Raw genomic sequence first — 89876 nt, 5'->3', positions numbered from 1 at the left:
CCCGGCGGATCGTCGGTTGGCGCGCCAGCCGCACGGCCCACACCAGCTTCGTGCTCGACGCCCTGGAGCAGGCCCTTCACGACCGCCGGCCGGCGCATCGGGCGGGCCTGGTTCATCACAGCGACCGCGGAAGCCAGTATGTCTCGATCAAATACACCGAGCGTCTGGCCGAGGCCGGCATCGAGCCCTCCGTCGGCAGCGTCGGCGACAGCTATGACAACGCCTTGGCCGAGACGATCAACGGCCTCTACAAAGCCGAGGTCATCCATCGGCGTGGACCGTGGAAGTCCTTCGAGGCCGTCGAGTTCGCCACGCTAGAATGGGTCGACTGGTTCAATAACAGGCGGCTCTTGGAGCCCATCGGCAACATCCCGCCGGCGGAAGCCGAAGCCACCTACTATGCCACGCTCGCCCAACCCGCTATGGCGGCATAACTTAAACCAAATGGCCTCCGGCAAACCCGGCGCGGTTCAATCGGCCTCGAGTAGCGCGATCGCGTCAGTTGCTCCCGTATCTGAGGCGCGCCGGTGGGTCTTGCGGTCAGCCGCTTTCGTGGCCTTGGTCTTCGCCGTGGTGGCCATGATCGACTTCCAAGTTAGGGGTGCGCGCGATTAACTCTGTCGGGGCACTACAGTTCCGCTCCCACAGTGCGCTGGCCGCCGCCGCGGTGGCGCAGTTCGGGCGCGTCGATGTCTGGATCAACAACGTCGGTGTCGGCGCCCTAGGGTACTTCTGGGACATTCCGATTGAGGACCATGCCCGCGTGGTCGATGTGAACCTGAAGGGCCTGATCTTCGGGGCCCACGCAGCGCTGAAGCAGTTCCGCAGCCAGGGTTATGGCACCTTGATCAATACCGGCTCGGTCGACAGCGAGACGCCGTTGGCGCTGCAGAACACCTATGCCTCGACCAAGGCCGGCGTTCTCAGCCTCAGCCGCAGCTTGAACGAGGAGCTGAAGCTGGCCGGCGAGACGGGGATCAAGGTCGGCACCATCATGCCCTGGGCGGTCGATACCCCCTGGTGGATCCACGCCGCCAACTACACCGGCCACGCGCCGCGCATGGCGATGATGGACGACCCGCAGATCGTCGTCGACGCCATCATCGACGCCTGCCTGGACCCGAAGGAAGAGCAGCCGGTCGGCTGGAAGGCCAAGGCTGGAGACCTTTCCCACCACCTCATGCCAAAGATGACCGAACGCATGTCGGCCAAGCTCTCCAAGGCTGAATCAGAAAAGGCCTCTTTCGCGCCCGACAACACGGGCGCGATCTATGAGCCGATGGATGACGGCCTGCGGATGGACGGCGGTCTGCGCGAGCGGATGAAGCGCGAGGATGAGGCCCACACCTGAGGCCGCCTACGTCTTCAGGGCGGTAGGTTTCCCCGAGCGTGATCGGCCCGACAGGCGGTGGGACCGTTTTGCTTGGACCTCGGAACGAATGACCGCCTGAGCGGCTCCTAGGGAAGACATTTAAGGAGGTCCCATGTCCATTCTCGACAAGGCCATTGCGGCCGTCACCCCGCCCGTCAGCGACGAGAAGCGCGCTGAAGCCCATGCCAAGGCCCGCGCCGCCGCCGAGCCGGACGATTGGCTGTCGCAGGTGCTCGATCACCATGAGGAAATCGATACGGCGTTCGCGGCGGTTAAGGCGGCAACCAAGGCTGTCGCGTGGCGCAAGGCGGAGAAGACGCTGGGCGCTTTGTTGACCGGCCACTCCATGGCCGAGGAGGCGGTGATCTACCCGGCCCTGGCCCAGGCGGGGAAGCAGGGACACGCCAATACGGCCTATGCCGAACAGACGGCGGCCAAGATGCAGATGGCGGCGCTCGAGGTCATGGACCCGATGAGCGAGGACTACCTCGACAAGCTCGGCCACTTGGAAGGCGCGGTGAAGACCCATGTATACCAAGAGGAAAGCGACTGGTTTCTCGACATGAAGGAGAAGGCGCCGGCCGAGGCTCAGGCGCATGCGACGGCGCGGTACCGCGAGGAGGCGGGGCGATATTTCGAGGGTGGTCTGCTTATCAGCGGCGTTGCCGGGGAAGACCGGTCGTTCGCGCCGGATGAGCCTGTCGAGACCTATCAAAAACCGCTGGGCTGAGATTTCTGGGGAGAGGAAGGCTTTCCCCTGCGGCGGAGCCTCTGGGTCTCGGCCGACCCCTTCTGCGGGAACACCCCGCAACGCCCCGGGATGGGGAGCAGTGGCGGGACCGAGCACGCCCGCCGGTCGTGATGCGGCTCCTACTGGTCCGCCCCTTGGCGGCCCGCCTGGCCGGTGGCCAGGCTTCTTGCAGCCCTCAAATCGCCATGTGAGGCCAGGCTGCCCCACTCCTGTGCACAGGTTTGCAACGCCGTCTCCCGAGAGGGTTGAATTCAACACCCCACTTATTATCTAGTGAACGAGACACTGGCGCACGAGGAATATGGACATTGAGACATCGCAGCGTAGCGACGCAGCTGTCCTTCGCGCTCAACAGCGCGGCGAACCGGATGGTGCGACTGCACAAGCCAATTCTGGAGCCGCTTGGCCTGACGTTCCCACAGTATCTGGTGATCCTCGACCTTCTGGACGGAGCGCCCGTCACAGTCGGTAAGCTTGGCGCTCGCCTCGACATGGATACTGGGACGATCACCCCCCTGTTGAAGCGGCTGGATGCTGCGGGGCTGGTCACGCGGAAACGCGACCCGAATGACGAACGCCGTGTTCAGGTCGATCTTACCTCGCGCGCAAGGGCGCTTGAGCCCGAAATCCGCGGTGTCACCGACCGGATTAAGTCGGCCTGTCAGCTGACGGACAAGGGTGTGGACGAGCTTCGTCGAGCGCTCGAAGCGCTGGCGCACCCTGCAGACAATTGAAACTTTCAACGAACGGAACAACGACCATGAAGATCGGCATCCTTGGCACAGGCCACATCGGCAAGACCTTGGTGAAGAGGCTGAGTGCGGCGGGGCACGAGGTAAAGGTGGCCAACTCGCGGGGGCCGGAGACGATCGACGCCGACGTGCTGTCATCAGGGGCCAAGGCGGTAACGACCCAGGAGGCTGTCGCTGACGTCGAGGTGATTATCCTCTCCATCCCGCTCAACCGCATACCCGAGATCGCGCCGCTGATCGCCAATACGCCGGAGGGGACGGTCGTGATCGACACCTCCAACTATTACCCGTTCCGTGACGACAAGATCGAAGCGATCGAAGCCGGCCAGACCGAAAGCCTCTGGGTCGTCGAACAACTCGGCCGGCCGATCGCCAAAGCATGGAACGCGATTGGGTCCGCCTCCCTGGCCAACAAGGCCGCGCCCAAGGGAACGCAGGGTCGGATCGCTCTTCCGGTGGCCGCCAATCGCGATCGAGATCGTGAAGTCGCCATGGCGCTGGTCGAGGACACAGGGTTGGACGCTTTCGCCGCCGGCACGCTCGCCGAGTCCTGGCGTCAGCAGCCGGGTGCGCCGGCCTACTGCACGGATCTGACGCGTGAGGAGATGGGGGCAGCCCTGGCCGCAGCCGAGCGACAACGACTGCCCGCGCGGCGGGACCTGGGGGTTGCGGTGATGCAGGAGCGTCTTGGCGACGGAACAACCAATCCCGATGCAGACTGGGGCGTAAGACTGGTCCGCGCGATCAACATGTAACGGCTCCCGTAGTACAGCGACGTCACTCTGGGGGTGGCCGAGCGGAGCGATACCCATCCCGTGGGATCTTCGTTTTGCTCGGCAGGCTGCGCGGGTGATGAGGCAGAACGAGCGGCGGCTATCCGTCGCCCCAGTTCTTCAGGACGCCGTTCGGCACGAGCTCACCCACCAGGTTGACCCACGCCGATTGCCTCGCGTCCCAACTGACCGCGATGAGCTGGGCGCCGCCGTCGAACCTGAACCAGCCGCGGATCACACGGCCGTCCTTGGGCGCGGTTTCCGCAGGGTGGGGCGCGATCATCGGTTCATCGGCCCGCTACCGCCCTAGACCTCTTCGCCTTCGGCTTCGACCGCCACAGAGGCGGCCCCGCCGAGCGCTTCATAACGGCGCGCCGAGAGCCATTGCAGGCGCTTGGCTTGGGTGAGGAGAACCCGGCGCAGACCGCCCTGGACCTTGCGCTCCGAAATTACCTGGGCGAGCCGCGAGAGGATCAAGGCGCGCCTGGCGATCCTGAAGTCGGGGTGCGAGCGCAGCTCGTGGACCCGCTCGGAGACGATACGGCCGCGTAACGACGGGGGAGGCTCGACCGCGAGGTCGCCAGGCGGCGGATCCTTCTCGTTGAGGATGGCCTTGAACTGCGACCCCTGGACGGCTCGGTCTGTGATCAGCCGTTCGAGCGCATCGAGGTGCTGGCGGGCGGCCATGTCGGCGCGGTTTGAGTCCTGGAACTGGGGCAGGGGCCAGACCTCGATCTCGAAGACCTCGAAGGGATCGAGGACCGACATGGCCACGGCGTCGGTGCGCTGGTTGGTCAGGTGGCGGCGGATGCGGGTGCGCAGCCGCTCGTTGGTCTGGCCGACATAGATCGGCTCGCCGTCATAGTCGAAGAAGGCATAGACGCCCCACTTGTAGTTGCCCACGAAGGGGCGGGCGCCGGAGGGATCGTCGAAGGGGGAGTCCAGGAACGTCGTCAGGTTCTGACGGAGATCCTCGGTCTCGAACGGCGGAAAGTTGACGGCGTCGGGATTGCGTCTGGGGACGTCGGTCACGCCACCTCTCGCGCCTCGATCGCTTCGGCCAGTAGCGGTTCAAGGACGTGCTGGGCCAGGTGGCGCACGACATCGACGACCACGCCGTCGCCGGTCAAGTGGTAGGCCTCGTTGTAGTTCTTCGGCAGCTTGTAGTCGTCCGGCAGGCCCATCAGTCGGGCGGTCTCGCGCGCCGAGATCAGGCGTGAGCGGATCTTCTTGCCATCAATGACCAAGATCACCTGGCGGCTCGACCCGCCGGCCGGGGTCCGAAGGCAGCCGGACACGTCGTCAAACCTCACCTCTGCGCGCTGAACCTTCACGTCGCGCTCATCCAGCCGGGTGCGGTTATAGACCCCGCCGACCATGCGCCGGCCAGCGCGCATGGCGGCGGCAACCTTGGCGCGGTTGACCGGCGACATCTTGGCCAACAGGCGGTCGGTCTCCGCCGGGGTGTGCCAAGTGACGCTGGTCGGGTGCTCTTCGATCTCGTCGGCGAGGGTCCGAACGCGGTGACCCGGCGTCGGCACGTTCCACCAGAGCATGTTGCCCCGAACGGTCGCCGGCAGCGCCTCGACCGCCCGCCGCAGGGCCCGGGTGTGGAAGGGCTCAAGCGGCTCGGGTGACAACAGCGCCGGGTCGATCGGTACGTCATCCCGCACGCCGATGACGAACAGCCGCGGCCGGGACTGTGGGACGAACAGGTCGGCGTTGATCACCAGGGCGCCGCAGCGGTAGCCGACCTGGGCGAAGGTCCGGCAGATCGCCTCGAAGTCCTTGCCGCTGTGCGACGTCAGGGTGCCACAGACGTTTTCCAGGGCAATTAGCCTTGGGGCCCTACCTTCGGTCTTGAGCGCTCGGACCACGTCCCAGAACGGATAGAAGGTGCCTGAGCGCTCGCCCTTGAGACCCGCGCCGACCCCAGCCAGAGAGAGGTCCTGACAAGGGAACGAGCCCCACATCAAGTCGGCTGTGCCCGGCAGGTCGGCCGGCGTGATGGCGCGGATGTCGGCGACCTTCAGTTCCGCCGCGCCGAAGTTGGCCTGGTAGGTCAGGCCCTTCTTGAAGTCGAAGTCGTTGGCGAACAGGCAGGTCCAATCGAGGCCCAGCCCTTTGCGGGCCATGCCGCCGCCGGCGAAGAACTCGTAGAAGCTACCCATGGGCGCGGCGCTCGCTTGTCTGCGATGCTGCGGCCATTGGCTCCCGCGCCAGCTTTTCTTGCACGGCCTCGGCGATCCAGGTGTTGCGCGAGACATTGCCCGGGCGTGCGGCGCACGCGGCGTCGATGTCGGCGAAGGTCTCGGCCGCGAGGCGCAGGTTGATGCGGTCGAGACTGCGGACGGTAGCAATTGTCGAATCGGAATCCATGGAGCCACGTTGGCGCCTGCGTGGCGCCACGTCGAGCGATGTTTCTTGTTTTGTTCTGCGACGTGTTAGGTTGCCGCTCATGACTGGCGAGCGCGTCCGCAAGATCATTCATGTCGACATGGACGCCTTCTACGCGTCGGTTGAACAGCGCGATGACCCGAGCCTGAAGGGCAGGCCGGTCGCCGTCGGCTACCCTGAGAAGCGCGGGGTGGTGGCGGCCGCGAGTTATGAAGCCCGGCAGTTCGGGGTGCGCTCGGCGCTGCCGTCGACGACGGCGCTGCGCAAATGCCCCGAGCTGATCTTCCGGCCGCCACGGTTCGAGGTCTACAAGGCGGTGTCGCGGCACATCCACGCGATCTTCGCCGACTACACGCCGCTGATCGAGCCGCTGTCGCTCGACGAGGCGTATTTGGACGTCACCGACAATCTTCGCGGGATCCCGACGGCGTCGGCGACGGCCAAGGAGATCCGGGCGCGCATTTTGGAGGAGACCGGTCTGACGGCCTCGGCCGGCATCTCCTACTGTAAGTTCATCGCCAAACTGGCGTCGGACTTCCGCAAGCCGAACGGCCAGTATGTGGTGCCGCCAGATGCGGGCGAAGCCTTTGTCGAGGCGCTGCCGGTGACCAAGTTCTATGGGGTCGGGCCGGTGACGGCGGCCAAGATGCACAAGCTGGGCATCCAGACCGGCGCCGACCTGAAGCAGCAGTCGTTGGCGTTCCTGCAGGCGCACTTCGGCAAGTCTGGGCCTTGGTACTTCGACATCGCGCGCGGGCGGGACGAACGGCCGGTGCGGCCGGACCGGGAGCGCAAGTCGTCGGGGTCGGAGACCACTTTCGCGGCGGACCTGACCGACCCTGCGGCGATCGAGACCGGCGTGCTGGCGATTGCGGACGATGTCTGGGCCTGGTGTGAGAAGACCGGCGGCCGCGGGCGGACGGTGACCGTGAAGATCAAGTGGGCAGACTTCCAGCAGTCGACCCGCAGTCGGTCGCTGGGAGCGGCGATCGACAGCCGGGCTGTGCTGCATGAGGCGGCCTTGGCGCTGATCCGGTCGGTCTATCCGATGCCTAAGGGTATCCGTTTGGTGGGGGTGACCCTCTCCAACTTCGCCGGCGGGGAGTCTAAGCTCGCTGATGAGCTGTCGCTGCTGGACGAGTCGCGGCTGAGCGCATGAATAATAGCAAGGTGGGGCCGGGCGACCAGGTGGACGATCTCGAAGCGATGGCGCGGACGCTGGAGGCCAGCGGGACCTATCGGGTGCTGCGGCGCCTGGCGCCGCACGTGGCCGTCGCGCCGCCGCCCGGCGAGAAGGTCCGCCAGGGATTGGTGGTCGACGTCGAGACCACGGGGTTGGACGCCGCGCGGCACGAGATCATCGAGCTGGCCATGGTGCCGTTCACCTATGGGCTCGACGGGCAGATTTATGCGGTGGGCGCGCCGTTCCATGGGCTGCGGCAACCAGCCCAGCCGATCTCGTCAGAGATCACCGCGATCACGGGCATCACCGACGAGATGGTGGCCGGGCATTCTATCGATCCTGCGGCGGTCGGCTCGTTTGCGGCCGGAGCGGCGCTGGTGATCGCCCACAATGCAGGGTTCGACCGGCGGTTTCTGGAGCGGTTCTGCGAGACCTTTACCACCAAGGCCTGGGCCTGCTCGATGAGCCAGGTGGACTGGGCGGACGAAGGCCACGAGGGGACGAAGCTGGCCTATCTCGCGGCGGGGGCAGGGTTCTTCTACGAGCGGCATCGGGCGAGGAATGACTGCCTGGCGGCGGTCGCGCTGTTGGGGACGCCGTTGCCGCGGAGCGGACGGTTTGCGCTGGCGCAGCTGTTGGAGCGGGCGCGGCAGCCCACCTGGCGGGTGTGGGCGGAGAACTCGCCGTTTGACCTGAAGGACGTGCTGAAAGCCCGTGGCTATCGTTGGAACGGGGAGGGGAGCGGCTCGCCCAAGGCCTGGTTTATTGACGTCGCCGATGGCGCGAAGGAGACGGAGTTGGCCTTTCTGAAAGCGGAAATCTACCGAGGCGAAATCGAACTGCTGGTCCGAAGGATCGACGCGTACGACCGGTTTTCGGAGCGCTGCTGATATTAGTCAGACATTCGGCCCACGCCGATCAAGCGAACGATTAGTTGGCTTCTCCGCCAGTTCCATGTCTTCGGGCTTCCACCCGAGCCTTCGTCGCAACTTTCGCTTGCTCGATCGCCGTCCGAACCTCCGTTAGATTCTGCAGCTCGATCTGAGCTCGCTGAGGCGGCAGGTCCAGCAGGTCGAGGTTCATACGCTTGATGAAGTAGTAGGCCATCGAAAGCCGCACCTCGATGTCCCTACATCCGTCGTTCATATTGTAGTCGCGCTGGATCGCCTGCCTTTGATCTTCGGTGAGGCCGGGGTGTGGACAAAGCTTGAGCGTCGTTTTCGTTGTCCATTCAAGATCGTCACTCGGATTGTAGTCGGCTGACTTGAGGTCTCCGATTTCGTCGATCCGCGTCAGCACGAAATCTCGGAAATCCTCCTGCTCGCAACACCAGGCGCGGACATGCCAGCGATAGCCGTCGAAGGCCAAGGCGTGCGGCGCGATATCTCGGTGTCGCGAACTGGTCAGCGATTGATAACGAACACGCACAGCTCTGCGGGATCTAATCGCTGCGAGGATGACCTTCAGGCATTCAGGCTCGACGTGACGGGCAATGTCGGGTGCCATGTCCACGGACGGCATATCGCGAAACCATAGGTCCTCGCGCGGAAGCGCCCCGGTCAGCACGGCTCTAAGCTGAAGTAATAGCCGGTCAGCGGACACCCGAAGGAAGCGCGGCCGCATTCCCTTACCGGGAAGGAAAGCCTTCTCGGTGGCGTTGTACTCGATGTTCTCGGGTGCCGCCTCCCGGTATTGGCGGAGGTCAACCGACGCCTGTGGCTGTGAGATCTCGAAGGTCTCCTCGAGATCATTACGGTTTAGCCGGCCCTCCCAGAAAAGCTTCCATTCCACGAACTCCAGGCGCCGGCTGAGCGTCCAGCTCCGGCGATCATCGCGCTCGCTCATAAAAACCCCTATCGTCACTTGACGGGTGTTATAACTATACCCACATAGTTGCCAGATGGGTCGTGTTTTACGATCCACCGCTTTGGGCTCAGGGGCAAGGCTTGGGTCGGGGTTAACCTCAGAAGGGGGCGCAATGAGCCGAGAACACGTTTCCCACGCCGACATCGTGCGGTTCGCCGCCGACCGCGTGAATCTGCCGAAAGATAAGGCTGACGAATATCGCGCCCAGGCTCGCCGGCTGCGCGAGAAGCTGGAAGGCTATCTCGACGAGCATCCCGATTTCACCCTGAAGAAGATGATGCTATCCGGCAGCCTGGCGAAAGGCACCGCCCTCCGAACGCTGAACGACATCGACGTCGCATGCTACATTAGCGGCGCCGATGCGCCGCATAGCACTGCGGCGCTTCTGACCTACCTTGCTGAGCGCCTGCGCAAAGCCTTCCCGAATTTTTCGCCGGATCAGGTGCGGCCGCAGACCTATTCGGTGACGGTGTCTTTCCGGGGGAGCGGGCTTGACGTCGATGTCGTGCCGATCCTCTACGATGGAGACCCCAACTGGTACGGCAACCTGGTGAGCCAGGACGACGGCTCGTTCCTGAAGACCAGCATTCCGCTGCACCTCCAATTCACTAGCAAGCGCAAAAAGCTGCAGGAGAAGCACTTCTCTCAGGTCGTCCGGCTGGTGAAGTTCTGGGCGCGCCGCATGAAGCAGGAGCGCGACGGCTTCCGTTTCAAGTCCTTCATGATCGAGATGATCCTGGCCAAGCTCTGCGACGATGGTCTGGATTTCTCGGACTATCCCGAAGCGCTGCAGCACTTCTTCACCTACCTCGCTCGCAGCGACATGCGCCAGCGGATCGCCTTCGCCGACTACTATCCACTCTCGACGATCAAGGCCTCCAGCGACACGGTTCAGATCATTGATCCGGTAAATGCCGAGAACAACGTCGCCCGCCTCTACACCCAGGCCAACGCCGACGCGATCGTCGAGGCGGCCATGGAAGCCGGGGATGCGATCGACGCTGCCCTGGCCGCACCCAACAAGACCCTGACCGTCGCCTACTGGCAGAAGGTCTTCGGCTCGACGTTCCAAGTCTGAGGCGCCCATGTCCAGCAGCTACAGCATCACCGAGAGCTCCACCTTCACCGTTACCCACGCGCGCCACATGGCGGCGAAGGTGGCGACCGACCTGAAGCGGATGCAGCGCTTCTACGGCAAGCCCACCGATGAACGAATCGCGCAGTTTGAGGCCGAAGTGGTCGAGCTGCTGAAGGCCGGCTACCTCGGTACGGTCAGTTATGGCTTCAAGCGGAACGATCAATGGATCGAGCCGACGCTGCGCTACACCGCCAAGGATCTCATGGGGGCTTCGTCGGGTGACGACGACCCCGGAAAAATGCGGGCGTCGGCTAACGTCGATGGAGCGACCTTCCACAGCTACCTGACCTACAGCTCCGCCTACCATGCGCTGGCTTCGGCGGATCAGGCGTCGTTCGAAGCCAGATTGCCCTTCTCGCGTAGCAACGCCGCTGAGCCGAGCGTCAACGGCTATTTGATTGACGACCGCACCTATTCGTCGGGCGGTCGCGCCCTCAATCGTTCCAGCGTCCGGAGCTTCTCGTGAACGCCAAGCCTAACCTCGACGACCTTTTTGAACGTCGCCAGTCCTTCCCGGATTTTGAACCCCAAGGTCGTTTGGCCCGACTCGTCGGTCTAGATGATCAAAAAAGCCGTCTGGCCAAAATCCTTGGGCTCCTCGTCAACCCTGCCGGGCTGGACGCATGGGCTCGGCGCTACCACCCGGACGCCGGCCAGCTGCTCGACACCGTCCTTCGACGACCGCCTTTGGTCATTCTGGCCGGCGATGTCGGATCTGGCAAAACCGAGCTTGCTGAAACCATCGGAGACGCCGTCGCCCGTCAGGAATCTATCGACGTAACCCTGTTCCCGCTGAGCCTCGCAACGCGAGGACAAGGCCGAGTCGGCGAAATGACCCAGCTGCTGTCAGCGGCTTTCGACGTGACATTCGACGAGGCCATGAAGCTTAAGTCCCCCAGCGGCCGCTCGCGGGGAGCTGTGATCCTGCTCGTCGACGAAGCCGACGCCCTCGCGCAATCGCGCGAAGCGGCCCAGATGCACCATGAGGACCGCGCGGGGGTGAATGCCTTCATCCGCGGCATTGATCGCTTGGCGAATGCCAAGTTGCCGGCCGCGGTGATCATGTGCACAAACCGGCTCAACGCGCTCGACCCGGCTGTTCGACGCCGAGCGGCGGACATCTTAAGTTTCGCCCGCCCGAGCGACGAGCAGCGCCGCTTCATCCTATCGAGCCGCCTGTCCGCCTTAGGTATGACCTCCAGTCATATTGAAGCTTTGGTTGCGGCGACGGGGCCGCAGCGTGGCGTGTGCGACATCGGCTTCACGTTCTCAGACATCACCCAAAGGCTTCTGCCGGCAATCGTACTGGACGCGTACCCGTCACGCGCCGTCGAAGCGGCGCGGGCGGTGGAAATCGCGAGAAAGATGGCGCCGACCCCGCCTTTTAAAGACGTTGGTAGCGCGTAGGAGAAGGCGATGAGCGATTGGTCCCTACAGAAGCTCCTTTCGGGGCTGCACGACGACATTCAGCAGAAGCTCTCGACCGTGCGGGCCACGTTGGGCCACCCCGGAACCAAGGGTGACGCTAGCGAACAGGTGTGGCTGGAGCTGCTCAAGACCTATTTGCCGAAGCGCTACAGCGCCGCAACTGCGCACGTCGTCGATACCAAGGGCGCCTTCAGCGACCAGATCGACGTGGTTGTCTTTGATCGCCAATACTCGCCCTTCATTTTCAGCTATCAGGGCGCGACCATCATCCCGGCCGAAAGCGTCTATGCGGTTTTCGAAGCCAAGCAGGCCATCAACGCGGGGCAGGTCGCTTACGCTCAGGACAAAGTCGCCAGCGTCCGCAAGTTGCATCGCACTAGTTTGCCGATCCCGCATGCTGGCGGTGTTTATCCGCCCAAGCCGCTTCAGCACATCCTGGGCGGACTGTTGACCTTCGATAGCGACTGGTCGCCGGGCCTGGGCGATCCCTTGATCAATGCGCTCGCTGCGGGCGTCGACGAACGTCGACTCGACCTAGGATGTACGGCGGCGCACGGGCTCTTCGGTTGCGGGCCGGATGGGTGCGGATTGATCACGCCGATAGCTAAGCCAGCGACTGCGTTTCTTTTCGAGTTGATCGCTCGCCTTCAGGAGAACGCGACTGTTCCGATGATCGATGTCAGGGCCTACGCCCGCTGGCTAGAGGTTTCAGCCGAGTCTTTAGCAACCTAAAAATCCGCATCGCGAGCCTCATCCACGAAGCGCAGAAGCCCTAGATTCGCAAAGGCATAAGATAGTCAACGTGACACGCATAGATTGTGGCCACTCAAGGTCCTAAGATCAGGACTCCCTCGGGAGGGGACAGATGCAGCTTTTCTTTGGTAGGTCGGAGCACGCTTGGTCCGTGCCGCTTTCAAAGGTCCCCTGGCGGGCCGCTGTCAACCTAGTCCCATTGCGCCAGCTGGACGCACAGTGATGGACGTTGTGTTTGGCATGTGGGCGGATCGTGCTGCTTATCCGCCGCATGGTGGCGAGGGCGCGGGCTCGAGTGGAAAGCCTGTTGTTGGTCCTCTGGGCCTTCTGGACCTTCTCGAAACCCACCTTGGACTCTCGGGCCCGACGCATCCGCAGGTCGTCCGCATTGCTGCGTTTCAACGCAAGTTGGAGTCCGCCGATAGCAATGGTCGGTTCTACAGCGGCTCGCTGGCCGCCGACCCCTGGGCGACGGCGCGGCAGCTCCTCGGCTGGCGAGACGGCCTCGTCGAAGCAGGATGGCGCGCCGGCATTCTGGGTTCAGGGCGCCTCGCGGATCTATCGGACGTCGAAGGGGCGGGGCCAGCATTAGCGCCCGGATCGGCTGATCGTCTCGCCGAAGTGGCCAGGCAATTGGACAGCCGCGTGTCGCGCACGCTCCGGCGTCTGCGTCTGATCGACGAGCGGGCCAGCCTGTCACCCGGCTGGCGCCGGCTCCTCGACCGGCTGGAGGCGTGCGATGTGGTTGTTGAGCAACTGGCCGTGGGCTCGGCGGCTGATCCCGGCGTCGCCCTGGGCCGCGCCCAAGCCTGGATCGAGGCCGGGACTTACGACAAGACCGGTCCTGACGGCAGTGTCGTTGAGCTGCTGGCCGATACCCCGATCATGGCCGCCGAGGCTTTGGCTACCTACTTTGGGGCTGATCAGACGCCTCAAGGGTCGGTCGTGTTGATCGCCCAGGACGGTAACAGCCAACTGCTAGATGGCGTCCTGTCCCGGCAGGCGCAACCGCGGGCGGGCTATTCACCCCGATCGCCATTCCGCGGGGTCCTGCAAGTCTTACCACTGGCCTTCCAGTTGGCTTGGCGCCCTTTCGATCCGCAGGCGCTTCTAGATCTCCTGCTGTTGCCGCGCCCGCCGCTTCCGAAGGCGGTTGCGCGAAAGATCGCCATGGCGATGTCAGAGAGCCCGGGCCTGGATGGTCCACACTGGCGCGCGGTATGGGCCGAGATTGAAGCGACCGCGCTTCAAGACGCTCACACTGAGGCGGACCATCGATCCGTAGCCGCTAAACTTGAACGGTGGGATGCCTGGGTTCGCCCCTCTCCCGTCGATACCGCTGGCGGGCTCTCGCTGGAAGTCGTTCTGGCGATTTGCGCCCGGGTCGCAGACTGGGCGGTGGTTCAGTACGCCGCGACAGGTGAGGCCTACTTCCTGGGCGCTCAGCGCTTAGCGCAAGCGGTGGTCGAGGCGGTCCGCGGGCTAGATCGAGAAAGCTATTCTCGAACCTTGCTGGATCGGATCGTCGATCAGGCCTTGGCGGATGGCGAAGGGGACCCAATGGCGCAGGCGCAAGCCGCGCCATGGCGCACGGTAGCTCATCCTGGGTCTGTCTGGGGGCGGGCTGACACCGTGGTGTGGTGGAACTTCACTGACACGGGCGAGCGACCGCATCGAACACCGTGGACGCTTGCTGAACGTGCGGCCCTGCGGTCTGAGGGCTGCGAACCCGACACCGACGCCGCCGCCGCACGCCGATTGAGCTCAGCCTGGGAACGGCCAGTTTTAAACGCCGGAGCGCGCCTGATCCTCGTCAGGGCCTCGCTGGGTGCCGGTGCGGAAACCGCAGCTCACCCTTTGGCGCACAGGATGGCGCCCATCATGCGCACCGAGGCCGTGACCGCGCGCGTGGAGGACATTTTCCGCGCACCACATCTCGCTGTCGGCGGTGTCGATCTCCACCGCCGGGAGGTCGACCCTGCACCGGTGCCACACGGCGTGGCCCGCTGGGCAGCCCCGAGCCGATTTGCTGAACTGGCGGCGGCCCGCGTCGAATCGGCGACGGCGTTCGAAGACCTCCTGGCGTGTCAATTCGCCTGGGCGCTCAAGCATGTCGCGCGGTTACGGCCAGGTCGGGCACGTTCAATCCCTGATGCAAACCAGCTGCTAGGCCTCTTGGCTCATGCCCTGGCTGCCGAGTTGTTGCCGCCGGGCGCGCCCTCAGTGCCCGCCACCGTCGCAGCCGCGGCTGAAGCGCGCCTCGACGCTTTGGTGGACGAGATGGCCGCGCCGCTTCGGGCGTCCGCGGCAGCGTCAGATTTCGCGTTCGCCCGCCGCCGCCTCCCAGCCTCCATCGCGGCCCTCTCAATGGCTCTGCGCCGCAATGAGCTCACTGTGGAAGCCATGGAAATTAGCGCGGAAGGGCGATTTGAAGGGTTGGCCGTAAAGGGAACGATCGACCTCCTCGCCCGTACCGCATCGGGCGCTCCCGTCGTGATCGACCTTAAATGGACCCGCAGCGATAACGCGCGGCGTAAGGAAGTCGAAGACGGCCTAGCGGTGCAACTTGCGACCTATGTCGCTTTGGTGGACTCCACATTGCGAGCTGAGGCGGGCTACTTCCTGCTGAACCAGCGTGAGTTTGTCGTCCCGGCCGGCGGGCGATTGCAAGGCCGTACGGTCACCGCGCAGCGAAGCTTGGAGGATACCTGGGGCTCCGTCATGGGCACTTGGTCGGCGTGGGGAGCCCATGTCCCAGACCATGGATTGGTGGCGCTTGGTGTGGAGGGGGCCGACGGTCTCGGACCGGCCAACCTAAGTCTCGTGCGCGAAGTGCGCTGCGATCGATGTGATTACGCGACCCTCTGCCGGGTCAAGGATACGGGGGCCAGCGCATGACCGTGATCGCCAATCAAGGCATTGTGCACACAGTCCTCGCCTCCGCAGGAACGGGCAAGACCTACACGCTGGTGGATCGGATCGCCGAGGCGATCATGCAAGGGCTAGATCCTGGCCATCTATTGGCCGCCACCTTTACCAAGACGGCTGCTGCTGAACTGGGCGGGCGGATCAGGGAACGCCTCATTAAGGCCGGACGATCTGAGGCTGCGGCAAGCTTGCTCGCCTCGCGTATCGGTACGGTCAACAGCGTTTGCGGCGGCTTGGTCGGCGAGTTCGCTATGGAACTCGGGCGTTCTCCGGTGTCAGACGTCATCGCCGAAAACCGACAGGCCGAAGTATTTGCCGAGGCGGCTGCTGAAGCCATCGCTGGCTGCGCCCAAAGCCAATCCGCATTGGCCGAACGCTTCGGCATGGGCGAACGTGACTACCGGTCAAGTTTCGGCAAGACGCGGCGTGGCTGGCGAGATGACCTGTGGCGCCTGGCCAGCGCTGCACGGATCAATGGTCTAGGCCCCGTGGACCTCGACCATTGCGCCACGCGATCTGTCGACAGTCTGTTGGCGCTGATGCCGACCGAACACGCCGGAGAGACTGCCGCAAGCCTGGATGCTGCGCTTGAAGTCGCCCTTCGAGACTGCTCAGCAGCCCTGACGCCGAGCCTCATGGTTGGTCTGAAGAAGGGAACGATCAACAAGGACTTGCCCCGCATTCGCGACGCGGTGGGGCGGCTTGAACGGGGTGACCCACTTCCCTGGGCGGTGTGGGCCGCCCTCTCAAAGCTGGGCGAAACTCAAGCCGACAAGCACCTCTTCGCGCATGTGGTTGCGGCGGCCGGCGCCCACCCCCGGCATCCTTCGCTGCGGGAGGATTTGGCGACTTTCATCCGAGGCCAGTTCGCCTGCGTCGCTCAGGCGCTCGAAGCCTATGCACGGTTCAAGGCGGCGCGCGGCCTTCTGGACTTCGTAGACCAGGAGACCTTGGCCCTGGCCATTCTGCGCGATCCCCAACATCAGCCCATGCTCAGCGAGCGCATTCGGGCAGTGTTCATCGACGAACTGCAGGATTCCAGCCCCATCCAATTGGCGATCTTCTCCGCCCTTAATGCGATCTCTCCTCTGAGTGTTTGGGTCGGAGATCCCAAACAATCGATCTATGGTTTCCGAGATGCTGACCCGACCCTGACAGCCGTGGCGTCCCGTCAGATCGCCGCCGACACCGGTGGGCAATCTTCAGTCCTTGATAAATCCTATCGATCGCGCGGCGGCCTGACGGCCTTCGTTAATGACGTCTTCAAGCCGAACTTCCTGTTGGACGGCATGAAGGAAGCGGAAATCTGTTTCGCGGACTTTGACCGCAAAGAGCCAGCAGGCTTGCCGCCGCCGCTCGCCGTTTGGTCGATCACCGGGAAAAACAAAGGCCTTCGCGCCGCGGCGCTGGTCGGCGCGGTGCGCAGTCTGCTCGCTGCGCCGGGGTCTTGGCCGGTTTTGTTGGAGGAGGGGCTAACCCGAGACGCTCGGGGTAGCGACGTTGCGCTCCTGTGTCGGACCAACCCTCAGGTCGAAGTGCTCGCCGCTGCCCTAACCCGCGCCGGCGTGAAGACCGCCGTCGAACGCAGCGGTCTGCTTACGACGCCCGAAGCCGAGCTGGTGTTAGCGGCGCTGCGCTTGGCGGCCGATGGTTCCGATCGATTAGCCGCCGCAGAACTCGCCAGGTTCTGCGGGGCGGACGGCGCGTGGCTCGAAGCCGTGTTCGCCGAGAAGCCCGGCGAGGCGCTTGAAGCAATCATTCCATTTGCAGGTCGTCTGGCCGACATCCGGGATCAAGCCTTGACGCTCACGCCGGCGGAGACCCTGGACGCTGTCCTATCAACGCCGGGCATCCTCGAGATCGTTCGCGCCTGGGGTTTCCCAGAGGCGCGCTTCGACAATGTTGAGGCTCTACGGGGCATGGCCCGCGTCTATGAAGACGAACAACGCGCCGCGCGCCGCGCCGCTACCGTAACGGGACTTTGTGCGTGGCTGGCCGATCAAACCAGGGCTCTCCAGCCGAAGAGCCGTGACCCAGATGCGGTGCAAATCCTGACGTATCATGGCGCAAAGGGCTTGGAATGGCCGATCGTCTTACTCGGCGACCTCGACGACCCGGCGCGCGCTGACCCGTTTGGCATCGCGATCGAAACAGATCGCGCACCTGACTGGCGTAATCCTCTGGCGGATCGCTGGGTCCGGTATTGGGTCTGGCCCTACGGCGAACAGGCGAGCGACCTAGCGCTCGGAGACGCCTCGGATCAGTGCGATATTGGGATGGCGGCCGTTGCCGCGGAACGCGCCGAGCGTGCTCGGCTGCTCTATGTCGGCGCAACGCGAGCCCGCGACTATCTCGTATTGGTCAACTCATCGGCAAATCTCGCCTGGCTCAATGAGTTGCCCGGGCATGATGGAGGCTGTGCCGTCACCTTTTCGGGGGACGGGATTCTGGCCTGCGGTCAGCAGCATGCGGCTCGGTTGGCAACTTTCGATGGTGGAGTCGAAGAACCTGCGACATCGGCTGATCCGCCTGTGTTCGGACCGACCGAGACGGCGCTCATTGACCATCGGCCGCTGCGTCGCCCGCCTAGCGCCGGCGTTGGGCCCGGGGGATGGCGCATCGCGGAACGCGTCCGGTTAGGCGAACGATTGGCCATGAACGGCCTGCCCGACATGGCCGCGCTCGGTGAAGCTTGTCACCGCTTCTTTGCGGCCGACGATCCCGGGCTTGGCGGCGAGGCACGCCTAAAACTTGCGGAAGCCATTCTGCTGCGGTGGGGCGTGCCCCAGTTGTCGGGTGGAGACTTGGTGGCGGCCAGTGACCGGCTGAGCGCGTTCCTCGGTGAGAGGTTCGGGTCGGGCGAGACGCGTCGGGAATGGCCCGTCCACGCCGAGATCGACAGTCAGCTGGTTGATGGCCGGCTGGATCTTCTTGTCGAGTTTGAGGACGCCTTTGTGATCTTTGATCACAAGAGCTTTCCGGGCATCCTTGAGGACGAGACTGCGCGGATGGACAGGGTGGCGGCGCAGCTTTCAAATTACGCAGAGGCGCTGCTGTTAGCCACTAACAAGCCAACCCGCGGGTTTTGGCTGCATCAGCCCATTGCGGGTTTCGCGGTCCGTCTTGAGCCCGCGTCATGACCCGTCCCCCCGCCGCTTCGCAGGCCCCGTCGAGCCGCAGCTGCAGTGAGGTCTCCCAAAGGCTATCGAACAGATGCAGCTGGTGGCGCTCACCGCATAGTTCCACGAGCCGATAGGGATCGCTTGGGCCTCGGGGCCGAAACAGGACAGTCTGAGACTCTAGCTCACCAAAAGGTCGACTATGCCCGTTCCCGTAGAAATCGTCGACTTGGTCAAGCGGTTTGAAGATCACCACGCGACGTACACCGCAACCGGTTATAACGAGACGCTCCTTCGGGATGACTTCCTAAATCCTTTCTTCGTGGCGCTCGGCTGGGACGTCGACAACACCTCTGGATATGCAGAGGCTTACCGGGACGTCGTAAAGGAAGAAGCACTACGGACCGACGACGGTGTCAAAGCACCCGATTTCACGTTCAGAATTGGCGGCGTCCGCAAGTTCTTTGTCGAGGCCAAAAAGCCGAGTGTCGTCATAAGCCGAAATGCTCAATCGGCCTACCAGCTTAGACGGTACGCCTGGAGCGCGAAGCTCCCCTTGAGCATTCTCGTGAACTTCGCCGAATTCGCGGTCTACGACACGCGGGTTAAGCCCGAGAAGACCGACAAGGCAGGTAAGGGCCGAGTGTTTATCTGCTCCTACAGAGAGTTGGCGGAAAAATGGGATTGGATCTACGCCACGTTCTCGAAAGACGCAGTGTTGCGAGGATCATTTGACAAATACGTCGAAGATAACAAGTCAAAGCGGGGAACGTCCGAAGTCGACGTGGAGTTTCTTCGTACAATTGAGGGTTGGCGAGCAGATCTAGCCCATGACCTGGCCAAGAATAATAAGTCTATAGACAATAAAGAGCTCAATTTTGCCGTCCAGAGGATTATAGATCGCATCATATTTTTGCGCATATGTGAAGACCGAGGGATCGAGGACTATGGCCGATTAGCAGCAATAGCGAAGAAAACTAAGGTATACACCGCCCTAACGGGTATGTTTCTGGCTGCCGACGCGAAGTATAATTCTGGCATATTTCACTTCAAAGCCGAGCGCGGCCGCGCGGAATCACCGGATGAACTTACGCTCAAGCTAAAAATCGATGATAAAGTTCTGAGGACGATGCTTCTCGGGCTCTATTATCCAGAGAGCCCGTTCGCCTTCCAGGTCATCGGTGCCGATATCCTGGGGCAGGTATACGAACAGTTCCTGGGTAAGGTCATAAAATTAGATGCGGCACACCAAGTTGAAGTAGAAGACAAGCCCGCAATTCGCAAGGCGGGAGGTGTTTACTACACTCCATCATATATTGTTGAATACATGGTGCGAGAAACGCTCGATCCCAAAATTCGGGGGAAAACGCCGACCCAGATTGCCAAATTGCGGGTTTTAGATCCTGCCTGCGGCTCGGGATCTTTTCTAATTGTTGTCTACCAGCACTTACTCAATTGGTACCTCACGTACTACATCGAAAACGAGCCGGCCCGATGGGTGAAGGGGAAGCGCGCAACACTTGTGCAGACTGCGCGGGGTGGTCTTCGGCTAACGTTAGATGAGCGCCGACGCATTCTTCTCACCCACATTTATGGAGTGGACATCGACGATCAGGCGGTGGAAGTAACAAAGCTTTCGCTTCTGCTGAAGGTTCTTGAAGGCGAAACTGAGCAAACAATCCAGCCGTTCCTTTCTGTATTTCAAGAACGGGCGCTGCCTGACCTTGAGGATAACATCAAGTGCGGGAACTCCCTAATCGCACCCGATATATACAGTGGCGATGAACTAGCTTTCGAAGGCGTGGAGCCGGAGAAAATCAACGCGTTTTCGTGGTCCGGGCCAGAGGGATTTCCTGCCGTGATGCGATCGGGTGGCTTTGACGTCATAGTCGGCAACCCGCCATACATATTCACTAGAGATCACTTGTCGAAGGCTGAGACGGCCTATTTCACCGCGAAATACAAGATGATATGGGATAAGCACAATACATATTTGCTGTTTATGGAACTACTACTCAGATTGCTCGGTAAAAACGGAGTTGGTACGTATATCGTTCCAAACTCCTGGCTTACTATTGAAAGTGGCAAACTACTTCGCCAGTCCTACGTCGATCGCCTGAGGGTGCTGGCCGATCTTCCGTATGCAGTTTTCAATAGAGTGGCGATGGAGCCGTCTATCTTCATCGTTGCAAAGGAGGCGTCGACGGCGGACGTGCAGGTCCTAGTCGCTTCCTCTAGGAGTGAATTTGCTGTCGGCAAATCTGCCAAGGCGAAAAAGGCCCGCTGGCGAGATAACGGCTACCGGATCACCACCGGATCGGCTGGCGACGCTCAGGAAGCACTTGATGCGGTGAAGCTTGCGTCAGGAACTCTGGGCGCAGCCTTCGACGTCCTTACCGGATTGCAGGCGTACGAACGCGGCAAAGGGCTCCCGCCCCAAAGCGCAGAAGACGTCAAGAATCATGTCTTTGACGCCAGGCGAAAGCTAGATTCCAAGACGTTGCCCTACCTTCAGGGTCGGGACGTCGAAAGATACGGCCTCAGGTGGTCGGGCGATTTTCTGCGCTATGGCCCCTGGCTATCTCAGCCGCGAGAGATAGGGATGTTCACCCGGCCACGCATTTTGTTGAGGGAGATTACAGCGCCTCTCCCGTACTGTCTAAACGCTGCGTTTGTCGCTCCGCAATACCTCAACAACAAGAGCATCCTCAATGTACTAGACCCTGAAGACAACGAAGAGCGACTTAAAGCCCTGACTTGCGTTCTGAATAGTCGCCTCATGTCAGCATTTTATAAGGGTTATGCCGTTAAGAGTGGGCGTAAGTTATTTCCGAAAGTGGTGATCCGAAATCTTAGGGAATTTCCCTTTCCAAGCGTGTGTGATCCCAAAACGATCAAGGCGTTGGCGGGTACACATGATCAGATTGTCGAGGGTTATGCCGCTCGGGCCTCGGCGAAAACTCCTCATCTGAGGGAGGTTCAGTCCAGGCGCATAGCTGCCTGCGAAACTCGAGCCGACGATCTTGTATTCCGGCTCTACGGAGCGTCGGATCCGCAACGCGAGGCGATTGAGGCGGGGATTGTGGCAGAAACGCCCCCGCCGTCGAGAAGGCGGGGCGGCGGATGACATGCACGTCGCGGCACATCATCTACCTCGCTTGAAACGTGCTGCAGAAGTCGTGGGGATTAAACCCTCGCTAAAACAATGTGGGTTCTAACTGAAGTGCGACGAAGGGCCTGGGCAGGATGACGGGGAGGGGGCCTCTTGTCATCTCAGGGTTTCAGGGTCTTGGCAGTCGGGCGACGGGCGGGCGCGGAGCCATCACGTAGCGCAGAGCCCGTTCGTCGCCCGTGTCCCAGCCGTCGCCGCGATCTGCTCGGCGAGCACATCCTCCGGCGTGCGATAGCCGAGACATTTGCGCGGGATCCGATTGAGTCTGGTGCTCAGCTCCAGCAGCTTCTCCGGCGGGACCGACGCGATGTCCGTGTCGCTGGGCAAGAAGCGCCGCAGACGGCCATTGGTGTTCTCGACCGTGCCTTTTTGCCAAGGCGCCTGTGGCTTGCAGAAGTAGCTGTCGATCTCCAGCGAGCGCTTCAGGGTCCCAAAGAAGGCGAACTCCGTGCCGCGATCAAAGGTAATGGATTGCCGTATCGGCGGAGGGAGCGGCTCCAGACGCTTGGCTAGGCCAGCCATAATGCCTGTCGAGTTGCGGCTCGGGTTCTTGATCAGGATCAGATATCGGCTTCGACGCTCCACCAGCGTCGTGACGTTGTGACGCCCATATTCCCTGCGGAACGCGATCAGATCGCACTCCCAATGGCCGTAGCTGTTGCGCTCGCCGATGTGGGCAGGGCGCTGAGCGATGGTGTTTTGCAGTGGGATGTTCAGGCCGCGTGGCTGTCGGGCATAGCGCACACGACGGCGTCGACGCATCCTGGGCAACAACTTGTAGAGCTCTGCGGCCCGGCCATCTGGCCCATAGACGTAGCGATAGATGGTCTCGTGGCAGGCGTAGGCTTGGAGTTGGCGGGTCGCCTTGAGATGGCCCGCGATCTGTTCTGGCGACCAGGTCTCTCGCAGACGCTCCGTGACGAAGCGGGCCAGTTCTGGATCACGATGCAGCTTGCCGACACGCCTGCGTCGCGATGAGGCGCGCTCGTCGGCGGCGATGGCGAAGTAGCCGCGCAGCCACGGGCCGTCATCAAACCAATTGCGCCGGATCTCGCGATGTATGGTCGACGGGTGGCGGCCTAGGCGCTCGGAGATGACCCGGACAGGCACCTTGGCGTCACGCCAGCGACAGATCAGGTGGCGTTCTTCAATCGTGATATGGTCGTAGCGCGATCCCATGTGAAAATCTCCGTGGACCTAAGTCCATAAAAACCCTCACAAATCGCACTTCAAAATAGAATCCGCCCGGCTACACAAGAATTGCGCATAATAAGCATTATCGGAAATAAACTGAAATAGGATATGCTCGTTTAGTACTTTTTCTTAGTCGAGATTCATCCCCATTCGATATATGCGATTCGCATTACGCCCGAAGAGAGCGCGGCGCTGTTCTTCGGGAAAGTCGACGACGATGGAGTGGTAAGCATCCATGTGCCGGTCGAAGCTACCGAAAAGCTTATCAGTCGGCGTGTCGCTGGCGAACATGCAGCGGTCGGCACCAAAGATATTGATTGCGTCGAGGATGTAGGGGCGGACCTGTCCAACTGTCCATGAGCGATGGATGAAGCCAACGCCCGATAGCTTAATTGCTACGTTGGGCAAGGCGGCCAAGGCGCGAAGGCCTGCGCGCCAGATCGCCAAGCCCGTTGCGTCGGTGTCCACTGGCATTCCAGCGTGGTTGAGGATCACCTGAATATCTGGGTGCTGGGCGATGAGTCGCGAAAGGCCCATCATCTGGCCAGGATAGCATTGCAGGTCAAAGCTAAGACCGTACTTTGCCAGCAAACCAAAGCCTGCCTGCCAAGCCGCGTCGCCGGTCACGTCGCGTGGGGTATAGGTGCGCCGCGGGTTGTGGTGCCAGTTAATGATGTGTCGGATGCCGCGTACGCGGGGATGGGCGGCCTGGGCGGCCAACAAGGCCTCGACGTCAGGGTCGTCCAAGGCGGCGAAAGCGACGATGGCGCTGGGCAGGCCCTCGCTGTCGGCTAGGCCCTCAAGCCATTGGGTCTCCGCCAGGGCTTCGTCGGCCGCCGCGCCGGCGTCGATGTGGACTGCTCCCACCACGTTCCAGGCGGCCGCGTCGGCGCGATAGTGTGACGGCAGATAGGTGCTGGCGATCGGCTCGACGCTGCCGTTGGGGCCGTCATGTGAGAACGGCGGCGTCAGCCAAGGGTAGCGGAAGCGATCCAGGTCCCACAGGTGGATATGAGCGTCGATAAAAGGGATGGCCGTCATCATGCCTCCGGTGGGGTAGCGTCGCGGTGCCCTCGTGTGTTCGAGGACCGTCGACGAATGGATGGCTGCTGCGCTTAGAAGGTGGTTCGACCGCCGGAGGTGTCGAAGGTCGAAGCGGTTGTGAAAGAGCACTCCTCGGAGGCCATAAAGCAGACCATGGCGGCGCTCTCGTGGATTTCGCCGAGTCGGCCCATGGGGATCTTGGAGCGCATGTAGTCGACCTGGCTTTGGGGCAGCTGAGCCAGGATGGGACTTTCGAAGGTTGCCGGAGTGAGGGCGTTAGCGATTATTCCCTTACCGGCCAGTTCCTTGCCCAGCGACTTGGTGAGGCCAATTACCCCGGCCTTGCTGGCGGAGTAGGCGCTGGCGTTGGGGTTGCCTTCCTTGCCGGCCACCGAGGAAACATTGACGATGCGGCCATAGCCGTTTTCCAACATGGCAGGCACCACCTCGCGGCAGCAGTAGAAGGCGCCGTTGAGATTGATGTCGATCACCTGCTTCCAGCTGTCGATCGGGTATTCATGCACCGGTCCGGTAGCGCCGGTGATGCCCGCCGAGGCCACCAGGATGTCAACCCGACCCAATGCGTTAAGGCTGGCTCGAGCAACCTGTGCCACCGCGAGCGGATGGGACACGTCCAACACGAAGGTGAAACTGGCGCCGGTCTCGGCGGCGGCAGCTGCGAGTGCATCGGCATTAAGGTCCCACAAGGCGACTGTGCCGCCCTCAGCGACGATGCGCGCGGCCGTCGCCTTGCCCAGTCCCGAGGCGCCGCCGGTGATGATCGCGGCGCGGCCGGCGAAGCGTTTAGCGTAGACGGCGCTCATGCCACGCCGTCCTTAGACCAGGCCACGACGGTCTGGCGTTGCTGGCCGAGCTTCTGGATGCCCAGAGTCATCACGTCGCCGGGCTTGAGGAAGATTTTGTCGGGCTTCTGGCCTTCGCCCACGCCGGGCGGCGTGCCGGTAGTCAGGATGTCACCCGGCTCCAGCGTCACAAAGCGGCTCATATAGGCGATCAGTTCGGCGACGCCGAAAATCATCGTCTGGGTGTTGCCAGTCTGCATGCGCTTGCCGTTGAGATCCAACCACATGGCTAGGTCCTGGCAGTCGCCCACCTCGTCAGCGGTGACGAGCCAGGGCCCCACAGGGCCAAAGGTGTCGCAGCCCTTGCCCTTGTCCCACTGCGAGCCTAGCTCCTTCTGGAAGGCGCGCTCGGAGACGTCATTCACGAGAAGATAGCCGGCCACGTAGTCCAGCGCTTCGGTTTGCTCGACATAGCGGGCGCGCTTGCCGATCACTACGCCCAGCTCGACCTCCCAATCGCCCTTCACGGCTTCCTTGGGCAGCATAACCTCGTCATTGGGGCCGTTCAGGCACGATATGGCCTTGGTGAAGAAGATCGGCTCTGGCGGCGGCTCCAGGCCCGCTTCCTTAGCGTGGTCAGCGAAGTTGAGGCCGATGGCCAGGAACTTGCCGACGCTGCCCACGGGGACGCCATAGCGGGGCGAGCCCTCGACCAGGGGCAGGCTCTTGGGATCGAGGACGGCCAGTTGAGCCAGGCTCTCAGGGTCCAGGGTCGAGCCGGTGATATCCGGAATGATCGCGGATAGGTCGCGGATCTGGCCGTCAGCATCGAGCAGGCCAGGCTTTTCGGCACCCTTTGGGCCGTAGCGGAGAAGCTTCATGGATCTAAGCTTTCAAGAAGATCAGCGGATGTAAGGCCGGTGCAGACCGACCGCGCGATTGAGTTCAACGCCAAAGCCGGGCGCGTCGGAGAGCTTGAGCTTGCCGTTCACGGGCACAGGTTCGCCGATCAACTGAGGATGGAACATCGGCACCACCTCGTCGGCCTTAGGGGCCATCATCAGGAACTCAGCGAACGGGCTGTTATGGCGGGTCGCCACGAAATGATAGCTGTAGACCGACGAGCCGTGCGGAATGCACATCACCCCCCGACTATCGGCCAGGCTGGAGATCTTGATCAACTCGGTCATGCCGCCGCACCAGCCGACATCGGGCTGGATGATGTCGCAGCACTCCATCTCGAGCAGCATCCGAAAGCCCCAGCGGGTCGCTTCGTGCTCGCCGGTGGTGACCAGCATGCCCTTGGGGGCGTTCTTCTTCAGGTCGCGATAGCCCCAGTAGTCATCCGGGCTCAGGGCCTCCTCGATCCACTTGAGGCCATACTCATGAGCCTTGTGGGCCAGCCTCGTGGCGTAGTTGAGATCGAGCGCCATCCAGCAGTCGAGCATCAGCCAGAAGTCCTCGCCTGTGCGCTCGCGCATGGTGGCCAGCGCCTCGATATTCTTGCGCATCCCCTCTTCGCCCTCAGCCGGGCCGTGGTGCAGGGGCATCTTGCCGCCGATGAAGCCCATCTTCTGGGCCAGGTCCGGCCGGGCGCCGGTGGCGTAAAAGGTCAGCTCGTCGCGAACCGCCCCGCCCAGCAGATGAAACACGGGCTCCTGGCGCAGCTTGCCCAGCAGATCCCACAGCGCCAGATCGACACCCGACAGGGCGTTTACCACCAGGCCCTTGCGGCCATAGTACTGGGTCGAAAAGTACATCTGGTCCCAGATCTTCTCGATCTCGGTGGGGTCGCGCCCCTCCAGGAAGCGGGCCAGATGCTTTTCGACGATATAGGCGGCCGGCTCGCCACCGGTTGTCACCGCAAAGCCGATCGTGCCGTCCATGGCCTCGATCTCTACGACCAGGGTGCCCAGTACATTGATACCGAAGCTCTGGCGGCTCTGGCGATACTCGGGATAGCGCGACATCGGGGTGGCGATGTGGTCGTCAATCCAGTGACCCTCACCCTGATCGTGATAGTCGGCGCCGCCTCCCCGAACCACGAAGGCGCGAACGTGCTTGATGAGCGGAAACGCCATCCCCAAATACCTTTCTATATTTCACATATACAAGTTGTTTTGCATGAGAAAACGTCCTATCCAATGTCAGGACAAAGGTCAACCGAGGCTCTGACGCCCGAAAATGGTGCGCAGCGTCTCGCGGTCAGAAACTTGGCTTGGGGAGGACGATGCTTCTAGACGGTAAGACTGTGCTCGTGACGGGCGCATCCGCCGGCATTGGCCGCGCGACGGCGATTGGAGCGGCGCGCCAAGGCGCGGATGTGGCGATCAACTATCTCGGCGATCCGAGCGGCGCGCTCTCAGCGGTCGCCGAGATCGAGGCCCTGGGCCGCCGCGCCATAGCCATCGCCGGCGACGTCGCGGACGAAGCTGTCGCGAAGGACTTCATCGCCCGCGCCACCCAAGCGCTGGGAAAGCTGGACGTGCTGGTCAGCAACGCCGGCATCTGTCCGTTCCACAGCTTTCTGGACATGCCAGCCGAGCTTTTCGAGCGGACGATGCGCGTCAATCTGCACGGCGCCTTCTACATGACCCAGGCCGCCGCCAATCAGATGGTGGCGCAAGGCCATGGCGGTGCGATCGTGGCTATATCGTCGATTTCGGCGCTGGTGGGCGGCGAATTTCAAAGCCACTACACGCCGACCAAGGCAGGCGTGCATTCCCTGATGCAGTCGGCGGCGATCGCTCTGGGACGCCACGGCATCCGCTGCAATTCGATCATGCCCGGCTGCGTCGAGACCGACATCAATCGGGAAGATCTATCCGACCCTCAGAAGCGCTCTTACATGACTCACCGCATTCCCCTGGCTAGGCTGGGCGCGCCAGAGGATATGGTGGGACCGATCCTCTTTTTGTCATCGGACCTCGCCGCATACGTGACCGGCGCCGCGTTGCTCGTCGACGGCGGCCTGTTCGTGAATCTCCAGTAGCCATGAAAGCAGCTGCGGCATCAGATTATCGGGAACTGGCGCGGCGCAAACTGCCGCGTTTCCTGTTCGAATACCTGGACGGCGGCTCCTATGCCGAGATCACGCTGGGGCGGAATATCGCCGACCTGCAGACCATAGCCTTGCGGCAGCGCGTGCTGCGCGACGTCTCCGAGATCGATCTGTCCAGCACCTTGTTCGGACAGAAGATGGCGATGCCCGTCGGACTGGGGCCGATCGGCTTGGCTGGCATGAACGCGCGACGCGGCGAAGTGCAAGCCGCCCGAGCTGCGGAGGCGGCGGGTCTGCCGTTCTGCCTCTCGACGGTTTCGGCCTGCCCCATCGCCGAGGTGGCGCAAGCTCTGGAACATCCGTTCTGGTTCCAACTCTACATGGTCCGTGATCGCGGATTCATGCGCGAGCTTTTGGGTCAAGCGCGTGAGGCCGGCTGCAATGCCCTGGTCTTTACCGTCGATATGCCCGTACCCGGCTCGCGCTATCGCGACTATCGCTCGGGATTGGCCGGCTCGCCCGGTGTGGCGGGCGCCTTGCGGCGCGCCTGGCAGGCGGTCGTTCGGCCGGGCTGGGCATGGGATGTCGGCCTGCACGGACAGCCCCACCAGTTGGGTAATGTGGCGCCGGTTCTGGCTCAAGGTACGGGTCTAGAAGACTTCTTCGCCTGGATGCGCGACAATTTCGACCCCACGGTCACCTGGCGCGATCTGGACTTTATCCGCAGCGAATGGTCAGGCCCCTTGATCATCAAGGGCATCCTGGATCCCGACGACGCTCGCGAAGCGGCGGCGCTCGGCGCAGACGGCATTGTGGTCTCAAACCATGGTGGACGCCAACTCGACGGTGTGCCGTCGACCGCTAACGCCCTGCCCGCGATCGCCGAGGCTGTCGGTGACCAGCTCACGGTACTGGCGGACGGCGGTGTGCGGTCTGGCCTGGACGTGATCCGAATGCTCGCCTTGGGTGCCGAGGGCGTGTTGCTTGGGAGAGCCTGGGCCTACGCCCTGGCGGGCGATGGCGAAAGGGGCGTGTCGCACCTGCTGGCGCTGATCGCAGCCGAGATGCGGGTCGCCATGGCGCTGACCGGCGTAACGCGGATCGCCGACATCGACCGATCAATCCTGGTGCAGGCCTCCTCACTGGATTTCTCGAGGCGGGACGCATGAGCCGCAGACTGTGCTTCGCGCTCGATTTCGTCGCCGACGCCGCCCTGATCGCCGAATATGAGCGACTTCATGCACCGGGCATGGTGTGGCCCGAGGTCATGGAGGATCTCTCGGCGCGCGGTGTCGAGGAGATGGAAATCTGGCGGGTTGAGGATCGCGGTTTCATGATCGCGCAGGTGAGTGACGACTATCCGCGTCCACGCGCCGAAGCTGTGCAAGAGGTCATCGACTGCTGGGAAGCGCTGATGTGGCAGTTCCAGAAGGCGCTTCCAACCGCCCAGGCCGGCGAAAAATGGCTGGAGATGAAACGTCTGTTCTCGACGACCGAGCAAACAGGGGCGCGCGATGGCGCAAGATAAACTGCCCTCGCGTCGCCTTGGGCGTACGGCGCTGACCGTCAGCGAACTGGGGTTCGGAGCCGCGGCGCTCGGCAATCTCTATCACCCCGTCAGCGACGATATGGCCCGGCAAACGCTGAATGCGGCCCTCGAAGTTGGCATCCGCCATGTCGACACGGCACCTTACTACGGATTTGGCCTCAGCGAGCGGCGGGTGGGCGAGGTTCTGCGCGGCCGCTCGGACGTCGTGCTCTCGACCAAGGTCGGCCGGGTGCTGGAGCCTGACGACAGCGTGCGCGACGACGCCCTGCGCAGCGGCTTTCGATCGCTTATGCCGTTCAGACCGGTCTTCGACTACAGCCATGACGGGGTCATGCGGTCTTGGGAGGCCAGTCTCCAACGCCTGGGGCTAGCCCGTATCCAGGTTCTCTACGTCCATGACATCGGCGCCATGACCCATGGCGACCAGCACGACGCCATGGTCGATCAACTGGTCAAGGGAGGCGGCCTGCGGGCCCTCGAAGCCCTGCGCGCCGAGGGCGCGATCGACGCTTTCGGCCTGGGCGTCAACGAGATTGCGGTCTGCCTGGAACTGATGGCCGAGGTGCGGCTGGACGCTCTTCTGCTGGCCGGGCGATACACCTTGCTGGAACATGACGCGCTGGACCATCTGTTGCCGGCCTGCGTACAGGCACAGACGTCCGTGATCGTCGGCGGCCCTTACAACAGCGGCATCCTGGCCGCTGGAACCCGGGGCGGCGTCCCGCTGAACTATAACTACGCACCGGCGCCCTCCCAGATCGTTGATCGCGTCGCGCGTATCGAACGGATCTGCGACAGCCATGGCGTCAGCCTGGCCGCCGCCGCCCTTCAATTCCCCCTGGCGCATCGACAGGTCGCTTGCGTGATCCCGGGCATGGGGCGCCCCGAGCATGTCGCCAGCTCCTTGGCCCTCTACGGTGAGATCATTCCGTCCGCGTTCTGGCGCGACCTGAAGGCGGAAGGCCTGTTGCGCGATGACGCGCCGACACCGGCACTCGATCAGGCGCTGACGTCTTGAGCCGGATCGATGCGCATCATCATCTTTGGGACCCGTCGCGCGGTGACTACGGGTGGCTAAAGCCCGATCAGGGCGGCCTCTACCGGACCTACGCGCCCGCTGATCTGGAACCTATCCTGCGCGCCCATGACGTAGACGGGACCCTGGTCGTCCAGGCTGCGCCGAGCGAGGCCGAGACGGACTATCTGTTGGATCTTGCTCGCAAGACACCCTGGATCCTGGGTGTCATCGGCTGGGTGGATCTGGAGTCAGGCGGCATCGCCGATCGCATCGCCTTGATGGCGCGCGATCCGCTTGTCGTCGGCATCCGCCCCATGCTGCAGGGTCTCGACGACCGGGCATGGATTCTGCGACCCGAGCTCGACCATGGGCTTGCGGCCCTCACCGAACATCAGATGGCGTTCGACGCCCTGTTGCGCAGCGATCAACTGAGCGTGCTTGCCGAGCTGGCGCGTCGCTATCCCGAACTCACCATTATCCTCGATCATGGCGGCAAGCCCCAGGTGTCGGCCGACGGCCCGGACAAAGCCTGGCTGCGCGAAATGGCTCTGTTGGCGGCGCACGGCAACGTCGCCTGCAAGCTGTCGGGCCTGTTGACTGAGGCGCCGCCAGGCGCGGACGAGGCGATTGTACGGCCCTATTTCGAGGCGCTGCTTGCAGCCTTCGGATCGGACCGGCTGATCTGGGGCAGTGACTGGCCGGTCCTGACCCTGGCCGGCGCCTACGGCGACTGGATGGACATGGTTCTGTCTTTGCTGCCTTCGCCAGCGCACGCCGCCGTCATGGGCGGCAACGCGAAGCATCACTATCGATTGGGAGCGCCCCGATGAGCGCGGCCGCCATTCACCTGCACGAGTCTGACAATGTCGTGGTCTGTTGCCGCTCAGTGAAAGCCGGCGAGATACTTCGCATTGGCCAGTTTGAGCTTGCCGTTTCCCAAGACGTCGAGCTGGGCCACAAGCTGGCGTTCGTGGCGCTCGAACCCGGCGACAAGGTCGTCAAGTACGGCATGCCCATCGGTTCGATGACCATCGCCGTGGCGCCGGGCGACTGGGTGCACATGCACAATATGAAGAGTGACTACCTGTCGGCCCATACCCGAACCGCCAGCGGAGACCGCGAATGATCGCTCAAGGCTACCTCCGTTCGGATGGACGCAAGGGCATTCGAAATGTCGTTGTCGTCGCCTATCTGGTCGAGTGCGCCCATCACGTGGCGCGCCGCATCGTCGAACGGGCCGACGATCCGGCCGTCCATCTTATTGGCTTTCCCGGCTGCTATCCCAACGACTACGCCCTGGCGATGATGAAGGCGCTGGTGACCCATCCCAATGTGGGCGGTGTCGTTCTGCTTTCGCTGGGCTGCGAAGGGTTTAATCGCGAAGGTCTCGCGGCGCACGTGGCCGCGACGGGAAGGCCAGTTGAGACCGTGGTCATTCAGGCATCAGGCGGGACGCGATCAGCGACTGACCTGGGCCTAGCCGCTGTACAGCGCGTCCGCGCGGAGGTCGAAGCGGCGGCGCGACGCGTGCCCTTTGGGTTCAAGGATCTCGTTGTCGGCACCATTTGCGGCGGCTCGGACGGGACCAGCGGCATTACCGCAAATCCGGCCGTTGGCCGGGCGTTCGACCGCCTTAATGACGAAGGTGCGACCTGCATTTTCGAGGAAACCGGTGAAATGATCGGCTGTGAAGGGGAGATGGCCCTGCGCGCCTCCACGCCCCAGGTGGCCGATGCAATCAACGCCGCCGTTCTCAAGGCCGAAGATTACTATCGGGCGATGGGCTACGGGAGCTTCGCGCCTGGCAACGCCGAAGGCGGCCTGAGTTCGCAGGAAGAGAAGTCCGCCGGGGCCTATGTGAAGTCGGGGGCAAGACCCATCAACGGCGTGATCCGTCCTTCCGAGCAACCCTCCAGCGGCGGGCTGTACCTATTGGACGTCGTACCGGATGGGTCGCCAAAGTTTGGTTTTCCCAACATTGCCGACAATGCCGAGATCGTCGAATTGATGGCGTGCGGCGCCCACGTGACGCTGTTCACCACTGGCCGAGGCTCGGTTGTCGGCTCGGCCATCGCACCGGTGATCAAGGTTTGCGCCAATCCAGAGACCTACCGTCGTCTGTCAGAGGACATGGATATCGACGCGGGCCGTATTCTTGAGGGGCGAGCCAGCCTCGAAGACGTCGGAGCCGAGATCGTTTCCATGCTCGAGGCGGTCGCCGGCGGCGCAGAAACCAAGTCGGAGGCTCTGGGCCACCGCGAATTCATCCTGACCTACAAGACGCGAGACGCCGCAGGCCCAAGCTGCCTGCCTGGCGCGCGCTGAAGCACGAGGAAAATTGATGACCGGACGTTTGAGCGGCAAGACCGCCCTGATCACGGCGGCGGCGCAGGGTATTGGACGGACCACGGCCGAACTCTTCGCCGCCGAGGGCGCGGAGGTCTGGGCGACCGATGTCAATGTGGCCGCCCTCGCCGGTCTGACCGGGTGTCGGACCCGGGGCTTGAATGTTCTGGAGCCCTCCGACGTCGCCGGGGCCCTGGCCGATGCCGGCGCGGTGGATATCCTGTTCAATTGCGCCGGTTACGTCGCCAACGGCGATCTTCTCAACTGCACTGAGCGGGACTGGGCGTTTTCGTTCGACCTGAATGTCACGGCCATGTTCCACATGATGCGCGCCGTCGTGCCCGGAATGCTTGAACGGGGTCGCGGCTCTATCATCAACATGTCGTCTGTCGCCAGTTCCGTGAAGGGCGTGCCCAACAGGCTTGCCTATGGCGCTTCGAAAGCCGCCGTGATCGGCCTGACCAAGGCGGCAGCGGCGGACTATGCCAGCCGCGGCGTACGCTTCAACGCCATTTGCCCTGGTACGGTTGAAACGCCCTCCCTGCACGAGCGCCTTGCCGCCACAGGCGATCACCAGGCGGCGTGGGATGCATTCAAGGCCCGCCAGCCCATGGGGCGCGTAGGCCAGACCGGCGAGATTGCCAATCTGGCCCTCTATCTGGCCTCTGATGAGTCGAGTTTCACTACGGGACAGGCCCACGTGATCGATGGTGGCTGGTCCAACTAGGGACCGCTGTACATTACGCCCTGCCGTCACCCTGAAAGAGAGCGCTGGAGATTTCGTCGGCGGCGGCGCGAACGCGCTTGATGACGTCCTTGAGCGGCATCGTCAGGAGGGGCGACTTAACAAAAGGCACGGTCAATGCGGCAGCGGCAAGGTTGCCGCGCATGATCGGCGCAGAGACATCTGTAATGCCATCGGAAAAGCTGCTGGGGGCTCGCGCCTCGCCCTGACTTCTGATCTTCGCGCAATGCTCGCGGAACTGCTGCAACATCTCGCCCTCGAGCGGCGGATTGAAGTAGCTCTCCCAGAGTTCGCGGATCTCATCCGGTTGAAACGCATACAGAACCGCGCCCGACAAGGTTTTGGGCAGAGGCTGCTTATAGCCGAGCCTCACCGTGAAACCCAAAAGCTCGTTGGACTCCATGCGGGCGACGATGACGATTTCGCCATGCGAATGCAGCGCCAGATGACAGGACTGACCGCTGTCGTTCGAGAGACGACGCATGACCGGCAGCGCGATTTCGACGAGATTCCGGATTGGCGGCCTGTCGACGCTCATCGCGAATAGTTTGGACGTCAAAGCGTAGCCTTCGCCATCCGGACCCTGAGCAATGAAGCCTCGCTGCTCCAGCACCTGGATCATCCGGAACAGCTCGCCCGTCGAGCGACCCAACCTCAGGACGATTGCGCTGAACGTCATTGGTTTCGCTTCGGAAGCCAATAATTGCAGAATATCAAGGCCCTTTTCCAGGGCCGGAGCCTTGTAGAGTCGGCCCTTGGCGTCAGCAGTATCGCCGTCCTCGTCCTGTCGCTGTTTCGCCACGCCGCCGCCCTCTTACCACTCGCGAGTTCTATTGAGGTCCTATCGCGCCTTGACGCGTCAAGCTAGTTATCGTCTATATGCACATATAAAATAGGTTTTATGGGAGGGTGATTGTGATGCGCGACTTCGACAAGCGCTGTATGAGCCAAGCGTTGCAAGCCCTCCTAATCGCCGGATTCGTCCTCTGCGCTCCATTGAGCGTTCAGGCATCGGACTTCCCTTTCCGCCCAAGTCCCCGCCTAGACCCAGCGAAGGTCAATGTTCTGTCGGCCGCTGATGCTGGTCGAACAGGCGAATTCCAACTAAAAGGTCCGCTTTCCCACTTGAAGATGGAGGTGATCGACTGGAAATCGGCGGACCAGTCGCTGCACTGGACCATCGAAGTTACTGAGACCGCCGACTACACCGTTACGGCCTTGCTTCGGGTGGACAATGATGCCCCGATCAGGATGACCGTTTCAACAGGCGTCGGTGAGATCAACGCGCCTTTCGTTCGTGATCCTCGCGGCTTCCAGAGCCGGAGCGCCTTCACCACACCTTTGAGACTGACGACCGGCCGACATGTGCTCACCTTGCGTCTGCAGCCGAGCCCCGAACAAGCTCCCTTCAACGCCGAGGTGATCTCCCTGGAGTTGACACGGCCCGATGTGGTCGCGGCCTTGCACAAGGAAGCCCTGGCCCTGCGCGCCGACGTGCGCTGGATGGGCAAGGAGCCCTTCGGTGTCATGTTCCACTGGACCAAGCGAACCATGCCGAGAATGGGCCCGCAAAAATCCTACGAGCAGGCGGTCAAGGATTTCGACGTCGAGCAGTTCGCCGATCAGGTGGCTTCGACCGGCGCCGGCTTCGTCGTGATGACGACATCGCATTCCGACCAGTATATCCCCGCGCCCAACAAGGCGCTCGACGCCATCTTGCCGGGACGGACGGCCAGCCGCGATATGGTCGCCGACTTGATCGCCGCCCTGGGCAAGCGGAATATCAAGCTGTTTCTCTACTACCACCTGGGTCCGATCGAAGATCCCGCCTGGACGGCCGCCACGCACCAGTGGGACAAGGATCAGACGCGTTTCTTCGCCAACTGGCAGGCGATCATTTCGGAAATGGGTGAACGGTACGGGACCGGCTTGGCGGGGTGGTGGTTCGACGATGGCCTCTACAACTACTATTATCGCAGTCCCGACTGGAGCGCGCTCTATCGTGCGGCCCATGCGGGAAACCCTCAGCGCGCCGTCTGTTTCAACTCATGGAACGGCACCCTGGCGACGGAATTTCAGGATTATGAATGCGGCGAAGAGGTAGCGCCCGGCGGACTCAACGCTTTCCTCAACACCGATGGAAGCATGAACGGCACCCTGACCAAGGGTGGTGACGGTCGCGTTCAGGCCGGCGCGTTCAAGGGCCTGCAATCGGCGAGCACCTTCGTCGTCGAAACCGACTGGATCCATAACAAGCGAGACACCGAAGCGGCGGCTCCGAAATGGACGCCGCAAGCACTGGCCTCGACCCTGAGCATGATCAAGGCCCACGGCGGCGCCCCGATCGTCGATATGCTGATCTATCAGGATGGACAGATCGCCCCCAGGTCTCTGGAGACCTTGCGTGAGGCGGCGAGAATCGCGGGGCTCCGGTGAGTGCGCCATCGCCCCACACCGACGGCTTCATCACCGATTTCGCCGCGTTGCGGCCGGAATTCAGTCCGGCGCCTTTCTGGTGGTGGGTGGGCGGGCGCCTGGATGTCGAACAGCTGTGTTGGCAACTGGACCAACTCCGCGCGAAGGGCGTGTTCATAGCGATCGTCAGCTACAACCATCACCCCGACGGCACGACCAATGTCGGCGATCCTGCGATCTTTTCCGACCCTTGGTGGGAGATCTTTCTAACCGTTCTGGATCATGCCCGTGCAAACGGCATGACGATCGGAATTCAGGACTATTGCCTTCTCAAGCCCCTGCTGATCCAGTTGGGCGAAGACGATCCGGCGCTGCGCGGCGCGGAATTGCGTCACGTCGAGATGGCGGCCTCGCCCCAGTCTCCCTGCGCCCTGGCCTGGCCGCCGGACGCCGATCTTCTGGAAGCGACCGCCTGGCGGGCGGGAGAGACCCTGGATCTGCTCCAGCATGCTCATGCGGATGGCCTGCGCTGGACGCCGGACGAGGGGGACTGGAGCGTCGCGGCGGTCTTCGCGTCGCCCATCGCCTTCAACCCCCTGCATCCCGAAGCTGGGGCCCGGGTATTGGCGCGATTTCAGGAGATGATCGCCGAACGCGTTGGCGATCATCTCGGATCGACCCTGGCCATCTTCTTTCAGGATGAGCTCGACTTCACCGGCCGTTGGCCGCTGTGGTCAACCAACCTGCCAGAGGCCTTTCTGAGCGCCAAGGGCTACAGCTTGACTGGGCGCTTGGCCGAGTTGTGGTGCGAAAGGGGTCCTCAAACCGCCAAGTTTCGGCTGGATTTCGCCGACGTGGCTGTGACGCGACTCGAAGACAGCTATTTCCGTCCTGTCCATGAGTGGCACGAGGCGCACGGCTGCCTCTTTGGCCATGACAATGCCGGTCGCGGCGCCATGGCCGTCGGGCGAGACTATTACGGCGATTATTTCCGTACGATGCGCTGGTACTCCGCGCCCGGCTCGGACGATCCTGATTTGCGAGGGCCACGCGCTTTCAAGGGTCTGAAAGTGGCCAGCTCCATCGCCCATCTCTATGATCGATCCCGGGTATGGGCCGAGTGTTTTCACTCCAGCGGCTGGGGCGCGACACCGGCGCAGATCCTGGATGGCGTCAACGGCGTTTTGGTGCTGGGCGCCAATCTCATCAATCTGCACGGCCTGTACTACACGACCGCAGAGAGCTGGTGGGAATGGGCGCCGCCCGACTTCCATTTCCGTCAACCCTATTGGGCAACGATGGAGAGCTTCAACGCCTATGCCACCCGGCTTTCCTGGCTGTTGTCGCAGGGCGTCCATATCTGCGACGTCGCGATCCTCTATCCCTCGACAGCCTTGTCGGCGGGCTTGAATGCGGCTGTCGACGAGGCGCTAGCTGGACCCGCGCCGCTCTCCGAAGCGCAACGGGCCGAAGCCAAGCCCCCGGTCGACGCCGCAGAGGCGTCCGCCTTCGATGTGGCGAGGACTCTGTTCACCCAGGGGGTCGATTTCGACATCGTGGATGACGCCTCCCTCGCCGGTTCCACCCTCAAGGACGGACGCCTCGCGGCCGGACAGGGGTCGTGGAAGACCATCGTGCTGCCGGAAATGTCGGCGATTAACGGGCGAACCCTGCAAGTTTTGCGCGACTTCTCAAGACAGGGCGGACGCGTCGTCGCTTTGGGCGCGTTGCCGAGAGCCAGCGACAGAGCCGGAAGCCAGGACGCCGAGCTGGCCGCCATGGTCGACGAAATCTTCGGTGTGGGCGGCCCAGGTCTTCATCGCGCCAGCTTCGACCCGGATCTGGCCGACGTCGTAGCCCCCCGCCACGAGAGAGATTTCAGCGCGGCCGATGGAGCCCTTCAGACTCTCCACCGACGGATCGGCACACGCGATGTCTGGTTCGTGCGCAATCCCGAACCGGTCGCCCGTCAGACGACCCTCAGCCTCAGGGCCGTGGGCCAGGCCTCACGGCTTGACCCATTCACAGGAGCCATCAGCGCCCTTGCCAGCCGTGCGATCAGTCAAAGCCACAGCCGCCTGGACGTGACGGTTCCGGCGTCCGGCGCGACCGTCGTGATGATCGAGACCGGCGCGTCGACCTTCGATGCTCAAGCGTCAGGCAGCGAGGCTGACGACCTCCATGAAGTTATAAGCCTGGCCGACAATTGGACTTTCGCGTTGGCGCCGACGATGAACAATCGCTTTCGTGATTTCGATTCGGTCACGGAAATGGTTGGCGTAGAAATCCGCCGTCTGGACTGGTGCGAGAGTCTGGAAGTTCCAGGTCCAAAGGCTTCTTGGACAACGACGGCGCCGACCCACGCCCCCCGTCTGCTGGTTCTAGGCCCCATTTCTCCGACGGAAGACGTCGCTAGGTGGGAAGAATCCATCGCCGATCTTCCACCCGGAATGGCACCGCCCGACTTTCAGGGGCGCGAGGGCGTCCATACTTGGCGGGATTACGCTTTCTCGTCGCGTGAAGGCATCCTCGACGATCCCTTTCTCAAGCATTGGTCGAGCGGACCTCATGGCCTGAAAGGCCATGTCCCTGATGACTACATTGACCTGTACAGCGAAAATCCGGGCGACATCTGGTATCTAACCACCAGACTGCACTTGGCTTCGCCTGGGTCTGCGACCCTGGTGAGCGGGAGCCGAGCGGCCTATCGCGCGTGGCTGGGCGGCACGGTGACAATGGACCAGGCCTTGGCGCTGCCGCCTGGCCGGCTGCCGGAATGGAGCCTGCCACACTACGATGCGCCGCCGATCAAGGCGCCGGTCCTGGTCGATAGCGGCGGCGTTCGGCTCTTGTTGCGACTGGCGCAACCGGAGGGCCAGCGCACCAGAGCCCACGTGGGTCTCGCCGGCGCGCCACCCACAATAGACCGCCAGCTGCGCTGGTTCGCCGACGGAAGCCTCGTGCTAGATCCTCGCGTGGCGGAGGATCCTCTTGCGCAATGGTTCAGGTTCGATGTTCCCGCTGGGGCCACAATTCTGGACGTCTTCCATAGAGGCACGATCCACGGCTGGCGTGCCGGCGAACCGCTTCAGGCGCACGGCGATACGATGGCGGACGGTCAGCGCCGCACGACGCTGACCGCCTCTAAGCCGACGGCGAAGCAGTCCCAGATATTGTTGCGAATAGACGCGTCGCCTGGAATTCGCTCGGGCGACTGTTTGCTCCAACCTGTACGGCTGATCGCGCCACAAGGCCCGATCGACATAGGGGACTGGTCGATGCAAGGGCTCGCATCCTACTCAGGCGCAGTCGTGTACCGCCGCGTTTTTGAGCTCTCGGAGAGTTCAGCCGCCCTGCCCCTGATCCTTGAGACCGGTCCGGTCGGCGCGGCAGCTTCGGTCAAGCTGAACGGCGTATCCGTCAGCGATATCCTTGCGCCACCGTGGCGCACCTCACTGATGCACGCTGCGGTAGAGGGCGAGAACACCCTTGAGGTCACCGTCTTCAACACGCTCGCTAACCACTATGCCTGCGCAGCGCCGACTCCCTACGTTTTTCCGGGACAGACTCTATCCGGTCTTTTGCACGCCCCCCGCGTGCTCGCCGCCAAGTCGAAATAGATTATTATTATAATACAATAAGTTATGCTGGGCGCGCGACATTTTTGGACCTGCTCGAAAAGCCCCTTGACCTTTTTCACTCATGAGAACATTTTCATAAGCAGGGGATGAGGCGCGCTTCCGGCGAAAGACCGGCCGTCGTTCGATCCCGGGGAGGGAACATATGAAACTCAAGGTTTTTCTCGCGACGTCGGTAAGCGTCACCACGGTGCTGGCCGCATCGGCCGCACTCGCGCAATCGTCGCCAAATCCCGTTGCGTCGGGCACGCCAGATCAGGTTGAGGAAATCGTCGTCACAGGTTTCCGGGCCAGCCTGGCCTCGGCCATCGAGGCCAAGCGTACAGCAACAGCGATCGTCGACTCGATTTCGGCAGAAGACATCGGCAAATTTCCGGAACAGAACCTCGCGGAGTCGCTGCAACGGATCACCGGGGTGCAGATCAGCCGCAGCAAGGGCGAAGGTCAGAACGTCAGCATTCGAGGACTGAACCCCGATTTCAACCAGATCAGCCTCAATGGTCGTTCCCTGCCCTCGCCGTCAGGCTCGCGCAGCTTCGACTTCACGATCCTGTCCTCCGACCTCATTAACGGTTTGGACGTCTATAAGACGCCGACGGCCGATCTCATCGAAGGCGGCTTGGCGGGAACCGTCAACGTCAAGACGCTGCGCCCCAAGGACGTTCGGGACATGCGCCTCGTCGCCAATGTCGAGAACCTCTACGAAGGCAACGCCAAGAAGTCCGACCCGCACTTCGCGCTGCTGTTCGCTGACCGTTTGTTCAACGACCGGCTGAGCGTCATCGCTGGTGTCGATTACAGCAAGCGCGCGATCCAAACTTATCGCTATGAGGCCTTCGGTCTGGAACTGGCGTCCGAGGCCGCTAAGAACCTCGACTACAACCGCGACGGCGATCGGCTCGATAGCTTCAAGATCAACCATGCACCCAGCTTCGCCACCGATTTTGGACAACGTGAGCGCCTGAGCGGCAATTTCGCGGTCGGCTTCCAGGTCACCGACAATTTCGATGTCTGGGCCGAGGCCATCAATTCGCGCTTCACCAACGACAACGGTACGGCGCGCAACGCCCACCGTTTCACCAACATCTCTGATCCGAACGGCGTCCAGGCCTCGACGATCGACAGCAACGGCATTGTCACCGTTCTGGACTCCAACGGCGTGGATCATCGCAATAATGGTCGCCCGACGTACTACAAGGACAGCCTGGACGACTATGCGGTCGGCGGAAGCTGGAGCAACGGTCCTTGGAAGGTCAGCGCCGAGGCCTCGGCGGGTAAGGCGCGACGCGTCGCCACTGACGTCTCGCTGGAAGTGATTGCACGGGCCAGCGTCAGCCAAAACATCGCGATCGATCCGGGGGGGCCGGCGCAGGTTACCTACACACGCGGCTATGACCCCCTGAACAAGGCCAATTGGCGGGCCCTGGGTCTCAACGGCACCTACAAGCAACCGACGACCGACGAGACCAAAGACGCCCGCTTCGACGTCGCCTACGACTTCGAGGACTCGTTCTTCAAGTCGCTCAAGGTTGGCTTGCAGGCGAGCGAGCGGACACATGAGGTCGTGTCTCAAACCCTGTTTGTCAGTGCTCAGCAATTGGCGCCGCTGTTGGGTGAAACCTACAGCCCCACCATCGAAGGCGGCTCCTTCGCGGCAGGCGCCTACATGCGGCCCTATAACTTCTCGAACTTCCTAGGTGCCTACGATGGCAAGGTGTCGATCCCTTCGCAGTTCCTGTCGTCCGACCCAAAACTGGTGTTTGCCAAGGTTTCGCTGGACAAGCTGGCGGCCCAGTTCCCGCTCACCAAGAACCTGGCGCAAACCTACGGGGTCCAGGAAGACGGCTTCTCCGGCTATGCGATGGTCAATTTCGCCAATAGCGACGATCGGCTGTCGGGCAACGCCGGCCTTCGGGTCGTTAAGACGTCACAGACGTCCAGCGGTTATTCACCGGACCTGAGCCTGATCACCTTCAACCAACAGGGCGCCACCACCACGGTGCCTAGTGTCACGGCGGTCCAGTACAAGCGTTCCTATACCAACGTCCTGCCCAGCCTCAACCTGCGCTACGAAGTCCAGCCGGACTTCTATGTACGCTTTGCGGCGGCGCGCGTCCTGTCGCGGCCAACCTTGTCCATCCTGGCGCCCAACACGATCGTCAGCGCAAACGTCTTGACGATCACCAAGGGCAATCCTGACGTCGATCCGTACCTCTCGGACCAGTACGATTTGTCCGCCGAATGGTACTTCAAGTCTGGAGCTCTTCTGTCCGGCGCTATTTTCTACAAGGACGTGCAGAACTTCATCGTCAACACCTCCACCAACCAAACCCTGCAAATCAAACAAGTACAGGGTGCGACTGTCCCGATGACCTTCAATGTTCTGCAGCCTGACAATGGCGGGAACTCCAAGATCAAGGGTTTCGAAATCGGCTATCAGCAACCGCTGAGCTTCCTGCCTTCTCCATTCGACGGATTGGGCGTGATCGCCAACTACACCTATGTCTCGGCCGATCCTTTGAGCGCAACGGCTGGTCAGGCCCCCACCCCATTGCCGGGTGTCTCGAAAAACAACTACAATCTCGTGGCTTACTACGAAAAAGGTCCTTTCGGCGCTCGGATATCTTACAACTATCGAGACAAGTTTGTGGTCGATACCCTGAGCTATTTTGGAGACGGACAGTATACCAATAAGTATGATCAGCTTGACTTTTCATCGAGCTATAAGCTCAACGATCATATCGAATTTACGTTCGACGTGCTTAACATCTCCAACTCGCCGATCGTGAACGTCAACAAGTACGGCACCAATCGCGGCTATGAAGACAACGGTCGTCGCATCACCTTGGGCGCACGTCTGAAGCTGTAAACACCTCCCCTCCTGCCCGCCCGGAACCTTCAAGGTCCGGGCGGGCATTTTTTTGGTTTGAGAGGACCTTGTGTAATCCTCTCTTTTTAAGGTCAGGCTTGGACTGCGCATGAAAAAAGCAACTGTCCGTCCCAACACCCTGGACATGATCTTTTACGGCGCGGGCGAAGGGGCCACATCCCTGGTCCTTAATGGTCTCTATGGCTTTGCCCTGATTTTTTACACCGAAGCGCTCGGCCTGAGTCCTGTGCTCGCGGGTTTGGCGCTCTCTATCTCGATTTTTTGGGAAGCTATTACCGAGCCCTACATGGGGTATCTTTCTGATCGCACACGCTCCCGTTTTGGAAGCCGTTATCCTTGGATCTTTATCGGCGCTATCGCCCTTGCGCTGTGTTTCTACTTCCTGTGGAAGGTTCCTGCGCCGCTGCGAGGCGGGGGAACGGCGACATTCGCTTATCTTGTGGTGCTCAATCTTCTACTCCGCACCAGCTTGACGATGTTTATTGTGCCCTATCTGGCTCTGGGCTTCGAGGTGGCGCCGTCCTATGGCGACAGGCCGAAACTCCAGGGCATCCGCTGGGTGTGCAACATGGCCGCCAACATGGCCGGGCCTGCCATGGCCTGGATCCTGTTTTTCAACGACACCACTGGAGCCGACGGCAAGATCCTCAAGGGCACCAGTGTGGCAAGCAATTTCGAGGCTATGGGTGGAGCCTTCTCCATCGCTCTTCTGGGTTTAACGGCGCTGATGCTTTGGGGATGTCGCTGGGCCGCCAAGGACACCCGACTGGGACAGCCCAATGCGCCCAAGGCGTCAAACGTCGGCTTCTGGGAAGGCTTCAAACCCATCATCAGCGACCGCGATGTTCGTAGTGTGATCGGGCTGATCTTTCTTTTGGTCACCGGAATGGTGATCGTCTCGTCGCTGCAGATCTATCTCTACGTCCACTTCATGGTGTTCTCAGCCGGAGACAAAACGATCGTCCACGGTTCAACCATGGTTGCCGCCGCGCTTGGTGCCCTGATTTCGCCTTGGGCCGCCAAGCGTTTTGACAAGAAGGGCGCGGTAGTCTTCGGTTCGATCATCGGGATTGTCGGCGAACTTGGCCTGGCTTTGGCCTTCCTGACGGGGTGGCTGCCGCGCTCCGGCGCTTTGGCGGTCTCTGTCTTCATCCTGTTTCAAGGGTTTTACTGGCTGGCCAGCGGCGTTGTCCTGCCCGTTGTGACCGCGATGATGGCGGATGTGGCCGACCTGGGCGGGCGCCGCGCGGGCAGAACACTGGATGGTAGCTATTCAGCGGTTCTAAGCTTGGCTTGGCGCGTGGGGACGTCTTTGAGCCTGCTGCTGTCTGGCCTGCTGCTTGGCATGACGGGCTTTGAGACTGTCGTCGGTTCCGAGCCCTCTCCGCAGTCGGTCTGGCGAGTCGCCGGCCTTGTATTTGCTGTCGGCGCGGTCTTCTACGGACTTTCAATCGCCTGGGTGAGAAGTTACCGCCTTGATCGTGTTCGGTTCTCACAACTGGTTCAAGAGACGCCATAGGTCGTCGTGAGTTTAAGGCGTCAGAGGTTTTGGGACAGTCGGGTGTCCGCCGTCAGCGCCTTTGAGACAGATTGAGGGTTCCGTTTAGAGGAGGGTTTTGGTCTCGTCGTAGTGACGAAGGAACGAAGATGAGACCAAAATGAACCGCCCCGGGTTTGCCGGAGGCCCCAACTCCTGAGAGTAAGGGGCTATGATGAGCAAGACGACGAACAAGTTTTCACCTGAGGTTCGCGAGCGAGCGGTGCGGATGGTGCTGGATCACGAGCGGGATCACGCATCGCGCTGGGCGGCCGTGGTGTCGATCGCGGAGAAGATCGGCTGCGTGTCTCAGACCCTGCATGAATGGGTCAAGAAGACGGAGGTCGACACCGGCAAACGTGCCGGCGTGCCGACGGATGTCGCCGAGAAGCTGAAGGCGCTGGAGCGGGAGAACCGCGAGTTGCGCCAGGCCAACGAGATTTTGCGCAAGGCATCAGCCTATTTTGCCCAGGCGGAGCTCGACCGCCCGTTCAAGCGATGATCGCTTTCATCGACGATCACCGACAGGCTCACGGGGTCGAGCCGATCTGCAGGGTTCTGCCGATCGCCCCGTCCACCTACCACGAGCGCGTCGCCCAGCAGCGCGATCCGGCCCGGCTGTCGGCTCGGGCGCGTCGGGATCAGGCGTTAAAGCCAGAGATCGCACGGGTGTTCGCCGAGAACTTCGCGGTCTACGGCGTGCGCAAGGTCTGGCGGCAAATGAGGCGGGAGGGTTTGACCGTCGCCCGCTGCACGGTGGAGCGGCTGATGGAGACATGGGCCTTGCGGGGGTGATCCGGGGCAAGCCGGTGCGCACAACCGTCAGCGACAAGGCCGCGCCGTGCCCGCGGGATCACGTGAACCGCCAGTTCAACGCGCCAGCGCCGGATCGACTGTGGCTATCGGACTTCACCTATGTCGCCACCTGGGCAGGCTTCGTCTACGTCGCCTTTGTCATCGACGCCTACGCCCGGCGCATCGTCGGCTGGCGCGCCAGCCGCACGGCGCACGCCAGCTTCGTCCTGGACGCTTTGGAGCAGGCTCTTCACGACCGCCGGCCGGCATATCGGGCCGGCCTAATCCACCACAGCGACCGCGGCAGCCAGTATGTCTCGATCAAGTACACCGAGCGTCTGGCGCAGGCCGGGATCGAGCCCTCGGTCGGCAGCGTCGGCGACAGCTATGACAACGCCTTGGCCGAGACCATCAATGGCCTCTACAAGGCCGAAGTCATCCATCGGCGTGGACCATGGCGAACCTTCGAGGCGGTCGAGTTGGCCACACTCGAACGGGTCGACTGGTTCAACAACAGGCGGCTCTTGGAGCCCATCGGCAACATCCCGCCGGCGGAGGCCGAGGCCGCCTACTATGCCGCGCTCACCCAACAGGCTATGGCGGCGTGACTTAAACCAAATGGCCTCCGGCAAACCCGGGGCGGTTCACTGACCTCCTCCGTCAGCAAACTGACACGCGATCACGTTAGTGCAGCGTTAATCTGCCCGACCATGTTCGGGGACGGGACGCCCACATGGCCTGGCTGCGTGACATCGATCGTTGGTTCGCGACCCGCGTGTTGCCCTATGCTGGCAACTATCGTGCCTATGCCCGCAAGCTAATCGGCGACGAGGCCGAGGCGGAGGATCTTGTTCAGGAGGCCTACGCCAAGGTGCTGGGCGTGCCTGATTGGCGCCGGCTTGAGGCGCCCGAGCGCTTCGTGATGACCATCATTCGCAACCTGGCCTTTGAACGTTTCCGCCGCGCCAAGGTGGTCAGAATCCGCCAAATCGGGGTGCTGGAAATGGACTTGTTGGCCGATCCCGCGCCCGACGCCTACGCCATAACCAGCGCACGGCAGGAACTGGACCTGGTGCTCGCTGCGCTGGATCGCCTGCCCGAGCAATGCCGCAAGGTGCTGACCTTGCGAAAAATGTACGGTCTTTCCCCGGCGCAAATAGCGGTTAGGTTGAACTTGTCCATCTCTACGGTCGAGAAACACCTGGCCAAGGGGCTTCGGCTCTTGACCAAATCCCTGGCCGCGGGCGATGGCCGCAGTATCGAGAAACGACCGAGTTCATGGCCAAGACGGGCGATCAAGACAGAGACGCACTGATCGCCCAGGCCTCGCAATGGTTGGCGCGTCTGGACGCCGGCCGCACGACAGAGCTGGAACTGGACGCCTGGCGTGACGCCGATCCGCGCCGCGCCGCCGCCTTCGCGGAGGTGGCCAGCGCCTGGAGCCGGCTGGACGCGCTGCGGAGCGATGAAGCGCGACCCGCGCCGGGGATCAATCGCCGGGCCTGGCTGACAGGCGGGGGCGCGGCCTTGGCCGCCAGCCTGACGGTCGGCGCCTATCTTGGCCGCGATGTCCTGCTGCGCGATCGGGTCACGACAGGGATAGGCGAGCGCCGCACCCTGGCCTTGCCGGATGGCAGCTCCGTTGAACTGAACACCGACACTCAGATTTCCTGGCGCTTTGACCGGCAGAGACGCCGGTTGTGGCTGGCGCGGGGCGAGGCGGCCCTGACCATCGCCAGAGACACATTGCGGCCCTTCGAGCTGGTCACCGCGCAGGGGCTGACCCGGCTGGCGGCCGGGCAGTTCAATGCGCGCCTGCGCCCGGCAGGGCTGGACCTTTTTGTCCTGGCGGGCCGGGCGGTAATCCAAACCGCCTCCGCCACGGCCGAGGCGGGCGTGACCGGCCCCGACGACGCGCGACAGGTTCTGGAGGTCAGCGATCGCAAGATCGAGGTCGTCGACGCCCCGGAAGCCCAGGTCCAGAGCGTCCAGGCCTGGCGGCGGGGCGAAATCGTGTTCGAGGGGCAGCCGCTGTCAACCGCGGTCGAGGAATATAATCGCTACCTGACTCGCAAGCTAGTCATCGGCGATGCGCGGGCAGCCAATCTGAAGCTAGGCGGCCGGTTCCTGACCGGTGATCCCGAGAGCTTCCTGCAGGCCCTGCGCACGACGTTCGGCCTACGGATCGTCGAGGACGGACCGTCGCGAATTCTTCTTAAATCTCGATAGGGGTTTTCTCCACGCCCCCCGTCTTGCCGTTCGAGACGCCGATCACGGTGATCAACGAGGCAGGGGCAAATTCAATGATCAAGACCTGGGCGCCGCGCATGGGCGCGTGCTTGTTGCTGGCCACGACGGCCATCGTTTCGGCCACGCCGGTCGTCGCTCAGGCCCAGGCCGCGCGCGTCGAGTTCGATATTCCGGCCGGGGACACGGCGGCGGCGCTGAACGCCTTCTCGCGCCAGGCCGGCGTGCAGTTGATGTTCCCCTATGACGTCGCCGCCCGCCACCGCACCGACGGTCTGAAGGGCGCGTTCGGTCGGGAGGAAGCCCTGCGCAAGCTCATCGCAGGCGCCGATCTGGAGATCGCCTCGGCCAATGCCCAGGTCATCACTCTGCGCCAACGGGCTGCGGGTCCTTTGGCCGCCAACGCGGCCGCCGCTGACGTGGTGGAAGAGGTGATCGTCACCTCGCGCGCCGGCTCGGACGCCCGCACACGCCTGACCACCAGCTACGCCGTCACCAGCATGAGCGAAGAGTCGCTGCGGATGCGCTCGCCGATGGGTGTGGCCGACGCGCTGAAGTCGGTGCCCGGCTTCTGGGTGGAGGCTTCGGGCGGCGAGGCCAGCGCCAACATCCGCGCCCGCGGCATCCCGCAGGAAGGCTTCTCGGCGATCGCCCTGCAGGAAGACGGCGCGCCGGTGCAGCATGACGGCGGCCTGGGCTATCTGAACGCGGACCAATCCTTCCGCCTGGACGAGACCATCGAGCGGATCGAAGTGGTGCGCGGTGGACCATCGTCGATCTTCGCCTCCTACGCTCCGGGCGGCACGGTCAACTTCATCACCCGCAACGGCGGCGGCACGCCGGAAGGCATCGCCAAGCTTCAGGTCTCCGATTACGGCCTTAAGCGCGTCGACCTCTGGTACGGCGGCCCGATCGGTGAGTGGCGGGTCGGCGCCGGCGGCTTCTGGCGCGAGGATGACGGCATCCGCGATCCGGGCTTCACGGCCAACAAGGGCTATCAGTGGCGCCTCTCGGCCGGTCGCGACTTCGAGCGCGGCAGCATAGAGTTCAACATCAAGCACCTGGACGACAACGTCATCCTGTTCGCCGGCGTGCCGATCAAGTTCAACGCCGCGGGCGAGCCCGGTGACACGCCCGGCTTCGACGCCCTGAAGGGCACCCTGGCCGGTCCGGAGACCGCCCAACTGACCCTGCGCGGCCCGACCGGTCCGTTCAACTGGGACCTGACGCGCGGCACGGAGGTGAAGCTGACCCAAGCCACCGCCATCCTGAACTATGAGCTGTTCGACGGCTGGAACTTCCAGAACACGCTGCGCTACCGGACCTCGGAGTCCAAGCGCATCGGCTTGTTCCCGAACACGCCAGTGACTGGCGCGGCCCGTATCGCCCAGTACCGCGCCCTCCTGCTGGCGGCCACGCCGGGCGCCACCGACGTGCAGTTGCGCTACGCCACCTCGCCGACCGAGATCTTCCAGACCACGGGCGCTGGCCAGAACGGCAACGGCCTCGTTCTCGACGGCTCGCTGCGCTACGTCTCGGTGCCGCTGGACGAGCTGATCAACGACGCCCGCCTGTTGCACAAGTTCGAGATCGGCGGCCAGACCCATGACGTCGCCTTCGGCGTCTACACCGCCCACGTCGAGGAAGCCTTCAACCGCTATTCGGCCAACGTCCTGCTCGACGTGCGCAGCAACGCCCGGCGACTGAATCTGGTGGCCGTCAACGGGGCGGGGCAGGTGATGTCCAGCCTCACCGAGAACGGCGTCTCGCGCTACGGGGCCGAGTTCGCCAACGGCGATGGCAAGTCCAACACCACGGCGCTCTACCTGACCGACGAATGGAGCATCACGCCCTCCTTGCGCATCGACGCCGGGGTGCGCTGGGAGCAGATCGAGTTCGCCGGCCGCAGCGAGCGCAGCAAGACCATCAATCTGGGCCTCTCACCCACGCCGGCCGACGACACTGTGCTGGTCGGTTCGGGCATTTATGACCGCCTCGACCGCAAGTTCGACCACGCCGGCTGGACCGTGGGCGCTGACTACCGGATCACCCCGCAGATGGGCGTCTTCGCGCGCTACACCTCGGCCTTCCGCCTGCCATCGCTGGGCGACTACATTACCAACGCCCTCAACGCCGCCCCGACCGTCCAGACCATGGACCTGATGGAGGCCGGCTATAAGTGGTCGACGCCGAAGGCCGATCTCTACGCCACGGTGTTCCAGACCACCTATGACAACCTCGGCTTCGGCAGCCTGGTGTTCAATCCGGCCACCGGCGCCTATGTCCAGCAGACCAGCATCACCGACACCAAGACGCTGGGCCTGGAGGTTGAAGGAACCGTGCGTCCTACCCGCTGGTTCGACGTTGGATTCAGCGCAACGTTCCAGAACCCGGAATTTGGCGACTACAAGTTTGAGGAAGCCTGTTCGATCTCGGCGACCGACGCCACCTGTCTGATCAAGCCGCCCGCCACGACCGCCAGCCGCACGCGCGACTTCACCGGCAACCAGCTGATCCGCGTGCCCAAGACCTCGTTCCGCCTGACCCCCGGCGTGAACCTGCTGGAGGGCCGCCTGCGGGTGGAAAGCAGCGTCGAGCGCTACGGTGATCGCTACTCCGACGCCGCCAACACCCTGAAACTGCCGGCGTATACCCTGGTCAACGCCACGGTGCGGTTCAACGTCACCGACAAGTTGGCCATCTACGCCTATGGCAACAACCTCACCGACGAGATCGGCCTGACCGAGGGCAACCCCCGCGCCGGCCAGATCATCAGCACCGAGGCGGGCGCCGTGTACGGGATCGGTCGTCCCGAGTTCGGCCGCTCGTTCCGCGCGGCTGTGATGTACCGCTTCTAGCCTCCCTCCAGTTCCCCTCGACTTGGGCGGCCGGTTCTGCCGGCCGCCCATCTTTTCGTTTGGAAGAACAGCCATGATCCGCTGCCTGCTCGCCCTGATCGTTCTTGCCCTGGCGCCTCCGGCCTGGGCGCGGGAGAAGGCCCCGGACCTGATCTTGACCGGTCAGATCGTCGGCGCCGATCACCAGACCTACAAGCCCGTGACCTTCGAGGTGCCGCCGGGCGTGACGCGGCTGACCGTGGCCTTCGACTACACCGGCAAGGATCAGAGGACGGTCGTCGACATCGGGCTGATGGATCCGCAGCGCTTCCGAGGCTGGAGCGGCGGTAACAAGCGCACCTTCACGCTGGCGATCGAGGACGCCACCATGAGCTACTTGCCGGGCCCCCTGCCAGCCGGACGCTGGACCCTGCTGCTGGGCATACCCAACACCCGCGCCGCGACCGTGGCGTCCTATGAGGCCAGAATCTTCCTTGAGCGGGCGACTGGCGCTCCGGGCCTGACGGCGCCGCCGTTGAAGGCCGGCCCAGGCTGGTATCGCGGCGATCTCCACGCCCACACCGGCCACAGTGACGGCTCGTGCCAGACCCAGAGCGGCGCCCGCGCGCCGTGCCCGGTCTATCGCACTGCCGAGGCAGCTTCGGCCCGGGGCATGGATTTCATCGCCATCACCGATCACAACACCACCAGCCATTTCGAGGCGATGGCGGAGCTTCAGCCGGCTTTCGACAAGCTTCTGCTGATCCCTGGCCGCGAGGTCACCACCTTCCAGGGTCACGCCAATGTCTTTGGCCCAACCGCCTTCATCGACTTCCGCCTGGGCGACCCGGCCGTGCCGGATGTCAGGACGCTGCAAGGCCTGGTCGAAGCCGCCGGAGGGCTCCTCTCGATCAACCATCCCAGCGCGCCGTCGGGCGAAGCCTGCATGGGCTGCGGCTGGACGACGGCCAACACGGACTACGCCAGGGTCCAGGCCATCGAGGTCGCCAATGGCGGCTCGGAGCGCGCCCAGGGCGGCGCGGAGGGGCCTCTGCTGGGCCTGGCATTCTGGGAGGCGCGATTGAACGCCGGCCATCGGATCACGGCCATTGGCGGCAGCGACAATCACGACGCGGGTCTCTCGCCGGATGTGGCCTCATCGATCGGCCGCCCGACTACCGTGGTTCATGCTGATGAGCTCTCAACGGCGGGACTACTCGCGGGTCTGCGGGCAGGGCGGGTGTTCATCGACCTGGACGGAACCCGCGATCGTGTACTGGACCTGTCGGCCCGCGGCGCCATGGGGACTGCCGCCATGGGCGGCGCACTACCGTTTCAGCGCGGCGAGACAGTGACCTTCACGGTCACCGCCTTCGGTGTTGGTCCGGCTATGCTGGAGGTTGTTCAGGACGGCGTAGGGAGGACATCAGTGTTCACAAGCTCTGACGTGTTCTCGATCAAGATGGGGGACAGGCCCAGCTGGGTGCGCGTCGATCTGCGCGACCTGGGCGGACGGCTAATGTTGATCGGCAATCCAATCTACCTGACACCTGCGCGCTAACACTCATCGCCCGACCTCAGCATGCTCTGGCTCATGTCGATGGCGCCTTGGTGGTGAGCGATCATCACCTTGGCCCAGAGCACATCAATGTCGGGCGCACGGGCCGACATCATGCCGCGGCTCATGCGCATGGCGTCCGATTTCAGTGCCTCCGCACCCGCCTTGTCACGGGTTGATTTCATCTGCGGCTGGGTGGCCATGCCGGGCCTTCCGGGCTGCTCATCGATTGGGCCAGGGCCGGCCCGGCCGCCGCGCTCGACCAATCGTGGTCGCGATGGCGGAACAGGCCGCACTTTGAGAGAGACACACACACCAATTTTCTCGACCGTGTCCCGACGCTTCGAAGGCCGGTTTGCGCGCTTAGCGAGACCTTAGTTGAGGTGTCACCGCCTCATTCTGCTTCAACGGCGAGGTTAGTTCGCAGCATCACCGCGTCGGGTTTGCCGTCTGGCGCCAACATGGAGCTCACCACCTGCCCGAGCTTGAGTCGTGGGATAAAGGTCTCGCTATGGGGTGGTCCTGGTGTCGGCTACCGGCGCCGTTCCGCAGGGTGATCTTCCCCCGAAAAAGTGGACGGGGTTAAGCCGCTCTGCGTTCCATCTCGGCGGGACTGATATAGTCCAGAGCCGAATGCAGGCGACGTGAATTGTAGAAGCCCTCGATATAGCCGAACAGATCGCGCCGGGCCTCGGCGCGGGTGGCGTAGACGCGATGATAAACCCGCTCGGTCTTGAGCGCGTGGAAGAAGCTTTCCATCGGCGCGGTGTCCCAGCAGTCGCCCTTGCGGCTCATGGATGGGGTAATCCCTGACTGGGCCAGGGCTGAGCGGTAGGCTTCAGCGGCGTACTGGCTGCCCTGGTCGGTGTTGAAGATCTCTGGCGGCCCGTAACGGGCCAAGGCCTCCTCAAGGGCCTGGATGCAAAACTCGGCGTCCATGCTGTTGGAGAGCCGCCAGGACAGGACTTTCCTCGTCGCCCAGTCCATTACCGCCACCAGGTACAGGAAGCCCCGCCGCATCGGGATGTACGTGACGTCGGCGCACCAGACCTGATTGGGCTTGTCGATGGTCAGCCCGCGCAGCAGGTACTTGTAGGCCCGGTGTTCCGGGTGCGGGATCGTCGTGCGCGGCTTCTGATAGATCGGCGCCAGGCCCATCCTGGCCATCAGCCTGCGCACCCGCATCCGGCCGACCCTGTAGCCTTGGCGGCGTAGATGCCGGGCCATCTGGCGCGAGCCGTACCAGGGTGTCTCCAGGAACGCCTCGTCGATCAGCCGCATCAGCGCCAGGTTCAGCGGGGTCTCGCCCGCCGGCTGATAGTAGAAAGCCGAGCGGCTGATCGACACCAGGGCGCACTGGCGCTGGATCGATAGTCGGGGATGCTCGGGCTCGATCATCTGTCGCCTCCGGTCCAGGCTCAACGACCGAAGGCCTTGGCTAAAAAATCCCGCTCCACCACCAGCTGGCCGATCTTGGCGTGCAGCTTGTCGATCTCGCCCTCCCGGGCGCCCTCGGTCGCCTCGGCCTTGCCGGAGAACACCCCGGAAAGCCCCTCGATGGCCTGCTTGCACCACGCCGTAATCATCGTCTGATGGACGCCGTGTTTCGTCGCCAGCTGAGACAGGGTCAGCTCCCCCTTCAACGCCTCCAACGCGACCTTGGCCTTGAAATCAGCCCAGTACCGCTTCCGCTTCCCAGTCATAAAGTCCGTCCTTCATCGAGGTCGAACCACCTTAGCCAACTGTCCGAATTTCCGGCGCCACCTCAGACGGACCAATACCTCCGCATGTTTCAGTGCCGATCAGGTTTAAGGCGCCCGCAGCAGAAGCTTTGGCCGCGCCTCCTTCCGAACGCAGCTTGGAGGTTGCAACGAGATGGTTTGCCTTGGTCGGGGGAGCAGGAACCTGGACGAGCTGCGATCGCCGGCACGTATCGCGCTAAATCAGCTTTCTCCTGAAGTTCGTCAGGCAGTGGGTGCAACGCACGCCGATGGGAGCAGCATTGTCGGCGGGGCCTTCGTCCGCGCTCTGGCGCAGGAGATTGATCGCACTGCTCAAGTCCAGGATATTGAGGCCGCGAGACAATACCTTCTTCGTCCTGAATCGGCCGGGTACTGGGACATAGCAAAGAGCAAATCGATGCAGTCTGACCTCATTGCCTGGGGCAAGGGGCGACCGGATCGGCAAGAGATGGCTTTGGTTCTTGTCCGAGTGTTTTCCGGCCTCAAGTTAGCCGCGTCGCGTAGCGCCGAGGAGGGCCGCAGCCTTTTCCGGCACTCATTATGCTCAATGGTGAACTGCGAAATCGCCTCACGGCCCGCGGCCATCGAAGCGACCCCGCGTTGAAGAGGGACAGCGCTAGGGTTCCAAACCGGTTCCTACTGAGCGCGATCCCCTTGTCGCTCCCCTAGCTCGGCAGCCGGGCGCGCGCTTGCGGCGCCCTTTTCAGCGAGAGCGTCCAGGCGAGCGCCGGTTCTTCTGGTAGATATCCCACAAAGCGGCGACGTGGGCCGCGCTTTATGTCGGGGGACACCGCATGGCTGAGCTGACCAAGGACCAGATGATCGCCCTCACCACTCATGTGGTGGGCGCATACGTCGGCAACAACCGCGTGTCTGTCGTCGACCTGCCCGGCCTCGTAAAGAGCGTCTACAGCGCGCTTGCCTTGGCCGCAGTTCCGCCGCCTAGCGAGGCTGCGGCTCCCGTCGAGAAGGCAACAGCCTCACAGATCCGCAAAAGCATCACGCCTGACGCCCTGATCAGCTTCGAGGACGGCCGGCCCTATAAGACGTTGAAGCGCCACCTTACGAACCTCGGGCTCACGATCCCCGAATACAAGGCCAAGTGGGGCCTGCCTCAGGACTACCCGACGACCGCTCCGAGTTATTCGCAGGCGCGCTCGATGATGGCCAAGGCCCTGGGCCTCGGACAGGGCGGCCGCAAGTCGCCCAAGCGCGCCAAGTAGGCCAAGGTCATCGCTCAATAAAGGCGGGCGCCGGCCGGAGATTAAGGGGGCAGGCGCCGCTCGTCGTCCACCAAGGTCAGGCGACTGGGCGCGGTTCCGCCCCAGGTCCACAGCACCAGGTTCATATCGGCGTGACCCGATCCCGGCGCAAAGCTGCGGACCAACAGGCCTTTGAATCCCTGGGCGATTAGGCGTTGGCTGAAAGCCTGAGTGCGCGACACGCCCAGCGCGATCATTTCGTCGCGCCAGCCGTTGTCAGCCAGCACCGTTGCGTCAATGTCTTCACGGGCAAGCGCATCTGCGTCCCGCCCGTCGAAGATCTCATCCACCTCAGCATCGTAGGACACGAGCATCGTGGGCTGGAGGGCGCCGACCTGGTTGGCCTCGCGAACGGCGGTCATCACGTCCAGCGCTGCGTAAAGAGCTGGCGTGCCTTTTGTGTTGAAGCGGCCGCCATAGAGTTGCGCGCCCCGACCAGACAAGGGTTGGCGGGCGTAGACGGGATTGAGCGCCCGATAGAGCGGACCGGAATACCGCACAGCGAGCTAGGCGTAGACGCCGGCGTCTACCGCATCGACATAGTCGAGAACCTCGTCGCCACGCCCATCTCTGACCAGCTGCATGGCCGTCTGCCCCGAAAAGCCGGCCAACGGCTCTGATCGGAACCAAGCATAGGCGATCATGGCCGAACCAAACCGCGCCTCGACCTTATTGATGACCTCGACCATTTCCCGAAGGCGTCGCTGAGTGCGATCGGACTGCACGCGATCTTTGCGTTGAACAGCGTCACGGCCAAGGCCAACCGTGCGCGCCACCTCCTCACTCGTCGTCTGAAACGCGTCGGCAATCTTGCGGGGCGCGAAGAATCCATCGTCGGCGTATGCGTGGAGCGCCATGTCGCCATCATCCTAATGCCACGTACTATGACGCACTATAGCGTCAATATGTGCGACAGGCAAAGCAATCAGGCTTGTGCCGGGCGGTCGCCTGTTGGGCGGCGATCTGCGCGAAGACAGCGGCAGTATCAGCGTTGGCTTCATCTATGACCCCGGCAGCCTCTCTGGCCGGGAGGGCTTCAGACCCCGCCGCCCCGTCAAGGCGCCAGCGCTGCAGGAACTGGCGCTCGGGGCCGCCGGCATTGGAGACCGACACGACGAGCTCTCCGCCATTCCCAGCGGGGACCGTCACCGGGAACATGAAACCGGTATTGGTCGGCCCGGCCGGGATGACGATCGTCAATGAGTGGTCGTGGTCCGGGGCTTCTACGCGAAGGAAGACCGCTGATTGTTCGGCGTCGAGATCCACGCTCACGCCCAGCCAGCACTTTCTGGCGGTTGGGACCACATCGACAACAATGGCGTCGCCTGCAACACCGATGAAGGGCTCACCTCATATGTGGACGACCCCCTCGACGGATCAAAGCTGATGACCATGGGACCGACGTCGGAGAACTACTTCTTCCCTCGGAACCGAGGGTCGTAAGTCCACTTTCGAACTTTGGTGGCGGTGATTTTGGCGCTGTCGGGGTGTGATGGATTGATCACCACGTTCTGCTCTTCAGGAACGATGATTGATGGGACGAAGAGTAAGCAGGTGGATGCAGACTGGAGCCACTCAGTCCCGAGCTGAATGCTTTCGTACCCGGAAGGTTCTGCGTCCCAGCCTATAGGGAGCGTGCTGACGCCGCGAGTAACCGCAGCCTTTGCCACGAGGTCAGGAACTTCGATCCTGATCAAGAAGCGGTTGAATGGCAGCGCGTTCAGATGGACAACTGTCTCCATGCAAGCGAGCGAAATGGACGTGGCGCAGTACAGAGCGGGCACGTCTTTTTTATTCCAGCGCCCGCCCGACTTGGCGGCGCCAGCGCCGGTTAGATCCTCGGCTTTGTACTTGTCGGTATCTGCAGCAATCCGCCAGAGAACCAGCGTCACGCATAGGCCCCGCTCTGCATCATAAGCAGGGTGTTGGCGACAAGCGTCTGACCTTCCATCGTGTCCATATAGTCGATGGGCCGATCACCCCCGAAAGCAGGCAGCGGGGTGCGCAGCCATTCAGAAAGCCATCCGCCGGCGTCAAAGCCTTCGGGACCACCAGACTCTTCCACCATCGATTCGACCTGGCCAAGCAACTTGGCCATTCCGAGCACACGTTCGCTCTCCTCTTGTGACAGGGTGATGCCCTTGGCCGCCTTGCGGTTCACCGTTGCGGCGGACAGCTTGAGCGCGGTCAGAGCAAGGCCTTGGCCAATCGCAAGGTCGGTGAACAAGGTCTTCGCCCAGCGAGCGCTGACCCCACGCTTGATGATGTTCATGCGTTGGCCATGAGAAGCCAGGAAGACCTCGCGATAGCTCAGGTCTCGGCCTGACTGGGCGCCCTGTGGCGCGGCGGCGATTTTGAGGGTCATCGAACATCTCCTTTGAGCGGAATATATCGCTCATTTGAGCAGCGCGCTAGCCACTAGGCAGGGTTGGAGATTCCCAAGGCGGGGCGGCTTGGCCACGCCCGAGCAACTCGATGGACAGGAGCTGCTTGTAGGTCTGAATTAGCGCGCAGTCAGGATTGCCAAAATCGGCGTCCTGCAGCGATAACCTAGCCATCCGTGCGGGCGAGGCTTTTCCCTTTAGGGCCAGCTCCTGATCCACCTGGATGGCCAGTGCGGCGGCCGCCCGAATGCCGTCCCCTAGCCAGCCTTGCGCATCGGGTGGACCATCCTCTCGAAACCGCAGCGCCGCCACGCCGGCCCGCACGTTGTTATCCCATGGCCGATCGTTTCCGATCGACACCAACCTACCGTCAACGACACGCGCCCAGCCCATGGGTCCAGACAAGCAGGGTCAGCGGGCGAGGGTCAAGGTTGCCCCCTCCCCCGCGCCGGTGGAACTTGCCGGGACGGTGTTCATTACATCGCCCGGTTGGCTGACCATTTGAACTTCTGGATATCCGCCAGCGGGCCTATTGTAGGCGGCGTGGACCGATCACTCTAAACCGCGCTTGCCTGGTGATACTTGCAAACTGCCCGTCCGCCTTCGACCCTTACGCGCCCGCCCGCCCACCTCCTCAAGCGCTTTGACCTGGGCCAGGTCGGCGACGACACCATCAAAACGTTTCTCTCGAAGGGGTTTTCGCTGGCGATCTGCTGCCGCGACTGTCCCCGGCTGACCGAGTGGACGCCGCCTGAGTTGGAGGAGAAGTTTGGCGACAGGCTGAGGCTGCGCATCGCCGACCTGGGCGCGAGGTTGGCTTGTACGGGAGAAGGCGGGTGTGGCTCCCACGACATCGCGGTCTTCCCGCACCTTTACGACGGGTCCTGGTCGTGGTCGCCGCCGCCCGGGCGGGCCTAGCTAGGCGGGAATGACCCCGTCGCCCTTGCCGCCGCGGGCAACGATCTTGAGCGTCCCGTCCGGCAGAGGTCGCTGAAGCTCGGCGACCTCGGTCCAAAGCGCGTCGCTCATCCAAAGGTCCCATTCCTCCGGCTCCGTGAGGACGACCGGCATGGCCTTTGAGTGGAATGTCTTCACGGGCTCGGCCGAGTCCGTGGTCAGGAAACCGAACGCCTCGATATCCTCCCAGCCCTTGCTCTTCATCCGCACGCAGGCATACGGCGTCCAGATCCCCGCGAAGAAAGCCAGCGGCCGGCTTTCGTCGAGCGCAAACCAGATGTTCTGCCGGGTCTTCTCGTGGTCCTGGTCAGGCTCGGCGAAGGACGTGAAGGGGACAAGGCAGCGATTGCCGGCGCCGAGCCAGGGCGCCCAGTGGGTGTTGGTCTTGCCGGTCTTCACGCTGGTGGTGTTGCGCACGTTCGTCGTGCCCTTGTCCGGCTCCATCTTGAGCAGCTCGGCGAAGTCGAACTCCGTGCCCTTGGCCTTCAGTTTGTCGGCGCGCTCTGTAGCGGCCTGGAACAGGGCCTGCTTTGACGAAGGCATTCCCCAGCGCGCGTCGCGCAACATGCGTTGGCCATCCTCGCCGTGGGTGACGATCGGGGCCGCGTAGTCGGGGAACACGCCCGGAATCGGAGGCTGATTGTTGTTTCGGTCGGACATCGCGCGGACAAGCGCAGCGATTTCCGCGCGCGTTTTCATGATAGAATAGAGATTGCACATCGCCAGGATCCAGATCGTCTAGGTTTGGAGCCAAAGCTTAGCTTGCCACGCTTCTGGTTGTTCCCCGTCACCCTCGACGTACAAGTATTCGACCGCCTCGACGTCAGGGTGGATGCACCAGAAGTCATGGCCGGGGTTAAACCAGCCCCATAGCAGCGCGTCGGCCGCTCGGTCCATTCGCGCCGGCAGGTCAGCGTATTCACCCCAAGATGCGCTTCGATAATCGGTAGGCCAGACGCGCGTCGCGAACTTGGAGCCATCTTCGGGGATATCGTCCGCCACGCGATCCACCTTGGGATGTCTGTCCCAAAAGCCTTGCGGCAGGTCATTATGCTGCGCGACGAACAGAGACTGGTCGACATAGGCCAGGCGTGATGGTCCCTCAGCGCCATACGGCTCGATGTGCCGATAGGTGCTGGGTTCTGGAACGATGACGGTGCTCATGACGAAATCCTGATCCAGGTTTGATCGCCTGTCGACCCGCATTGATCGTGTCAGTCTCCCGGATGCCCGGCGAGATGCTCGCGCACCGCTTGCGCGCTGTTGCCCACTTCGTCCAACGCCCGCTGCAGGGTCTCACGCGAGACGCCGAGTTTATCGGTCCAATATCGGACCTCGTGGTTCTCGCTCATGCTGATCAGGGCGCGGTCCCCGGCGCCGGGGTTATTGAGGTCGTCCGACATGGTGTGCTCGGTTGTTTGATGATGAAGGTGAAAAACGGCAAGCGGTTCCACGCCGAGACTAGGCATAGCGCTGCAGACCGCCACTTTCGCTGAGCGGTCGGCGTTATGGCGCCAGGGCTCTGACCTGCGACAAAAAATACTTGAGTCCCCGCAAGCCCTTACGCCTTCGAACGAATCGCTAAGCTTGGGCGTCAAACCCGGTCGCACCTACCGTTGACTCCGCAGGCCACAGGAGAACAAAGATAGAACCCCGCGTTAGGCGCTCATGTCCCTCCACCGCTCCCCCGCCGCGCTTGACGCGCTTCGACGTCAGGTTCGCCTTATCGAACTGGCAGGCTGCGCCAGCGGTCGGGTGCTGCCTTTCGGCGTCGGCGCGATCGACGAGCGTCTGCCCGGCCAGGGCTTGGCGATGGGCGCGTTGCATGAGGTGGCCGGCGGGGCTGAAGGCGCCCTTCATGGCGCCGCCGCAGCAAGCTTCGCGGCCGGTATCTTGGCGCGCGCTGATGGACCGGTGTTGTGGTGTCTGCGGCAGCGCGATCTCTTCGCGCCAGCTCTGGCTCAGGCTGGCCTGCCGCCCAAGCGCGTGATCTTCGCCGAGGCCGGCGACGAGGCCGCGATCCTGGGCGCCATGGAAGAGGGTCTTAAATATCGCGGCCTGGCCGGCGTGGTCGGCGAGGTCGCCAAGCTCTCGATGACGGCCTCGCGGCGCCTGCAGCTGGCCGCCGAGAAAAGCGGGCAGATGGCCATCGCGATCCGAAGATGGAGGCGCACCGCTGATGCGGCGGACCTTGGGCAGCCGACAGCGGCGACCACCCGGTGGAGGGTTTCGGCCCTCCCCTCCTCTCCCCTTCCAACCGCCGGCGTGGGCCGAGCCCGTTGGCTTCTTGAGCTTATGCGTTGCCGCGGTGGCGAGCCTTTCGATATCGAGATTGAAGCCTGTGACGCCAAGGGTCATCTCCGTCTTCCTGCCACAATGGCCGACCGATCGGCTCCGACGCAGCCTGGGCAAGAGCGCGTCGCCGCCTGACGTCCCCGTCGTCATGGTCGGCCGTGTCGGACGACGCCGCGCCATAGCCAGCCTCAATACGGCGGCGGCGCAGGCCGGCTTGCGCGTCGGTCAGGCCGTGGCGCAGGCCACCGCCATGGTCCCGGGCCTCTTGCTGCATGACCTCGACGCGGACGGCGACGGCGCCGCGCTGCATCGTCTGGCGCTCTGGGCCCAGCGGCTCTATTCGCCCGTCGCCGCTGCGGACGGGGCCGACGGGCTGGTGATCGACGCCACGGGCGCCGCGCATCTTCGCGGCGGCGAAGAAAAGATGCTGATCGACATCCGCGCCCGGCTCGAGAAAGTCGGGCTGCAGTCGCAGATCGCGATGGCCGACACCTGGGGCGCGGCCCATGCCCTGGCGCGCTACAGCCGCCGCGCCATCTTCGTTGTCGACCCCGGCGTGATCGGACGAGAGATCTCGGGTTTGCCGGTCTCGGCTCTGCGCCTCCCCAGCGCCACCGTCGAAGCACTCGGCCGCTTGGGCTTCGACACCATCGGCGAGCTGGAGGCCACACCCAAGGGTCCGTTGGCGCACCGGGTCGGCTACGATTCCGTTCGACGGCTGGATCAGGCCTTCGGTCGCCATGCCGAACCGATCGAACCCGTCATGGCGACAGAGACCCTGACGGCGCGCCGCGCCTTCGCCGAGCCGATCGCCGCGCCGGAGACCATGGCGCGATACGTCACCCAGCTGGTCGCAGAGCTTTGCGCCGCGCTGGAGGCCGTCAGCCTCGGCGCGCGGCGCCTGGACGCCTATTTCGTGCGGGTGGATAACCGCACTGAGACAGCGAGGATCGCCATGGCCGCGCCGAGCCGCGATGCCAAGCGCCTGGCGCGGCTTCTCTGCGAGAAGCTCGAAAACGTCGATCCGGGCTTTGGCGTCGAGAAGATCATCCTCGCCGCGCCGGGCGCCGAACCTCTGGTCTTCAAGCAGACGCAGAGCCTGGAGGACGGAAGCGGTCCCACTGATCTTTCTGCCTTGATCGACACGCTGAGCAATCGGCTGGGCGCTGGCCACGTCTATCGCCTGGCGTCGGCCGAGAGTGACTTGCCCGAGCGGTCCGTGAGGGCGGCGCCGGCGCTGGAGGCGGTGGATGACTTTTCGTGGCCACTGGATTGGCCCAGGCCGACGAGGCTTTTTGCCCGACCTGAGCCGGTGGAGACCGTGGCCTTGCTGCCGGACGCGCCGCCGGCCGCCTTCACCTGGCGCGGCGTTCGCCGCAGGGTGCGCTGCGCCGACGGGCCCGAGCGCGTGTTTGGCGAATGGTGGAAGGCCGACGCTGAGCTGGCCCGCTCGCGCGACTACTACCAGGTCGAGGATGACGCTGGCGAACGCTTCTGGCTCTACCGCGACGGCGATGGCGAGGATCCGGCAACGGGGACGCAGCGCTGGTTCATTGCGGGGATCTTCGCTTGACCGGCGCCTATGTCGAGCTGCAGTGCGCGTCGCACTTCTCGCTGCTACGCGGTGCCTCCTCACCCGGCGAGCTTTTCGACCAGGCCGCCGCCCAGGGCTACGAGGCGCTGGCCATCTGCGACCGCAATAGCCTCGCCGGCATCGTTCGGGCGCACGTCGCCGCCAAGGCGACGGGCGTTCGCCTTATTGTGGGCTGCGAGCTGGCCCTGCGCGACGGCACGATCCTGGTGGTGCTGCCGACTGACCGCCCCGCCTATTCGCGGCTCTGCAGGCTGCTTTCGCTGGGCAAGCACCGCGCCGGCAAGGGCGAGTGCGACCTGGACCTGGATGACGTGGCCGCCCACGCGCAGGGCCTCATCGCCATCCTCGTGCCCGACAAGGCCGACGACCTTTGCGCTCTGCAACTGAAGAAGGTCGCCGCGATCTTTGGCGCCGACGCCCACCTGGCCCTGACCTTGCGGCGGCGGCCCGGCGACGCCTTGCGGCTCTTTCGCCTTGACCAAATGGCCAGGGCCGCCGGCGTTACCCCGGTCGTCACCAACCGGGTTCTTTTCCATGAGCCGTCGCGGCGCATGCTGCAGGACGTCGTCACCTGCATCCGTGAGGGTACGACAATCGATGATGTCGGCTTCAAGCGCGATCGCCACGCCGACCGCTATCTGAAGGCGCCTCCCGAGATCGAGCGCCTGTTCGCCAAGCACCTGGACGCGGTGGCGGCGACGGCAGCGATCGCCGACCGCTGCCGGTTCAATCTGGATGAGCTGAGCTACCAGTATCCCAGCGAGGTCAACGAGGGTCGCTCGCCCCAGGAAACCTTGGCGCGGCTGACTTGGGAAGGCGCGGCCGAGCGCTACCCCGACGGCGTGCCCCCCGAGGTCGAGGCGACCTTGAACCATGAGCTGAGGCTGATCGGCATCATGGGCTATGCGCCCTACTTCCTGACGGTCAATTCGATCGTCCGCTTCGCGCGCTCCCAAGAGATCCTCTGCCAGGGACGGGGCTCGGCGGCAAACTCAGCCGTTTGTTACGTGCTGGGCATTACCGCCATCGATCCAGAGCGCAACGATCTCCTGTTCGAGCGCTTCGTCAGCCAGGAGCGCAACGAACCGCCGGACATCGATGTCGATTTCGAGCACGCGCGTCGCGAGACGGTGATGCAGTGGATTTTCGAGACCTATGGCCGCCATCGGTGCGCGCTCGTCGCCGTCGTCCAGCGCTTTCGGCCGCGCGGCGCGGTGCGGGACGTCGGCAAGGTCCTGGGCCTGCCCGAAGACATGACCAAGGCGCTCTCCAGCCAGGTCTGGAGCTTCTCGCGCGAGGCGATCGAGGACAAGCACGCCACGGACCTGGGCATGGACCTGTCGGATCGGCGTCTGCGTCTGACCCTGGAGTTGGCCCAGCAGCTGCTCAACACGCCACGGCACTTCAGCCAGCACCCAGGCGGTTTCGTCCTGACAGAAAATCGCCTGGACGAGCTGGTGCCAATCGAACCCGCGGCCATGGAAAATCGCCAGATTATCGAGTGGGACAAAGATGACATCGACGAGCTGAAATTCATGAAGGTCGACGTGTTGGCCTTGGGCATGCTGACCTGCCTGCAGAAGGGCCTGGCCCTGCTGGCGCAGCACAAGGATATCCATCTTCAGCTGGCCACCATCCCATCGGAGGATCCCCGCACCTATGCGATGATCCGCAAGGCCGACACCCTGGGCGTCTTCCAGATCGAGAGCCGGGCCCAGATGGCCATGCTGCCGCGTATCAAGCCACGCAGCTTCTATGACCTGGTCATTCACGTCGCAATCGTTCGCCCCGGACCGATTCAAGGCGACATGGTCCATCCCTATCTGCGCCGGCGGCAAGGTCTGGAGCCGGTCAGCTACCCCACCCCGGAACTTGAGAAGGTGCTGGGCAAGACACTCGGCGTGCCGCTTTTCCAGGAACAGGCCATGCGCGTGGCCATCGAGTGCGCAGGCTTTACGCCCGGCGAGGCTGACCAGCTTCGCCGCGCCATGGCGACCTTCAAGATGACCGGCGGGGTCAGCCACTTTCGGGATAAGTTGGTGGGCGGTATGGTCGCCCGGGGCTACGAACAGGAGTACGCTGAAAAGACCTTCTCCCAACTGGAAGGCTTTGGATCCTACGGCTTCCCGGAAAGCCACGCGGCCAGTTTTGCGATCCTGGCCTACGCCTCGTCCTGGCTTAAATGTCACCACCCCGACGCCTTCTGCGCCGCCCTGCTTAATTCCCAGCCCATGGGATTTTACGGGGTCTCGCAGATCGTCCGCGACGCAGTCGAGCACGGCGTCGAAGTCCGACCTGTCTGCGTTAACCGCTCGCGATGGGACAGCACTCTGGAGCCGGCCGGCCGGGAAGATCGCTGGTCTGTTCGCCTGGGCCTGCGCATGATCAAGGGTCTCATCGACACCGAAGCGGCGACCCTCGTCGCAGCGCGGGGGGATCAGCCGTATGCGTCCATCGACGACATCTGGCGCAGGTCGGGCGCAAAGCCTGGGATGCTCGCCAAGCTGGCCGACGCCGACGCCTACCTGCCCAGTCTGCGGCTTCATCGGCGCGAGGCGATGTGGGCCATCAAGGCCCTGCGAGACACCGCCCTGCCCCTGTTTGATCAGCCGGAGGCCTCCGAACTCAACGAGCCGGCGCCGCAGCTGAAGGCTATGACCGAGGGCCGCGAGATCGTCGAAGACTACGGCAAGCTGGGTCTATCGCTGCGCCGCCATCCCCTGGCCCTGCTTCGGGAGGATCTGACCCGTCAGCGCCGCGCCCCATGCCGCGTAGCCAGCGAAGGTCGAGACGGCCACTTTATCCAGACCGCCGGCCTGGTGCTGGTGCGCCAGCGCCCGGGTTCGGCCAAGGGCGTGATGTTCATCACCATCGAGGACGAGAGCGGCGTGGCCAATCTCGTCATTTGGCCGACACTCTATGAGAAGCAGCGGCGTGTGATCCTGGGCGCGAGCCTGCTGGGCGTCGATGGACGGATCCAACGCGAAGGCGATGTCGTCCACTTGGTCGCCTACAAGGTCCATGATCTGGGCGACGTCCTCCAAACCCTGCAGACGCGATCCGGGGATCAGGGCGACATGGAATGGGCCCGGCGGAGCCGAAATTTCTGTTGAAGCAGGCGCTGGCCGAAGCGCTTGTTAGTGTGGGCTCTTTCTAAGCAGCACTATGGCGTCCAGGCGCGCGCAGGCGGCGTTGTGAGCTTGGGCAGTGTCTGCCGAGCGCAGATACTCGATGGCGAAAGCGTCGACCGCAGCATCAAGTACTTTGCAGAATGCCATACGATGGCGAGAGGCACAGAACGCCGCTTCGGCTGACAGATCCTGGAACAGGAACCGGGCGCTCGAAAGCGAGCCTCCCACTAGGGCGGCGATCTTCAGAACCTGAGCATCGAAGCGGGTTTGGGTCACAACGGAGATCCTAAACTGCGTCCCCACCGTGTCATCACGCGGCGCGAAGGCAAGATCGCGTGACCAGAAATCTAGCGCACTCAGGGCCAGACGGGCACGGCTTGGACGCTTAGTCGTCGGTCTCGGCCATTGCCATGGCCAGGCTGACCAACTGCCGACGTAAAGCTGGCGACATCACTGTGAAAGCCGCCGCCAATTCGTGGGCGCCGCGCTGGTTTAGGAAATCGGTCAGGCCGCCGGCAATGGGGCCATCGCCGACTGGCGTTTCCAAGCCTTCGAAGAACGACGCCAGCGGCGTCTCCAGCTTCAAGGCGATCTCATAGAGCTTGGATGAACTTACGCGGTTAGACCCCCGCTCATACTTTTGGACCTGCTGAAAGGTCAGGCCCAGCGAGTCCGCAAGCTCAGACTGTGAAATTCCCAAAGCCTTGCGCCGCGTCCTGATCAAGGCGCCCACATATAGATCGACATGGTGGGGTTGCGCGCTATTGGCGCCTTAGGGCACAAGCTTCTTCATTTTGTTGGTCTTGGTTCGATGGGGATAGCGGGACTGTTCGTAGGTAAGTCGCTGCGGCCTATTCGTCGAGCGCAGGGATTGGCGGGCGCCACCGTGAGACCAGATCAAGGTGCTCCTCTCCCCGGGTCGAGCGAGCAACATTGAGGCGGATGTAGAGTACCTGGGCGCTGTGAGATCGCACCGCGGCGTCCCATTGCTGGCGGGCGTCCAGGAGACTGCCCACGGCTCCGCAGCACATCACCTGCGGGGTTGTCGCACGCCAGCGCACATAGACGAAGTTGCCCGCCGTTGAAGGCAGCTGCGCAGGATCTTCTATGAGCCTGAAGCGGTAGATCGCGCCTGAGGCGCCGGGGAGGTCGAGATGGTCTTGCACCTCGGCAACATAGGCCTTGCCTGCGGAAAATTCACGAGTCGACTACGCCGATGGTGGTCTCACAGTGCCCCTGTCTTCTACTGACGCCTGGGTCGCAATGGGCCCGAGCCGGTTTGGGGCCTGAACCAAAAAGGGGGAGGTCTCCCCCTGAGCTTGAGCCATGGGGCTCAATCTACCCCCTCTGCGGGGACACCCCGCAACGCCCCGTTGGCTGCGACGGGCGGAGACCAAAGCCTCAGGGACGCCTTCTTGAGCCCGGGCTAAGGGGCCTCGCCCCTCGCGCGCGGAAGACCGGCCTTGGGGTGTCCCCTGCCTTCCTCCCCTCGGTCGTGCAGGCCGGGCGATCCCCCTCCCCTCCCCCGGTCATCCGCTTGCTACCCCCGCCTCGCCGGCGGGCAGGGGTTGATGCGCAAGGCATCGAACCCAGACCGGAGATCAACCGTGACCGACAAGCCTCTCTTCGCCAGCCAGGCCGAGCGCACCGCCGAGACGGCGCGGCTCAACGATCTTGCCCGCGCCGCCCCCAAGAGCGTCAACGCCGTGTGGTTGGCCACCAGCGGGGTCGCCGCATTGATCGCCGAGGCGCCCGGCGCCCAGATCACCCTGGTGCGCGCTCTGGCTGGGTTTTCCCAGTTCGACGCCGACGATGATCCTTACGGCGAGCGCGATTTCGGGGCGGACGAGCTTTGGGGCGAGCAGCTGTTTTGGAAGATCGACTACTATCATCCCGACCGCGATGAGCACTCTCCGGTCAAGTGGAGCACCGAGCTGACCCGCCGCGTTCTGACCATCATGCTGGCCAGCGAGTATTGACCGGGCGGGCCAGTCTCCTGGACTGGCCCGCTCCCTTTCCCGATGCTATATTGAGGGCGTTCGAAGGAGTTTCGCCATGGGCCGTTGGTCCTCATCCGACCCCGCAGACGTGGCTTGGCGCCGCGAGCAGATGAGCGCCAGCAACGACATCGAGGGCGTGCGCCGCGATCCGCAGGCCGACCAGCTGATGGCGCGCCTGGACGCCGAGGGCAAAACCCCTGCCCAAAAGCGCGACGCCCTGCGCGGCTACTTCGCCCAGAAGGCTTAGTGAGCGACCGAAAGGCGGCCGAGCGCGCCGCGTTCGAGCGGGTTTTCTACCCAGACAGCCGCGTGCTCGTAAACGAGCTTGGCCTGCGCGACGCAGCCTCGCTCGATGCGGCCGAGCGCCTTTTCACCGCTACGCGGATCGAAGAAGGCATGCCCGCGCGGGCTTCCGAACCGACCTACGCCGGGTTCAAGGCGATCCACCACCATCTCTTTCAGGGCCTCTATGCTTGGGCCGGGCAGGACCGAACCTATACGACGGGTCGCGGACCCACCCCGTTCGCGCCGCCCGAGCAGATCGGCCCCTGAATGGAAAAGCAGTTCGCGGCCTTCCGTGCGGCCGACGAGTTGAAGGGACTAGGCGCGGTGGCCTTCGCGACGCAGGCAGCCGAGTTCCCGAGATCAATGCCGCCCGCCCCTTCATCGAAGGCAATGGCCGCGCCCAGCGCGTGTGGCTGGGCGGGGTGGCCGAACGGGCCGGCTTTGAATTCAAGATCCGGCCCGAGGACCAAGCGGCTTGGTCTGAGGCTTCGCGCATCGGGTTCGAGGCGGCCAATACAGCGCCGATGGCCGAATTGATCCTGGCGCGGATCCAGACCTTACAGCTGGTCGAAAGCGGTCGCGGCCCTGAACGGGCCGCGCAGTTTCTAGCGATGAGCCGCGAGGCGGCCTTGGCCAGCGGCGATGGAAGTTTTCTGGCGGCGTGGGCGAACCTGGACAAGATCGCGGCCGTCGTCGGCAGCGCCATGGCCCATGACGCTGATGCGCAGGCTCGTTTGCTGGACAAGGCCCGCCACCAGGTGGCCGAGCATTTGCGAGCCGGCCGCGTGATCGTCGAGGTCAGCAAGGAGCAGGCCTGGCGCAACGCCTCGCAGGACCAGGCCCCCTCCCCTGCCGATAAAGACCGCTAAGCTCGGCCTTGGTCAGAAATCCACGGGGATGGCGGGCCGAGCGGCTCCCCCATAGAGCAAGCGAGGACCGCCAAGGCGGCTGCGAGTTGAGCAGGCGCCGGGCGCGGTGGAGTTCTGGCCGTCGTCTAGACGCGGTGTTTGTACGTGCAAACTTTGGGGTGCGGGGCGGCGCGGGGCGCCGGCAAGCCTGGAGCTTGCTAGCCGCCTACGGCGGCAGGCCCCGCCGGGTCTGGGCGAGGGATCTGGCCGATCAAGTTCGCGGCGCGCCAAACCTCGACGATGTCGGCGCTGTCGTGCTGGCCCAACAGGGCTAGGGCATGCCTTCGCGCCTGGTCGTCACTTCCGAAGGCGGCGACGTCCATGAAGAGCGTCGCGCCGGCCCTGGAGTTTCCAAGGAAGGTGTAGGCGTCGTCACGCATTGGTCGGCGGAGCCCTCAGAGCAACTCGGTGCGATCAAGCCAAGAATGCCACGGCGACGCTTGCGTTCCAAGCCCCTGGCGGGCGCGGGGCGTGGCGGATCCCTTGCGGTAGTTGGCTTTGCGTCTCGCTTGGCGAGACTGATCGAACGCTGACCACGCGGGCGTGGCGTGTTGCTAAGGGGCGGTCGCCCCTCGCGCCCGGGGGGTAAAGTCTGCGCTGCGCTCCGACCGGACGGGGGGTGTCCCCAACCTTCCCTCGCTGGGCTCACCTCATATGTGGACGACCCCCTCCTCGCAAGTTGATTGGCAGGTGTTTTGATCAGATCGCTTGCATTCATATGTCCGGCCTTTTGATGTGTCCGCATATGAGGTGAGGCCCATAGGGAGACCGTCCCGTCGGCTTCTCCTATTTTAGTTTTCGGTCGCGCTCGGTGATGCGAGCCAGGTGAGCGATGTGCTCGTCTTGGATTGCCTCGAACGATTCCAACAGAATTTCTGCCATAGTGGCGTCATTGCCAGCCTTCTCTAGCCCGGCCACGATTGCCGTTTGGCGAAGCAATATAGCCGCGCCCTCTCGGGCGTGACGTTGCACCATCTGCATTTCCGTCTCGCTCGCCATGCAGCACCCTACAGCTTCGCCAGACCTTTGTTCTAGGCACCACAGGTGCTCGTTCAGGAATCACAAGGAGAGCTTCGCCGCCTGGCGATTTAGCGACTCCCGGCGGCACAGGAAACCTTTTGACCCGCCCAGCGCTTAAGCTTCCAGCTTCGGTGTGCTGCCACCGATCTAGCGGGGCAGCTATTCATATGACGGCGCTGGATAGATTTGAGGGTGAAACACCACACGCCGCTGGCGCACTAGCCAAAGAACATGCGCGCCTGATTTCGGCTGTGGTTTCCAACAAAGATCGCGAGGCCTTTGCCGTCTTGTTCAACACCTTCGCGCCTTGAGGTGAAAATCTACATGATCAGGCGGGGGGCCGCCCCTGAATTGGCCGAGGATCTAGCGATCGAAACCTTTGTGAATTTCTGGACCAAGGCCGGCGAGTGCGACCTGCGTGATAGAAGTGCTGCGGGGTGGATTTTTAAGATTGCCCGCAACACTTCCATTGATGCCCTTCGCGGCGAGCGCCACCCTTCCGATCTAGTCGCGCAGATGGATGCCGCGCCTGGCCCAACCACGACGGAAGGCGATCACCTCAGCGCTGAGCGCGAAAATCGCGTGCGATCGGCAATGAACTGCTTGCCAACCAGAACAGGCGCAAGTGCTTGAGATGTGATTTTTCGATCACCGTTCCCATGCAGACATCGCCACTGCGTTGAATCTTCCGCTTGGCACGGTGAAAGCCCGGATAAGGTTAGCCATAACGCGCTTGCGGTCAGCCCGCTGATTGCCCATCGCGGCCAGCATTTCCCGCCGGATGCAGACGCGCTTGCAAAGGCAGTATTACTGGGAGGGGAAGGCCATACCCTGCCCCCTGCGGCCGAGCCTTGCGTCTCGGCCGACCCCTCCAAGCGGGGCCGCCCGCCCCGCAACGCCCGCCACTACCCATCGACCGGAATCAAGGCGGATATGCTTTCCGCCAGCTCGGCAATCCTGAATGGCTTGGTCAATCGCGGCAAGTCCTGTGCAACGCCGTCCACCTCTGCATAGCCAGACACGATCAAAATCGGGAGTGTCGGCTCGATGGCCCGCGCCTCGCGCGCGAGGTCCACTCCGTTCATTCCCGGCATGAGGTGATCGGTGATGAGGAGGTTCGGCATCGTGCCAGTCTTGAGGCGCTGCAAAGCCTCCTCCGCGGTCCCCGCCTCGACGACCTCGAACCCGAGGTCCATCAGCATGTCCGCGGTGCTCAAGCGCACCAGCTCTTCGTCGTCTACGAGCAGCACAACGCCACGGCCGACGCGCGTTGCGGGAACTGCGGTAGAAGCCCCTTCGACGCCAATCGCCGCAGTGCTGATCGGGAGCCAGATCTCGATTGTCGTGCCTCTGCCAGGCGCGCTGTCGATTGTCAGCCCGCCACCGAGCTGCGCCACGAGGCCGTGGACCATGGACAGCCCCAAGCCGGTTCCCTGGCCGACGCCCTTTGTGGAAAAGAATGGCTCGATCGCGCGCTGGCGCGTCGCTTCGTCCATCCCCGCCCCTGTGTCGACGACGCACAGCAGCACATAGTCCCCGGGCTGGAGACCGGAAGCGTGGCCCGGGCGCACGCTCTCTCGCCTTGCCTTGATATTGAGTTCACCGCCGTCCGGCATGGCGTCGCGTGCGTTCACCGCCAAGTTCAGGAGCGCCATCTCAAGCTGGTTCGGATCGGCCTTGGCCGGCGGCAGGTCCGGGTCGATAACCACACGCACGTTGATCGTCGGACCGAGCGTCGAGCCGATCATGCCGACCATGCCTTCGACGAGCTTAGAGATCTCTACGGCGACCGGCTGGAGCGGCTGGCGTCGAGCAAAGGCGAGCAGACGCTGAACCAATGTCTTCGCCCGCTCAGCCGATTGCAACGCGCCGTCGATCAGCCGCCGCTCGCGCTCGCTACCGACGCCGCGGCGCACCAGCATGTCGAGGCCGCCGACAATCGGGGTGAGAAGGTTGTTGAAATCGTGCGCGACGCCGCCGGTGAGCTGCCCCATCGCCTCCAGCTTCTGCGACTGCCGCAACGCTTCCTGCGCCTGCGTCAGCTCGGCCGTGCGTTCCTCGACACGCTGCTCTAGCGTCTCGTTCATCTCGCGTATGCGCGCTTCGTCGCGCTTGCGCTCGGACACGTCGTTAAACAGCGCCGCGACCCGGCGCTGCTCGGGCTCCCCGACCCGGTAGGCGTAGATTTCGTACCAGCGGCCCAGCGCTTGGGCGACGTCCTCAACGCGCAGCGGCGTGCCGGTCAGGGCGACCTCTCCATACAGGTTGTACCAGCGCTGCTCGTGACCTGGGGCGAGTTCGCTGATCCGCCGTCCGACCGCACTCACCAGGCCGGTCTGCGCCTCGAATGCTGGGTTCACCTCCACGAAAACATAGTCGACGGGCCGACCCTCGCCATCGAACAGCATTTCGAAGACGCAGAACCCCTGATCGAGGCTCTCGAACAGAGTATGATAGCGATCCTCGCTCTCGCGCAGCGATGTTTCGGCGCGGGCCCGCTCGACCGCCGTCCAGATGCGCTCGGCGACCTCTTCGACAAGGGCGATTTCGCCCTGTGTCCAGACTCGATGGCAGGTTGAGGCGGCCACAATCGCCCAAAGCGGGTTGTTCTCGCCTTTGCGCAGGGTCGCAGCGATCAAGGCTCGCAGGCCGAGGCCGTCGAAACTCGCCCGGTCGATGTCTGAAAGCCCGTCCATCTCCACGACATCGTCGATCACCAACGTCCGATCAAACGCCGCCCGAAGAGCCTCTGGAAAATCGGACAAACGGACTTGGGCGGGCAACGGGGACAGACGGTCGTCGTGCATTTGCTGGGGGAAGTCGGCTATGCCCTCTGCCAGCCGATAGATCCCGACGTAGCAGCGATCGAGCCGCATGTGCTCGAAAAGCATCCGGAGCGCTCGGTCCGCTATGGCGTCGGAGCTTGATTCCGCCCGCAGCGCATCGCTGAGTTTCAGCAGGAACGCCTGGTGATCCTGTTCCTCCAGCTCGGCTTCCTCGCCATAGTGTAGCTCGGTCACCCGCGTGACCTGGTGAATGATGGCGCTGACCTCGCCCGACGCATCGAGCATCGGCGCGTTGATCGCTTCCCACCAATGCGGCTCGAACCCGCCGCCGGGAATGGAAAGGTCGTAGCGCACGCGCTCCATCGCGTCGGTCGTCCGCGTCGTCAGGACATGATCCAGCGAAATGGCGAGCGCCTCGGACCCGAGTTGGCCTGGGCGGCTCGGGTCATCCGGGAAGACATCGAACAGCCTGCGTCCGACGAGACTCTCGCGCGTCGTCGAAGTTGCGGCGAAATATGCGTCGTTCGCTGCGGTGATCGTGAAATCGGGCGCGTTCGGCGAAAGCACCATGAACGGCACCGGCGACGCGGCGAACAGGGCTTGGTATCGCGCTTCGCTTTCGCGGAACGCCGCTTCGGCCCGCGCGCGCTCGACCGCCGCCCAGGTGCGCTCGGCCACGTCCTCGACGAGCGCGACCTCCTCGGACGTCCAGGCCCGGGGCTCGGCCTGCGCCGCGGCCAGTGCGGCGACGAAGCGGCCCTGCTTGACCAGGGGCACGATGAGGAGCGCGTGGATGTCGCGCGCCTCGACGCGCTCGCGCTCGCCATCCTCCACGACGTCCGTCACGCCGGTGTCGGGGATAACGACCGGCCCGTCGTGCTGGAACGCCACTGTCAGGTCCGGCCAGTCCTCGAGGGGGTAGGTCGCGGCCAGGCTCATCCGCTCGCCGCGCCGGTAGTCGCGGTGGATGACGTAGCGGCTCCGCTCCGGCTCGGCCTCGAAGTAGTAGCAACGGTCGGCGCCGAGCTGCTCGCCCAAGAGCCGGGTCGCCTCACCCTGAACGTCGACCGCGTCGCCGAGCGGCCGCAGCGCGTCGCTGAGGCGCAGCAGGAACGCCTGCCGCTCCTCGCCCTCGCGCAGCGCCGCCTCGGCGCGCTTGCGCTCGCTGATATCCCTGTAGAATACGGCGATCTCGTCCTGGCCGTTAGGGTAAACGCTGACCGAAAACCAGCGGTCGACTGTTTCCGAATATTCCTCAACGGTGACCGACTCGCCCAAGGCAATGGCTGGCGCAAAGATCGAGGTCCAACGCTCGGCATCGGCTGGCGTGACAATGTGCGTGAACGGCTGTCCGATGATCTTCGCGCGGTCGAAGCCGGCCTGATGTTCCAACGCCTTGTTCGCGTCCCGATAGATCAGGTCGATTGTCTCGCCCCCGGGCCCGCGCACGACGCCGAAAAGCACAAGACCCTCGGCCATATTGTCAAACAGCGCGCGAAACTTCTCCTCGCTTTCGTTCCGGGCAGCCTCAGCGCGCGCGCGCTCGACGGCAGCCCAGGTACGCTCGGCGGCTTCTTCCACCAACGCCACCTCGCCGGGCGTCCAATGTCGCGGCTGCGAACTCACCGCGCCTAATGCCCAGATCGGCGTGCCTGCCCCCTGACGCAGCGGCGGAGAGAGGAACGCCCCGAAGCTCATCGCTGCGAGCGAGCGCTTGTCGGTATCGGTCAGCGCAGGATCGTTCGCCGTGTCATTGAAAATCAGCGTTCGATCTACGGCTTGCTTGCCCGCTTCCGGAAAATCGGAAAAGTGGAGCGGCGTGGGCATCGGCGTAAGATCGGGGCGCCGGAATTCCTGGATGACGTCGATCCGATCCCCGGCCGGATACATGGCAGCCGCATAGCATCGGTCGAGCCCCAACTCGTCGGCGAGCATCCGTGTGGCAAGATCCACGACCGCATCGTCGTTCGGCTGAGCGCGCAGCGCGTCGCTGAATCGTAGCAGGAAAGCCTGCCGCTCCTCGCTCTGCCGAGCGGACTCGCGCGCCTCTTCGATCTGCTTGCGCGTCTCAACCTGCGCCGAGATGTCGCGGAAATAACAAACGACCGCATAGTGACCGCCTGAAACAGAGATCCGATCCAGGCGCCATTCGTAATATTCGATGACGTTGCGGTCCCCGCGATATTCGGCGCGCTCGGGTGTGACGTAGGGCTCGCCGGTTTCCAGCGTATGGCGAAAGATGCGGACGAGCTCGTCGGCATATCCCTTGTCCCACAGGATATGGATGACTTCGTCGAAGTCGCGGCCAACCGGCCCTCCGGTTATGTCGCCGAATACAGGCAGGGCGATGGGATTGACCTGCCGAATCACGAAATCGCCGTCGACCAGATAGACGCCCAGCGGCGCCTTATTGAGCAGTAGTTCGAACTGCTCCTGGCTTGTTCGGAGCGCCGGCTCGGCCAGAACTCGTTGCGTGGTTTCGGTGCAGAAGCAGAACATGCCGGCGACCGCGCCGCTCTCGTCGCGAACCGGGGAGTAGCTGAACGTAAACCAAGTCTGTTCGTCGTATCCCTTGCGATTCATAAGGAGGGGCAGGTTCTCGCGATAGGTGGCATCGCCCGCCATCGCGCAGTCGATTAGCGGCGAGATGTCGGACCAGATTTCCGACCAGACATCGTGAAAGCGGCGTCCGAGCGCGTGCGGGTGCTTGGCGCCGAGGATCTCGGCGTAGGTGTCATTGTAGAGGAAGCCGAGTTCCTCGCCCCACGCTACGAACATCGGGAACTTGGAATTGAGCAGGAGCCCCACGACAGAACGGAGTGACTGAGGCCACGTCGCCGGATCGCCGAGCGGCGACGCCGACCAGTCGTGTGCGCGCATCAGCGCGCCCATCTTGCCGCCGCCGGTCAGGAAGGCGGCATCGGAACCGCAGGTCGCAATACTTGCCAATCGCCGTCCCTTCTTATCAGCCCGGAAATTCAACAGTCTGACCTGAGATTTAGCGCGTTAGACCGGCTTCGTCTTTGGGGCAAATGTGGTCTAAGCCGGAATACTGCGCGCGAGCCGACGACAGCGTTAGAGGGCTGCGGCTGTCGCCGTGATGGGTCTGGAGGGCGCGAATCGTGGAGCCGGCCCCAACGCCGCGCTCGGCCGCGAGGGCGAGAAGGTCTACCTTTTTTCCCATGTTGGCGTCCAGTTTGCCTGATTAGTCGAACGACGCGTTCTTCGGAGGAGAGCCTGCACCCCACCACGATGCAGGGACGCTAGGCGCTCGGGGCCAGAAGCCGCAGGAGGCGAGAGCCTGGGCGGCAAATCAGCAGCCCACAGAACTCGGGCTTCCGCCCTCAAATGGCCGCTTACGCAGCGGAAACAGACCAAAGTTTCGAAAGAGAGGGCCATCGCGCGCCGACCTGATGGGTCGTCGGAGTGATCCCGCAGCTGCGTCCGCCAGCACAACTCCAAATCACATAAATAAGCACATTGAGGGCTTTTTAGGTAATAAAACGCCTTGACCTGCTGTCCGTATCAACCCACGGTTGGTCGGCCCGGCCTTCACGGGCTGTCGAGACGGAAGGATCCAGCGATGAGACCAATCTCCAGAAATCGTCGCAGAATCACTCTTGGCCACCCGATGGGCGCGGTTCTGCTGCTCGCCGTAGGGGCGGCTCTCGTGATGGCGGAGCCTGCCTGGGCGGCCGGCGGCGGCACGGCCATGCCCTGGGAAGGACCGCTGACCACGATCATGAATTCACTCGCCGGACCCGTGGCCAAGGCGATTGGTGTGATCGCCATCGTCATCACCGGACTTGGCTTTGCCTTCGCCGAGGGCGGGTCGGCCATGCGCAAAGGCATCGGCATCGTGTTCGGCCTGGCCATCGCGTTCACGGCGACAACCTTCGTGACCAGCTTCTTCAACCTGACCGCTGGCGCGGTATTTTAGGATGGCGGGATCCCGGATCGAGGGCTTCGAGATCGGCTTCCACAGTTCGCTGTCCGAGCCGGTCACCATCGGCGGCGTGCCACGGATGATCGCGGTGTTGAACGGCACGGTGACCGCGACGCTCGCCCTGGGGCTCCAGGTCCCGATGATCGGCATCCCCTTGGGCCTTGCGGTCCACCTCTGCGCCTACTGGCTGACCAAACGCGACCCCTACTTCTTCGACGTGCTCGGCCGCCACATCCGCCAAAAGCCCTACTGGGACGCCTGACGGCCAGCTCCCCGTCTTCGTCGGGGAGGCCCGCGCGTTTGAGCTCCCCTCCCCCCTTTGTCCTGGCTCCACGGCGCCAGCCCGATGCTGGCACTCGGCTTTCTCGGAGGAGACTTCACTTTGCTCTATTTGAAGGAATACCGCCCGAAGGCTGAGCGACTGTTCGACCATCTGCCCTGGGTCGCGCTGATCGGCCCCGGCCTCGTCCTGAACAAGGATGGCAGCTTCCAGAAGACCCTCAGCTTCCGAGGACCGGACCTCGCCAGCTCGACGGATGCCAGCCTTGTGGCGATCCGCGCTCAGCTCAACAACGCCCTTCGCCGTCTCGGCTCGCGCTGGTGTTTGCACATCGAGGCGGTTCGGGCAGCCTCCCAGGATTATTCGGCCGGCGAGTTTCCCGATCCGGTGTCCGACCTCATCGACGATGAACGGCGTGTGGCGTTCGAGGTGGAGGAGCGGCACTTCGAGAGCCGCTATTTCCTCACGCTCACCTACCTGCCGCCCGAGGAGGCGATCAGCACCGCCGAAAGCCTCCTGCTGGAGAACGCGCCATCCGGCCGCGGCGCAGCGGGAATGTATCGCGCGGCCCTCAATGACTTCCTCGGCACGGTTCGCCAGGTCGTCGATATCCTGACCGCCATCATGCCCCGCGTGCGGGAGCTCTCGGACGATGAGACGCTCACCTATTTGCACGGGTGCGTTTCGACCAAGCCCCACTACGTCCGCACCCCTGAAACGCCGGCCTATCTCGACGCCTTCCTCACCGACGATGACTTCCAGGGCGGGCTTTTTCCCAGGCTCGGGAAGAGCTTCATCCGCACGATTTCGGTGCGCGCCTACCCGACGACCTCGTCCCCCGGACTGCTCGACCGCCTCAACGAGCTGGGCGTCGGCTATCGCTGGGTGTGCCGCTATCTGCCGCTCGACAAGGAAGACGCCCGGCGGGCCGTGACCACGCTGCGCAAACGCTGGTTCGCCAAGCGTAAGGGGGTCATGGCCCTGCTCAAAGAGGCTATCACCCACGAGCCTTCCCAACTGGAAGACCCGGACGCGGCCGCCAAGACTGACGACGCTGACGCGGCCTTGGCGATCCTCGGCGGCGACTTTGCCTCCATCGGCTACTTCACCCCGACTGTCACCCTGATGGACCGCGACCCTGACCGGCTGGCCGACAGGGTTCGTGAGGTGGAAGGCGCCATCAACCGGGTCGGCTTCGTCTGCAAGGTCGAGGACATCAACGCGGTCGAGGCCTGGCTCGGAAGCCTGCCAGGGCAGGCCTATGCCGACCTGCGCCGGCCGTTCGTCTCCTCCCTGAACCTTTGCGACATGATGCCGATGTCGGCAATCTGGCCCGGCCCGACGCGCAATGAACACCTCACCGCCGAGTGCGCCAAGCGCGGCCATCCCGGCAGCCAGCCGCCCCTGATGGTCACGCGAACCGCTGGATCGACTCCGTTCCGCTTCGATCTGCACCAAGGGGACGTCGGCCACACGATGGTGGTGGGCCCGACCGGCGCCGGCAAGTCGGTGCTGCTCAATACGATCGCCACCCAGTGGCTCCGCTACCCCGAGGCCCAGGTGTTCTTCTTCGACAAAGGCGCCAGTTCGCGCGCGGCCACGCTGCTCACCGGCGGGCAGTTCTTTCACCTTGGCGGCGACCAGGGCGAACTCGCTTTCCAGCCGTTGGCGGAGATCGACGGCGCCGAGGACCGCGCCTGGGCGCAGGAGTGGGTGCAGGATCTGGTCGCCGCCGAGGGCGTGGAGATCACGCCGCCGGTAAAGGAAGAGATCTGGGGCGCGATCAAGAACCTCGCGGCCGGCCCCCGCCAGCAGCGCACCCTGACGCTGCTGGCAGCGACAATCCAGGATCACACAGTGAAGGCGGCCTTGGCGCCCTTCACCCTTAGCGGGCCGCATGGCCATCTCCTCGACGCCCAGCAAAACCTCTCGTCGGACGCCCGGTGGCAGACCTTCGAGATGTCGGACCTGATGACCAGCAAGGCCGCCCTGGCCCCGGTTCTCACCTACATTTTCCGCAGCCTGGAGAAGCGGTTCGACGGCCGGCCGACATTGCTGGTCCTCGATGAGGCCTGGCTCTTCCTGGATCGGGGAGCCTTCGCCGCGAAGATCCGCGAGTGGCTGAAGACGCTGCGCAAGTTCAACGTCGCCGTGGTCTTCGCCACCCAGAGCCTGGCCGACATCGCCAACTCATCGATCGCGCCGGCCCTCATCGAGAACTGCCCGACCCGGGTCTTCCTGCCCAATCCCGACGCCCAGACGCCCCAGATCCTGGCGCTCTACGAGGCGTTCGGCCTGAACGCGCAGCAGGTCAGGATCATCGCCAACGCCACACCCAAGCGGGAATATTACTACCAGTCGAGCACCGGAAACCGGCTGTTCGAGCTGGGCCTTGGGCCTCTGGCCCTGGCGACCGTGGGCGCCTCTTCGCCCGGCGATCAGCAGCTCATGACGGCGCTCCTTGAGGAGCACGGGCGGGCCGGGTTTGCGCCAGCCTACTTCGCGGCGGTCGGACACCCGGACGTCGCGAAATACCTCAGCGACCAACTCGTCGAGGCAAAGGTCGCATGACCATGCGTCGCCAACCCGATGAAACGACCGAGGCCCATCCTGGCCGCCAGCCTCACGTCGCCCCCTGGATCAACGCCTTCGCGGGTCTTGCGTCTCGGGTGCCGCCGCGCTGGACCCGCACACGCCGGCGTCGGCGGCTACTGTTCCTGGCTCTTTGTGCGCCCGGCTTCGTCGCGATCTTCGCGACGCCACTGCACCACAACTTCTTCCTCCTCGTGTTCGGCATTGTGCTTTTCGCCGCCGCGGCCCTGTTCCGCGCGCTGACCGAGCCGCTCTTCGAGCGCGCGGACGCCGTCGGGCGGCTGATCATTTCCCCTGCCCCACCCCACTCGGAGGACTCTCGCCATGCGTAGGCTTGTCGCCGCTACCGCCGCTGTCGCGGTCCTCAGTCTCGGTCTCAGCACGACCGCGCCGCCGACGGCGCAGGCGCAGATCGCGGTCATCGATCCGCAGGCCATCGTCCAGGCCATCAAGCAGGTCGAGCAACAGCTCCAGATGATCACGCAGCTTCAGCAGCAGGTCGCCAGCCAGGCGGCCATGCTGCAGAAGCTTGGCGTCGACGTCACGGGGCCGCTGCAACAGATCGCGTCGGAGGCCACGCAGCTTCTCCAGACCGCGCAGGGCATCGGCTACCAGGGCCAGAACCTCGCCCAGCAGTTTCAGCAGGCCTATCCGACCGACCTAAAGGGGATGAGCTTTGCCCAGACGCGGCAGGCGCTCGCCGGATGGCAGGCCAACAGCCGCCAGACCCTCCAGGAGGCGATGGCGACTCAGAACCTGATCGTTCGCTCGCAGCCGACGACCGCCGGTGCCGTCAACGCAGCGGTCGCGGCGTCTCAGAACGCCGCGGGGCAGACGGCAGCTATCCAGGCGACCAATCAGTTGCTGGCGAGCCTCAGCACCCAGCTCACCCAGCTCCAGACCATCCTGATCACTCAGGGGCGGGCTCAGCAGACCGCCGAGGCGCAGGCACAGGCAGCGAGAGCCGCCGGTGATGCCGAACATGAGCGCGTCTTTCACGGCGCCCCCCCGGCCGCCATCGGCGTCAAGAATTCGGACCACCTTTGATGCGCCGCACCCTGATCCTCGTGGGGCTGACGACCCTCGGTCTCTCCGCCTGTAGTCGGCCCGTCCCGTCCCACGACAAGGCGTACTTCGCCGCACATCCCCAAGAGCGCGGGCAAGCCCTGGCTGCCTGCCGAAACGATCTGGGGCGCCTGGGTGAGACGCCCAATTGCGTCAATGCCGTTCAAGCAGACGCCGACGCCGAGCACGAGCGGGTGTTCCACGGCGCTCCGCCGACCGCGCCCGGCGTTCGCAACCCTGGCCATCTCTAGGAGCGCGGAAGCAGACGATGAGCACAGCTAGCCCCGCCGGCCTGGACGTCTTCCTGAATAACTTTCGGTCACAGGTCGATAGCGGCTTTGGGCTGATCTCTGGGGATGTCCAGTCGGTTCTAGCGACCCTCGTGGTGATCAGCATCGTCACGACAGCGATCCTGTGGGCGATCGACGAGAATCAAAACGTCCTCGCCGCCTTGGTTCGGAAGGTCTTGTTGATCGGCTTTTTCACCTGGCTGGTGACCCAGTGGCACAGTCTCAGCCAGACGGTCGTGGAGGGCTTCGCCAGCCTCGGCCTCAAGGCCGGGGGCGGCGCTATGAGCCTCGGCGACTTCCTGAACTCACCATCCAAGATCGTCATGAAGGGCATCGAGATTTGCATCGGGCTTTTCGACTACATCCACCGGGTTGCACCGGGGCCGGTGGAATTTTTCGCGCATCTCGACGTCGTGTTGATGGCCTTGATCGCCTGCATCGGCGTGCTCATCGCGTTCGTGATCCTGGCGATCGAGGTCACGGTCGTCGTCATCGAATTTCACATCGTCACGCTGATCGCGTTTGTGACGGTCCCGTTCGGCATCCTGACCCAGACCTCCTTTCTGTCTGAAAGAGCCATTGGCTACGTTGTCTCGGTCGGCATCAAGTTGATGGCGCTGGCCATCGTGATCTCCATCGGGACGACAATTTTCGACGCCTACACGGTGTCGGCCGATCCAGACATCTACGAAGACGTCGGGCTCCTCCTCGGGGCGGTCGTCATGGTGATGCTGGCGCTGAAGATCCCCGCCATCGCCGGTGCGCTGATCAGTGGCGGTCCGCAGCTCAACGCGGGCAGCGCCCTGATGGGCGCGGCGGGCGTCGCTGCCGGTGTCGCCGGCGTCGGCCTCGCGGCTCGCATGGCGGGGGGCGCCATCGCTCAGGGCGCGGCCGCTGGCGGCGCCAAGGTGGCCGCAGCCCGTGCCGCGTCTGGCGGCCTGTCGTCAGGCGGAGGAGCCCCTGGTGGTGGTGGTGGTGGTGGTGGTGGCGGCGGCGGCGGCCCGAGCCCGTCTCCCAGCCACGGGCCGGGTCCCGCTCCTAGCCCGGCCTCTACCAGCCGCAGCGCGCCCGTGCCGGATTTGGACGGTCCGTCGGCATCCAAGGCGGAAGCCTCCGCTCGAGACGCGGACTCTAGTTCGCCGATCGTTGCGCGAGCGCGGACCCGCCAGAGCGGGTTGGGCTCGGCGGCGCGCACCAGCGCCGCGACCGCGGCCGCCAGCGGTGACTCGAACAGCCCCGGGATGTCGGCCTCGCCGATCCGTCCCGACGATGACCCCAAGTCCTAGAGCCCCTGGAGAACCGCCATGTTGAACGCCTTCAGGAGACCGCAAGACCGTTACGGCAGCTCCGCGCCGGTCGAGAGCCCCTATCAGCGCGCCGCGCAGGAGTGGGACAATCGCATCGGCTCGGCCGTCGCGCAGGCGAAGAACTGGCGGCTTGCCGCCTTCTGCTCGCTGGGCCTGGCGGCCCTGTCGCTTGGCGGGTTCATCTACCAGGCCAGCAACACCAACATCGCCACCTTCGTGGTTCCGATCGACAAGTACGGCAGGCCGGGCCGCATCGAGGTCGCCGGGCAAAGCTACAAACCGTCGACGGCGGAGGCCGGCTACTTCCTAGCCGACTGGGTGACGCGCACCCGCTCCAAAAGCATCGATGCGATCGTCATCCGGGACAACTGGACAGCCGCCTATCGGTTTGTGGCGGGCTCCGCCATTGGTCAGCTCAACGACTACGCCAAGACCCACGACCCCTTCGCCAACGCCGGCGCCCAGGCGGTCAGCGTCGAGATCGTCTCCGTCCTCGCCCGCAGTCCCAACACCTACCAGGTGCAGTGGCGGGAGACGACCTTCGACCAGGGCGCCACCGGCGCCACCGAGAACTGGACGGGCCTGTTCACCGCCAAGATCAACGCGCCGAAAAACGAGGTCGAACTCCGGGCCAACCCCCTCGGCATCTACATCACCTCGTTTCAGTGGAGCCGGGAGCTTTAGTCATGACACACACATTCCTCCGGGCCTGCGGCGCCACCAGCCTCGCCATCGGGCTCGCCCTCGCGGGCAGTTCCGACGTCTCTGCCCAGGTTCAGCCGGCGCCGGCGCGGGCCGTTCCGCCGTCCGCGCCACCCCGCGCTTTGGCCGTGGTGGTTGCGGCGCCACGAGCAGCCGCCACGGCCGTGCCGGTTCAGCCGCCCCGCCGTCGGCCCGTGCGCCGCGCGACCTATGCTTCGCCGGTGCTGCGGACTGTTCAGGCGGGCAATGACGCCGCGCGGTCGTTGCCCTCGGCCGGGGCTTACCTCAACGCCGCGCTCTATTACGACTTCGAGCCAGGGCGGCTCTATGTGGTCCACACCAGCCCACGGTTTCTGACCGCGATCACCCTTCGCCCGGGCGAGAAGCTGATCTCCAAGGCGGCCGGTGACACGGTGCGATGGGTGCTCGGCGAAACGGTCCAGGGCGCCGGAGCCAGCCAGCAGGTCATCGTATTCGTCAAGCCGATCCGCGGCGGCCTCCGGACCAACATCATCCTGACCACGGACCAGCGGACCCATCTGCTCGAAGCGGTCAGCCATGAGGGCGAGACCTATACGAGCGTGATCAGCTGGAATTATCCGCAGGAAGAGATGCGCGATGCGCAGGCGGTTCGCGCGGCGGCCGACCAGGCGGTCGTGGCCAGCAGCATCGCTATTGACCGCCTGAACTTCGCCTATCGGATTCAACCAATCGGAGCCCGGCGCGGTCCCCGCTGGCAGCCGCTGCGGGTCTTCGATGATGGCCTGAAGACCTACATCCAGTTCCCCGCCGACCTCGCGGCCACGGAGGCCCCGCCGCTCTTCCTGATCGGCCCGAACAAGCAGGCCGAGCTGGTCAACTACCGGTTCGCCAACGGCTACTACGTCGTCGACCGGATGATCGATGTCGCCGAACTGCGGCTCGGCGAGGGCCGCCAGGTCGTGGTGCGGATATCCCGCACAGGCGGGGCGCGCTGAGATGAGCCATCTGCCTCCCGACCCGCCCGCAGACGGCGTTGGACCGATGGCTGCGCCGGAGCGCAAGGCCTCACCGGCCAGCGTGCTGACTGGTCCCCGTCCGCCGGTGACCCGGTGGAATCGCAAATACCTGCTGGCCGGCTCCGCCGCGCTGGCCAGCGTCGTGGCCTTGGGATTCTATCTCGGCTTTGGCGGCTCCCACACGCGGGCGGCCAAGGATCAGGATCCGCAAGCGGCGGCCGACACCCAGACGCCTCAACGTCCCGAAATCGCCAACCGCTTCGCGCAGGGATACGGCGATCCGGGCCTGCAGGCTTCGGCGCCGGGCATGGCCACCCTGCCCCCGCCCGGTGGAGACATCGCGGGACAGCCAGCGGCCGGCGTCGCTACCGCGCCCCCTGCGGCGCCGGTGGACCCCGCCGTTCAGGAGGCTCGCGATCAGGCGCGCGCGGCGCGCGCGGCCGGTCCCTTCTTCGGCGGACAGCCGGTGCAGGTGGCCGATAGGGATGTGGCCGCGCCGGCGGCGGGATTGGCGGGGTTCCCCGCACGAGCCGCCCCGCCGGCCGAGCGGTCGGCGGAGGTGCAGCCGCAAAATGGCCAGGGCGCCAAGCGCCAGTTTCTGGCCGGCTCCCGGTCCGAAGACTACCTGGCCAATCCGCTGCTGCCGCCGCTCAGTCCGTGGGAGGTGAAGGCGGGAACCCTGATCTCGGCCGCTCTCATCACAGCGATCAACTCCGATCTGCCGGGCGAGGTGATCGCCCAGGTGACCCGGCCGGTTTTCGACCACGTCACCGGGCGTACTGTACTGATCCCGCAGGGCGCGCGGCTGATCGGTCAATACGACAGCCAGGTCGCCTACGGTCAGGAGCGGGCGTTGATCGCCTGGAACCGGATCGTCATGCCCGACGGCCGGTCGATCAATATCGGCTCGATGACCGGGGCCGACCTGGCCGGCGCCAGTGGCCTTCGTGACCGCACGGACGGGCACTTCGGCCAGCTCGCGCGCGGCATCCTGCTTTCAACGATTTTCAGCATCGGCGCGGCGTCGGCCCAGGACGCCGGCACTCGAAGCTCTGGCGGCCTAGTGGTCAATAGCGCCGCCAGCGGCATCTCCAACCAGGCCCAGCAGACCGGTCAAAGGATCACTGAGCGTGATCTGAACCGCCAAGCCACGATCACCGTGCGCGCTGGCTGGCCCCTCCAGGTCATCGTCAACAAGGACATGATCTTCATCCCCTACCCGTAAGAGAGAGTTCCAGTGACCCAGACCGCAGAGAAGCTCGGGCTGTTCCTGTCCGAAGGCCTGCACCAGGACATGGTGTCGGCCGCCGAACGACTGAATACGCGCAAGAATCCTCGTGGCTGTGTGCGGCTCATTTATGAGCGCGCCTTTCGAGAGTTGGTGGAGGCGCTGGAGAGCGGCGGGGAGATCGCCTTCCCCGCCGTGCGCGGCGCCAAGGACCGGGTGTCGGTGCGGCTGTCCCGGCCGCTCTGCCTGCGTATTCGCCGGCACACCGACGGTCTCAATCTCAAGCTGACCGACTTCGCCTTCGCGGCGATCGACCGCTTTCTTCAGTCCATCAAAGGAGACACCTATGACGCGACCCGCCAAGCCTACCCTGTCCCTGGCTAAGATCGACCTCGAGGAGAAGGTGACGGACCTGCGCCTGCGGCTGCGCGGCAAGCTCGCCGTCGACCTGGTCGACTATCAGCGCGCCTACGCCCAGAGCAACGCCCAGGAGATCGCGCTCGAACAGCTCGTGCCCCACATCCTGTCGACCTTCATGGAGGCGGATCGAGGCTTCCAGGCGTGGCGCAAGGCGAACCCGGTCAGCGGAGCGTCGTAGCGTTCGCCCCGTTCTGATCGACGGGGTCGACCTACCACGGCTGGCGCTGTGAAGTCCTCTGACCACAAGCGGTAGATCCCTGAGTCGGTAGCCGGGGACTCGTTTCTGAATATCCGTCAACCGCCCGAATCGGCCCTTTTTGGTCGAAATGGTGCAATTCCAAGCCTTCAGCTTCGACCAGACTCACTGAACGCTGAGCCCGACTGAGTCGCGCGCCAGATCCTCTGCACGCGCCTGGTCGCCCATCAGGAATCTAGCTTGACCTAGACGAGACCCCAAAACGGCGAAAGCCCCCAGTTGACGCTGGAGGCTTTCGGAAATCGCAGGCGCCGTGTGGTAGCGGCTTGATTGATCGGGACCAACCTAGAAGGCGCATTTTGCGTCGTCAAGGCCCGAATAGGAGACCTGTTGTCTTCTGCCTGCCGGTTTCGCACCGTCGAAACGGCCTCGTCCCAGCACGAAGGGACGACATGCAAAGCGCATTATCCGAGGACGACTGGCGACCAGGATTCGCCAAGCGAGCTCCCAACTTCGACGCGGTCTGCGAGCAGGCCCGCGCCTGGCGTTGGAGCCCGGGCGAAAGCATCGCGCGCATCGCCGCGGCCGTGCTGAAGGGCACGCCCACACTCACCATCCAGCAGCGGATGGCCCTGCTGCTCTATGTCGAGCACCTTAATCAGGACCGCCTGGAGAAGGACGTCGCCTGCGTCTGGCCAAGCACGGCGCTGATCGCCGACTACCTCGGCTGCAGTGAAAGCACGGCGCGGGCCAACCGGCGCGGCCTGGAGGCGGCTGGCTACTTGGTCCGCGACTACAATCGCGCCAACCGCCCCGCCGGCGTCGAAGCCTATGACCTGGCCCCGCTGGCGGCGCGCCTAGACGAAATGGAGGCCGCTGACGCCGTGCTCCGCGAGGCGGCGCAAGCTCGCCGGGCCCAGTACCTTGAGCCCGTGGTGTTTGCGCAGAGATATGCCGCCCAGGCGCCCATATCCCGGCGCCTAGAACAGTCCCATAAGAACGACAGTTCCTTTGTACAGCATAAGGACGCGCCTTCGCCGCGAACTTCCTCCTTCGCGCGTCCGGCTACGCATCCCGCGAACGGCAAACAGGACGGATCCTCGGGCCAACGCCACAGCAACGGAACGTCCAGCGCCATTTGCTCTCCGGAGGGAGCAAGCGGCTTGGACGGTCCTCAATCTGCACCGTCCGCGGCGGCGGAAATGGTGCGCCAGGAGCTCAGGGCCGCCGTCCAGGTCTGTCACAGGCTGGCCGCGCTGGTGGGGGATCATATCCTCGCCGACCCCGCTAGCGCAGGCCCTGCCGATGTCGCCCGGATCGCCGCCGCGGCGGAAACCTGGCTCCCCGAGATCGAACGCAACAACGCACTGTCGGTCGGCTGGGGCTGGGCCCGCCACGGGCCGCGGGTGATCGCCATGCTGGCCATCGCGCTGGAAGACCCGGCCATCCAGAGTCCTTGCAAATACTTCGGCTGGATGGTCACCCGAACCGCCCAGGGCGCGCCCGATCTGCGCCTGAACCTCGCCCGGATCATGCGGGTTAAGGGGGAAATCCCGCCGCCGGAGGTCGCCCCGCCCGTGGCCCTGATGGCCGCGCCCGGGACCGACGATCCGACCTGGCAGGCCATCGCTACTGCGCTCCGCGCCATCGTGCGCGAAGGCGCCTATGGGAGCTGGTTCGGAAAGGTCGGCTTCCACGGCATCGAGAACGGGCTCTTGACCCTGTCGACGCCGAGCGGGATTGCCGCTGACCGGATCAAACGGGAGTACGTGACCGCCATCCTGCAGGCGGCCGAGGTCGCCGAGGTGTTCGTCGAGCGGGTCCTGGTCACCCTGCGCAAGGATCATCGATGATTGGGCGCAGCTTGTGGGTCGTGCTTGGCCTGATGCTCGCCGCGGCGAGCCCGGTCTCGCTTAGTGGTCAGGCCCGCGTGGTCGATGGCGACACCTTCACCCTCGGCTCCGAACGGATCCGAATGTGGGGGATCGACGCGCCGGAGGGGCGACAGACCTGCAAGGACGCCAGCGGCGTCGACTACCGTTGCGGCGAGGTGGCTCGCGACCGGCTGATCGGGTTGATCGCGCGCCGCAATGTCACCTGCGAGGTGCGGGACCGCGACCAGTATAGCCGGGCCGTCGCCCGCTGCAGGGTGGGCGATCTCGACCTTGGCCTGGAGATGGTCAGAGGCGGGTGGGCGCTGGAATATCGCCAATTCAGCGGGGGAACGTACACGGCGGCGGAAGCCGAAGCGCGCCGGACCCGGCGCGGGGTCTGGGCCGGCGCCTTCGAGCGGCCCTCGGAGTGGCGGGCGGCTGAACGGTCAGCCGCGGCCCCCATACCTGCTTCGGCGGGGCCGCCCGCGAGCGGCGGATGTGTGATCAAGGGCAACATCAACGCCGCCGGACGGCGGATATTCCATGTGCCCGGCCAGGAGGACTATGCCGCGACGCGGATCGACCCGTCGCGCGGCGAGCGCTGGTTCTGCACAACGGCGGAGGCGCAGGGGGCTGGATGGACAGCTGCTAGGCGTTGAATCCGGCCGCCGTGGAGAAAATTAGGGGCGTGCCGCAGATCCGGATCATGTCAGATTTTCGATCTTTGTGTTGAGGAGATCGTTCGGAAAGCCACGGATCAACAATGCTTCGACCTCACTGATCATTCCGTCGCGAACCGAATAGGCGCTGAAATAGGCCGCCAAATCGTATAGCGGCACGGTGATTGGTCGAATCTGACGCCGCTGTTCATCCGCGCGCCTAAAGGCTTGTTTCCGTTGGGGGTGTTCGACACGCCGAATGTTTTGGACCGTGCGGTCTCTGTTGAATGCGTTGTTTATTTCCTGCCAGAGAGTGAGCTTAACCGTCTTGCCAACATAAAGCGCTGAACCCCTACTGTCGTAGAGGATGTAGACGCCCCTGTTAGCACTAAGCTCGTCTTTCAGGCCTTTAAGATACAGCGATTGCTCGCCCTCGGTGCTGAAGATTTCGTATGGAGCATCCCTCTTCGACGCACAAGGATCTACTCGGCAATAATCAACGATCGGGCGGATTGCCGACAACTCTGTGCGGCCAATCGTCATTCGCTCGATGCGCTCTAAGAGACCAACCATCTGCCTCGTCGTGATGTTTTCCTTTGCACGCCAGTTCGCTAGGGCGGCGACCGTTAGCCCAATGTGCTGGGCGAACTCGCGATCCGTGCTCTTGATCGCTCCACTAGCCACAAGCTTGCTCTTCAGCGCTTCAAGAAATTCGTCCCCTCACAACTGCGGATCCTCTCTATTGCCTCGGTCGGCCTAAGCCGAATGGGACGTCCAAAACGCTGCGGTTTGGGCGGTCAAGCATTCGGCATTTTCCGCTGCCCCGCAATTTTATAACGGCATCAACTCGCCTCCGAACGAGCGATCGATCCTGCTGTAACCGTTATGCGCCCATCCCGTCATCCGAGTTGGGCGGAGCCGGAATCCTGGCTGGCGGCCCGGGTCGGGGCGCTGGGCTGTTTGTCCGTGGACAGAATGATGGGGCCGAAATAGCCGAAATCATCGCGGCAGGCGGCGACCGCCAGGCCGACGTCGCGATAGAGCTTGGGGGCATCGGACTTGAACTTGGCGAGCCGGTATTCTCCTGCGCGTCCGGCCAGGCGCAGCCAGACGCTCCAGTCGCCGTGTTCGCTTTCGGTCAACCGGACCTCTTTGAGCGAGCCGCCACGCTCAAGATACATCGAGACGTTGCGGGCCCGGATGGCCAGCTCAGGGTTCGCGCCGATGACCCAGGCTTCTTCGCTCCGGCCCTCGTCCCCCGCGATCTGATCAGTGTTCATCACGGAATGCCCCAAACTCACGATGGGCTTATCTTGCTATAAAAGCACATGGCTGTCGCCCTCCTGATCGCCGCCTGTGACGATTTTGCGCCGCCATTTCCCGGGCAATCGCCTCAATTTCAAGCCTGTGGGTTGCGATGCCGAGGGGGGAGCTTCGGTTTGGCGAGTGATTGTCCAGGATCAGGGTCTGTCTGTGGATTTGGTGGTGGAGCGCCCTCCCCCTGAGTCGCAGGCGTTGCTCTCTGCGCCTACCCCCACCAGCGGGGGCCTCCCCCGCAACGCCCCCGGGGTCAGATCCCGAGCGGCCGGCGGCCGCGGACGGAAAGGGCGGAGGCAGGCCTGGGGTGGGTGAACTTTGGTCAGGCAGTCCCGGGAGGTCGCCATGTCCTTGAGACCCATCGTCCAGGCCCTGGGCGGCGATCTCTACGATCGCGGCCAGAGGGCGAACATTCCAGCGCCGGGCCACAGCGCCGCCGACCGATCCGTCTCGCTGCTGCTGAAGGAGGGGCGGATCATCGTCCACACCTTCGGCGATGGCGACTGGCGCGCGGTGCTCGATCACCTGCGCGCCGAGGGCCTGGTGGACGCCCACAACGCCCCGACAACCCTTAGCCAGTCGCGCCGAGCCTCGGCGATCGGGAACACCGGCACGACGATCGAGCGCCTGAACGCCGCCCGGCGGATCTGGGAGGCTGGAAAGGCCGTGGCCAACACCCTTTCCGAGCGCCATTGTCGGCTGCGGGCGATCACGCGCGCCCTGCCAGGTCCGCAGGTGCTCCGCCACTGCGGCCATGCGCCGGTCTCGGCCTATGCGGCGGAGAGCCGCCACCATCGCCCCGCCCTCCTGGTGGGCGTCAGCGATGCCATAGGCGCCTTCACCGCCATCGAGGTGACCTATCTCGCGCCCAACGCCCATCGGGCGGCGGACCTGCGTCTGAACCGCAAGACGGTCGGCGCCGTGCCCGCCGGGGCAGCGGTTCGGATCGATGAGGCGGCGCCGGAGATGCTGGTCGCCGAAGGCCTTTTCACCACGCTATCGGCCAGTGAGCGGTTCTCGCTTCCGGCCTGGTCGCTGATGTCGACCCGCAACCTGCGAAGCTGGACCCCGCCGCCTGGCGTGCGCTCGGTGCTGATCGCGGCTGATCGCGGCAAGGATGGTGAGGCTTCGGCCGAGCACTTGCGCGCCAAACTGGTCCGGGCCGGCCTGAAGGCCTGGGTCGAGTTGCCGCCGGGCGTCATAGGCGATTGGAACGAGGCGGCATTCGACCCAGGTGGCCACGCCGCCCAAGCGTTTGATAGACGGTAATTGGCGCAGGCCGGATGATCCCTGCGTCCTAATTGGCTGGAAATTAGCCCTGGGTCCTTGCCGGCAAGCCGACCTTCAGATTCCCACAGGCGATCAGCCAGCCATCGGGCGGCTTCGCGA

General features: G+C 63.8%; 82 protein-coding genes, 2 pseudogenes and 1 other annotated feature. Of the genes and pseudogenes, 56 read left to right on the top strand and 28 right to left on the bottom strand.

Going from position 1 to position 89876, the window contains the following annotated elements:
- From ACP7AG_RS11065 to ACP7AG_RS11045, 5 genes are all read left to right on the top strand, one after another.
- Positions 1–434: DDE-type integrase/transposase/recombinase (locus ACP7AG_RS11065; protein ID WP_426030857.1), on the top strand; the 434-nt coding region annotated here is incomplete at its 5' end.
- Between the two features lie 167 nt (positions 435–601).
- On the top strand, positions 602–1351 hold the full coding sequence (locus tag ACP7AG_RS11060) for an SDR family NAD(P)-dependent oxidoreductase (protein ID WP_426030856.1): 750 nt from the start codon (positions 602–604) through the stop codon (positions 1349–1351).
- A gap of 133 nt (positions 1352–1484) precedes the next feature.
- The gene (locus ACP7AG_RS11055) at positions 1485–2102 is read left to right on the top strand and encodes a hemerythrin domain-containing protein (RefSeq protein WP_426030855.1); all 618 of its coding nucleotides are present in this window, start codon (positions 1485–1487) and stop codon (positions 2100–2102) included.
- Positions 2103–2431: 329 nt separating this feature from the next.
- Positions 2432–2857, top strand: a complete 426-nt coding sequence (locus ACP7AG_RS11050; RefSeq protein ID WP_426030854.1) for a MarR family winged helix-turn-helix transcriptional regulator — start codon at positions 2432–2434, stop codon at positions 2855–2857.
- A gap of 26 nt (positions 2858–2883) precedes the next feature.
- Positions 2884–3630, top strand: a complete 747-nt coding sequence (locus tag ACP7AG_RS11045) for an NADPH-dependent F420 reductase (RefSeq protein WP_426030853.1) — start codon at positions 2884–2886, stop codon at positions 3628–3630.
- Positions 3631–3748: 118 nt separating this feature from the next.
- On the opposite strand, the gene ACP7AG_RS11040 is transcribed toward ACP7AG_RS11045, so the two are convergent.
- From ACP7AG_RS11040 to ACP7AG_RS11025, 4 genes are read right to left on the bottom strand one after another with little or no spacing between them, the layout of a single operon-like run.
- The gene (locus tag ACP7AG_RS11040) at positions 3749–3931 is read right to left on the bottom strand and encodes a hypothetical protein (RefSeq protein WP_426030852.1); all 183 of its coding nucleotides are present in this window, start codon (positions 3929–3931) and stop codon (positions 3749–3751) included.
- 23 nt (positions 3932–3954) lie between these two features.
- Positions 3955–4680 carry a GIY-YIG nuclease family protein gene (locus tag ACP7AG_RS11035; RefSeq protein WP_426030851.1) on the bottom strand — a complete coding sequence of 242 codons (726 nt, stop codon included), beginning with the start codon at positions 4678–4680 and terminating at the stop codon, positions 3955–3957.
- Positions 4677–5819, bottom strand: coding sequence for a DNA cytosine methyltransferase (locus tag ACP7AG_RS11030; RefSeq protein WP_426030850.1), 1143 nt, complete (start codon positions 5817–5819; stop codon positions 4677–4679). Before ACP7AG_RS11030 ends, ACP7AG_RS11035 begins: the two co-directional genes overlap by 4 nt.
- Positions 5812–6027 carry a hypothetical protein gene (locus tag ACP7AG_RS11025; RefSeq protein WP_426030849.1) on the bottom strand — a complete coding sequence of 72 codons (216 nt, stop codon included), beginning with the start codon at positions 6025–6027 and terminating at the stop codon, positions 5812–5814. Before ACP7AG_RS11025 ends, ACP7AG_RS11030 begins: the two co-directional genes overlap by 8 nt.
- A gap of 79 nt (positions 6028–6106) precedes the next feature.
- Between ACP7AG_RS11025 and dinB the strand changes: the two genes are divergently transcribed.
- Both dinB and ACP7AG_RS11015 read left to right on the top strand, forming a co-directional pair.
- Positions 6107–7204: a DNA polymerase IV gene (dinB, locus tag ACP7AG_RS11020; protein ID WP_426030848.1), complete on the top strand. Its 1098-nt coding sequence runs from the start codon at positions 6107–6109 to the stop codon at positions 7202–7204.
- Positions 7201–8118 (top strand): 3'-5' exonuclease, encoded by a 918-nt coding sequence (locus ACP7AG_RS11015; RefSeq protein ID WP_426030847.1) that lies wholly within the window; start codon positions 7201–7203, stop codon positions 8116–8118. The genes dinB and ACP7AG_RS11015 overlap by 4 nt, the downstream gene beginning before the upstream one ends.
- A 40-nt stretch (positions 8119–8158) precedes the next feature.
- Here ACP7AG_RS11015 and ACP7AG_RS11010 read toward each other — a convergent pair whose 3' ends face one another.
- Positions 8159–9073: a helix-turn-helix transcriptional regulator gene (locus ACP7AG_RS11010; RefSeq protein ID WP_426030846.1), complete on the bottom strand. Its 915-nt coding sequence runs from the start codon at positions 9071–9073 to the stop codon at positions 8159–8161.
- A gap of 133 nt (positions 9074–9206) precedes the next feature.
- Here ACP7AG_RS11010 and ACP7AG_RS11005 point away from each other — a divergent pair, with 133 nt between their 5' ends.
- From ACP7AG_RS11005 to ACP7AG_RS10975, 7 genes are all read left to right on the top strand, one after another.
- Positions 9207–10172 (top strand): CBASS oligonucleotide cyclase, encoded by a 966-nt coding sequence (locus ACP7AG_RS11005; RefSeq protein ID WP_426030845.1) that lies wholly within the window; start codon positions 9207–9209, stop codon positions 10170–10172.
- A gap of 7 nt (positions 10173–10179) precedes the next feature.
- Positions 10180–10698 (top strand): hypothetical protein, encoded by a 519-nt coding sequence (locus ACP7AG_RS11000; RefSeq protein ID WP_426030844.1) that lies wholly within the window; start codon positions 10180–10182, stop codon positions 10696–10698.
- Positions 10695–11639 (top strand): AAA family ATPase, encoded by a 945-nt coding sequence (locus tag ACP7AG_RS10995; RefSeq protein ID WP_426030843.1) that lies wholly within the window; start codon positions 10695–10697, stop codon positions 11637–11639. The genes ACP7AG_RS11000 and ACP7AG_RS10995 overlap by 4 nt, the downstream gene beginning before the upstream one ends.
- A 9-nt stretch (positions 11640–11648) precedes the next feature.
- Positions 11649–12392, top strand: coding sequence for a DUF6602 domain-containing protein (locus ACP7AG_RS10990; protein WP_426030842.1), 744 nt, complete (start codon positions 11649–11651; stop codon positions 12390–12392).
- A 243-nt stretch (positions 12393–12635) separates the two neighbouring features.
- The gene (locus ACP7AG_RS10985; protein WP_426030841.1) at positions 12636–15311 is read left to right on the top strand and encodes a PD-(D/E)XK nuclease family protein; all 2676 of its coding nucleotides are present in this window, start codon (positions 12636–12638) and stop codon (positions 15309–15311) included.
- Positions 15308–18481 (top strand): UvrD-helicase domain-containing protein, encoded by a 3174-nt coding sequence (locus ACP7AG_RS10980; protein WP_426030840.1) that lies wholly within the window; start codon positions 15308–15310, stop codon positions 18479–18481. The genes ACP7AG_RS10985 and ACP7AG_RS10980 overlap by 4 nt, the downstream gene beginning before the upstream one ends.
- Before the next feature lie 181 nt (positions 18482–18662).
- Positions 18663–21587, top strand: a complete 2925-nt coding sequence (locus ACP7AG_RS10975; RefSeq protein WP_426030839.1) for an Eco57I restriction-modification methylase domain-containing protein — start codon at positions 18663–18665, stop codon at positions 21585–21587.
- Between the two features lie 195 nt (positions 21588–21782).
- Here the strand turns inward: ACP7AG_RS10975 and ACP7AG_RS10970 are convergent, their stop codons facing one another.
- The 5 genes from ACP7AG_RS10970 to rhmD all read right to left on the bottom strand — a co-directional run bounded on the left by ACP7AG_RS10970 (position 21783) and on the right by rhmD (position 26754).
- On the bottom strand, positions 21783–22811 hold the full coding sequence (locus ACP7AG_RS10970; RefSeq protein ID WP_426030838.1) for an IS30 family transposase: 1029 nt from the start codon (positions 22809–22811) through the stop codon (positions 21783–21785).
- 144 nt (positions 22812–22955) lie between these two features.
- Complete coding sequence (locus ACP7AG_RS10965) at positions 22956–23870, bottom strand: amidohydrolase family protein (protein ID WP_426030837.1); 915 nt, start codon at positions 23868–23870, stop codon at positions 22956–22958.
- Positions 23871–23941: 71 nt separating this feature from the next.
- The gene (locus ACP7AG_RS10960) at positions 23942–24694 is read right to left on the bottom strand and encodes an SDR family NAD(P)-dependent oxidoreductase (protein ID WP_426030836.1); all 753 of its coding nucleotides are present in this window, start codon (positions 24692–24694) and stop codon (positions 23942–23944) included.
- Positions 24691–25554: a fumarylacetoacetate hydrolase family protein gene (locus ACP7AG_RS10955; RefSeq protein ID WP_426030835.1), complete on the bottom strand. Its 864-nt coding sequence runs from the start codon at positions 25552–25554 to the stop codon at positions 24691–24693. Before ACP7AG_RS10955 ends, ACP7AG_RS10960 begins: the two co-directional genes overlap by 4 nt.
- Before the next feature lie 21 nt (positions 25555–25575).
- Entirely contained in the window at positions 25576–26754 is a 1179-nt protein-coding gene (gene rhmD / locus ACP7AG_RS10950) for an L-rhamnonate dehydratase (RefSeq protein WP_426030834.1), read from the bottom strand.
- Positions 26755–26903: 149 nt separating this feature from the next.
- On the opposite strand from rhmD, the gene ACP7AG_RS10945 reads away from it, so the two are divergent.
- The 8 genes from ACP7AG_RS10945 to ACP7AG_RS10910 are packed head-to-tail and all read left to right on the top strand — an operon-like array spanning position 26904 to position 33314.
- On the top strand, positions 26904–27665 hold the full coding sequence (locus ACP7AG_RS10945) for an SDR family NAD(P)-dependent oxidoreductase (RefSeq protein WP_426030833.1): 762 nt from the start codon (positions 26904–26906) through the stop codon (positions 27663–27665).
- Positions 27666–27667: 2 nt separating this feature from the next.
- Positions 27668–28843, top strand: a complete 1176-nt coding sequence (lldD, locus tag ACP7AG_RS10940; protein ID WP_426030832.1) for an FMN-dependent L-lactate dehydrogenase LldD — start codon at positions 27668–27670, stop codon at positions 28841–28843.
- A complete protein-coding gene (locus ACP7AG_RS10935; RefSeq protein WP_426030831.1) occupies positions 28840–29202 on the top strand; it encodes an L-rhamnose mutarotase in 363 nt (120 codons plus the stop codon). The genes lldD and ACP7AG_RS10935 overlap by 4 nt, the downstream gene beginning before the upstream one ends.
- Positions 29189–30241, top strand: a complete 1053-nt coding sequence (locus ACP7AG_RS10930) for an aldo/keto reductase (RefSeq protein ID WP_426030830.1) — start codon at positions 29189–29191, stop codon at positions 30239–30241. The genes ACP7AG_RS10935 and ACP7AG_RS10930 overlap by 14 nt, the downstream gene beginning before the upstream one ends.
- On the top strand, positions 30238–31071 hold the full coding sequence (locus ACP7AG_RS10925) for an amidohydrolase family protein (protein WP_426030829.1): 834 nt from the start codon (positions 30238–30240) through the stop codon (positions 31069–31071). Before ACP7AG_RS10930 ends, ACP7AG_RS10925 begins: the two co-directional genes overlap by 4 nt.
- On the top strand, positions 31068–31367 hold the full coding sequence (locus tag ACP7AG_RS10920; protein ID WP_426030828.1) for a UxaA family hydrolase: 300 nt from the start codon (positions 31068–31070) through the stop codon (positions 31365–31367). The genes ACP7AG_RS10925 and ACP7AG_RS10920 overlap by 4 nt, the downstream gene beginning before the upstream one ends.
- Positions 31364–32566, top strand: coding sequence for a UxaA family hydrolase (locus ACP7AG_RS10915; protein ID WP_426030827.1), 1203 nt, complete (start codon positions 31364–31366; stop codon positions 32564–32566). Before ACP7AG_RS10920 ends, ACP7AG_RS10915 begins: the two co-directional genes overlap by 4 nt.
- Before the next feature lie 16 nt (positions 32567–32582).
- Positions 32583–33314: an SDR family oxidoreductase gene (locus tag ACP7AG_RS10910; protein ID WP_426030826.1), complete on the top strand. Its 732-nt coding sequence runs from the start codon at positions 32583–32585 to the stop codon at positions 33312–33314.
- Positions 33315–33327: 13 nt separating this feature from the next.
- On the opposite strand, the gene ACP7AG_RS10905 is transcribed toward ACP7AG_RS10910, so the two are convergent.
- The gene (locus tag ACP7AG_RS10905) at positions 33328–34134 is read right to left on the bottom strand and encodes an IclR family transcriptional regulator (protein ID WP_426030825.1); all 807 of its coding nucleotides are present in this window, start codon (positions 34132–34134) and stop codon (positions 33328–33330) included.
- 116 nt (positions 34135–34250) lie between these two features.
- On the opposite strand from ACP7AG_RS10905, the gene ACP7AG_RS10900 reads away from it, so the two are divergent.
- From ACP7AG_RS10900 to ACP7AG_RS10860, 9 genes and pseudogenes are all read left to right on the top strand, one after another.
- Entirely contained in the window at positions 34251–35768 is a 1518-nt protein-coding gene (locus tag ACP7AG_RS10900; protein WP_426030824.1) for an alpha-L-fucosidase, read from the top strand.
- Positions 35765–39367: a glycosyl hydrolase gene (locus tag ACP7AG_RS10895; protein WP_426030823.1), complete on the top strand. Its 3603-nt coding sequence runs from the start codon at positions 35765–35767 to the stop codon at positions 39365–39367. Before ACP7AG_RS10900 ends, ACP7AG_RS10895 begins: the two co-directional genes overlap by 4 nt.
- A 163-nt stretch (positions 39368–39530) precedes the next feature.
- Entirely contained in the window at positions 39531–42254 is a 2724-nt protein-coding gene (locus ACP7AG_RS10890; RefSeq protein WP_426030822.1) for a TonB-dependent receptor, read from the top strand.
- A 109-nt stretch (positions 42255–42363) separates the two neighbouring features.
- A complete protein-coding gene (locus tag ACP7AG_RS10885) occupies positions 42364–43794 on the top strand; it encodes an MFS transporter (RefSeq protein ID WP_426030821.1) in 1431 nt (476 codons plus the stop codon).
- 193 nt (positions 43795–43987) lie between these two features.
- Positions 43988–45215 (top strand): annotated as a pseudogene (locus tag ACP7AG_RS10880) (IS3 family transposase).
- Positions 44269–44385 (top strand) — a sequence feature (AL1L pseudoknot). It overlaps the preceding pseudogene by 117 nt.
- Positions 45216–45340: 125 nt before the next feature.
- Entirely contained in the window at positions 45341–45922 is a 582-nt protein-coding gene (locus tag ACP7AG_RS10875) for an RNA polymerase sigma factor (RefSeq protein WP_426030820.1), read from the top strand.
- Entirely contained in the window at positions 45886–46836 is a 951-nt protein-coding gene (locus ACP7AG_RS10870; protein WP_426030819.1) for a FecR family protein, read from the top strand. Before ACP7AG_RS10875 ends, ACP7AG_RS10870 begins: the two co-directional genes overlap by 37 nt.
- Before the next feature lie 74 nt (positions 46837–46910).
- A complete protein-coding gene (locus tag ACP7AG_RS10865) occupies positions 46911–49712 on the top strand; it encodes a TonB-dependent receptor (RefSeq protein ID WP_426030818.1) in 2802 nt (933 codons plus the stop codon).
- A 73-nt stretch (positions 49713–49785) separates the two neighbouring features.
- Positions 49786–51252 (top strand): CehA/McbA family metallohydrolase, encoded by a 1467-nt coding sequence (locus ACP7AG_RS10860; protein WP_426030817.1) that lies wholly within the window; start codon positions 49786–49788, stop codon positions 51250–51252.
- On the opposite strand, the gene ACP7AG_RS10855 is transcribed toward ACP7AG_RS10860, so the two are convergent.
- Positions 51249–51452: a DUF305 domain-containing protein gene (locus ACP7AG_RS10855; protein WP_426030816.1), complete on the bottom strand. Its 204-nt coding sequence runs from the start codon at positions 51450–51452 to the stop codon at positions 51249–51251. The genes ACP7AG_RS10860 and ACP7AG_RS10855 overlap by 4 nt on opposite strands.
- Before the next feature lie 379 nt (positions 51453–51831).
- Positions 51832–52952, bottom strand: a protein-coding gene (locus tag ACP7AG_RS10850; protein WP_426030815.1) for an IS3 family transposase whose coding sequence is annotated in 2 segments (ribosomal slippage) — positions 51832–52697 and positions 52697–52952 — 1122 coding nt in all. Because the reading frame shifts where the segments join, the coding sequence is not laid out codon by codon here.
- Positions 52953–53785: 833 nt separating this feature from the next.
- Here ACP7AG_RS10850 and ACP7AG_RS10845 point away from each other — a divergent pair.
- Positions 53786–54214 carry a MucR family transcriptional regulator gene (locus ACP7AG_RS10845; RefSeq protein WP_426030814.1) on the top strand — a complete coding sequence of 143 codons (429 nt, stop codon included), beginning with the start codon at positions 53786–53788 and terminating at the stop codon, positions 54212–54214.
- A gap of 41 nt (positions 54215–54255) precedes the next feature.
- On the opposite strand, the gene ACP7AG_RS10840 is transcribed toward ACP7AG_RS10845, so the two are convergent.
- The 8 genes from ACP7AG_RS10840 to ACP7AG_RS10805 all read right to left on the bottom strand — a co-directional run bounded on the left by ACP7AG_RS10840 (position 54256) and on the right by ACP7AG_RS10805 (position 58997).
- Entirely contained in the window at positions 54256–54753 is a 498-nt protein-coding gene (locus ACP7AG_RS10840) for an RES family NAD+ phosphorylase (protein ID WP_426030813.1), read from the bottom strand.
- 6 nt (positions 54754–54759) lie between these two features.
- Entirely contained in the window at positions 54760–55110 is a 351-nt protein-coding gene (locus tag ACP7AG_RS10835) for an antitoxin Xre/MbcA/ParS toxin-binding domain-containing protein (RefSeq protein WP_426000834.1), read from the bottom strand.
- Positions 55111–55153: 43 nt separating this feature from the next.
- Positions 55154–55519, bottom strand: coding sequence for a hypothetical protein (locus ACP7AG_RS10830; protein ID WP_426030812.1), 366 nt, complete (start codon positions 55517–55519; stop codon positions 55154–55156).
- A 146-nt stretch (positions 55520–55665) separates the two neighbouring features.
- Positions 55666–56145, bottom strand: coding sequence for an RES family NAD+ phosphorylase (locus ACP7AG_RS10825; protein ID WP_426030811.1), 480 nt, complete (start codon positions 56143–56145; stop codon positions 55666–55668).
- Entirely contained in the window at positions 56142–56525 is a 384-nt protein-coding gene (locus ACP7AG_RS10820; RefSeq protein WP_426030810.1) for an antitoxin Xre/MbcA/ParS toxin-binding domain-containing protein, read from the bottom strand. Before ACP7AG_RS10820 ends, ACP7AG_RS10825 begins: the two co-directional genes overlap by 4 nt.
- Positions 56526–57555: 1030 nt before the next feature.
- Complete coding sequence (locus ACP7AG_RS10815) at positions 57556–58314, bottom strand: SOS response-associated peptidase (protein WP_426030809.1); 759 nt, start codon at positions 58312–58314, stop codon at positions 57556–57558.
- A gap of 18 nt (positions 58315–58332) precedes the next feature.
- The gene (locus ACP7AG_RS10810) at positions 58333–58758 is read right to left on the bottom strand and encodes a hypothetical protein (protein ID WP_426030808.1); all 426 of its coding nucleotides are present in this window, start codon (positions 58756–58758) and stop codon (positions 58333–58335) included.
- 50 nt (positions 58759–58808) lie between these two features.
- Complete coding sequence (locus tag ACP7AG_RS10805; protein ID WP_426030807.1) at positions 58809–58997, bottom strand: DUF3606 domain-containing protein; 189 nt, start codon at positions 58995–58997, stop codon at positions 58809–58811.
- Between the two features lie 265 nt (positions 58998–59262).
- Here ACP7AG_RS10805 and ACP7AG_RS10800 point away from each other — a divergent pair, with 265 nt between their 5' ends.
- The 3 genes from ACP7AG_RS10800 to ACP7AG_RS10790 are packed head-to-tail and all read left to right on the top strand — an operon-like array spanning position 59263 to position 64596.
- Entirely contained in the window at positions 59263–60024 is a 762-nt protein-coding gene (locus tag ACP7AG_RS10800; protein ID WP_426030806.1) for an ImuA family protein, read from the top strand.
- 13 nt (positions 60025–60037) lie between these two features.
- Positions 60038–61462 (top strand): DUF6504 family protein, encoded by a 1425-nt coding sequence (locus ACP7AG_RS10795; protein ID WP_426030805.1) that lies wholly within the window; start codon positions 60038–60040, stop codon positions 61460–61462.
- On the top strand, positions 61459–64596 hold the full coding sequence (locus ACP7AG_RS10790) for an error-prone DNA polymerase (RefSeq protein WP_426030804.1): 3138 nt from the start codon (positions 61459–61461) through the stop codon (positions 64594–64596). The genes ACP7AG_RS10795 and ACP7AG_RS10790 overlap by 4 nt, the downstream gene beginning before the upstream one ends.
- 24 nt (positions 64597–64620) lie before the next feature.
- Here ACP7AG_RS10790 and ACP7AG_RS10785 read toward each other — a convergent pair whose 3' ends face one another.
- Entirely contained in the window at positions 64621–64890 is a 270-nt protein-coding gene (locus ACP7AG_RS10785; protein ID WP_426030803.1) for a hypothetical protein, read from the bottom strand.
- 109 nt (positions 64891–64999) lie between these two features.
- Complete coding sequence (locus tag ACP7AG_RS10780; RefSeq protein WP_426030802.1) at positions 65000–65347, bottom strand: helix-turn-helix domain-containing protein; 348 nt, start codon at positions 65345–65347, stop codon at positions 65000–65002.
- An 874-nt stretch (positions 65348–66221) separates the two neighbouring features.
- On the opposite strand from ACP7AG_RS10780, the gene ACP7AG_RS10775 reads away from it, so the two are divergent.
- From ACP7AG_RS10775 to ACP7AG_RS10760, 4 genes are all read left to right on the top strand, one after another.
- On the top strand, positions 66222–66593 hold the full coding sequence (locus ACP7AG_RS10775) for a DUF3768 domain-containing protein (protein ID WP_426030801.1): 372 nt from the start codon (positions 66222–66224) through the stop codon (positions 66591–66593).
- A 76-nt stretch (positions 66594–66669) separates the two neighbouring features.
- Positions 66670–66861 carry a hypothetical protein gene (locus tag ACP7AG_RS10770; RefSeq protein ID WP_101714475.1) on the top strand — a complete coding sequence of 64 codons (192 nt, stop codon included), beginning with the start codon at positions 66670–66672 and terminating at the stop codon, positions 66859–66861.
- Positions 66861–67166: a hypothetical protein gene (locus tag ACP7AG_RS10765; RefSeq protein ID WP_426030800.1), complete on the top strand. Its 306-nt coding sequence runs from the start codon at positions 66861–66863 to the stop codon at positions 67164–67166. The genes ACP7AG_RS10770 and ACP7AG_RS10765 overlap by 1 nt, the downstream gene beginning before the upstream one ends.
- A gap of 155 nt (positions 67167–67321) precedes the next feature.
- Positions 67322–67768: a hypothetical protein gene (locus ACP7AG_RS10760; protein WP_426030799.1), complete on the top strand. Its 447-nt coding sequence runs from the start codon at positions 67322–67324 to the stop codon at positions 67766–67768.
- A gap of 197 nt (positions 67769–67965) precedes the next feature.
- On the opposite strand, the gene ACP7AG_RS10755 is transcribed toward ACP7AG_RS10760, so the two are convergent.
- Together ACP7AG_RS10755 and ACP7AG_RS10750 are read right to left on the bottom strand one after the other, a co-directional pair.
- Positions 67966–68187 carry a hypothetical protein gene (locus ACP7AG_RS10755; protein ID WP_426030798.1) on the bottom strand — a complete coding sequence of 74 codons (222 nt, stop codon included), beginning with the start codon at positions 68185–68187 and terminating at the stop codon, positions 67966–67968.
- 406 nt (positions 68188–68593) lie between these two features.
- Positions 68594–68806, bottom strand: a complete 213-nt coding sequence (locus tag ACP7AG_RS10750) for a hypothetical protein (protein WP_426030797.1) — start codon at positions 68804–68806, stop codon at positions 68594–68596.
- Between the two features lie 333 nt (positions 68807–69139).
- On the opposite strand from ACP7AG_RS10750, the gene ACP7AG_RS10745 reads away from it, so the two are divergent.
- Both ACP7AG_RS10745 and ACP7AG_RS10740 read left to right on the top strand, forming a co-directional pair.
- A complete protein-coding gene (locus ACP7AG_RS10745) occupies positions 69140–69460 on the top strand; it encodes a sigma factor (RefSeq protein WP_426030796.1) in 321 nt (106 codons plus the stop codon).
- Between the two features lie 19 nt (positions 69461–69479).
- Positions 69480–69578, top strand: a pseudogene (locus tag ACP7AG_RS10740) (sigma factor-like helix-turn-helix DNA-binding protein); the annotation flags it as partial.
- 154 nt (positions 69579–69732) lie between these two features.
- On the opposite strand, the gene ACP7AG_RS10735 reads toward ACP7AG_RS10740, so the two are convergent.
- Positions 69733–74595, bottom strand: a complete 4863-nt coding sequence (locus ACP7AG_RS10735; protein WP_426030795.1) for a PAS domain-containing protein — start codon at positions 74593–74595, stop codon at positions 69733–69735.
- A gap of 601 nt (positions 74596–75196) precedes the next feature.
- On the opposite strand from ACP7AG_RS10735, the gene ACP7AG_RS10730 reads away from it, so the two are divergent.
- The 14 genes from ACP7AG_RS10730 (at position 75197) to ACP7AG_RS10665 (ending at position 87170) form a co-directional block, all read left to right on the top strand.
- Positions 75197–75553, top strand: coding sequence for a TrbC/VirB2 family protein (locus tag ACP7AG_RS10730; protein ID WP_426030794.1), 357 nt, complete (start codon positions 75197–75199; stop codon positions 75551–75553).
- A gap of 1 nt (position 75554) precedes the next feature.
- Positions 75555–75821 (top strand): VirB3 family type IV secretion system protein, encoded by a 267-nt coding sequence (locus tag ACP7AG_RS10725; protein ID WP_377371708.1) that lies wholly within the window; start codon positions 75555–75557, stop codon positions 75819–75821.
- A gap of 120 nt (positions 75822–75941) precedes the next feature.
- Positions 75942–78410 (top strand): conjugal transfer protein TrbE, encoded by a 2469-nt coding sequence (gene trbE, locus ACP7AG_RS10720; RefSeq protein WP_426030793.1) that lies wholly within the window; start codon positions 75942–75944, stop codon positions 78408–78410.
- Positions 78407–78763: a hypothetical protein gene (locus ACP7AG_RS10715; RefSeq protein ID WP_426030792.1), complete on the top strand. Its 357-nt coding sequence runs from the start codon at positions 78407–78409 to the stop codon at positions 78761–78763. The genes trbE and ACP7AG_RS10715 overlap by 4 nt, the downstream gene beginning before the upstream one ends.
- Entirely contained in the window at positions 78756–79478 is a 723-nt protein-coding gene (locus ACP7AG_RS10710; RefSeq protein ID WP_426030791.1) for a conjugal transfer protein TrbJ, read from the top strand. The genes ACP7AG_RS10715 and ACP7AG_RS10710 overlap by 8 nt, the downstream gene beginning before the upstream one ends.
- The gene (locus tag ACP7AG_RS10705) at positions 79478–79747 is read left to right on the top strand and encodes an EexN family lipoprotein (RefSeq protein ID WP_426030790.1); all 270 of its coding nucleotides are present in this window, start codon (positions 79478–79480) and stop codon (positions 79745–79747) included. The genes ACP7AG_RS10710 and ACP7AG_RS10705 overlap by 1 nt, the downstream gene beginning before the upstream one ends.
- 17 nt (positions 79748–79764) lie before the next feature.
- A complete protein-coding gene (gene trbL, locus ACP7AG_RS10700) occupies positions 79765–81072 on the top strand; it encodes a P-type conjugative transfer protein TrbL (protein ID WP_426030789.1) in 1308 nt (435 codons plus the stop codon).
- An 18-nt stretch (positions 81073–81090) separates the two neighbouring features.
- A complete protein-coding gene (gene trbF / locus ACP7AG_RS10695) occupies positions 81091–81777 on the top strand; it encodes a conjugal transfer protein TrbF (protein WP_426030788.1) in 687 nt (228 codons plus the stop codon).
- A 2-nt stretch (positions 81778–81779) separates the two neighbouring features.
- Positions 81780–82772 carry a P-type conjugative transfer protein TrbG gene (trbG, locus tag ACP7AG_RS10690; protein ID WP_426030787.1) on the top strand — a complete coding sequence of 331 codons (993 nt, stop codon included), beginning with the start codon at positions 81780–81782 and terminating at the stop codon, positions 82770–82772.
- A 1-nt stretch (position 82773) separates the two neighbouring features.
- On the top strand, positions 82774–84018 hold the full coding sequence (locus ACP7AG_RS10685; RefSeq protein WP_426030786.1) for a TrbI/VirB10 family protein: 1245 nt from the start codon (positions 82774–82776) through the stop codon (positions 84016–84018).
- A 12-nt stretch (positions 84019–84030) separates the two neighbouring features.
- Positions 84031–84405: a hypothetical protein gene (locus ACP7AG_RS10680; RefSeq protein ID WP_426030785.1), complete on the top strand. Its 375-nt coding sequence runs from the start codon at positions 84031–84033 to the stop codon at positions 84403–84405.
- Positions 84368–84619: a DUF2274 domain-containing protein gene (locus tag ACP7AG_RS10675; RefSeq protein ID WP_426030784.1), complete on the top strand. Its 252-nt coding sequence runs from the start codon at positions 84368–84370 to the stop codon at positions 84617–84619. Before ACP7AG_RS10680 ends, ACP7AG_RS10675 begins: the two co-directional genes overlap by 38 nt.
- A gap of 344 nt (positions 84620–84963) precedes the next feature.
- On the top strand, positions 84964–86490 hold the full coding sequence (locus ACP7AG_RS10670; protein ID WP_426030783.1) for a DnaA N-terminal domain-containing protein: 1527 nt from the start codon (positions 84964–84966) through the stop codon (positions 86488–86490).
- Positions 86487–87170 carry a thermonuclease family protein gene (locus ACP7AG_RS10665; protein WP_426030782.1) on the top strand — a complete coding sequence of 228 codons (684 nt, stop codon included), beginning with the start codon at positions 86487–86489 and terminating at the stop codon, positions 87168–87170. The genes ACP7AG_RS10670 and ACP7AG_RS10665 overlap by 4 nt, the downstream gene beginning before the upstream one ends.
- Before the next feature lie 45 nt (positions 87171–87215).
- Here ACP7AG_RS10665 and ACP7AG_RS10660 read toward each other — a convergent pair whose 3' ends face one another.
- A complete protein-coding gene (locus tag ACP7AG_RS10660) occupies positions 87216–87854 on the bottom strand; it encodes a hypothetical protein (RefSeq protein ID WP_426030781.1) in 639 nt (212 codons plus the stop codon).
- A gap of 215 nt (positions 87855–88069) precedes the next feature.
- Positions 88070–88450: a hypothetical protein gene (locus ACP7AG_RS10655; RefSeq protein ID WP_426030780.1), complete on the bottom strand. Its 381-nt coding sequence runs from the start codon at positions 88448–88450 to the stop codon at positions 88070–88072.
- A 382-nt stretch (positions 88451–88832) separates the two neighbouring features.
- Between ACP7AG_RS10655 and ACP7AG_RS10650 the strand changes: the two genes are divergently transcribed.
- A complete protein-coding gene (locus ACP7AG_RS10650; RefSeq protein ID WP_426030779.1) occupies positions 88833–89756 on the top strand; it encodes a DUF7146 domain-containing protein in 924 nt (307 codons plus the stop codon).
- Positions 89757–89876 lie beyond the last annotated feature (120 nt).

Source organism: Caulobacter sp. DWP3-1-3b2 (assembly GCF_049896325.1).
Taxonomy (GTDB): Bacteria; Pseudomonadota; Alphaproteobacteria; order Caulobacterales; family Caulobacteraceae; genus Caulobacter.
Note: the sequence above shows the minus strand (reverse complement) of the source record. Positions and strands in the feature narration are given on the sequence as shown.

Excerpts from the sequence above, each read along its gene's own strand:
- ACP7AG_RS10860 (WP_426030817.1), top strand. The coding sequence starts at position 49,786 with ATGATCCGCTGCCTGCTCGCCCTGATCGTTCTTGCCCTGGCGCCTCCG.
- ACP7AG_RS10885 (WP_426030821.1), top strand. The coding sequence starts at position 42,364 with ATGAAAAAAGCAACTGTCCGTCCCAACACCCTGGACATGATCTTTTAC.
- ACP7AG_RS10710 (WP_426030791.1), top strand. The coding sequence starts at position 78,756 with ATGCGTAGGCTTGTCGCCGCTACCGCCGCTGTCGCGGTCCTCAGTCTC.
- lldD (WP_426030832.1), top strand. The coding sequence starts at position 27,668 with ATGAAAGCAGCTGCGGCATCAGATTATCGGGAACTGGCGCGGCGCAAA.
- ACP7AG_RS11045 (WP_426030853.1), top strand. The coding sequence starts at position 2,884 with ATGAAGATCGGCATCCTTGGCACAGGCCACATCGGCAAGACCTTGGTG.
- ACP7AG_RS10845 (WP_426030814.1), top strand. The coding sequence starts at position 53,786 with ATGGCTGAGCTGACCAAGGACCAGATGATCGCCCTCACCACTCATGTG.
- ACP7AG_RS10955 (WP_426030835.1), bottom strand. The coding sequence starts at position 25,554 with ATGAAGCTTCTCCGCTACGGCCCAAAGGGTGCCGAAAAGCCTGGCCTG.
- ACP7AG_RS10655 (WP_426030780.1), bottom strand. The coding sequence starts at position 88,450 with ATGAACACTGATCAGATCGCGGGGGACGAGGGCCGGAGCGAAGAAGCC.
- ACP7AG_RS10815 (WP_426030809.1), bottom strand. The coding sequence starts at position 58,314 with ATGTGCAATCTCTATTCTATCATGAAAACGCGCGCGGAAATCGCTGCG.
- ACP7AG_RS11010 (WP_426030846.1), bottom strand. The coding sequence starts at position 9,073 with ATGAGCGAGCGCGATGATCGCCGGAGCTGGACGCTCAGCCGGCGCCTG.
- dinB (WP_426030848.1), top strand. The coding sequence starts at position 6,107 with ATGACTGGCGAGCGCGTCCGCAAGATCATTCATGTCGACATGGACGCC.
- ACP7AG_RS10855 (WP_426030816.1), bottom strand. The coding sequence starts at position 51,452 with ATGGCCACCCAGCCGCAGATGAAATCAACCCGTGACAAGGCGGGTGCG.
- ACP7AG_RS10960 (WP_426030836.1), bottom strand. The coding sequence starts at position 24,694 with ATGAGCGCCGTCTACGCTAAACGCTTCGCCGGCCGCGCCGCGATCATC.
- ACP7AG_RS11000 (WP_426030844.1), top strand. The coding sequence starts at position 10,180 with ATGTCCAGCAGCTACAGCATCACCGAGAGCTCCACCTTCACCGTTACC.
- ACP7AG_RS10875 (WP_426030820.1), top strand. The coding sequence starts at position 45,341 with ATGGCCTGGCTGCGTGACATCGATCGTTGGTTCGCGACCCGCGTGTTG.
- ACP7AG_RS10970 (WP_426030838.1), bottom strand. The coding sequence starts at position 22,811 with ATGGGATCGCGCTACGACCATATCACGATTGAAGAACGCCACCTGATC.
- trbF (WP_426030788.1), top strand. The coding sequence starts at position 81,091 with ATGTTGAACGCCTTCAGGAGACCGCAAGACCGTTACGGCAGCTCCGCG.
- ACP7AG_RS10900 (WP_426030824.1), top strand. The coding sequence starts at position 34,251 with ATGCGCGACTTCGACAAGCGCTGTATGAGCCAAGCGTTGCAAGCCCTC.
- ACP7AG_RS10750 (WP_426030797.1), bottom strand. The coding sequence starts at position 68,806 with ATGGCGAGCGAGACGGAAATGCAGATGGTGCAACGTCACGCCCGAGAG.
- ACP7AG_RS10705 (WP_426030790.1), top strand. The coding sequence starts at position 79,478 with ATGCGCCGCACCCTGATCCTCGTGGGGCTGACGACCCTCGGTCTCTCC.
- ACP7AG_RS10920 (WP_426030828.1), top strand. The coding sequence starts at position 31,068 with ATGAGCGCGGCCGCCATTCACCTGCACGAGTCTGACAATGTCGTGGTC.
- ACP7AG_RS10725 (WP_377371708.1), top strand. The coding sequence starts at position 75,555 with ATGGCGGGATCCCGGATCGAGGGCTTCGAGATCGGCTTCCACAGTTCG.
- ACP7AG_RS10910 (WP_426030826.1), top strand. The coding sequence starts at position 32,583 with ATGACCGGACGTTTGAGCGGCAAGACCGCCCTGATCACGGCGGCGGCG.
- ACP7AG_RS10980 (WP_426030840.1), top strand. The coding sequence starts at position 15,308 with ATGACCGTGATCGCCAATCAAGGCATTGTGCACACAGTCCTCGCCTCC.
- ACP7AG_RS10730 (WP_426030794.1), top strand. The coding sequence starts at position 75,197 with ATGAGACCAATCTCCAGAAATCGTCGCAGAATCACTCTTGGCCACCCG.
- ACP7AG_RS10975 (WP_426030839.1), top strand. The coding sequence starts at position 18,663 with ATGCCCGTTCCCGTAGAAATCGTCGACTTGGTCAAGCGGTTTGAAGAT.
- ACP7AG_RS10820 (WP_426030810.1), bottom strand. The coding sequence starts at position 56,525 with ATGAACATCATCAAGCGTGGGGTCAGCGCTCGCTGGGCGAAGACCTTG.
- ACP7AG_RS10650 (WP_426030779.1), top strand. The coding sequence starts at position 88,833 with ATGTCCTTGAGACCCATCGTCCAGGCCCTGGGCGGCGATCTCTACGAT.
- ACP7AG_RS10990 (WP_426030842.1), top strand. The coding sequence starts at position 11,649 with ATGAGCGATTGGTCCCTACAGAAGCTCCTTTCGGGGCTGCACGACGAC.
- ACP7AG_RS10890 (WP_426030822.1), top strand. The coding sequence starts at position 39,531 with ATGAAACTCAAGGTTTTTCTCGCGACGTCGGTAAGCGTCACCACGGTG.
- ACP7AG_RS11055 (WP_426030855.1), top strand. The coding sequence starts at position 1,485 with ATGTCCATTCTCGACAAGGCCATTGCGGCCGTCACCCCGCCCGTCAGC.
- ACP7AG_RS10930 (WP_426030830.1), top strand. The coding sequence starts at position 29,189 with ATGGCGCAAGATAAACTGCCCTCGCGTCGCCTTGGGCGTACGGCGCTG.
- ACP7AG_RS10665 (WP_426030782.1), top strand. The coding sequence starts at position 86,487 with ATGATTGGGCGCAGCTTGTGGGTCGTGCTTGGCCTGATGCTCGCCGCG.
- ACP7AG_RS11040 (WP_426030852.1), bottom strand. The coding sequence starts at position 3,931 with ATGATCGCGCCCCACCCTGCGGAAACCGCGCCCAAGGACGGCCGTGTG.
- ACP7AG_RS10865 (WP_426030818.1), top strand. The coding sequence starts at position 46,911 with ATGATCAAGACCTGGGCGCCGCGCATGGGCGCGTGCTTGTTGCTGGCC.
- ACP7AG_RS10805 (WP_426030807.1), bottom strand. The coding sequence starts at position 58,997 with ATGTCGGACGACCTCAATAACCCCGGCGCCGGGGACCGCGCCCTGATC.
- ACP7AG_RS10835 (WP_426000834.1), bottom strand. The coding sequence starts at position 55,110 with ATGGCGCTCCACGCATACGCCGACGATGGATTCTTCGCGCCCCGCAAG.
- rhmD (WP_426030834.1), bottom strand. The coding sequence starts at position 26,754 with ATGGCGTTTCCGCTCATCAAGCACGTTCGCGCCTTCGTGGTTCGGGGA.
- ACP7AG_RS10770 (WP_101714475.1), top strand. The coding sequence starts at position 66,670 with ATGGGCCGTTGGTCCTCATCCGACCCCGCAGACGTGGCTTGGCGCCGC.
- ACP7AG_RS10795 (WP_426030805.1), top strand. The coding sequence starts at position 60,038 with ATGGTCGGCCGTGTCGGACGACGCCGCGCCATAGCCAGCCTCAATACG.
- ACP7AG_RS10675 (WP_426030784.1), top strand. The coding sequence starts at position 84,368 with ATGACGCGACCCGCCAAGCCTACCCTGTCCCTGGCTAAGATCGACCTC.
- trbG (WP_426030787.1), top strand. The coding sequence starts at position 81,780 with ATGACACACACATTCCTCCGGGCCTGCGGCGCCACCAGCCTCGCCATC.
- ACP7AG_RS10915 (WP_426030827.1), top strand. The coding sequence starts at position 31,364 with ATGATCGCTCAAGGCTACCTCCGTTCGGATGGACGCAAGGGCATTCGA.
- ACP7AG_RS10965 (WP_426030837.1), bottom strand. The coding sequence starts at position 23,870 with ATGATGACGGCCATCCCTTTTATCGACGCTCATATCCACCTGTGGGAC.
- ACP7AG_RS10715 (WP_426030792.1), top strand. The coding sequence starts at position 78,407 with ATGACCATGCGTCGCCAACCCGATGAAACGACCGAGGCCCATCCTGGC.
- ACP7AG_RS10800 (WP_426030806.1), top strand. The coding sequence starts at position 59,263 with ATGTCCCTCCACCGCTCCCCCGCCGCGCTTGACGCGCTTCGACGTCAG.
- trbL (WP_426030789.1), top strand. The coding sequence starts at position 79,765 with ATGAGCACAGCTAGCCCCGCCGGCCTGGACGTCTTCCTGAATAACTTT.
- ACP7AG_RS10810 (WP_426030808.1), bottom strand. The coding sequence starts at position 58,758 with ATGAGCACCGTCATCGTTCCAGAACCCAGCACCTATCGGCACATCGAG.
- ACP7AG_RS11015 (WP_426030847.1), top strand. The coding sequence starts at position 7,201 with ATGAATAATAGCAAGGTGGGGCCGGGCGACCAGGTGGACGATCTCGAA.
- ACP7AG_RS10935 (WP_426030831.1), top strand. The coding sequence starts at position 28,840 with ATGAGCCGCAGACTGTGCTTCGCGCTCGATTTCGTCGCCGACGCCGCC.
- ACP7AG_RS10685 (WP_426030786.1), top strand. The coding sequence starts at position 82,774 with ATGAGCCATCTGCCTCCCGACCCGCCCGCAGACGGCGTTGGACCGATG.
- ACP7AG_RS10870 (WP_426030819.1), top strand. The coding sequence starts at position 45,886 with ATGGCCAAGACGGGCGATCAAGACAGAGACGCACTGATCGCCCAGGCC.
- ACP7AG_RS10755 (WP_426030798.1), bottom strand. The coding sequence starts at position 68,187 with ATGCGTGACGACGCCTACACCTTCCTTGGAAACTCCAGGGCCGGCGCG.
- ACP7AG_RS10945 (WP_426030833.1), top strand. The coding sequence starts at position 26,904 with ATGCTTCTAGACGGTAAGACTGTGCTCGTGACGGGCGCATCCGCCGGC.
- ACP7AG_RS10985 (WP_426030841.1), top strand. The coding sequence starts at position 12,636 with ATGGACGTTGTGTTTGGCATGTGGGCGGATCGTGCTGCTTATCCGCCG.
- ACP7AG_RS11005 (WP_426030845.1), top strand. The coding sequence starts at position 9,207 with ATGAGCCGAGAACACGTTTCCCACGCCGACATCGTGCGGTTCGCCGCC.
- ACP7AG_RS11025 (WP_426030849.1), bottom strand. The coding sequence starts at position 6,027 with ATGGATTCCGATTCGACAATTGCTACCGTCCGCAGTCTCGACCGCATC.
- ACP7AG_RS11030 (WP_426030850.1), bottom strand. The coding sequence starts at position 5,819 with ATGGGTAGCTTCTACGAGTTCTTCGCCGGCGGCGGCATGGCCCGCAAA.